Genomic DNA, 115,343 nt, shown 5'->3' with positions numbered 1-115,343 from the left:
TTCAGTTCTATAAAAATTTCTAAAAATTTTCTTGAAATAATTTTTAAGTCTTTTATTTTTAAATAGTTTTATAATTCCAAATTAAGATTAAAATATTACAAATTAGATGAAGCGAATTATAGTAGATTTCCGAAAGTTGACCCCAGAAATACTTTCTTTATTAGTTGAAAAATATCCTGATGGGTATGACGACGACCACGTTATTACCTTTAAAAACGCCAAAAACGAGACTGTAGAGGCGGTTGAGGTAAAAACGGAAGATACTGTTTACTTAGTAAAAGTAAGCTCACGTCTTGAGGTGTCCATGGCAAATTTTGATGAAGAAGACTATGAAGAAGCTGAATTTAGTGAGCCTATCAGCGAACTTCCGGAAAAAGAAGATATAGATGAAGAGGAATAACCGCTTCTAAACAGATAAACCACATATAGAAAAAGAGGCTTTTTTAAGCCTCTTTTTTATTTTAAGGAATGTAAAAGCAACTATGCATGCTGAAGCTTGTGTTTTCCTTCGTGAATTTCCTCAATTAATTTTGAATTAAAGGCTGGTAAATCGTTTGGCGATCTACTGGTAACGAATCCCTTATCTACAACTACTTCTTCATCAACCCAATTAGCTCCTGCATTTATCAAATCGTCTTTAATTGAAGCAAAGGAGGTCATTTTTCTTCCATTTACTACCCCTGCAGAAATCAATACTTGCGGTCCATGGCAAATAGCTGCAACGGGTTTTTTAGCTTCAAAAAAAGCTCTAACAAATTTAAGTGCTTCTTCATTTCTTCGCAGCTTATCCGGGTTTATCACCCCTCCAGGAAGCATTAAGGCATTGTAGTCTGTAGCATTTGTATTTTCAATGGTAGCATCTACTTGATACGCATTACTCCAATTTCCGTCGCTCCAAGATTTTATTTCCCCCTCATTCTCACCTATTACGTCAACCGAAAACCCTTCTTTTTCCATAGCGTCTTTAGGCGATTTAAGTTCTGATTCTTCAAATCCGTCTGTTGCTAAAATTGCAATTCTCTTTTTCATAATCTTCTTTTTAAGTTTGACATCAATTTTAATGGAAAGCTAAGCAGCTATTCTCCCATTGTCAAATACTGAATATTAATGTTTTACAAATATTCGTTAAGATTTTTATGAGGATCAGTTACTTTTTAAGGTGTCTGCTTTTTTTTTATCAGCTTCAACTTTTTCTTTGAACTCGCGTAATTTTTCCATTTCCAACTCATAGGAAAGCGTAGCATTGCTAGAAGGCTCAATTTTTATGTTTCTTTCTAGTGCCCAATGTACCGTGAACTCAGCGCCAAAGAATAATATTAAACAAGTATAATAGACCCATAATAATAACAAAACAACACTTCCTGCAGCACCATAAACGGAGGCTGGATCTGATTTGGCAAAATAGAATCCAATAAAGTATTTACCAATTAAAAATAATAAAGCCGTCATGGAAGCGCCTATAAAGTTGGTTTTCCACTTAACCTTAACATCCGGAAGTAAAGTAAAGATTGCTGCAAATAAAGCGGTAATGATTAATTGGGAAATAATGAAATTGATAAACTGGATAAACCCTGGCGAAAATTCGGTATAGTAAGAACCTATAAACTCACTTAATGCATTGATAGCAGTACTTAAAACAAGTGAGATAAGCATTAAAAGCCCAATAACCAAAACCATCCCAAAAGATACCGCCCTTCGTTTTATGGTATCCCAAATATTATTTTTTTTAGAGCGAACACTCCAGATGTTATTTAGAGCTTTTTGAAGTTGATAAAAAACTCCGGTAGCACCAAAAATCAAAACCCCTACCCCAAAAATTATAAATAAGAGCGAACTCTCGCTTAGGGCAGAGTTTACTATCATGGTTTGAATCAAGTCTGCACTGCCCTCACCTATCATTCCAGATATTTCATTACTAATCCTGCCTTCTACAGCTTCTCTGCCAAAAAATATACCGGCAAAATGTACCGTTATTATTAGTAGTGATGGTAATGAGAATAAGGCATAATATGCAATAATCGCACTTTTTGCCCAGGGGTCGTTTTTATCCCAGCTTAAATATGTTTCCTTTAAAAGCTTTAAAAATTTCATTGTAAATGGTTTTTTTATTCAGGAGCAAAAATGCATCTTGTAATTTTTCACGCAGAAATCATAATTTTTCAATTAAACCCCTTCTTCCTTCAGCATTTCTAATTATCATTTTTTTTGAAAAAATGGCGCTGTAAGGTCCCTGTGAAAAGTATTTACCGTTTTAAAAATGAGCAAACTAATCTAAAAGGTATTTTTAAAGATAAAAAAAACCTTTGCGGAATGGCAAAGGCTTTTTCATAATGTTATAACAATTATTAGATATGCTTAAAGATAGAGTGCAGCAATCTTTTTTTATCGTTGATGCTTTCCTCCATAGAAATCATGGTTTCCGTTCGGCTAACACCTTCGATATCGTCTATCTGATAAATAATTTCTTTTGCGTGAGCCGTGTCGCGTGCTCTAATTTTACAAAAGATGTTAAATTTACCCGTTGTAACGTGGGCAACAGTAACAAAAGGGATATGGGTAATTCGTTCCATCACAAACTGCGTCTGCGAGGTTTTAAAGATAAAGACACCTACATAAGCTATAAAGGAATAACCTAGTTTTTTATAATCTACTTGTAATGAGGAACCAGTGATAATTCCAGCATCTTCCATCTTTTTAACGCGTACATGAACCGTTCCAGCGGAAATCTCAAGCTTTTTGGCAATATCCGTGAAGGGCGTTCGCGTATTTTCAATTAACAGATCTAAAATTTTATGATCCGTATCGTCTAATTTAAATTTAGGCATGTTCTTATTATTTTTTCGCAAAACTACTTACTTTTTAGCTAAAGTAGAAGTTTATGTGAAGAAAAAACCACCAAATCGTTAGTTTTATCATATATTTCTGAAATATTACCCCCAACTGTTAATTTATCATCAGTATTTGTTAAAATTTTTGCTTTATTGACATTTTTTTCTAGATGCCCAAATCGATTTTTAAATTGCCCAATTTTATCCACCACAGCATCAAGTTCAATATTATCACCCCGAAGCCTTTCTACATACTGAATAGCAATGTTTACAGGCGCTACAGCTCCCTCCAAGACTGCATTTTTCAACACAAAGTCATTGTAGTTTTTTCTATTTTCAGGAATATCAAAGTACATTTTATAGTCTACAGCTGGCGTTTTAGTAAAAACATCAAACAATGAGATGAGAGCATAAAAAACAAACGCCCTCGTCTGCTCTCTTTTATAATCTTGTAAATAATGCCCCGCCTCGAATAAAATAGTAGGAACACCCATTTTTTGAAATGTATCGCCCACGCAATTCATATTGAAGCTATCGTCATACCTACCAACCTGTCCTGGGATTATAGCTTGAAGCATCTTGTTCATTTTAACAATCTGTTCCATAGCAGTAATTCTGGCCTTCGTCAAGCTTCTCTCCTTATCAGCTGCAGGAGATAAAAAGGATACCGTTGCCGGACTACCGTTGTCAAAACCGAATATGGAGCGCTGATCGTGCAAGTTTAAGCACAGCTGTGGCTTTACCTCCTGAAAAACGTTACGCAAACACACGCTCTCACTTTGCGATAAATTTACGGCATCACGATTCAAGTCAATACCATTTGCATTTTCCCGGGTATAGCGCTTTGCACCATCTGGATTTAAAATAGGTATTAGGTAAAAGGTATAGGTATTTAAAAATGTCTCTATTTCACTTTGAAAACAATCGTCCTGCCCCAAGAATTTTAAAAAATCAAAAACAGCTTTAGTCGTGGTTGATTCATTTCCGTGCATTTGAGACCAGCCCAAAACCACTTTCGGTCCGTTTCCAATTTTAAGTAGCGGAATGGGTAATCCTTCTTCAGAATGTCCAGCTACAGAAATTTGATAAGTTGTTTTGTAGTCGTCTAATATTTTAGAAATATGAGCTAAGGTTATATATCTACCTGCTAACCTATTTTCAAAATTTTCGTGATACCAAGATTGTATTTTCATATAGTAAATTCCAAGTTTACAAAGTTAAACAATGAATGGTTTACAAATGTAAACGAAGTACAGCAGGCTTTTTGATTACATGGGTAAACATAACTTTAGTCGTCAGTCGTAAAATTCGGATCACAGACAATCAATTTATCAAAATAGCCTTAAAAATCATTTATTCAGTTTTATAGGAGCCACTAACTAAAGTATAGGTTTATATAAAATCAAGTTATTTAACCTATTTTATTGACCGTATTGATTAATGTATTACATTTGTAACTAGTCTTGCATTCTAAATTTTGTTACAATGATAAACAGCGCTAATTTTGTAAAAAGGCTCGAGAAAATTCTTGAATTTTACCAATTATCTGCCACTGCTTTTGCAACGGAAGTCGATTTTAATCGCTCTACTATTTCGCATTTACTATCGGGTAGAAACAAGCCGAGTTTAGAGTTTGTTATAAAATTGCTTGAAAAATTTCCTGAGGTGGAAATGGATTGGCTCTTATTTGGAAAAGGTAGTTTCCCCAAAACGAAAGAAAGAAAACACGAAAAACCTACCCTCCCCCAAAAGCCAAAATCGAATGTAGAAAAACCTTCAGATTTATTTTCGGCAGAAAACCTTTCCGAAGAAAGTAGTGTTAATGAAAATATCCAAGCTGGGAGACCGGTACAGAAAATCGTCATTTTTTATAAAGACGGGGGTTTTAATATATACGAAAATTAAACCATCTCAGGAATTTTGCCGAAATTCGCATAAAAAAATAAAAATGCGTTTTATCATTCCCTTACTTTGTCTGCTTTTAATGAGTAGTTGTTATGAAAAGGAGCGTAATTGCTCAGACTTTAAGACTGGAACTTTTGAATTTGAAGCCCTCTCAGGCACTGAGGTCTTTAAAACAACCATTACCCGTAACGACTCTATTGAAGTTGATTTCTACCAAGGTAAAACCGATTCTTCCACTATTAGATGGGTCAATGACTGTGAATATATTTTGACAAAGATAAACCCGAAGAATCAGGCTGAAAAGAAAGCTATATTAATTAAGATCCTTACCACAAGTAAAGATCAATACACCTTTGAATTTAGTGAAGTGGGAAAAGTGAAGTCAAGCAAAGCAACGGCAAAAAGGGTAAAACCTTAGTCCTTACGCTTTTTCAACATAGCATTTTGTTCCTGCATCAGGTTTTCAATGTTTGATAACAGTTGAATATTCTTGGGGGTTTCTACGGTTTTATCCTTAGGATCGTCAGATTTTCGCTTAAAGCGATTTATGACTCTAACCACGATAAATATTGTAAAGGCTATTATAAAGAAATCTATCAAAACCTCTAATAGTTCTCCATAGCCTATTGCAACCTCCTCTACGGAATCAGTTGCATGGCGTAGTATGTATTTTCTGTTAGACAGCCTAACTCCATCAGTAAGCAATGTAAGTGGCGGCATAACCACCTTTTTCACAATAGTACTAATCACATTGTTAAACGCGGTACCAATGATTATCCCGACCGCCATATCGATCATATTACCCTTAATGGCGAAGTTTTTAAACTCTTTATAAAAGCTCACTGTTTTAATTTTTTAGTATGTTTTGAAGCTTGCTGAGTTCAACCCATAAGTGCAAAACATTTGTTCTTTAGGACTTCAATAGGGTTCGATAGAATCAAACTCCTATATTTTTTACACGCGGCCTGCAATACGGTCTTTTGCTAATTGCAATACATAGTGAAATTGATCTTCCAAATTCATTTCAGAATTATCAACTTCTATAGCTTCGGCATCTTTCCGCAAAGGAGAGTCTTCACGATTGGTATCCATATAATCGCGATCCTGAATATTTTTAAGTACATCGGCATATGCTACCTGATCGCCACGTTCGCGCAGTTCCTTAAACCTTCTTTTAGCCCGAATTTCTGCCGAAGTGCTCATAAACAATTTAAGCTCAGCTTCGGGAAACACCACAGTACCAATATCTCTGCCATCCATTACCACTCCTTTTTCCAACCCCATTTCCTGCTGCTGGGCAACTAACTTAACACGTACTTCATGGACTGCAGCTATCTTGCTTACAAATTCAGAAACTTCAAGGCCACGGATTTCACTTTCAACATCTTTTCCATTCAAAAAAATATGAGCTTTATTCCAAGCCGTCTCTTTTTTAAACTTTAAATGGATTGCGTTAAGCGCTTCAATTAATTTTTCTTTATTGAAGTGTGTTTTAGAGATTATATCATGCTGCATTGCGTATAAGGTTACAGCGCGGTACATTGCGCCACTGTCAACATACACATAGCCTAAATAATCTGCAATTTGCTTGGCCACGGTACTTTTACCCGTAGAAGAATAGCCATCTATTGCAATTGTAATTTTACTCATAGTTATTGCCCAATAATGGGAGGTTTTTACTGTAGATCTACATTTAGTCCAAAAAAACTTGAAGTCGCTGCACTGCTGTATTTTGAATACGAATAGCTCAATCTAAACTTGTTCAGTTTTATAGCGAAACCAGCACTTATTCCTGCAAAGGTACGTTTATCAACAATCCGTAACTCTTCTCCTCTTCTAAAATTATACCCCAAACGAATATTGAACCCACTTTCAGGGAATAGCTCAATGCCAGCAATCATATGCCGAAAAGCATTATCAACAAAAGTTACTTTTTCTTTGGTAACATTCCCTTCTAGGTCTATTTCTTCACGGGCAGGGTTTGAAAATCCAATATTCCATTTTTGCATATTCTCTAGGGTGAAATGCCAGCGTATCGGAATATTTTCAAGGGTTTGAGATATTCCTAAGATAACCTCAAACGGTAATGGCTCATAAGTTTCGTGATAGGGCGTTAACTGCGTACCAATATTTCTTGCAACTCCTGTAATCTGGAGGTCCCAGTCTTCATAAACATACATAATGCCTATATCAACAGCCGCACCAAAGGAAGAATAACGCTCTAATTTTGAAGATATAAATTTTAAATTAACCCCAACATGAAAATTTGTAAAAGCAATATTACGAGCATGCCCTATTGATAAGGCTACCTCGCCACCGCTAAAACTATTGGTTGGATTTCCTGTTTCGTCATAACCGTCAAATTTTCCGTAGTTGGCATAGGTAACTCCAGCGTGAAGCACCTGTGTTCTTCTATCCCAAAGGTAGGCATAGCTTGCGGTTCCGTAGTTTACATCGCCAATATAGTTGGTGTAGTTAAGCGAAAGCTGATTGTCCATTTCCGGGTTTATACTAGCCGGATTAAAAAGCCCTTGGGTTGGGTCATAGTCATAATTAGTAACTACTTTTCCACCCAATGCCGCCATTCTTGGACTGTTAACCATATTCAAAAATTGATAGGTTGCCCTACCTCCTACCTGAGCTACCAAAAGCTGAGAAAGTAATAATGAAAAAACTAAGAAAATTTTTTGGGCCATAGACGCAAGTAACCGTAACTAAAATCTAAACGAATACAAGTATAATTTATTTTTGCAAAGGAAAGAAACATCTCGGATTAATTATTATGTCTACCCTTAAAAACTCAAATATAATTGTAAAAAGAATAGTAATGCCAAAATCAGCCCAAGCATTTAGCTCGACTAATTTTGGCATTACTACATTTTGGGTAAGCGTTCCCTTAGATTAGGCTATAAACGAAGGATTACAGTTTTTTTGCGTTTTTTACCTTCTCTTTGGTGAGCGCCAGATCAAGAACATCGCCCATATCTTTTACATAATGGAACGTCAAGCCTTTTAAATACTCTGGCTTAATTTCTTCAATATCCCGTTTATTTTGCTCGCAGAGTAAAATTTCTTTTATCTGCGCTCGTTTTGCTGCTAGAATTTTTTCCTTAATTCCACCTACGGGAAGCACTTTTCCGCGAAGTGTAATTTCGCCTGTCATCGCTATAGATTTCTTAACTTTTCGTTGCGTAAATAGTGAAACTAACGAAGTGAGCATGGTTATACCCGCACTTGGACCATCCTTAGGTGTTGCGCCTTCGGGTACGTGAATATGTACATTATATTGATCAAAAATATCTGGATTAATTCCCAGCTGCTTTGCATTAGATTTTATATACTCCATGGCAATAGTGGCAGACTCCTTCATCACTTTTCCTAAGTTCCCGGTCATGTTTAATGCACCTTTTCCTTTAGAAAGCGCCGATTCAATAAAAAGAATGTCGCCGCCAACTTTCGTCCAAGCCAACCCAGTAACTACGCCAGCAATATCGTTGTTTTCATATTTATTGCGTTCCATTTTAGGAGCACCCAAAACCTCAACAATAACATCATTAGAAATTTTAACATCATACTCTTCTTCCATAGCAAGCTTCATGGCTGCATAACGCACCATTTTTGCAATCTGTTTTTCCAAACCGCGAACTCCACTCTCTCGCGTATAACCAACAATGATTTTTTCCAGTTGCGGTTTGGCTATTTTAAGCGACTTCTTGTCCATACCGTGCTCCTTTAACTGTTTAGGAAGCAAGTGGCGTTTTGCAATTTCTACCTTTTCCTCAATGGTGTAACCGGTAACATTAATAATCTCCATCCTGTCTCGTAAGGCAGGCTGTATAGTGCTCAAGCTGTTTGAAGTAGCTATAAACATAACCTTTGAAAGATCGTAACCAAGTTCTAAAAAGTTGTCGTAAAACGAACTGTTCTGTTCGGGATCCAATACCTCCAACATTGCCGAAGAAGGATCTCCTTGATTACTCGCCGAAATTTTATCAATCTCATCTAATACAAAAACAGGATTACTGGTTTCTGCTTTTTTGATACTCTGAATAATTCTTCCTGGCATCGCCCCGATGTATGTTTTTCTATGGCCGCGAATTTCGGCTTCATCGCGTAGTCCGCCAAGGCTCATACGCACGTATTTTCTGCCCAATGCCTCTGCTACAGATTTCCCCAGTGAGGTTTTACCTACCCCTGGAGGTCCATAAAGACAAAGTATTGGCGATTTCATATCGTTACGAAGCTTTAAAACTGCCAAATACTCAATGATACGTTGTTTAACGTCGTCAAGTCCATAATGGTCGCGATCTAAAATTTTTCTGGCGCGATTTAAATCAAATTTATCCTTGCTGTATTTATTCCAAGGAAGGTCTAAAAGCAAATCGAGATAATTTCGTTGAATGCTAAATTCAGCCACCTGCGGATTCATACGTTGCAGTTTGGCAATTTCCTTTGAAAAATGCTTCGCAACATCTTCGTCCCATTTTTTTGCTTTGGCACGTTCGCGCAACTCTTCTATTTCGGCTTCAGTAGAGGAACCACCCAACTCCTCCTGAATGGTTTTCATTTGCTGCTGAAGAAAATACTCGCGTTGTTGTTGATTGATATCGCTTTGAACTTTAGACTGAATATCATTGCGAAGGGAAAGCTTCTGAATCTCCATATTCATAAAACGAAGCGTTTCCAATGCACGTTCTTTCAGATTGTTAATTTCCAAAAGAGTTTGCTTTTCTTCAACCGGAATATTAAGGTTTGAAGAAACAAAGTTTATCAAAAAACTAGGGCTTTCAATATTCTTAATCGCAAAGGAGGCCTCCGAAGGAATATTCGTGCTTTGTTTAATTATTTGGAGCGACATCTCCTTAATAGATTCAATAATTGCATCGAATTCCTCACTTTTCTTTTCTGGGCGGGCTTCCGCTACTTCACGGACCGTAGCAGTCATATACGGATCATCGGTAATTACCTCTGTAAGTTCAAAGCGCTTTTTACCTTGAATAATAACCGTGGTATTGCCGTCTGGCATTTTTAGGACTCTTAAAATTTGTGCCACGGTACCCACAGTATTAATGTCTTTAATACCTGGATCTTCTTCTTCTTCATCCCTTTGCGAAACAACGCCAATAATCTTGTTTCCTTTATTGGTTTCGTTGATCAGTTTTATGGATTTGTCTCGCCCGGCAGTAATAGGAATTACCACTCCTGGAAATAAAACGGTATTGCGCAATGGTAAAATAGGAAGAATTTCTGGTAACTCTTCTTTATGCATTGCATCTTCGTCTTCGGCAGACATCAATGGAATAAATTCTGCGTCGTCGTTAATATCTTGAAATGACAACTTGTCTAATGATGTTAATTTTGATTTCGCCATATATTGGTTTAGGACATTGTGTCACACCTATTGCAAACCCAATGTCTTATTATTAAAGTGTTTTTATTCGTTTTCTAAAAGAACGCTGTATTTCAAATGCTTTACAGTTGCTCTTTGTGTATAATTCAAGAGTTGTGCCAGTCTTCTTAGGTGAAGCCACATCGGCTTTAGAAATTGGTGTTTTAAAGTTTAGTAATTTGAAATTGAGGTTGAAGCTATTTCTTTTTAAAGGAAGAAGCCGCCCAAAGTATAGTTTGGAACGGCTTCTTACGTTATCTGTTTATTGCTTTAAGGCAGCACTATCAAGAATGTGCCTCCAGTAACTTGATAAATAGTAGGGTCTTGTCCAGCTACATCTTTTCCGGTAAAGTTGAAACTTCCTTCTATAATTCCATTTTCCATGTCATAATTGGTAATTACTAAACTTCCGGTTTCGGAAACATAAGGAATTGAAGTCCCAACCACTGGTGTATAAATGCCTACTACTTCATCGCCATCAATAACTTCGGCTTCCATATCATAAGCACCTTCTGTAACGGTCAACGGGAAGCTGAGTTCCATTTTTTGGTCTTCCTTTGTTGTAGTAATGGTAAGTCTTGGATATTGATTTACAGGTGCAACTTCAATATTAATTTCTTCTGGAATATATGGTACATCATCAACATTAGCGCTGAATTGATTATTTGCTCCGGGAACACCTTCAAAATAAGCAGTAAGGTTTCCTTCTGTTACTTCTACAACATCGGGTCTTTGATTTAACGGGTCGGTTGCTGTAAAATTAAAAGTAGCTTTAAGCACTCCAGCCTCTAGGTCAAATTCAGTTATGGTAATTGTTCCTGGATCGGAAGTAAGATTTTCATTGCCATCGCCTGCGTTATAGACTGCAATAAGTTCTGTGCCGTCAGAAATTCGAACCATTTCAAAAGTACCTACACCTAAACTGCGAGGAACATCAATGCGAATCAATTCGCCGGCCGCAGAATTAGCAATTACTTTTATCATGTGTATATCGCCCACAATGGGTTCGGAAACCAAAATACTTTCGGCAATAAAATCGACTCCATCCACTTTGGCAAAAAACTCATCGTTAGTACCTCCAGTGCCTCCGCCCGTATCGTCAAAAACGTATGAAACTGAATTAAAAGCTCCACTGGTTATGCCTACTTCTTCCATTACTGGGTTACCACTGCCATCAAGAACTGGGTTGCCATCGTCATCAAGCTTTACACGAACTCCGATAAAACTAAAGGTTCCTGTTACGGTTTGCTCTTCAGTATTTAATTCGGTAATTTTTAATTGGCCAGAACCACCGAAAGTTTCAGCAGTTACATAAGGAACCACATTTGTAGAACCGTCAAAATAGGCTCCTGCATTTTCATTGGTTTCGTTTGTTGCCAGATTAAAAGTGCCAACAGCGGCATTAGTAATACCCAAGGTTATGTTTTCGCCCCCAGCTTTTTCGCCAACAATAACAAGTTCGTTATCTGAGTTAATCGTGGCAGATGCTAAATTCGCAATAAATTCTTCCCCATCAATTGTTGCTATAAACTCTCCATCCTCGGCTTCATTTTGATCGTCTTCGGGAAATTCTCCAGTGAGCGGCTCATTTTCACAGCTAAAAAATTGGAAAGCTAGGAACGCCAAAAGCAGTCCTTTTATAAGATACATTTTCTTCATAAATTAGTTTATTTGATAGGTACTTAACGCAAACTTAAACAAAAATTGCTTAAGTATTTTTATTTCTGGGAACTCTTAACAGCAAAAATACACCAATGAGAAAAAATATAACCAAGAACAAAATAGCATTGCGCATACTGCCCGTTATTTGGTCTATAAAACCGTAAATTAACATTCCTATTACAATTCCTATTTTCTCGGCAACGTCATAAAAGCTAAAATAGGAAGTGGTATCCTTAGTATCGGGCAAAAACTTTGAATACGTAGAACGCGACAAGGATTGTATCCCGCCCATTACCAAGCCCACAACTCCGGCAGTGGTGTAAAAATGAATTGGTTCTTCAATAAAAAACGCCACTATACAAATGGAGACCCATACTAGGTTAATAATGATCAGGACAGGAATATTCCCAAACTTTTCTGAAGCGCGTGACGTAAGCATGGCGCCACCAACTGCTACCAACTGGATAATCAAAATACTCACGATTAAACCCATGGTTTTTGAATCGTCATCGCTCCAGTTTATCTCCTGTTCTCCAAAATATGTAGCAACAAGCATAACTGTTTGAACCGCCATACTATACACAAAAAATGCGGCCAAATATCTTTTTAATTGAATGTTTTCTGAAAGTGAATTATAAACACCTTTCAACTCTCTAAAACCATTGAGGAGTATTCTGGCACTTACTTTTTTCCCGGTTTTATAACCCTTCGGAAGAAAATAGAAGGAATATTGACTAAATAAAATCCACCAAACACCAACACTAACAAAAGACCATCGCATGGCTTGCATACTGGATTGAAAACCAAAAGACTCCGGAAGCATTACCATTGCTAGGTTAAAAAGCAATAAAATTACACTGCCTAGATATCCCATTGCATATCCGCGGGCACTAATTCTGTCTTGCTGTTCGGGAAAAGCAACATCGGGCAAATAGGAATTATAGAAAACCAGACTGCCCCAAAAGCCTATGAGACCAAAAAAATACAACAATAGGCTTATGTAAATCTTTTCTAGACTAAAAAAGTAGAGCCCCATACAAGATAAAGCCCCGAGATAACAGAAAAATTTCATAAAGCTTTTCTTATTCCCTACATAATCTGCAATCCCAGAAAGCAATGGCGAAATAAAGGCTACAAGCAGAAAAGCTGCGGCGGTGGTATAACTAATTAGAGGTGTACTTCTTATTGCGCCACCAAATACAGAAACTGTTGTTACATCGGCAGCGTCAAAGAGCGCTTGATAATAAATAGGAAAAACTGCCGAAGCAATAACCAGACTATAGACCGAGTTTGCCCAATCGTAAAAAGCCCAGGCATTTAGCAGTTTCTTATTCCCTTTTAATAGTTTCTGCATACTGAAAATTCATTTATAACGGTCGCTAAGCTAATAAAAAAATCCCGCGTTAAGCGGGATTGAAAAAATTCATTTTTTAAAATAATGAGGTAGATTGACTACTTCTTAAAACTAGTAACGCCAAACTTTTTGGCCTCGGCTCTTGCCTCTGGCGCCCAGTTTCTAAGGTTTTGAATTCTGGTAGTACTTGCAGGGTGCGTACTTAAAAACTCTGGTGGCGCACCTTGTTGCTGTGCTTTCATACGTTCCCATAGTTGGGCAGCGGCCTCTGGTTCATAACCAGCTATCGCCATTAAAATTATGCCAATATGGTCAGCTTCGGTTTCATGGCTTCTACTAAAAGGTAGCATGACCCCAAGGTTACTTCCCAAGCCATAAGCAGTATTAAAAATTTGTTGATTTTCAGCATTTCCCGCCAAGGCAACATTACCGGCAACGGCTCCTAACTGCTGCAGTTGGCCGGCGCTCATACGTTGCTGGCCATGATTTGCCAAGGCATGCGCCACCTCATGACCCATAACAGCTGCCAAGCCTGCTTCGTCTTTAGTAACTGGCAAAATTCCCGTGTAGATAACAATTTTACCTCCAGGCATACACCAAGCATTTACATCTGCACTTTCCACTAGATTGTACTCCCAACGATAATCTTTTAAATAGCCTGCATAGCCATTAGCATTTAGGTATCTTTCGGCAGCGGAAGCTATTTTTTGACCAACGCTTTTTACCATTCTCGCATCAGAGGAATTAGATACAACTTTGTTTTCAGATAAAAATTCATTGTATTGCTGGAATGCCATAGGCAAAATCTGTGAGTTTGGTACTAAGGCCAAAGTCTGCTTGCCTGTAAATGGATTTGTACTACAGGCAACAACGATTGCGCCTAAAGCCAATATCAATAAAGATTTTTTAAGTTTCATATATCGGTAGTTTTGTTAAACGTTAAAAATAAAAATATAAATTTAGGTTTATACTAAATTTCCTTTAAACTTTTAAATTTCAAAAAATATACCAAAAAAATAAACTTTAGTGTTTCCTTAATATAGTGGTCCACAAAAACACTTTAAGTTTATACCAATAAATCATGGAACGACTTTTGTAAATTAAGTAATTGAAAAACCTTTAAAAATATATATTATGAAAAATCTACTACTGTTTTTAGCCCTATCCACAACCATCCTATTTACTTCCTGTGAAGGCGATCCTGGACCTCCAGGACAAGATGGCGGTTTGTTATATGCTCAGGTTTTTGAGGAAACCGTAGATTTTCAATACAACGCAACCAACGGAAATTTTGATACACCATATATAGCTTTCCCCTTTACCGTTTATGAAAGTGACGTAGTATTGGTTTATAGATATGAAGGACAGGCGGGAATTGGCGGTGGCGAAACTGCTGATGTTTGGAGCCCTTTGCCACAAAATATTTTTTATAACAATGGCGATATCATCCAATATCTCTTCACGAATACTTTCGTAGATGTTCAAATGTTAATTGAAGGAAATTTTGACCTTTCAACTCTTAACGATGGTTCTGTGTTAGATAATCAGACATTCCGTATTGCCGTTGTGCCTTCAGAATTTGCCAAAACAAACCCATCCATGGATGATATTTTGGAAGTAATGCGTGAAAACAATATGCAGATTGAAAAAATTGAAGATTAATACATGAAAATTTTAAGCTCCATTATCGTTTTTAGCGCCTTATTTTTCAGCTGCAATTCTCCTGCACAAAAGAAGAGTACGGAAAAAGAACAGAAAAACTTTGAAATCACTAAATCTGATGCGCAATGGAAAGCCCAGTTATCGTCCTTGGCGTATAATGTACTTCGCCATGAAGCTACAGAACCTGCGTTTTCGAGCCAATTAAATGACAATCACAATAAAGGCACCTATGTTTGCGCAGGATGTGGCACGCCTGTTTTTAAAAGCAAACATAAATTTGACAGTGGAACCGGATGGCCTAGTTTTGATAGGGAAATAGAAGGTAATGTAGCTTTTTCGGTAGACCGAAAGTTGGGCTTTAGCCGTACCGAGGAACACTGTGCGACCTGTGGCGGGCATCTAGGTCATGTTTTTAATGATGGCCCACGGGAAACTACTGGCAAAAGACATTGTATTAATGGTGCCGCACTAAAATTTATACCGAAAGATGAAAAAGAAAGATAAGTACCCTATAAGCAAATCGGAAGCCGAATGGCGTGAGGAATTAGGCGACAAACGCTATCACATTCTCCGTGAAAAAGGCACAGAATACCCACAAACTGGGGAATACAACCTCACTTTTGAAAATGGCACCTATGTTTGTGGCGCCTGCCGTTCTCCTCTATTTAAAAGCGACCAAAAATTTGAAAGCAATTGCGGCTGGCCTTCTTTTGACGATGCAATTGACGGGGCTATAGAATATGTAAATGACACGACTCACGGAATGATTCGCACGGAAACCTTATGCGCGAAATGCGGTAGCCATTTAGGTCATATTTTTGAGGATGGCCCAACTGAAACCGGCCAACGCTACTGTATTAATTCGCTATCGTTGGGTTTTGAGAAGAGCGAAAAGTAGAAACTCTATTTTAGTTTTGCGTTGATAATCTGAGGCTATAGGTAAGTATATAGTGTAAGTTCTGATATTTGTTTAAAGCAAATTCAATTTCACCCGTTTAGAGTTGAGTAAATTGAATAAAAAAAGCAGGCCTATAAGCCGGGTTCTGTTACCAGCCTCAAACAATATGAAACTAGCACCTTATCATTTATCTAGACGTTCTGTTACCAAAACGCTCAATCTGTCTACCCTCCTGCATCGGGCGGGAACCCTTTCCTAACTCCGATAGATATCAGAATCAAGGCACAGGTTTACGTGACATTTCACCGCATAGAGTTTACCTGGTTTCACTACAGCATTACCTGTACATTCTTTCTGCTGCACTGGTCCTATCCGCCATGGCGGACGACGGCCGTTAGCCGCTATGCTTCCCTATGGTGCCCGGACTTTCCTCCCAAATCCTCGCAAATGCGAGGATCTCGACGATAAGGCGGCCTGCTGTACAAATGTACTTCAATGTTAATAAATAAGGGAAAATACAAAGGCCTATTTTTTATAAATTCGTTGTACATCTCTATATTTGCTTGATTGTCTAAATTTAGCTGTACTTTCATTAATTATTGAAAAGTTTTAAGGCGAAAAAACCTTGTCGTTTTTAACCCAAGCTATTTTAAAACAAAACAAATTACAATCTAATTGAACTTTACCCTTTTCGGCATTTTGAAAACGCTGAATACGGAATACTGACTTTAATAAAATGGAACACTTCATTGTATCTGCCCGAAAATACCGACCTGCAACTTTTAAAGATGTGGTTGGGCAACAGGCCATTACCAATACCTTGGATAACGCCATCGCCAATAATCACCTTGCTCAGGCTCTACTTTTTACAGGCCCAAGAGGTGTAGGTAAAACAACTTGTGCCCGTATTCTAGCCAAGAAAATAAATCAAGATGGTACCGAAAAAGAAGACGAGGACTTCGCATTCAATATTTTTGAACTCGATGCCGCTTCCAACAACTCGGTAGATGATATCAGAAACTTGATAGACCAGGTTCGGATTCCACCACAAGTAGGAAAATACAAAGTCTATATTATTGACGAGGTTCACATGCTATCCTCAGCGGCTTTCAACGCTTTTTTAAAGACGTTAGAAGAACCGCCAAAACATGCCATTTTTATTTTGGCAACTACCGAAAAGCATAAAATAATCCCTACCATCCTCTCAAGGTGTCAAATTTTTGACTTTAGACGAATTGGGGTTCGCGATATTAAGGGGCATTTGGCCGAAGTTGCTAAAGCAGAAGGTGTAGAAGCCGAAGACGACGCCCTGCACATTATTGCTCAAAAAGCAGATGGCGCCTTGCGCGATGCACTTTCAATTTTTGATAGAGTTGTAAGTTTCGCAGGAAAAAAACTTACCCGTGAAGCGGTTACCGAAAACCTGAACGTGCTGGATTATACCTGGTATTTTCAAATTACCGATTTATTACTGGAAAATAACATTCCGCAGGTATTGCTATCTTTTAATGATATACTTTCCAAAGGCTTTGACGGACATCACTTTATTATGGGGCTTGCCTCACATTTCCGCGATTTGATGGTCTGTAAGAACCAAGAAACAATCAACCTTTTAGAGGTTGGCGAACAGGTTAAAACCATGTATTTTGAACAGTCGCAAAAAACAAGTGCACAATTTCTTATTGAAGGAATTGAAATTGCAAACACCTGCGACCTAAAATATAAAAACAGTCAAAACCAACGGCTGCTCGTGGAACTTTGCCTAATGCAACTTGCATCTCTGACTTTTCAGGGCGAAAAAAAAAACTCCAATAACGGCGAACGCTTCGTAATACCGCCCTCCTATTTTAAAAGTGAGGCATATGTTTCGGAATCTGCAACTGGTGGCAAGCAAGAAATTACTTCTGCCGGAAATACCGTCCCAGAACCTATAAAAACGGAAACCGATAGCCAACAAGACGAAGCCGAAGAACAGCAAGTAGCCGAACCTTCCGAAGCAATTGCTACAGCTAATAATTCAGAAAAACCTTCTGATGTAGCAGAAAGCAATAAGGAAGCATCCAAAAAAGTTGAAGATCAGTCCAAGGCTCTGGCCGAACGAAATGCCAAAAAAGTTTCCGCGCTCTCGCTAAAGAGTATTCAAAAAAAGAAGCAACTAAAGGAGGAAATGATTGCAAACCAACCGGATGCAAAGAATCTACCAGTCAATGATTTTTCTGAAGCCGAAATGCTTTCAGCTTGGAAAGAATACACCCAAGACGTAGAAAAAAAGGGAAGGTATAACCTCTTGTCGCATTTAACTATGGGCGTTCCCAAGCTTGAAGGGCACATAATTCATTTAGAATTTCCAAACCAAACCATAAAGACCGAAGTGGAACGCGCTAAATTCAAGCTGCTTACTTTTCTTCGTGAAAAACTTCAGAATTACAACATTGATCTCGACATAACTGTAAATGAAGTGGTTGAAAAACGATATGCCTATACAACCCGGGAAAAATTTGAAAAATTAAAGGAGTTAAACCCATCAATTGAAAAATTGCGCAAGGAGTTTGATCTCGATATCTAGGTTTGCCATTTTCAAATGCCAATACTAAATACAAAAAAAACAATTAAAATATAATATCATAATGTTAGGTTTAATGCTTCCCACAGACCCACGATGGGTGAATATTGTTGAAAAGAATATAGAAGACATTCTTACAGATCACGCTTGGTGCGAACAAAAGGCTGCCTCTACTGCGGTTTCGTTAATTGTAAGTTTCCCAGAATACACCGATTTAATTCAGGAAATGACCGCTTTAATTAAGGAGGAGATTAGTCATTTTAAAATGGTACACGACAAAATTCTGGAACATGGCTGGGTATTAGGCCGTGACCGAAAAGACGAGTACGTTTTACAGATTGTAAAGTTTTTCCCAAAAGGTGGCAGTAGGACCACTCAATTGGTACACCGCTTATTATACGCCGCGTTAATTGAGGCGCGAAGCTGTGAACGGTTTCGGCTTTTAAGTGAACAACTGGAAGACAAGGAATTGGCAGAATTTTACAGAAAATTAATGGTGAGCGAGGCAAATCATTACACCATGTTTCTTAGTTTTGCGCGTCAATACGGAAACCGGGAAGAAGTAGATCAAAAATGGAGCGACCTACTTTCTTTTGAAGCAGAGGTAATGAAAGACCTTGGTAAGCACCAATCCATTCACGGGTAATACGTAAAACATTTTCAGAATGAAGCTCAAAAGTAGAAGAAAACTAGTTAAGTACTTAGATGTTCTGGACCGTCCCATTCGGTTTAATCCGTTTCTGTTTAGTAGAATGTTTATTCTTTGGGCAGTATTGGGTTTAATTGGTGGAATAATCTCAGGTCTATATTGGGTTGTACTTATGTTTTTAACCGAAGTTTTGGGCGGTTATACGGGCTGGCTCGTTATTCCGGTAATGGCTATTTCTGGCCTTGCCGCAGGCTTAATAATCTATTTTATTGGCGATCCCGGCGAAATGCAGCTTATTGTAAACAACATTCGCTTTAACAAAGGAAAGTTAGATCCAAAAAACAATCCATCCATGATTCTGTCGTCGCTTATTTGTGTGGCGGCAGGAGGAAGCCTTGGTCCTGAATCGCCATTAGTACAGGTTACAGGTTCAACAGGAAGTTGGATGGGCAAAATATTTAGGTTAAAAGGCGAAGAATTGCGCTCCCTAAGTATTGCCGGGATGGCTTCAGGGTTTACCGCTCTCTTCGGTGCCCCTTTGGGCGGTAGTCTTTTCTCCTTGGAAATCCTACATCATAAACACGCTGTTGAATACTACCAAGCTATTATCCCCGCCCTTGTTGCCAGCGGCTTTAGCTATATTGTTTTTGCTATAATAGTTCAGTTGGGCTGGGGACCAATGTGGGATCTTCCCGCTTATGAAATGGCTAACTTCTTTGATTTTGGATGGGCGGTTCTATTCGCTATTTTTGCAACTATTGTAGGCTGGGGCTTTATTTTCTGTACCAAATTCTTTAAAAAGCTTTTTGAGAAGTTAAAAACACCAATCTATATAAAAACAATGATTGGGGGCGTTTTACTGGGTACTATTGCTTTTTATATTCCGCTAACAAGATACTTTAGCCATTTTGAAATCAACGATTTACTTCAGGAAAACGGTACGGTCCAGTTCCTGATTGGCGTTTTGGTTTTTAAAATTATTGCAATTGCCATTACAGTTACTTCAGGGTGGCGTGGCGGATTTATTATTCCGTTGTTTTTCTGCGGAACTGCTCTTGGGCTGTTGCTTCATACCGTTTTTCCTTCAATCAGTCTTCCGTTAACTATTGTAAGTTGTATGGCCGCCATAAACGCCTGCGTAACACGAACGCCCATGAGTACAACTATACTTTTGGCTACGCTTACCGGTTTCACCTACTTTATTCCAATACTTTTTGCCAGTTTAACCGGTTATTTTCTAGCGCCCCGCATTCCTTTTATAGGAGCACAGCTGAAGGAAATAGAGGATAGAGACGAAAATTAAGGATAGAGTAAATAAAAGAAAGATTAGTGTAATTGAGTTTATCTGGTTTAAAACCATTTCCTAATCCTTTTTAGAGAAAACCGAACTTATTTATATTATCAACCCAATTTAAGTTGAACACAATGAAAGAGAATACTATGTTAGACCATATAAAAAACGTGTTAGAAGTTATGCCAACAGATTGGTTAAAACTTACAACACATCGATTAGATATTTATAATGAAGAATTAGCCAAGACGCAATTTCTAGACCAATTTGAAGCCTTAGTTAATAAGGATAATGGCAATACAAGCGCCATTAAAACTACTGATTTAAGCCAATTACCTACGGCCTACGACTATATTCGCCTTGGGCATCCATTGTCGTCCATATTAGAATGGAGCGTGGCCAGTTTAAACAACCTACCTGCAGCACATGTAATTAGTTTTCAGTCTAGAACCACACCCATTTTGGCTATTTTAAGAAAGAATTTATTAGCCAATGTACCTACCAAAATTGTTTATACAGGTAAGCTACCAAACTTTATAGATGCCGAAGCTTTGCGTCGCGTTTATGGATATAATTTTGAATTGGTACAACTGGAAACCTTAGCAGCTGCTCCTAAATTTGAAGGAAAAACCGTTTTTATTTCAGAACAGCGCAATATTAGCAAGATTGAACACCACCCAAATATTGATTTTTATATTAATTTTCATGACCATTTGGGAAGTATTCTTTTAGTAAATGGCGCTGAAAATCAAGATTATGTTTCAGAAATACAACATGTAAGAAGAAGGGAAACAATTGCCATGACCCCAGCAAATTCTTATTCGGCATTAAAGTCATTGGTAGATGGGGCTTCATTTAAAACTGAAAATGATAGTTTAAAGCAAGACAAACCACGTGTTCTAGAATCAATTAACAAGGTTACCGGTTCCACTACAAAACCATTGGTTGCTTCTAGCGGCTTATCTATGCAATATGCAATTATGATGGGGCTTATTGATGATGCCTTGGAAAATCATAAAGGAAAACCGATTAAGTTTATTGTTCCTCCAAATTGTTACGGGGGAACAAATGACCAAGCAAGACGTGTAGCCGCATGCTTAGATAACGTGGAAGTAGTAGATTTACCGGTAGATGGCGATAACGATATGGTCACAAGTATTGATAGCGTTTTAGATAAAATTGCCCATGAAGATGCCATTCCTTATATAATTGCCGAAATACCGACCAACCCCAGAGTTGAAGTCCCTGACCTTGACCAGTTAAAAGCGGTACTGACCAAGAATCGCACAACGGCTAAAGGGGTAAAAGCTATCGATCCGGTTTTTATTTTAGATCAGACTTTTTGCCCAAACGTACATTTTTTAGGCGAAGGTGAAATACTTTCATCCATGCGGGCAATTGCATACGTTAGCGGATCAAAATTTCCTAGTGGTGGTCGTTGCACAGCCGGTTACTGCATAGGGAATCAAAATACAAAATCGCTGATAACGAAAGTTGAAAAGCATTTGACTATCTGCGACAATGAGGCAACTTCTCTTCAATATGAAATTTTAGCAGAGCAATTGCCTTCCATGAACCAGAGAATAAAAGACGCGTACGCCAATACGCGTGAATTTGTAAGTTATATTGAAAAAGTCTTACCAGCGGCAAAAATCAATTTTGTCTCGGAAGAACTTGCTAGCAATGGGTTTACACCATCTGTTTTCTCACTAGACCTTCCCACAAAAGGAAACACAGATGAAGAACGGGAGGCATACAAAAGAGCCTTAAACCTAAAGTTGATTAATTTAATGATCACAAAAATCCCTAATGAAAGTAAGTTCTGCGTAAGTTATGGGCAACTAAAAGGATGCTATTGGACCATTCCCGCTACATCTACCCAGGGAACTACAAAAGAAGGCGATAAAGATTATATTGTACGCGTTTCACTTTCGCCCAATTTAGATCTTGACCTTCATAAAAAGGTGTTTTTAGAGTTTGTGAATAACATGTAGTAATACATGTTGAACTCCTTCGGAGTTCTGTATGTAGGCAGGTATATTTAACCTCTAATACAATCTTCACTTCATTTCGGTTGTATTAGAGGTTATCAACATTAAACCCCTCTGGGGTTATTTTTCGCAGCTCTAATTGTACTACTGAATCTATACTGAAACCCTTTCAATACTCCGAAGGAGTTTAACCTTAATAACCCTACACAAACACCGTGCAGTGTAGGGGTACAATCCCGCCACCTAGCAAGAACCCCGAAGTGGGTTCAATTTAAAATATCTTCAATTGAGTGACGCAATGCGAAATACTGATGAAGTTTAGGCTATAAACCACATTACTACAAGTGAACTTCAGTTCGTTAGATTTTAGTCTTGATTCTTTATCAGGACAATAGTGATTATAAGTGAATTAAAATATCTAGCTAGCTTATGGTATCCAAGATTAGCCTTCGGTTATTTTTTCATTATAAAGACTTTTAATAATTCCGTCACTGAGCCCTATTTTAGGAACAAAAACATTTTTTGCCTTGGCCCATTTCATGGCAGAAAGATAGATGCGGGTTGCAGGAATAACAACATCGGCACGATCTGGGTTCATATCTAGTTGAGTGATTCGTTCTTCGTAGGTTAAGGATTTTAGCTTTTTAAAATAAGAAGACAAATAGGCATAGCTAAGTGGTTTGCCTAACTTTTTTCCACTCTTTTTGAAGATTGTATTGATGTTTCCACCGCTACCAATCATTGATATATTGCGATAATCGAAAGTTTCCCGTTTTATCCAGGCTTCCATTTGGTTCCATGTTTCCTCGTGTACCAAACCTTCCAAAAGCCTAATAGTTCCAATTTTAAAGCTTTTGGAACTTATGGTTTTTCCGTTTGCGAATACTGTTAGCTCGGTACTTCCACCACCTACATCAACATATAGAAAAACCTTATCGTCTTGAATCAAGGTTTTTAAGTCTGTGGATGCAATAATCACCGCTTCATCATTACCGTCTATAATGTCAATATTAATTCCGCATTTATTTTTAATCTCTTGAGCAACTTCCTGTCCATTCGAAGCTTCTCTCATAGCAGAAGTAGCACAAGCTCGGTATCGTTCAATGCCATGGGTGTTCATCAAAAGCTTAAAAGCGGTCATAGCATCGAGCATTCGCGCAGCTTTACCTTCTGAAATTTTTCCGTTAACAAATACCTCTGCTCCCAAACGAATGGGAACCCGAACTAGGGATGTTTTTTTGAAAATAGTGTCTTTATCCTGCTGTTCAATAACAGAATTAATCAATAAACGTATGGCATTACTGCCTATATCTATGGCAGCGTATTTTTCAATGTTTAACAAATCAGTTTACTTCAAGTTTATTTAAATAGTAATTATACATTTTGAACTGGGACCGCACCAGAGGCTTATTGTTTTTTCTATAGGCATTATCTTTTTTATCGGTAAAAACACGTGCCTTTACATTGTCGCGCCATCCTATTTCAAAATTCTCTAAAATTTCATTCTTAATAGCTGCATCATAAATTGGGCATGTAATTTCAACTCGGTTATCGAGATTTCTTCCCATTAAATCTGCTGATGAAATATATACCTTGGTATCACCAGCATTTTCAAAGATGAACAAACGTGGATGCTCCAAAAACTTACCAACGATGCTTATGGCTTCAATATTTTCACTCATTCCCTTTACCCCAGGAATAAGGCAACAAATACCACGAATAATCATTTTTATCTTAACCCCTGCCCTACTTGCTTCATAGAGCTTGTCAATCATTTTAAAATCTGATAGACTATTTAATTTCAGTTTAATACCACTGGGAAGGCCTGCCTTGTTATTCTTTATTTCTTTATCAATCAAGTTGTAAATAGCCTTTCTGGTATAATGTGGCGAAACGATTAAATGTCGGTACTTTTTTACTTGGTAATTGACTTCAAAAAAGTCAAAGACCTTGTTTATTTCTTTACAAATTTTTTGATCTGCTGTAAAAAGAGTGTAATCAGTATAAATTCTGGCGGTAGATTCATTAAAGTTCCCCGTACTTAAAACACCGTATCGCACCAGCTTATCATTTTCAACTCTTTCTATCAAGCAGGCTTTACAATGTACTTTTAGCCCTTTAACGCCAAATATTAAACGTATATCCTCGCTCTGTAACAATTCGGCATATTCTATATTTGCTTCTTCATCAAAGCGCGCCTGGAGCTCTATTTGTACGGTTACATCTTTTCCGTTCTTTTTTGCATTGATAAGAGAGCTGGCAATATGCGATATCTCGGCCAGCCGATAGATAGTGATTTTAATAGCCTTAACCTTAGGGTCTAATGCCGCTTCCCTTAAAAGCTTTACCACATACATAAAAGTTTGGTAGGGAGCATGGAGCAGATAATCTTTTTTGCGAATTTTTTCAAAAAGACTCCCCTGAAGACTTAAACCTGGTATAGGCAAAGGTTCTTTAGGTTCGTATTGTAAATCTGGCCGTTGCAAAGACGGAAACTTCATATAGTCGCGACGGTTGTGATACCGACCACCCGGAATAAGACTATCCGTTTTATCAATTTCCATTTTATGCAGTAAAAAATCTAATGTTTTCTTGTCAATCGTTTTATCATACACAAAACGAACAGGATCTCCTACACTTCTGTTTTTTACACTTTTAGATATTTTTTCAATAAAACTTCTGCTCAGGTCGCTATCAATATCCAATTCAGCATCTCGCGTAATTTTTATCATGTGTGCCGAAATGCTTTCATATTTAAAAATACTGAAAATATTGTGCAAACAGTGGCGTATTAAATCGTCCAGAATAATTACATATTGCTTTTCTCCTTCTTGAGGCAATACCACAAACCGATTTATAGTACGCGGAATTTCAATTAAGGCATAATTATGTTTGGTCTCAAACGTATCATCGTCCTTGCTCATAAGCATTGTAATAGCAAGATATGCGGCATTATCGCGCAAGCTGGGGAATTTTTCAACCTCCCCAATCATAATGGTCATCATAGCCGGACTTACATTTCTAACAAAGTATTCCTTAATAAATTTACTCTGTTTGGGCGTAATTTCCGTTTCGTCTATAATAAATATGTTTTCCTTCCGAAGCTCTTTTTTAATAGTACTGAGTATTTCTAAACTTTGCGCCTGCTGATCTATAACCGTGTGGGTTATAACCTCCAAAAGGTCTTTTGCCGAAATACCCCCAAGAAAACTACGCCCGGTCTTTCCTGCTTCAACAATACGTTTAATAGTGGCATAACGCACCTTAAAAAACTCATCTAGGTTGTTGGAAAAAATACCTAAAAACCGTAATCGTTCAATTAACGGAATTTTTTTATCGTTTGCTTCCTGCAACACCCGAGCATTAAACTGAAGCCAACTTAACTCCCTGTTGGTGTACTGATTGCGAACCGGTTTATCTGTAGCTACTCTTTCGGCCATTATTTAAGATCTCTTGGAAAAATTGTTTTAACTGTCTTGCCCGTAGTTATATCGCTCCATTTTTCTTCATCAAATTGCAACATAACGAACCCACAAGTAGGCACGTTTTCAATATAGCGGTTGCCAAGCATGTTTACTATAGAAGTGAACGCGTGGTTATGCCCAAAGATCATTACGGAATCTAAATTGTTATCTAATGATTTTATGATGCGCATAACACTTTGCCCACTAAAATCGTAAAGATTGTGGTTTGTTTCAAAGTCGGCATCACTAATATCAAGCGCTTTTAAAAAATAGGCGGCTGTGGACATAGCACGTGTAGCGTCACTGCTAATGAGCTTTTGTGGTGGTTTAATTTCGGCTTGCACCTTATTTGATACCAGTTTTCCGTCGCGTTCCCCCCGTTTTTTTAATGGCCGCTGATGGTCATCTACATCGTGTTTCCAAGATGATTTTGCATGTCTAACTAAGTAAAGTGTTTTCATAAAAAGGCTTCAGGTTTCTAGTGTAAAGTTATATTTATTTGGGGTTTAAGCCGCGATACTACCATTTAGTATGCTTGTATAGCTTCAGTTTTGGGTAATTTATCAATCATTGAATCATTAGGGTTCCAGCCTTTCAATAATCCAATCGTTTTCATTTAGCGTATATCTTAATCTATCGTGCAGCCGGTTGGGTCTTCCTTGCCAAAACTCAAGAGAAATAGGCTTTATTAAATATCCGCCCCATTCTTCGGGTTTTGGTACTTCGTTGTCGTTTTTATATTTCTCCTCCAGATTGGCTAAGTTTTTCACTAAAACTTCTCGTGACTCCACCACGCTACTTTGGCGGGAGACGGCACTTCCCAATTGACTTCCCTTGGGGCGCGAATGAAAATAATTGGTTGCATCTGCTTCCGAAGTTTTTTCAGCTGTTCCTTTTATGATGACCTGTCGCTCCATATTTGGCCAAAAAAAGGATAGAGAAACTTTGTTATTTCTAGCGATAGACTTTCCTTTTTCACTGTTGAAATTGGTATAGAAATAAAACCCGTACTCATCATACTTCTTTAATAAAACAACTCGACCTTTGGGGAAGCCATTGGCACCAATAGTAGAAATAGTCATTGCGTTTACCTCGTCCACTCCTCCATTGTCCTTTACCTCGTGAAACCATTTGCGGAATTGTTGCATTGGATTTTCATCAATGTTCGATTCTAAAAGTTCGCCTTTTTGGTAAGATTTACGGTAGTTGTGAAGCTTTTCGCCCATTATTGAAGTTTTAATGCAAGTTAATGGTTTTAAAACTTATTTTAAACACGCCAATATTAAATATGTATTAAATTTTCGCGCTGTCAGTACTTTCAGCTAAGGAAACATCGAGGCTTCAGTACGTTTTTAATATATAAAATTATCTCTTCTGCTTTAAAAAGCAAACCGCTTTCCGTCTTTGGCCAACTCCACATTGTCAAAAACCTCCTGCGCTTCATCCCTAAACCGCTCCAATTTACGGTAACGACCAGAGTAATGACCCAGAATTAAAGTACCAACATTTGCTGCTTTAGCAGTGGCTGCGGCTTGTTTTGCTGTACTGTGTTTGGTTTTTTCGCAAAGATGACGGTGTTCTTCCAGAAAAGTAGCTTCGTGATATAAAACACTTGTATCTGCAATTTGTGTGACCATTTCTGGATTATAAAAAGTATCGCTGCAAAAGGCATAAGACTGCGGCGGAGGCGGGTCAAAAGTGATTTCTTTATTCGGAATTAAAATACCATCCTTGTTTTCAACATCAAAACCTTGTTTTATTTTGTTGAAGTAGCTCAAATCAATATTGCGTTCCCTTGCGGTTTCTACGTCCAACTTGCGTTCACCTGGTTTTTCCCTAAAGAGAAAGCCATTGGTATAAACCCGGTGTTTTAAAGGGATTGTTTCTACTGTAAGTTTGTCATCCTCAAATATTATCTCTGGCGAAGTAGTTTGCAGCTCATGAAAATACAACGGATAATTTGTATATGCTTTACCTAGTTTTAAGAGAAGTAAGATTGCTTCCTTAATCCCTTTTGGACCATAAATATGCAGTTCTGCAGATCTTCCCAGCAAGAGAAAAGAAGAAACAAGCCCCGGTAAGCCAAAAAAGTGATCGCCATGCAAATGGGAAATAAAAATATGCTTGATTCTTGAAAACTTAACGCTGTATTTCCGCAGTTGCATTTGCGTAGCCTCGCCACAATCTATTAAAAACAAATGCCCTTTCATCTCCAAAACCTGTGCTGTAGGGTGTGCAGAAGCTGTTGGCGTTGCAGAATGGCATCCAAGGATTGTTATGTTCAAAGTTTAAAGGTTTAGGTTTAAATATTTACAGCGTGCTTTTAAGGTTCCTTTCGCGGCGCAGAACATGTCTTTAATTTATACTGCGTTGTGATTAAAACCCCAAATCACGCTCAATCTCCTCCATTTCAATAATATCTTCAGCCTCTTGAAGTGTAGGTACTACGAGCATTTCCATAGGAATATCATCAACACTTATAGCACTATTTACTATTACGAAAGATTGCTTTGTTTTGCGGTGAAGGCTCGATGTTTTAATAAATTCTAAAAGCTCGGGCAGCTGCAAATTCTCATATTTCAGAAGATTTAAAACTACGTTTTGCCCTTTATATTTTGAAGGAATCTGCTTTTCAATAAAGGAAGCAAAGTTAGCTATGTCGTCCTTTTCGTCCTCAAGGACCACAAAATTAGGGTGATTCTCAATTTTCATTATGATTTAATTTTTGAAGCCAATAAATAAATAACCGCCATTCTAACGGCAACACCATTTTGAACTTGATCTAAAATTATGGATTGCTTGCTGTCGGCAACGTCACTTGTAATTTCTACACCACGATTTATTGGTCCTGGGTGCATGACTACAATTTCTTTATTTAGTGAATCTAATATTTTTTTATTTAACCCAAATTGTTGGGTGTATTCTCTAGTTGTTGGAAAATAACTAATGTCCATTCGCTCGTTTTGCACGCGTAGCATATTGGCTACATCACACCATTCTAAGGCTTTGCGAAGGTCAGTTTCTACCGTAACATCTAATTTTTCTATATATTTAGGGATAAGTGTTTTAGGCCCGCACACCTTAACTGAAGCTCCAAGCTTCTGAAGTGCAAATATATTTGACAGAGCCACTCTTGAATGTAGGATATCGCCAACAATAACCACGTTTTTTCCTGCAACATCGCCCAGTTTTTCACGAATTGAATAGCTGTCTAAAAGTGCTTGAGTAGGATGTTCATGCGCACCGTCTCCCGCATTTACAATACTTGCATCAACATGTTTAGAAAGAAATACACCTGCTCCAGGATTTGGATGTCGCATGACCACCAAATCAACTTTCATTGAAAGAATATTATTAACAGTATCTACTAAGGTTTCTCCCTTAGCAACGGAGGAGCTTGATGATGCAAAATTTATAACATCTGCTGAAAGTCGCTTTTCCGCCAGTTCAAAGGAAAGCTTTGTACGTGTACTGTTTTCAAAAAATAAATTGGCAATGGTAATATCGCGAAGCGAAGGAACTTTCTTAATAGGCCGATTGATAATCTCTTTAAAATGGTCTGCCGTCTCGAAGATAAGTTGAATATCGGCCTCGGTGATGTATTTAATTCCCAATAAGTGATTTACACTCAATTCCATTCTATTGGTTTCAGGTTTTGCCGAAGGCATCCCTTCGGGGTAGGTTCAAAGTTGTAGGTTTATATAAACACCACAGTTTTTTATTCGTCCCGATAGCTATCGGATCAATTTTTTACTAAATACACAGCATCTTCTCCTTCATTTTCCACCCAGCAGACTTTAACTTTTTCGCCATTAATTGCATCTACTTGCCTTCCTCTATAATCGGGTTGGATGGGTAAATGACGGCTAAAACGACGGTCTATTAGCGTAAGTAATTCTATTTCCAGCGGTCTTCCAAATGATTGTACCGCCGTTAAGGCAGACCGAATACTTCTTCCGGTAAAAAGCACATCGTCTATAAAGACTACATTTTTATCTTCAACAATAAAGTTTATTTGGGTTTTGTTGGCTTCCAAAGGCTTTACACCTCTTCTAAAATCGTCGCGAAAAAAGGTTATATCTAAATAACCTAGCTTGATATTTTTTATTTTGTACTCGGTTTCCAGCAATGTTTTAATCCGTTCGGCCAGAAAAACCCCTCTAGGCTGAATTCCTATAAGTACGGTTTTGGAAAAATCATCGTGTTTTTCAATCAATTGGCAAGCCAAGCGGTTAAGCGCAATATTAATATCGGTTGCGTTTAGTAATACTTTTTGGCTCATAAGGAAGTCTCAATTAATCTTGATAGCTATCTTGGACAGGAAGCAAAAGTACAATTTTTTTCAGATATACTCTTAAAGATTTATGCAAGCTTTACCGTCATTGTCTTTCAACACGCACCATATATAAAACAACGGAAATAAGGCATTAATTTTAATTTATTCCATAAAAAAAACCTTCCTCCCGATAAAAATCAAGAGAAAGGCTTTTCATTATTTATAAATGGGTGGCTTATTATTTACCGTCCATTTTGTCTTTAAGCGCTTGTAGCGCAGAGTTAGCGTCTCCTAAAGTAGTTTTAGACTCTTCGGCAGCAGCTGCTTGTTTTTTAACAGCTTGCTTCACAATCTTCGCTTCTTCTTCTTTATGGATTGCCATGTGCGATGCTACCACTTTCTTGAATTCTTTGTTGAATTCAATAATTTGGAATTCTGCTTCTTCACCTTTCCCTAGCATAGAACCATCTTCTTTTTCAAGGTGACGGTTTGGTACGAAAGCTACAATATCATCGTTAAATTTGATTGTTGCTCCTTTGTCAACTACCTCATCAATTGAAGCAGTGTGCTTAGATCCAACAGCAAATTCGCCTTCATATTTATCCCAAGGGTTTTCTTCGGTTTGTTTATGACCTAAACTAAGTTTACGGCCATCAACGTCTAATTCTAACACAACCACTTCTAGCTCATCACCAATGTTAGTGAATTCACTTGGGTGCTTGATTTTCTTAGTCCAAGAAAGGTCGCTAATATAGATAAGACCATCAATACCTTCTTCCAGTTCAACAAAAACACCAAAGTTGGTGAAGTTGCGAACAATACCTTTGTGGCGTGAACCTACTGGGTATTTGGTAGTAATATCTGTCCATGGGTCTGGCGTCATTTGCTTGATACCAAGGCTCATCTTACGCTCTTCCTTGTCCATTGTAAGGATTACCGCTTCAACTTCATCACCAACATTTACGAAATCTTGAGCGCTACGTAAGTGCGTACTCCAAGACATTTCGCTAACGTGGATAAGACCTTCTACACCTTCGGCAACTTCAATAAAAGCACCGTAGTCTGCAATAACAACCACTTTACCTTTTACTTTGTCTCCTACTTTCAACTCATCGCCAAGTGCTTCCCATGGGTGTGGGTTCAATTGTTTTAGACCTAATTGGATACGTGTTTTATCCTCATCAAAATCAAGGATTACAACGTTCAATTTCTGATCAAGCTCAACAATCTCATTTGGATGGTTGATACGTGACCAAGAAAGGTCTGTAATGTGAACAAGTCCGTCAACACCACCAAGATCAACAAATACTCCGTATGAAGTAATGTTTTTAACAACACCTTCAAGTACCTGTCCTTTTTCAAGCTGCCCGATGATTTCTTTTTTCTGCTCTTCGATATCCGCTTCAATAAGCGCTTTATGCGAAACAACAACGTTTTTGAACTCGTGGTTTATCTTAACTACCTTGAACTCCATTGTTTTACCAACGTAGATATCGTAATCGCGGATTGGTTTAACGTCAATTTGCGAACCTGGCAAGAAAGCTTCAATTCCGAAAACATCTACGATCATACCACCTTTGGTGCGGCACTTCACGTAACCATTTACAATTGTAGCTTCGTCATGGGCAGCATTTACGCGATCCCACGCCTTAATGGTTCTAGCTTTACGGTGACTAAGAATAAGTTGACCTGTGCTGTCCTCGCGAACATCAATCAACACCTCTACAGTATCACCTACTTTTAAATCTGGGTTGTAACGGAATTCGTTCAAAGAAACAACACCTTCACTTTTAGCATTGATGTCAATGATTGCATCGCGATCTGTGATAAAAACCACTTTACCATCAACAACTTCGTCATCTAATGTGTCAACAAAGTTCTCGGCTACTAGTTTTTCAAATTCTTCTAGCTTACCATCGTCAATAGGATCAATTCCTTCTTCGTAGTTGTGCCAGTTAAATTCTTCTAGGAATTTTTCAGGGTTGCTTTCTTTTAGAGAGAGTTCTCTTTTAGGTTTTGAAGTTTCTTCAGTTGTCATTTCTGCAACTGCAGTTTTTTCTTCTTTTTTTGCAGCTTTTTCCTCAGCTACTTCTTTTGCTTTATCAGCCATTTGCTTGTATAATTGGTTTTCCAGTTTCCGAAGATTCGGTTTGTCCTTTAAAACCAATGTTTTGTATTCTGCTTTGTTACAAGATTTTAATGCGACTATCCCACAGAAGGGTTTATTTTTGTTTTGTTTTAATTCCTCTTTATCTTGACTCGTCGCTAAGAGGGGTGCAAAAGTACTATTTCCTATTTGATTTTCAAAACTTTAAAGAACAGAAGCTTTAAAGTTTTCCCAAAATTTTTATCGGGAACCGGAAGTGTTTAATTTTATTCCGTGTTAATTTTTAAAATTACATTCAATGAAACTCTATTTGGCTCTCTTTATTGCTGCATTTACAGTCAATGCCTGCAAAGTTAAAACATCCAAAACCACACCCGCTAACCAAATGGATACTATACTATATGTAAATAGCGAAAAAGTAGATTGTACCGGCCTTGGCCCTATGAAATGCCTGCAATTTCAAGAGTCTAAAACCCTAGATCCAGAAGCATGGCAACTTTTTTACGACCAGATTGAAGGCTTTCATTTTCAACCTGGGTTTGTTTATAAGCTCTATGTTAGGAAAGAAAAGATACCGGCTTCCAAAGTTCCGGCAGATGCTTCAAGCCTAAAATACACGCTTTTAAAAGTAATAGAAAAAAACAAAACAGCAGATTTTTTACTGGATGACATATGGGCCGTAAAAACTATAAAAGGTGAAAAAGTTAAAATTCGTAAAAACACTAGTGCAAATCAAGACTACGCGTTGGTTCTTGACATCAATCTTCTGGAAATGAAAATCTTAGGCTACGATGGCTGTAACAATTTTTATGGTAGCATTAAAACCTTCAAAAAAAATAAGCTTAACATGGCGGTGTTAGGTGCCACAAAGAAGCTATGCAAAAACATGGAAACCCCTTCAAGTTTTAGGGCTGCTATTGAAGAAGCAGATTGCTATACCTTTAAAGACGGGTCTCTATATTTTTATAATACTGAGGGAAACGAAGTACTTGAACTCCGTAAAGCCGATTAAGCTTATATTTAAAACAAACGTCCTTGCCCACCATCATCAGTTTCGGAGTCATCTGAAGTTTCGTTTTCTCCCTGACTTTTGGTTTTTGACTCCACATCTTCCTCTTCCACAACATCCATATTCTTTGGTTCTGTTGCTTTTGGCGGATTGTATGGAAGCGGCTCTTTGGTGTTTATTTCTAGTACTTTTTCTTTGGTAAGCTGGTTACCCATTGCGGTTATTCCCTTAACCGCTATAAATTCCTCTAAGTTTACCTCTAAATTATCATCGCGCTCCTGCCCTCTTTTCTTTGTAAAAACAACTTCAGCCATGGGGCGGTGATCTGTAAATATTTTTTCGAGATATGAATCTGGGTGATCGGTAATTATGGTTTCTTCCTTATCGGGGTTTTCAATCAAGAATCGCTTCACATAAAACAGTTCTTTTTCCCCCTCCCAATAAATAGCACTCAAGGGTTTATTCGGATTCCATTTTTCAAGAACGATCATATCGTCATCAAACCGCAATTGTAGGTCGGGAACCACCACTTTCACTACTCCTTTTTGATTCACGATAAGCAACCTGTCTTCTTTTCTAAATTCACCTAAAAGCTCGCCTCGATCATCTACGTTTAAACGCTGAACAGAATCGTCAAACCATATTTTACGTGGTTTTAGCGTGGACAGGCCTTTTTCTTTAAGTTCAATTTTTCTAATGGAATATTTGGTAACAATATTACCTTTTGAATTTCTTCCTTTAACCAATTGATCTGCAAAGTCTAAATCAAATTTCAACTTTTTAATGCTTCCGGATTGCCGTAAGTAAATAGCTACAACCTCCGCTTCACCATTTGGGTTAGCCGTAAAATACAACACTTTGGAGCCCTTGGTTCCGTTGGTCATATCATACTCCCTATCACGCGTCATGGAAGTTACAGAAAACCGCTTAACATAACTCGCGCCCTTGGTTCCATCGCGATAGATCATGTTATAAATAGTGCGTTTGTCTTTTTTCTTGAATACGGCAACATGAATAATGTTTTTCCCAATAAAGGTCTTGGAATCCACTTTGGTAACCATCATAGTACCATTTTTTGTAAAAACAATAATATCGTCTATGTCACTGCAATCGGTTACATATTCATCACGCTTTAAACTAGTACCTATAAAACCTTCGGCGCGGTTTACATATAGTTTTGTATTGCGAATTACCACCTTGGTAGCCTCAATATCCTCGAAGGTTCTTATTTCGGTTTTGCGTTCTTTCCCTTCTCCGTAATCCGCTTTTAATTTTTTAAAATAATCTATTGCATACGCAATAAGGTGTTCTAAGTGATGCTTTACTTGAGCTATGCTATCATCCAGTGCTTCAATCTTTTGCTGCGCCTTATCAATATCGAATTTTGAAATTCTTTTAATTTTAATTTCAGTCAATCGAACAATATCTTCCTCGGTAACAGCTCGTTTTAAATGTTTAATATGCGGCTGTAAACCTTTATCAATTGCAGCAATAACACCATCCCAGGTTTCTTCTTCCTCTATGTCTCGGTAGATTCTATTTTCGATAAAAATACGTTCTAAGGAAGCAAAATGCCATTGTTCTTCCAGTTCGCGCAATTGAATTTCCAATTCACTTCTTAGCAATTCTACCGTTCGATCAGTGCTTACGCGAAGCATTTCAGAAACACCAACAAATAGCGGACTATTATTTTCAATTACGCATCCAAGTGGCGAGATAGAGGTTTCGCAAGCAGTAAAGGCATAGAGTGCATCAATGGTTTTATCTGGTGAAAGACCACTAGGCAAATGAATTTGAATTTCCACCTCCGCAGCAGTATTGTCCTCTATTCTTTTAATTTTTATTTTTCCTTTGTCATTTGCCTTTAATATAGAGTCGATAAGCGACGAAGTATTGGTACCGAAAGGGATTTCGGTAATCACGAGCTTATTTTTATCTAAATGGCTAATTCTAGCACGGCTTCTAATTTTTCCACCACGTAAACCATCGTTGTAATTGGTAACATCCATGATTCCACCCGTTGGAAAATCGGGGTACAGCTGAAACCGTTTCCCTTGTAAATGCTTTACAGAAGCGTCTATCAACTCAATAAAGTTATGCGGAAGTATTTTTGTGGAAAGCCCAACGGCAATCCCCTCACCGCCTTGGTTTAAAAGCAAGGGAAACTTAACCGGTAAGTTAATGGGTTCTTTTCTTCTACCGTCGTAAGAGGCCTGCCAAGGAGTTATTTTCGGGTTGTAAACTACGTCTAGAGCAAATTTGGAAAGCCGTGCCTCAATATACCGTGAAGCAGCCGCACTATCGCCCGTTAAAACATTTCCCCAGTTTCCTTGGGTATCAATTAATAAATCTTTTTGACCAATTTGTACCATGGCATCCGCAATACTGGCATCGCCGTGTGGGTGGTACTGCATGGTATGCCCAACAATATTTGCAACCTTGTTGTAGCGGCCGTCGTCTAAATCTTTCATAGACTGCATAATACGGCGTTGCACCGGCTTAAACCCGTCTTCAATAGCAGGTACGGCACGCTCTAGGATTACATAGCTGGCGTAATCCAAAAACCAATCGCGGTACATACCGGTAACCTTGGTTATGGTCTCCTCAGAAGCATTTTCCATTTCTTCTGGTGTTAATTCGTCTTCGTTTTTGTCGAGTTCGTCACTCATAATTTTGTTTCCAAGTTTATGGTTTCTAATTCCAAGTTTGGAATATTTAAAGGTTTTTTAAGTATCTCTACACCGTTACAATAAAATTTCGTCATTGCAGAAGCATAAAGAACACAGCGATCATTTTATGATTTTCCCGAATAGATACTATTGATTTTAGGTTGCAAAAGCCAAATTCCGACCACGTAAAACCACAATAGAAAAAACTCTCCTACATAATCCGCAAATTCAAGCCTACGATTTAATGTAATGGACTTAATGGTCTTGGCGCAAAAGTACAGCATATAAAACATACAAAATATTGAAAATAGATGAAATGGTATTATTAATGCCAAACTTACCCCAATCATATTTTCCGGTGGCGGAAACTGATTAAACACGCCAAGATACATCATTGAAAACATCATTGCTACAATATAAACAAGCGGAATAAAGAAGAGAATTTTAAACTTCTTGATATTTAGACCATGGTTCTCCGGTAGAAATTTGTGCAACCCCACCCCCATTGACCAAAACCATCCAAAAAACACAATCACATAAAGCAACATAAATATTGGGAATGTAGCGAGCGCGAACAACGGACTGTCTGTTGCTATAACATATATAACTGTAACAAGCTGAAAAAGAAAAGGCAATCCTACCATTAAAATGAAAAGCTGCCAATGCTTAGCCTTAAGATACAATTTCACCATTGTTTAACTATTAAAGTGAATTAATTTTCAAAATTATCCAAAACCTGTTTTCCTATTGATTATACTTTAAAACAAGTGCTACTTATCTACTGACGCACCCAAAAACTGTGGAATTTGGATTATTGTTTAGGCTTCTACTTTATCTAGCTCCACCTTCAAGTTCTCAATAATAAACTCCTGCCTATCGGGTGTATTTTTACCCATATAAAAAGACAACAGCTCTTCTATACTCATGGTTTTGTCCAGCATTACTGGGTCTAAGCGAATATCGTTCCCTATAAAATGCACAAACTCATCTGGCGAAATTTCCCCTAAACCTTTAAATCGTGTAATTTCTGGTTTTGGCTTAAGCTTTTCTATGGCGTTCAATCTTTCTTCTTCGGAATAACAATAAATGGTTTCTTTTTTATTTCGAACCCGAAACAGCGGCGTTTGCAGAATGTACAGGTGTCCTTCCTTTATCAATTCAGGGAAAAATTGCAGGAAAAATGTAATTAGCAGCAACCGAATATGCATTCCATCTACATCGGCATCTGTTGCAATAACTATGTTGTTGTACCGCAGATCTTCCATTGAGTCCTCAATATTTAAAGCGGCCTGTAACAGGTTAAATTCTTCGTTTTCGTAAACAATCTTTTTGGTCATCCCATACGTATTCAAGGGTTTCCCACGTAGTGAAAAAACGGCTTGGGTGTTTACATCGCGGCTCTTGGTAATACTTCCACTAGCCGAATCTCCCTCTGTAATAAACAGAGTGGACTCTAAGTTTCTTTCATTTTTAACATTACCCAAGTGCACGCGGCAATCTCGTAATTTTTTATTGTGAAGGTTAGCTTTCTTTGCACGATCTTTTGCAAGTTTTCTAATACCACGAAGCTCTTTCCGCTCCCTTTCGGCCTGTACTATTTTACGCTGGATGGCATCTGCCGTCTCTGGGTTTTTATGAAGAAAATTATCTAGTTCAGTCTTTACAAAGTCGTTGATAAAGGTACGTACCGTAGGCAAATCGCCCCCCATATCTGTTGAGCCGAGTTTTGTTTTTGTCTGGCTTTCAAAAACAGGCTCCATAACCTTTATGCTAATAGCCGAAACAATTGACTTACGCACATCGCTAGTGTCGTAGTTTTTGCCGTAAAATTCGCGAACCGTTTTTACTAATGCTTCCCTAAAAGCGGTTAAGTGGGTTCCGCCTTGCGTAGTGTTCTGCCCATTTACAAAACTGTGGTATTCCTCGCTGTACTGTGTTTTACTATGTGTTATGGCAACTTCAATATCGTCACCACGCAGGTGAATGATGGGATAAGCCATATCTTCTTCTGAAATGGTTTCCTTCAAAAGATCCTTTAGTCCATTTTCAGAATAAAACTTTTCGCCGTTAAAATCTATGGTTAGCCCCGGATTGAGGTAAACATAATTTTTAAGCATTTTAGCTACATACTCATTTCTGAATTTAAAGTTTTTAAAAATAGACTCGTCCGGAATAAAAATAACCTTGGTCCCTTTTCGCCTTGACGAATCTTCAACCTTAATATCGTTTGTAAGTTCCCCTAACGAGAATTCCGCCGCTTTTATCTGATTGTCGCGAACAGACTCTACCTTAAAAAATTCGGAAAGCGCGTTTACCGCTTTTGTACCTACCCCGTTTAGACCAACCGATTTCTTAAAAGCACGACTGTCGTATTTTCCACCGGTGTTCATTTTTGAAACCACATCTACCACTTTTCCCAGCGGAATTCCACGGCCGTAATCACGAACGCGAACCTCCTTTTCCTTGATGCGCACTTCGATGGTCTTTCCGGAACCCATGACAAACTCGTCAATAGAGTTGTCAAGCACCTCTTTTAGTAGGATATAGATACCATCGTCTGGCGAAGATCCATCGCCAAGCTTCCCTATATACATGCCAGGGCGCATACGAATATGCTCTTTCCAGTCTAAGGAGCGGATATTATCTTCGGTATATTGTGTTTCGGCCATAAATTTTGGTGTAGGATTGCTAATATAAATATACGCGAGCACTTGTGAAACCAATACCTAAGAAAGTAATTAACAATAAATAGCTCAAAATTGTTAACAGTTTAATTTTCATATCAATAGTATGGAACAGACTTACATGCAATTATTTATAAGCAGGATTTTTATATAAACTAACAAAAACTCCAAGTTGTGCAAATTTTTGTTTCAACACCCAAGATTGCGAGACAATTTTTCTTGTTTTATCAGGCATTGAGTTTTCAACATTACTTAATATAATATACTGATTTTGGTCGATATTTGGCACTTTAAAATTGGCTTTTTCTGTCTGTTCCCTGGCGTAAGACTCGTCTATTTCATTCCATCGCAAGTATGTGCCAACTTGGTCTTGAGGAATATCATTGTCCGCAATATAAGCCCTCATCTTCTCAGCTACCGGAAAATAATTAAGATACGCAAAAGAGCTATCCCACGCCTGAGAAATTGTAGCTGGATAAATCCAAAAATGCCCAGTAATCAAACCTATGGAAACAATCAGGATTAGCCATTTTTTAATGCGTTTGGTTAGCTTCAAAACATACAACAAGTTAACCAGTAAAATCATTGCTAAAATATAAGCCATCATAACATAACGCGGTCCAGAGGGATTGCTAAAAGGCACGATTCCGAAGAAAAAAACAATTGCAAAAACGACCAACATCAAAAGAGTTTTGTGGGTAGCTTCGTTAAACCTTATGGTTAGCTTTCGATATTTCCAGAGCAAAACAAGTACAGGTATAACAACGAAAATCCTTCCAAATTCTAAATAAAACTTTATATACGCCAAAGCGTTTTTTATAAGTCTTTGAAACGTTGCCACCTCTCTATGTTGTGCAAAATCACCCTGTTTGGTAATAATTGCCCAGCCAATTTCATGGTATTGATACACCGCGAAAAGCAAAAATGCAATTGCCGCAATACTATATGGCAACAACTGGTATTTGGCGCTTTTAATATATTGGTTTCTATAGAGAAGTACATGGCAGACTGCAAGGGCAATAAAGATGTAAACACCTCGTAAATTCGTCATTAGAGCACCTAATAAAGCCAAGGTAAGCAATAGTGATTTGCTCCTTAATAATGCATTGCAACCCAGCAAGGTAAAAAAGAGCAGCAGCATGTCGTTGTTTAAGCTGCTGGTCTGCGCGAGCAAGGTGGGCTCAAGACAGATAAATAAAAATAATACAGGCGGAATGTGAGCTGCAAACAGCCGTTTGGTCAATTTATATAGCTGGTAGAAAACGCCCATATTCACAAAGAGCAAGAGCAATCGGGAGACCCAAAGTGATTTTCCAAAAAATTGCCACATCAGCGCCAAGCTTGTTGTCCATAATGGCGGATGACCAGAATTAATTTCGGTAGGAACAATAAGGCTGCTAAAGTTATTTTCATAAATCCAAGTTGCACGCCAAGCTTTGCTTATGGCGTCCCAAAAAAAGGGAGTTTCCAATAGCAGAAAGTATTCAACAATCAAAAATAGAAAAACAGGAAGCAAATACTTTGCATCAGTAAAAAAAGCTATTTTCTTTATTGATTTTAATCCAAGCATTTAATAGTATTTGTTTTCAGTATGCAAGGCTATTTGGTATGACTTCCAAAACCACAACTTCATCTGCAAAGTATAAAAAATGATTGAGTTTGGGTTGAAGTAAATAAAGTACGACATCAAATATATTTAAAAAAGCGGTTTTTAAACAGAACGAAATTTAGGTGAAGACTGCTAAATTTTTGCAAAGAATTGAAGAAGACATTGATTAGTTACATTTCTTTTTATAATTTCATAGCGCAAACAAAACACCGCAATGGAATTTATAGACTATTATCAAGTTCTAGGACTCGACAAAAGTGCGACTGCCTCAGACATCAAAAAGGCATATCGCAAACTGGCACGAAAGCTTCACCCTGACTTAAACCCGAACGATAAAGCCGCACAAGAAAAATTTCAGCGCGTAAACGAAGCTAATGAGGTACTGAGCGACCCTGAAAAACGCAAGAAATACGATCAATACGGAAAAGACTGGGAGCATGCCGATGCCTTTGAAGAAGCTAAACGCCAACAAAATGCGCAAGGTTTTGGCGGCGGTTACAGCGGCGGAAGAAACTACGCCGGCGGTTCACAAGGGTTTGACGAAAGTCAGTTTTCAGACTTCTTTGAATCTATGTTTGGTGGCCGTGGCGGTTTTAGTGGTGGTGGCAGAGGAAGGCAAGCTTCACAATTTAAAGGCCAGGATTTAAACGCTAGTCTCCGGCTTAATTTAACCGATATCCTTAAAAGTCAGAAACAGACCATTAGTCTCGGCGATAAAAAAATAAGGCTTACAATTCCTGCAGGAGTTGAAGATGGACAAACCATCAAGATAAAAGGCTATGGAGGCGAAGGAATGAACGGTGGCCCAAAAGGAGATTTATATATAACCTTTGAAGTCCTTAACAACACTACTTTTAAACGAATGGAAAGCGATTTGTATGCCACTCAAAACATTTCACTCTACACAGCTCTTCTAGGCGGCGAAATAACCGTTGATACCTTGACGGGAAAAGTAAAACTTAAGGTAAAGCCCGAAACACAAAACGACACTAAGGTTAAACTAAAAGGAAAAGGGCTGCCAAAATATAAAAAAGAAGGGCAACATGGCGATTTGTACATAACCTATAAAATAGACCTTCCCAAGAATCTTTCTAAAAAGGAAAAAGAACTATTTAATGAACTTTCAAAACTGAGATAATGGCACGAGAAAAATATATTTTGGTTAGTCACTACTGCAAAAATTCGAATGTTGAAGATTCATTTGTTCAAAGCCTTAATGAATTCGGGCTTATAACTTTTGAAGTAAAGAAAAACGACTATTTTATTGATGAAAATGATATTAATGAGATAGAACGAATGTTCCGACTTCATCACGACTTAGGAATAAACTTGGAAGGACTGGACGCGATAAAACAAATGTTAAACCGCATGCAAAAGATGGAGAAAGAAATGGAAATGCTACAAAAAAGATTGCGGTTGTACGAATAGTATTATAGTTTACTTCAAGTTTTTTTAACCAGCTTTTTATTAAAAAAAGCTAAAACGCAGCGTTTCAACCTCCTGTTAAAGTCAATTTCATTTCTGAAAAATCACTACAAACAGAATCTACAAATGAATTGGTAGAACTTTAAGTTCTAGACGTAATAGTGTCCGACTAAGGTTTAAGGTCGAAACACCAAGAGACGTTAGACACATTAAACATTAAAACGGAAATGCACAACATCGCCGTCTTTTACGATGTAATCTTTTCCTTCTACACCCATTTTACCAGCTTCCTTTACTTTGGCCTCACTGCCGTAAGATACAAAATCATCATATTGTATTACTTCGGCGCGGATAAAGCCTTTTTCAAAATCTGTATGGATTACACCAGCTGCCTGTGGCGCAGTGGCACCAACGGGAATGGTCCAGGCTCTAACTTCCTTTACCCCAGCGGTAAAATATGTTTGTAAGTTAAGTAACTTGTAGGCGCTTCGTATTAATTTAGCGGAACCTGCTTCCTCCAAACCTAAATCTTCTAGAAACATCTGACGCTCTTCAAAAGTGTCCAACTCGGTGATATCAGCTTCAGTTCCAACTGCCAAAACCAATACTTCGGCATTTTCATCTGCAACGGCTTCCTTTACCTTTTCAACATATGCATTTCCCGTAGCAGCCGCACCTTCATCTACATTACAGACGTAAAGCACCGGCTTATCAGTAATAAATTGAGAATTATCAATGTAATCGGCGCGTTCCTCTTCGGTTAAATCGATAGCACGCACAGAAATTCCAGCTTCAAGGCCAGATTTTACTTTCTGAAGCGCTGCCTCTTCCTTTTGTGCCTCTTTATTTCCTGTACGGGCAGCACGCTTTACTTTTTCAAGCTTTTTATCTGCCGTTTCAAGATCTTTTAATTGCAATTCAATATCGATAGTTTCCTTGTCGCGAATTGGGTTTACATTGCCGTCAACATGAACCACATTTTCATCGTCAAAACAACGAAGCACATGTAGAATGGCGTCGGTTTCACGAATATTACTCAAAAACTGGTTCCCTAAACCTTCCCCTTTACTCGCTCCTTTTACAAGACCGGCAATATCAACAATTTCAACGGTTGCAGGAAGCACACGCTCTGGATTTACCAATTCCTCAAGTTTTAAAAGTCGTTTATCTGGCACATTTACAACGCCCACATTGGGCTCAATGGTACAAAATGGAAAGTTTGCACTTTGTGCTTTTGCATTAGACAAACAATTAAAAAGCGTGGATTTCCCCACGTTTGGCAATCCTACAATACCTGCTTTCATTGATTCTATTTTTTAATGGCAATCTGCCGTCGAAACTCAATTTGAATTTTTGCAGTTGCAAATATAGGGCTTAACAATAGAATTTCAACATTAGATTCAAAATTGCTTTCAGAAAAATTTTAGTTATTATTTTACTTAAATTTTATAGTTTTTTAACATTTTTAAGGTTATTTTTACTGATTCAATAAAAATAAACCTTACTTATGAAAAATGTAATAACTAGCATAGCCATTGCGGCTTTTGCAGTAGCCGGATTACAGGCACAGGAAAACAAAACCCTTAAAAAAGAATCTACTATAACACGTGAGATAACCAAAGAAGGTAATAAAATTAAGGTAAAAGAAGTAAAGAGCACAGACACCGAACGCGGAGAAATTATTGTTGAAGGCACAAAGAAAACAAATCAAAACTTTAAAGAAAGCACTAGTAAAGATCTTTCTGCTGATAAGGTTTTGGTAAATGAAGCGGCCATTGATAAAAAAAACGAAGCAGCCATTAAAGCACAAAAAGAAAAACAGCAAGCTGCATTAGAACAATCAAAGCGAAAACAGGCGGCGCTTGCTGAAAAAAGAAAAAAAGAAAATGAAATGAAAGCGCTTAAAAAGAAGAAAGAACTTGCCGAAAGACAAGCTGAATTAGAAGCGCGACCTAAAGGAATGAATAAGCTTAAAAAAGACTAATATTTTAAAATAGCATTTAAATACTTCCGCCAATAAACGCTTAGGAGTTTATTGGCGGATTTATTTTATAATATAGAATCATTAGTGTCCGATTAAAAGAGTGAGAGAATTTGTTGAGTCACAGATAATAGGCAATTAGAATATTTTTTATTTAATGACAGCATGCTATTATACTTAGCATCAAAATTTATCAATTAAAAAGTATGTTTAAGCAATTTTATCTAGTTTTCAATCTATTAAAAAGCAAGTCTTACGTCTTATGTCTTTCAGCGCAGCGGTCTTATATCTTAGTCGGACACGACTAATATAGAATCTAAGGCTTTGCTATAAGATTCGGTATCAACTAGGTTGTTATGTGAACCTCCGGGAATTGACATAAAGTTAATTTTAGCTTTTGTTTCTAGCGCACTAAGTTTTTGACTATTTTCATAACTGACCACATAATCATCGGTGCCGTGAAATATTAAAATCGGACTCATAACTTCGGGCAGGTATTGATAGGTGGGAAAATGGTACTTTAAAAACCAATTAACGGGAAGAAACGGAAACCGTTGGCTAGCCACTTCATCCAAACTATAAAAGGGAGCTTCAAGAATTAATTGCCTAGGGTGGTTTTCCGAAGCCACATAAGTAGCGAATGTAGTCCCGAGGGATCTACCGTAAACAACTATATCATTTTCGTTATAATCATTCATCAAAAAATCATAAAATAATTGAGCATCGGCATAGAGCGCTTTTTCACTGAGTTTTCCTGTACTTTTTCCGTAGGTTCTATAATCCATCACCAAAACATCATAATTTCTATTGACGAATTTTTGAACCACAACACCCCAACTTGCTAGTTCGCCAGCATTTCCGTGGAAGTACAATACCACTCCTTTTGGATTTTCAACTTTAAAATGAAGAGCATTAAGCTTTGCCCCATCTGAAGTATTAAGGTTTATTTCCTCAAAATTTCCTGGAAATGAGTAGGTGTAATCCTGCGGAAGTGGCTCCGGCATAAAAATCATCTTTTCCTGTAAAAAATAAAGCGCTACTCCTATAAAAAGGTATAGGACAATTATTATTGCGAAAACTTTCTTTACCCAATACCACATTACCATACATTCTGATTTAAATTATAACTAGCTGTAAAAGTTTGCACAATCATCTTTATAAAAGTTTAGGAGAATCTCTTTAAAGGCACTTTCAAAGTTATTTAAAATTTTGAAAGTATCTCGAAATATGGATGTGGAACATAATACGAGATGTGTGAGCAGGATTAAAAGTGAATTGATGCTTATGATAGCGACTTATGACGTACAGCTAGAATAGCAATAGCATAAAATTAGGTTAATTTCATTTTATATACTATTAAAATGTTTCTATTTAATTAGAGGTTCAATAGCAAGGTGTCACTTTTTAAAAACATGCTAAAAGTGCGCTATTTTTGAAGCAAATAGGTTTTACTTTTTAATCAGATACTACTAACATTTTTTAAACAATAGGGTCAACAAAAACAACTTTAATAAATGATTATTAAGGTGTTGTAAGTTTTTAACATCTTAACTAGCTATCTTTGTTTTAACAAATTTAAAAACAACCATTATGAAAAAAGTATTGATAGTAATTGCATTAGCCGCTTTTACCACTGGCTTTGCACAGAAAAATAAAAACACCAAAAAAGAGACTGTAATAACAAAAGAGGCGGTTAAAAGCACTAAAGGCGTTGATGTTTCAGAAAAAACTAAGACCGTTACAAGCAAACAAGCCATGACTCTAGAGGATTCTGACGCCAATAAAACAAACCAAAATGTAGTCATGAAACCCATAGAAGTAGATACCGAAGTGAGTTACGGGTATGACGGAAATCGTTTTCAGTTTATCAATCAAAAAGATGAAGATGGCTACAGAATGATGACTGTACGGGACAATGCTTCTAAAGAAGAATATGCCATAATCAAACCTACTACACAAAACGGATATTATATTTTATCTAAAGACGGCACTTCTTCCTTTGGGTATTTTAATGAGGACGGCAACTTTGTGGTTGAACGCTATGACGCTAAAAATGATGCCGTAGTCTCTGACGTTTATAAGCTTCAAATGAACAAAGACTTAAAAAAAGAATAATCCATTAACTATTCTATAAGTAAAAATTGCCCTTCAAATCTAAGCTTGAAGGGCAATTTTTATTTGGAGTTTATTGGCCGCAATGATAACATTCGTGGTATTTACCGATGTATAGAAAATTGGTGTTAAGGACTTCACCTAAACAAAACTTTTCCTTATTGGCCGTAATTATTAACCTAATTCTATCAATATGAAAAAACTATACACGCTTATTTTTATGCTCTTTATAGCATCAACTACGTATTCGCAGGATTGTAACATTGGTAATACTGATGGCTCAGACCCAAGCTTTGTAATTGGAAGTTTTATAGCCCATAATTTATTGGGAGTAAATTTCACGCTTTCAGAGGTGGGTGTGTTACAATCACTAAATATGTTCGGCAACAATACCATTGCACAAATTCAAATGGCAATCTATGACGATATGGGAGGCGCGCCCAATAATCTTATTGCATTTTCCAATATTACATCTCTGGAAGTAGGGCTAAATAGCCTACCTATAACTCCCATGGAGCTAGAGCCAGGTGATTACTGGATTATGGCCATTTATGACATTAACGGCAACCACAGTAATGTAAATCAAAATGCTTCAAGTAGTCTTGTATATTATATACCTCAAGCTTTTGGTAGCCCTATACCCACAAATGCCTCTGGCTTTATATCTTATACAGGTCAAGATTTTCTTTATTACGCCGAAGTAAGCTGCGGTCCATTATCGGTAAACGAATTAGAAAGGAATTCGATTTCCATATCTCCCAATCCAGCTTCTGATTATATTGTAATTGGAAACATAAAGGAAGATATGCTTTTTGAAATATACGATTTAACTGGTAAAAAATTGATTGAGAAGAATCTTAGCATGTCGGAAAATCAAATTGATATTAGTCAACTTGCTGCGGGAACTTACCTAATAAACAATGGCTTAACCTCCGTATCAAGATTCCTGAAAAATTGAGCTCAGTATCCGTAATTTTAATCAAAAAAAGCAACCTTTCTGGGTTGCTTTTTTTGATTATAAGTGGAAATCTGGTGTCATTCTTTGTGCATAAAGGCCTGCTTGGCCAATAACTCCTCATCAGATTCTACATGATCTTCATCTGGCACGCAGCAGTCCACCGGGCAAACGGCAGCACATTGCGGCTCGTCATGAAATCCTTTACACTCCGTACATTTATCTGCAACAATAAAATATATTTCGTCACTTACAGGATCTTGGGTTTTATTGGCATCTACCGTTTTTCCATCTGGTAGCACTACCTCGCCGTCTAAGTCGGTGCCATCGGCATAGCGCCAATCATCTGCGCCTTCATAAATAGCTGTATTGGGGCATTCCGGCTCACACGCCCCACAGTTTATACATTCATCTGTTATAATAATTGCCATGGTATTTAGTTTTTCTAACTTTGCACAAATTTAATGCCTATAAAGGGCAACTCCAAAAGAAGTATGCAATTAAAGGACAAAATTAACGCTTTTATCGGTTTGGGCAATTTCATGAGCCAAAACGAAATGACAATCGACGATTCGACTTTGAGGAAAGCAGAAGCCGAAAACGGATGGTTTACGCAAGAAAACATAAACTTTGCGCTAAAGAGTTGGGGTAAAGCCCTTTCCGAAGAAAATATAACACGCTGGTTGTCTGGTTACAAAATCCAAAAAACCGAAGCAAAAACCATAGCTGTTATTATGGCTGGAAACGTACCCTTAGTTGGTTTTCACGATTTTCTTTCGGTGTTGATTACGGGCCACAAAATCTTGGCCAAGCTATCGTCAAACGATAAAGTGTTGCTTCCATATATAGCCAAGCAATTAATAGCCATTGAACCCCGATTTGAAGCGTATATTGAATTTACGGAAGGAAGAATGAACAATTTCAATGCGGTTATTGCTACGGGAAGCAATAATACAGCGCGATATTTTGAATATTACTTCGGAAAATATCCAAACATCATCCGTAAAAACCGAAATTCGGTTGCAGTTTTAACCGGAAATGAAACAGCAAAAGATTTAACAAATCTTGCCGATGATATTTTTAGGTACTTTGGCCTCGGTTGCCGTAACGTTTCAAAAATATACATTCCGGAAGATTATGATTTTGAAGCTTTTTTTAAAGGAATGTTCAGTTGGAAAGAGATTATTCACAACCATAAATACATCAATAATTACGATTACAACAAGGCAGTTTACTTAATGGACAGCCTTCCGCTTCTGGATAATGAATTTATGCTACTCAAAGAAGATCCAGGGTTCTCCTCCCCTATTTCGGTAGTTTTTTATGAAAAATACACCTCAAAATACGCCGTAAAAAAGCGATTGGAAGCAGAAGCTGAAAACATTCAATGCCTGGTATCAAAAGCAGGTCTGCCCAATGAAATTACTTTCGGAAAAGCCCAGCATCCCGAATTATGGGACTATGCCGATGGTGTGGATACCATTGAATTTTTGTTGAAAATTTCTTGATAAAAATAATGTAATCCATACATTTTTAGAGTCATAATTTACATCTTTGCGCTATAATTTTTTAGAAAAGTGAAATGCCGTTGCTGTGTTTCTCGTATTGAAATCAGCATAATACCAAAAGAAAGCATTTTCTTTTTGAGCTAAAACTTCCAGATGAAAAAACACAACTTTAGTGCGGGACCTTGTATTTTACCACAATCGGTTATGCAGAAAGCAGCTGATGCTGTTTTAAATTTCAACAATTCTAACCTATCGTTGATTGAGATTTCGCATAGAAGCCCCGACTTTACCGAAGTAATGGAAACCGCGCAAAGCCTAGCATTAGAGCATTTAGGCCTTAGGGATAAAGGATATAAGGCCCTTTTTCTGCAAGGTGGTGCCAGTTTACAATTTGTAATGGCTGCCTATAACCTTCTAGAAACCAAAGCCGCCTATCTCAATACAGGAACTTGGAGCTCCAAAGCTATAAAGGAAGCTAAAATCTTTGGCGAAGTTGTAGAGGTTGCTTCCTCAAAGAATGAAAACTTCAACTATATCCCGAAGCATTATAACATACCAAAAGATGCAGATTATTTTCATTTCACTAGTAACAACACGATCTTCGGAACCCAAATAAAAGACTTCCCGGAAACCTCGGTGCCTATGGTCTGCGATATGAGCAGCGATATATTTTCACGGCAACTCGATTTTTCAAAATTCAGTATCATTTACGCTGGAGCACAAAAAAACATGGGACCTGCCGGTACTACCCTAGTGGTAGTAAAAGAGGATATTTTAGGAAAGGTTTCACGAGAAATCCCATCTTTATTAAATTACCAAACACAAATTGAACGCAATAGCATGTTCAATACACCATCTGTTTTTTCGGTTTATGTTTCCATGTTAACCCTAGAATGGTTAAAGGATTTAGGCGGAATTCCGGCAATTGAAAAAGTAAACAATGAAAAAGCCAGAGTTTTATATGCCGAAATTGACAGAAATCCACTGTTTAAAGGATTTGTAGCGAATAAGGAAGATAGATCTATTATGAATGCAACCTTTAACCTCAGTGATCAAAAATTAAAATCACGCTTTGACAAACATTTAAAACAAGCTAGCATTAGTGGTATAAATGGGCATAGAAGTGTTGGTGGATATCGTGCTTCTATCTATAATGCTATGCCGTTGGCAAGTGTAAAAGTCTTGATTGAGGTAATGCAAGAAGTAGAACAGAAAGCATAAAAACAAATAAGCCGCTGCTTTAAAGTGAGCTAAACGTGCTCGTCTTTACCTGTAGCGAAACAAAACCAAAGAAAGTTATGACAGTATTAGCCAACGACGGAATTTCACAAAGCGGAATCGACATACTAACCGATGCCGGCTTTAAGGTATTAACGGTGCATGTGGCGCAGGAACAACTAAAAAACTATATCAATGAGCATAAAGTTGAAGTGCTTTTGGTACGCAGCGCCACCAAGGTTCGGAAAGATATTATTGATGGCTGCCCATCATTAGAGCTTATTGGCCGTGGCGGTGTAGGCATGGACAATATAGACGTGGACTACGCAGGAAAAAATGGAATTGAAGTGATAAACACCCCGGCCGCATCTTCAGAATCAGTAGCAGAGCTCGTTTTCGCACACTTGTTTGGTGGCGTTCGATTTCTATACGACTCCAATAGAAACATGCCACTAGAAGGTGACACAAAGTTTAAAAACTTAAAAAAGGCCTATAGTTCTGGACGTGAGCTTAACGGAAAAACTTTGGGTATTATTGGCTTCGGAAAAATTGGGCGCCAAGTAGCCAGAATAGCTTTGGGTTGCGGCATGAAGGTTATTGCAAGCGACCATCAAGTAGGAGAAGCAGACATTAAACTAGACTTTTATGACGGTCAAGAAATCACGCTAAAGATTAAAACTGCTCCAGTTGATAAACTTATAAAAAATAGCGATTTTATTAGCCTACACGTACCTTCTCAAGCCGGTCATTTAATTGGTAGAGAAGAAATTTCAAAAATGAAGGATGGCGTTGGAATCATCAACACCTCGCGAGGTGGAATCCTTGATGAAGTTGCATTACTGGAAGCAATTGAGGATGATAAAGTTTCATTCGCGGCTCTTGATGTTTTTGAAAATGAACCCTCGCCTTCGATTAAAGTCTTGATGAATGAAAAAATATCGCTTAGCCCGCATATTGGAGCTGCTACCAACGAAGCGCAAGACCGAATTGGCATCGAGCTGGCCGAACAAATAATCAATAAAATGGCCAAGGCTTAGCAATTTTAACTATTTTAGTGCTTTAATTAGAAAATTTGACACAATGGCTTCAATTTTAGATTTATTAAGTAGTGATATGGGCAAACAGCTCATCAAAGGTGCAAGTGCACAAACAGGACAATCTTCAGATAAAACTGCAACCGTTTTAAGTATGGCACTTCCAACAATACTGGGTGCAATGCAGCGCAATGCTGAATCGCCAGAAGGTGCAAAAAGTTTGAATAACGCGTTGGAAGATAATCGTCACGATGGTTCAATTTTAAACCAATTGGGTGGCCTTTTAGGAGATGGCGGTGCAGACTCAAGCCTCATGAATGACGGGGCAGGTATATTAAACCATGTATTGGGCGGAAAGCAATCAAAAGTAGAAAACAATATTAGTCGTGCAAGCGGGGTTGACTCTCAATCGGTGGGTAAAATTATTCAAATGGCGGCTCCAGTTATAATGGGGCTTCTAGGCAATCAAAAACGAAAAAATAATGTAGATCAAGGCGGCATAGGAAGCCTATTGGGTTCTATGTTAGGAAAAAGTAACGATCACGATCAATCTTTAATCACAACGCTTTTAGACTCTGATGGCGATGGGAGCGTTATAGACGACGTTGCTGGAATGTTCCTGGGCGGCAATAAAAACAAAGGTGGAATTGGCGACATGCTAGGTGGTTTGTTTGGAAAGTAAAAACCTCCAATTACACTTTAAATTACAGTACCGTCTTAAATTAGTTTAGGGCGGTATTTTTTTTTGAATGTTAAACTCTGAACCGATTCAAGTTACATTCCTTAACTTTGCAAAAAATGAACGTTTATAGGGTCTAGTTTAGAATCTAAACCGAAGCGAGTAATTAATTTGGTAAACTATCGTAAATAAAATACCTGATAACATCCCCAAATTCAAAACCTTTTATCCCGATGAAAAAACTCATACTTTTATTTTCAATTTGTATTGCTATTTACAGCTGTGGAAGCAGTACAACTATGAACGGCTCTTCCGGTTCGGACGTTATTAAGAATGATACCATTCGCATTGGGAATGAAAGTCTTGATTATGAAATTATAATCATAGAACCTGGTTTTGACTCTTGGTTGGTCTCTCAACCCCCTCGTGGACACTACGGGCAGTCACTTTTAGAGGCAAAAAACCAAATCTTTGTAGCTGAATTTAACAATCGGGTTTTAAACCCGGGCACATATTCTAAGAAGTTATATGGCGAACAGATTAACTACGACCCAACAGTAGATTATGGCTACGAAGTAAACTATTTACTCTACAATTACTTTGTTTACTTTCAAGAAAAATACGATCAAACCTTTAATAGTGGAAGAAAGTGAAAAAGCTTAAGGAACGTTGGAATGTTGAAACCAACGGACAACTTTTTATAATATTTTTGGTGTTTGCCATTACCGGTAGTTCTGCGGCCAAATTAGCAGGGCCCGTAACCGAATTTCTTGAAGTTAAGCGGGAAATGGGCTGGTATATCTATTGGCCATTTCGTCTTCTGGTAATTTTTCCGGCCTACCAAGTACTCTTGGTCTTTTTTGGATGGTTATTTGGCCAGTTTCAATTTTTCTGGGATTTTGAAAAGAAAATGCTTCGTAAAATGGGGCTTGGTTTTTTGTTTAAGCAATGACTTCAAAAAAGGAAATATTTAAATTTATTTTTGCTGCGATCTTTTCGCTGGCTTTGCTGTTTCCTAGTTTCGTACAACTTGCCCATACATTTGAAGACCATAAACACGAAGTCTGTATAGACTTTAGCGTTCATATTCATAAAAAACAACTAGATTGTTCTATTTATGACTTTCACTTTTCATTATTTAATTTTGAAGTAGATCCTCCTTTCAAATTTGCGGCGACAAATAGTTTTCAGACAACGGAAACACATTATCTTCTGCCCGAATTTACCATAAATGCAGTACACTACTTCCTAAGAGGCCCACCACTAATTTCTTGATTTTACAGGCTTAATCTTTATTATTAAAAAAAAATCAGGAAACATGAAGAACCTTTTATGTTTGCTTGCATTGCTATTTACTTATATAGCAGCAAGCGCACAAAACTCATTAACAGGAACAATAATCTCAAAACAACAAAACCAGCCTATATCAGCAACGGTCTATATTCCACAATTGGAAAAAGGAACCGTCGCCGATTTTGACGGCAAGTATCAATTAAAAAATATCCCAGACGGCAATTATAATGTCGTGTTTTCATCACTTGGTTATGCAAGTATTTCAAAAAAAATAACGTTTTTAAACAACAGCGAAATACTCGAAAACATTGAAATGGAAGCAAGTGCTGTAGAAATGGAAGAAGTAATTGTATCTACTCCATTCCATAAATTACAGAGCGATAACGTAATGAAAGTAGAACGTATTTCTACTGCCGAGTTAAACGCAGCTGGTGCCGTAACCCTAGCAGACGGTATTAAAAACATTGCGGGCGTAGCTATTATAAGCACGGGAACTGGAATAGGAAAGCCCGTAATTCGCGGGTTGAGCTCCAATAGGGTATTAACATACACCCAAGGTGTTCGTTTGGAAAATCAACAATTTGGTGATGAGCACGGCTTGGGCATTAACAATTCTGGCGTTGAAAGCGTAGAAGTGATTAAAGGACCTGCCTCCCTGCTCTACGGAAGCGATGCCTTGGGCGGCGTACTTTACCTAAACCCTGAAAGATTTGCAATTTCTGGTGAAACGCATGGCGATTTAAGCAGCACCTATTTTTCAAATACCTTGGGAACTTCAACTAATATCGGGGTTAAAACTTCTGGCGATAAACTTAAATTCCTCGCTCGTGGTTCTTATTCCGCATTTAGCGATTATGATACGGGTTCAGATTATCGCGTAACCAACTCTAGGTTTAATGAAAAAGATTTAAAGACTGGCATTCAGTATTTGGGTGCGAAGTTTAAATCTACGTTGCGGTATAACTACAACCGCTCAAACATTGGTATTCCAGAAGAAATTGGCAGTCAAAGTCAATCAAAAAACTTGGAGCTTCCGTTTCAGGAAATTGACAACCATATCTTGAGTTTTGACAATACTATTTTCTTAAACAATTCCAGTTTAGACATTAAAATGGGGTATTTGTTTAATGATAGACGTGAGTTTGAAGATGAAACTGACCATGCAGAACTACGCATGAAATTGAGCACTTTCAATTACGATGTTAAATATAACCTTCCAGAATTTGGGAATTTTGAAACCATAATTGGATTACAAGGGATGTTTCAAGACAATAAAAATGAAGGCGCCGAAATATTAGTTCCAGACGCCAAAACCACTGATATTGGCATTTTAGCCACCTCTCACTATCATTTAGAGAAAATCGATTTACAAGCTGGAATCCGTTTTGATAGTCGGAAAATTAAAACCGATGCCGCTCGAAACCCAGTTGATGAAAACTATATTCCGGCACTCAATAAAACCTTTACAAGCTTTACGGCTGCTTTAGGTGCGAAATTTGATTTAGTTGAAAATCTTTCGGCGCGGGTAAACGTAGCAAGTGGATTTAGAGCTCCAAACTTGGCGGAGCTTACCTCCAATGGCATACACGAAGGTACAAACCGATATGAACGAGGAAACGAAAACTTAACTAACGAACAGAATTTTCAAGCTGATGTTTCTCTAGAATACAGAAATAAGCACATTGAGTTTTTTGCGAACGGGTTTTATAATTCGGTAAACGATTACATTTTTATTTCACCTACAAACGAAGTTATAAATGAAACCCAGGTTTATGATTACCTTCAAAACAATGCGAATCTTTACGGCGGAGAGATTGGGTTTCACCTACATCCGCATCCTCTGGACTGGCTACATTTGGAGAGCAGCTTTGAAACTGTAACCGGTAAATTGAGCAATTCTGACTATTTACCACTAATTCCAGCAAACACATTGCGAAACACCTTTAGAGTAGAACTAAACGATGGCGAAATTAGAAAATACACTTCCGCATTTATAAGTCTTGAAAATACATTCGACCAAAAGAATATCAGTGATTTTGAAACCAACACGGGTGGATATTCACTTTTAAGCGTGGGGATTGAAAGTAGCTTTAAGGTTAATAGAGCCTTGTTTACATTGGGTTTAAACGGAACAAACCTAACTGATAAAAAATATATGGCGCACCTGTCTCGATTTAAACCAGATGGAATTTTAAATATTGGCCGGAGTATAAATGTAAATTTAAAAGTTGAAATTTAACAAGAAAGCCCCAAAATGGGGCTTTTTTTATTCGTTTACTTCAACTTCAATGGTGTGAGGAGTAGGTTGTTTTTTCCAAACGTATGTATAAAACCACATTAAAGTAAAGGTCGGAATTACATCGGTAAAAGGTAGAATTTCTTCTAAAAACACAACTACCGAAGCAATTTTTCCTTCCGTTCCTTTATACATTTCGTTCATTTTCTTTGCGGCAAAAGGCGCCCAAATAATATCTAAAAATGGGCCCACCATCGGGATGACCATAGAAACCATACCAATAAGGTCAAAGATTATTCCCTGCCGTAATACTTTATATTTTTCGTCTTTCATTTATGCTTTGTTTGATTCTAAATATAATAAATTAAAAAACATTCCAAAAACACACTCGTATAAAAACGTGAGAAAATCAATTAGTCATGTCCGACTAAGACATAAGACGTAAGACTTGCTTTTTAATAGATTGAAAACTAGATAAAATTGATTAAACATACTTTTTAATCGATAAATTTTGATGCTAAGTATAATAGCATGCTGTCATTAAATAAAAATATTCTAATGACCTATTATCTTTGACCCAACAAATTTTCTCACTCTTTTAATCGGACACTAATGAAATACAATTAAACTATCTAAGACAAATCGCTGCTAATCAGCTTTAGAAATTCATTTCTTGTTTGAATGGCCTCAAACTGTCCGCGAAACCCAGATGTAGTAGTAACGCTGTTTTGTTTTTGAATGCCACGCATCATCATGCACATATGTGAAGCTTCTATGACTACAGCAACTCCCTTCGGCTTTAATGTGTTATTTATACATTCCAAAATATCATGGGTTAATCGCTCTTGAACCTGAAGCCTACGGGCAAAAACATCAACAATTCTAGGTATTTTACTTAGACCGACTATCTGCCCATCGGGAATATACGCTACGTGTGCTTTTCCAAAGAACGGAAGAATATGGTGTTCGCATAGGGAGTATAACTCTATATCTTTAATTACCACCATATCCCGATACGATTCAGCAAACATGGCACTTTTTAATATTGCTTCTGGATCTTGACAATGACCAGAGGTTAAAAACTGCATGGCCTTTGCGGCTCTTTCGGGTGTTTTTACAATTCCTTCTCTGGTAACATCCTCTCCTATTCCCTTTAAAACTTCGTTGTAGTTTTTAATTAAATTATCCGTTACCGGTTTGTCGTATTCTTCAAAATATTTATAGGAAGCCATTTGCAGTTTTTGTTTAAAAAATTGACTTCAAAAGTAAACCGATAATATGAAATAACAACAATATCTTTAATAGGATTGTGTTATAGCACGATAAATAGTACTTTCACATTTTAATTTTGAAGTATGATTGAAGCCCAAAATATACATAAAAGCTATGACGATTTACATGTGTTAAAAGGAGTAGATCTTCATATAAAAAAAGGTGAAATAGTATCAATAGTCGGGGCTTCAGGAGCTGGAAAAACTACCTTATTGCAGATAATTGGAACCTTAGATTCGTTTGAAGACTCCAAAACCAATTTACGTATAAACGGAGTGGACATCGGCTCGCTTTCCAGAAAAAAATTGGCGAAATTCAGAAATGAAAACCTGGGGTTTATATTCCAGTTTCATCAACTATTACCAGAATTTACGGCAATTGAAAACGTATGTATTCCCGCATTTATAAAAAATACACCAAAGCCCGCTGCCATTAAAAGAGCTAAAGAGTTGCTCTCTTTTCTCGGGCTTTCACATCGCGAAAACCACAAGCCAAACGAGCTTTCGGGCGGAGAGCAGCAAAGGGTTGCCGTGGCACGCGCACTTATTAATAATCCTGCCATAATTCTTGCTGACGAACCCAGCGGAAATCTAGACACCGAAAGCGCAGAAAACCTACACAACCTCTTTTTTGAGCTACGCGATGAGTTTGGGCAAACCTTTGTTATTGTTACCCATAATGAAGAATTGGCAGATATGGCCGATCGAAAGCTCGAAATGCAAGATGGATTAATTATAGATTAATGCGAAAATTACAAAAACTGAACATTAAAAAAATTCACTCCAATGAATAAAAGTGAATTAAAGTCATTCCTAGACGAAAAAGTCAGAATTTACAACAATCCAAACTTTATTGAAACTGACCCCATTCAAATTCCGCATCTGTTCTCGAAAAAAGAAGACATAGAAATAGCTGGTTTTTTGGTGGCAACAATTGCTTGGGGTAACCGGAAGAGTATTATTAAAAATGGAAACCGATTGGTTGAATTGATGGGGAATTCGCCCTATGATTATGTATTGAATTTTTCCAACAGCTCCACAGATGCACTTTCGGGTTTTGTTCATCGCACTTTTAACAGCGACGATTTGACTTACTTTTTTAAATCGCTTCAAAACATTTATAAAAACCATGGCGGTTTAGAAAAACTTTTTGCCAAACATGCTGAAGCAAATTCTTTGCAAATTTCTATTCATCACTTTAAAAAAGTGTTTTTTGAACTCGACCACCTTTCTAGAACAGAAAAACACGTGAGTGACCCCTTAAAGAATTCTGCCGCTAAAAGAGTTAATATGTTTCTGCGCTGGATGGTTCGCAATGACAATACAGGAGTAGATTTCGGATTATGGAAAAGCATCGATCCTTCTGCCCTTTCTTGCCCGCTGGACGTTCACAGCGGAAACGTGGCCCGTAAACTCAATTTATTAGGCCGGAAACAAAATGACGCCAAAGCCGTAACCCAATTAGATTCAGCTTTGCGGAATCTAGACCCAGACGATCCAGTAAAGTATGATTTTGCACTATTTGGGCTCGGTGTTTTTGAACGGTTTTAATTAAAATTTTAACCCAATTCGCACAATCCAATACATTTAAACAAATATTTGTAAATTGTCGTACATTTACCACTCAAATCTAAACATTATTGTTATTAGGTTTAAAGATAAAATCGAAAGTAGGCTTTGATAAAACCAGATTTTCCCATTGATGAACAGCAGCGGTTGGAGGCCGTACGGTCATATCAGTTGTTAGACACACTTCCTGAAAAGGACTTTGACAACATTACAGCGCTTACCGCTAGTATATGCGATGTGCCTATTTCATTGGTGACGCTTTTAGATGCAGATCGCAATTTTTTAAAGTCCTACTACGGTTTAAACTTTAACGAGTCTCCACGCGACACCTCTTTTTGCGGGCATGCCATTTTGGAAGAAGACAATCTTTTTATTGTAGAGGATGCTCGGAAAGATCCGCGTTTTAAAGACAACCCGCTTGTTAGCGACATGCAAGCTATTTTTTATGCAGGCGTTCGTTTGGTAAATTCTGAAGGATATCCGTTGGGCACGCTTTGTGTTTTTGATACAAAACCTCGAACCCTTTCAAAATCACAGAAAAATGCACTAACTTCATTAGCCTATCAAGTTGTTAATCTTTTTGAGGCCAGAAAGCGCAACAGAACATTAATGCAAGTGCAACGGGAGCTAAAAGAAAAGAATGAAGAGCTAAAGAACTTTGCAGGCATTGTTTCGCACGATATGAAGATGCCATTAGCAAATATGATTATCACCTCAGACATACTCCGTTCTAAATACGGATCACTTTTAGATGAACAAGGAAAAGACTATTTGGACTATATAAAACAATCTTCCTTTACCTTAAGTGAATATATTACAGGTCTATTAGAACATTACGAGAGTGATAAAACGGCATCTTTAAGTGAAGAAGCCTTTGATAGCCATGATCTTTTAGAAGAAATAATTGAGTTGCTAAACATTAATATTGATTGCGAAATCAATCTTCCTGAAGAAAACATTGAAATGCATGCCAATAAATCTGCTTTAGAGCAAATAATCCTGAATTTGGTTGGCAATAGCTTAAAATACAACGATAAGGACAAGGTGAAAATAGATATTAGTTGCAGAGAAGAGAGCGACTATTATTATTTTACCATTGCCGATAATGGCATGGGAATCGCCAAAGAAAAACTACCCAACATCTATGAACTTTTTGGAACAGCAGGTACTTTAGACCGCAATGGAAAAAAAGGAAATGGCATAGGCTTATCCACAGTTAAAAAGTTAGTAAACAGACTAAATGGAGAAATTGAAGTCTCTTCCAAACTAGGTGAAGGTACCACCTTTTCGTTTAGCATCAAGAAAAATTAAGCTTTATAAAAATCAATACTTCATTGACACTTTACGGTTGTGATATTTGAACTTTAGATGCTATTTTAATCACTTTAAAACCCAAAAGAAAAACTATCTTTAGCTTTACCATTAAGAAATAGGATTTATTACGTTCCATTTTCTATCTTTGAGCAATATTTATAGGAATGCAGTTTAAACACCCAGAAATTCTTTACGCCCTTTTCCTGCTGCTCATCCCAATTTTTATTCATCTATTTCAGCTTAGGCGTTTTCAAAAAGTAGATTTTACGAATGTCGCTTTTCTAAAAAAGGTGACTATCCAAACCAGGAAAAGCTCGCAACTTAAAAAATGGCTCACATTACTCATGCGTTTGGCCGCGTTGGCATGTATTATTGTTGCTTTTGCCCAGCCATTTACAGCTTCAAAAACCGCATTAAGTCAAGAAAAAGAGACGGTTATTTATATAGACAACTCCTTTAGTATGCAGCTTAAGGGAGAAAAAGGACCACTCCTAGAACGGGCATTACAAGATTTATTCAACAAAACCGATACTTCAGGTAAACTGAGCTGGTTTACAAATAATTCAGAAAAAAGGAATAGTGCTCCACAAGATTTTAAAAATGAGGTTCTCAGCATAGGTTATTCGCAAAACCAGATGAGTCCGAGCCAAGTTGTACTCAAGGCCAACCAACTTTTCTCCAATGAAAGTGGCGTATTAAAACGTTTGATTTATATTTCAGATTTTCAACAGAAAGATAAACTCCCCGCCCTTCCAGAAAACCTAATGGTTGATGCTGTACAGCTGAAACCCGTAAAAGCAATAAATATTGCCTTAGACAGCGTTTATATTGCCTCAAAAAATGCGAGTACCACACAATTAAAGGTCAAAGTTTCAAAACAAGACAAAACCCTTTCAACATCTACAATTTCGTTGTTTAATAAAGCGAATCTAGTAGCTAAAACCGCTCTAGACCTTTCGCAAAGCAACGACGGAATCACAACCTTCGATATTGAGAACGAAAATGAATTTATTGGAAAGTTACAGATAAACGACCCCAACCTTCCTTTTGACAACACCCTGTTTTTTAGCATTAATAAGCCTGATAAAATTAAGGTTTTGACCATTAATGAAGCTGATGGAAGTTTTTTACAACGCCTGTTTGAAAAAGAAGAGTTTGAGTTTACGCAACAAACCTTTAAAAGCCTTAACTATAATGTCATTCCCAATCAAAATTTTGTTGTTTTAAACCAATTAGAAGAAATTCCCACATCATTAAGCACCGCCTTAAAATCTTTTAGTGACAATGGCGGTAGTGTACTTGTTATCCCTGCTGAAAAAGTAAATTTAGAACTTTATAACAGTTTTTTACAAACCATGGCTATGGGTGTAATTTCAAAACAGGAAAATCAAGATAGGAAAATCACAAAAATTATATTTGACCACCCATTGTTTCAGGGTGTTTTTGAAAAAAGAGTCACCAATTTTCAATATCCAACCGTAAACTCTTTTTATTTCCTTACCTCCAATGCCACTCCGGCTCTGGCTTTTGAAGACAATAATCCGTTCTTACTTCAAAAAAACAAAACTTTTTTCTTTACGGCAGCAATCAACAAGGCTAATTCAAATTTCCAAAACTCGCCTTTAGTAGTTCCCACCATTTATAATATGGCACAACAAAGTTTGCCTTTACCGCGACTTTATTACACTATTGGAAAACAAAATACAATCGCGATACCTGCAAAATTAGGCTCTGATGAGGTTTTAACCATAAGCGACTCTATTGTGAAGTTTATTCCACTTCAGCAATCAAAAGCGAATCACGTTTTAATAACGACCACTGATAATCCAGATAAAGCGGGGAATTATCAAGTAGTTAAGGAAAATGAAGTTTTAGAAAACATAAGTTACAATTACTCCCGAAATGAAGGAGTCCTAAGATATTCAGACCCTAAAGATTGGAAAGGCGTACAGGTATATAAGAGTATTGACAAGCTTTTTGAATCTATTGAAGAAGCCAATTCAATAAACAGTTTTTGGAAATGGTTTGCTATTTTTGCACTAGTGTTTTTAATTTGTGAAATGCTTATTCTAAAATTTCTAAAGAACAAGTAGAAAAGATAACATGGTGCAAAAAAACAAATTCATAATATTGACCGCCTTTATTATTGAAATGTGAATTGGAACAGCCAATGCATTATAAAAAGTGAGCTTATAGGGCATAACCAAAATGCGAACCTTTAATTTTAAAATATGAACATTTTACTAAAATCCGCTACCATTGTTGATGCCTCAAGCAGCCATCATCTTAAAAAGCGCGATATTTTAATTGAGAAAGGCAAGATTTCAAAAATCGCCTCAAGTATTTCTTCCTCAGAAAAAGTAAAAACGGTTTCACTTGAAAATCTACACGTTTCCCAAGGATGGTTTGATAGTAGTGTGTCTTTTGGGGAGCCTGGTTTTGAAGAGCGGGAAACTATAGAAAACGGGTTAAAAACAGCGGGCTTAAGTGGGTTTACCCAAGTGGCTGTAAATGCCAACACCTACCCCGTAACCGACAGTAAAGGCCATATAAAGTATATAAAATCAAAAGCCGAAGGAAGTGCCGTAAGCCTCTACCCTATTGGCGCCTTGACTATTGGCAGCAAAGGGATTGACTTAGCCGAGCTATACGATATGCAGCAGGAAGGAGCCGTTTCCTTTTACGACTATAAGCATCCAATTGCCAACCCTAACCTGTTAAAAATTGCCCTTCAATACACTCAAAACTTTGATGGTTTAGTTCAATCGTTTCCCATGGAGAAAGCCGTATCTAAAAATGGCTTGGTTAACGAAGAAGTAAACAGTACACGGCTTGGCCTAAAGGGAATTCCCGCGCTTTCCGAAGAATTACAGATAATAAGAGACCTTTACATTCTGGAATACACCGGCGGAAAACTTCATATTCCCACTATTTCTACAAATAAATCGGTGCAGCTTATCAAAAATGCCAAGAAAAAGGGACTAAATGTTACCTGTAGTGTTCCTGTTTTCAATCTTGTTTTAACCGATTCTGTACTGGAAGAGTTTGACACTAATTATAAACTACTACCGCCACTAAGAACAAAAGAAGACAACCAAGCCCTTGTAAAAGGATTAAAAGAAGGCACGATTGACGGAGTGACTACCGACCATAACCCGATTGACGTAGAACACAAAAAAACCGAATTTGAGCAGGCACTTTTTGGAAGTATTGGTCTAGAAGCCTGTTTTGGCGTGTTAAACAATCGCATTGGGTTTGAGAACGCCGTAAAGGCCCTAACGGGATTAAAGAACACTTTTAAAGTTTCTTCTGGAAGTATTGAAGAAAATCAAGTAGCAAACATTTCACTTTTTAACCCAGATGGCTTGGCTATGTTTACGGAGGATAAAATTCTTTCAACTTCAAAAAACGCGGCATTATTAAATAGAAAAACCAAGGGCGATGTATATGGAATATTTGCCAACAACCAGCTAATAACTAAAATGTAATGCGCACGGCTACACCCTTAGGAAAATCTACAGCACTTATTGCCTATGCCCCATTTGTAGGGTTTATCATTGCTTTTTTTATCAATAAAGATGAAAATTATGCGTTTGCCACCTGGCATATCAAGAATATGTTTGGTCTTTTTGTTTTGTTTATAATTTCACTTGTAATCCAAGGCCAGGTGAATGTGATGGCTGGCGACGCCCTTTGGCTGGTTTGCTGCATTCTTTGGCTGTATTCCTGGGCAATGGCTGTTTACAATCAACGGAAAGGGATTCCTTTTTTGAGTGAAAAATTTCAAGATTGGTTTACGTTTTTAAGTTAAAAGTATTGGTTACCTTTAAATTTTTAGGAATTTAATCTAAACACAAAAATTATGGATACAAGCACTGATAATGGTAAAACGGTAGGCATAATTGCCTATATAACCCTGATAGGATGGATTATTGCGTTAGTGATGAACAATAACAATAAAACGGCATTTGGCTCATATCACGTTCGACAAGCTTTAGGAATTATGTGTGTAGGTGTTGTTCTAGCAATACTCTCTGGCTTTATTGGTATATGGATAATTTCAACGATCATAAATCTTGCAATATTGGTATTATGGATTCTTGGATTGGTTAGTGCCGTTCAAGGAGAAATGAAACCAGTTCCTGTAGTAGGTGAGAAATTTCAAGAATGGTTTCAGGGAATTTAATTATAAATAGTTTAACAGGACCTTTTATGCTGCTACTTCATCAGTTTGAAAGGTCTTGCGTATTTTTGCAGTTATGGAAAAACAGTCTTTACTTCTAGAACACAATTATAAACCAGCTAAAAACGCGTCTGAGAAAGCTCCGGCTATAATAATGCTCCACGGATTTGGAAGCGATGAAAACGATTTGTTTTCGTTTGCCAGCGAGTTGCCCGAAAAATATGCGGTTATCTCCTTAAAGGCACCAATTAAAATGGAACCCTACGGCAATGCTTGGTATAATATTTATTTTAACGACTCACAAGGGAAGTTTAGCGATGATAAACAAGCCATTGCTTCTAGAGAATTAGTTGCCAAATGTATTGATGAAATTGTTGAAAAATACAATATAGACAATGAAAACGTAACGCTTCTGGGGTTTAGCCAAGGAACAATTTTAAGTTTTGCCGTGGCATTGAGCTATCCTGAAAAAGTAAAAAACGTGATCGGGCTTAGCGGCTATATAAATGAAGAAATTCTTAAAGCAGGCTACAAGGACAACAGTTTTAATCACTTGAGTGTTTATACCTCACACGGAAGTGTAGATCAAGTAATTCCGGTTCAATGGGCTCAAAAAACCGAACCCTTTCTAAAGAACTTAGATATTGATTGTGTGTATTCAGAATACCCTGTTGGCCATGGTGTAGCACCACAGAATTTCCAGGATTTTAAAAACTGGTTGAGTAAGCGGTAGGTTTGGGAAATTAGATATTTGCCCATAAAAAATTTAATTCACAAACAAGACTGATCATGGTGGTTGAGTGAATTTTAAGCAACGGCATCAAATTCAAGTTTGAATCGAGATCATGATGAATATTATAGGTGTTTTTCACTTCATAACAACTAAGCTAAGAAGCAATAAAAGTATAAGCCCTTAATATTTAAAATTTTTGAAAAATGAGACAATTTTTCTCCGGTAATAGCTTTAGTTTTATTCAAAATAGGGCCTTTAGGTAGATTTAAATAGTACCCCATACTTTTTGAAACTATAAAAAGAAAGATAAACGCTGAAAGCAAGGTTAATACGAGTGCCTATTTTGTCGGTATTTTTTAACCATACGACATAAAAAAAACCCCGAAAAGCTAATTCCGGAGTTTTTCCAAAGTTTAGTTTAGAAGCGCTTCAAACTTCAATTTATTGCATTTTATAACACTTAAAGCCATCGAATAATCCAGAAGAAACTTTACTGTTTCCTCCTTTGGAACAAGTTTTTTATTCACGCCGTCCACACGTGATGTTTCAGAGTAGAATTTTTGCATAAAATATTGTTATTTTGAGGGTTATTTCAAAAATAACGTAGCAAAAATTAATTTATTGTTTCAATTGGTTAATATTATATTATGTTTCTCAATCACTTTTCGCAAATTAATGAGTGCGTACCGCATTCGGCCTAAAGCTGTATTAATACTTACTCCAGTCTGCTCGCTTATTTCTTTAAAGCTCATGTCTTTATACATGCGCATTACAAGCACATCTTTTTGGTCTTCGGGTAGCTCTTCAATCAATCTACGCACATCATTTTCAACCTGACCTTTAATCATTTGTTTTTCAGCATTGGGTGAATTATCACTTAGAACCGAAAAAATATCAAAATCGGTATTGTTCTCAAATTTAGGTATGCGATTACTTTTTCTAAAATGGTCTATAACGAGATTATGTGCAATACGCATAACCCAAGGTAAAAACTTACCTTGTTCGTTATAACCGCCTTTTTTTAGCGTTTTTATAACTTTAATAAAAGTATCCTGAAAAACATCTTCAGCGATGTCTCTATCAAATACCTTAGAATAAATAAAACTGTATATTCTTTGTTTGTGACGAGTTATCAACTCGGAAAGTGCAGATTCATTACCGTCAATATACGCGCTAACAAGAAACGCATCGGAGCTATTACTTTGCTTCATATCAATACTTTTTTTAATAAATAAACAACTGTGATTTTGGTTGCTTGATTAAAATGTTTATTTGTTAAAAGTAATGATCAGCGTATAGGCAATATTTTTATATGATGTTAAGAACCGTAAATATAACAACAAAGAGTTCACAAATACAAAAAAAAGGTTAAATTTTTCTTTAAACATTAAAATTAACCACAAAAGTGCATTCGTAAAAACGATATGGTATCTTTGCAATTCTGAATTTTTCAGGAATAAAAAAGAGATTTTAATTTGAAGACAGATACGGTAGATACAAAAAAGAATATCCTTATTCAGGGTGCCAAACTTCACAACCTTAAAAACATTTCAGTAGCTATCCCTCGCAACAAAATGGTTGTAATCACGGGGCTTTCTGGCAGTGGAAAATCCAGTCTAGCTTTTGATACGCTTTATGCAGAAGGCCAACGCCGCTATGTAGAGAGTCTTTCCAGTTATGCCAGGCAGTTCTTAGGGCGGTTGGACAAACCAAAGGTAGATGCCATAAAAGGAATTGCGCCCGCAATCGCGATTGAGCAAAAAGTAAATTCTACCAACCCGCGATCTACTGTTGGCACTTCAACCGAAATTTACGATTATCTAAAACTGCTTTATACCCGAATTGGTAAAACTATTTCGCCCATTTCTGGGAAAGAAGTGAAAAAGGATACTACCACAGATGTTATAAATTTTATCAAAAACTTTCCCGAAGGTGAAAAAATGCTGCTCCTTGCCCCTATCCATCTGGAAGAAGGCCGAACTATGGAAAATAAAATCCAAGCCTTGGCACAGCAAGGGTATTCCAGGATCAAAGTTAAAGATGAAGTTTTACGAATTGACGATTTAAAAGGAAAAACATTTCCGAAGAAAATCGATTTGGTAGTAGATCGAATTATTACCAAAAATGAAGAAGACTTTTATAACCGATTGGCAGATGCGGTAGAAATAGCCTTTTTTGAAGGTAAGGGAGAGCTGTATATTGAAGTCTTGTCTTCAAAGAAAACAATGGAATTCAATAATCGTTTTGAAGCCGACGGCACCACCTTTATGGAGCCCAACGTGCATCTCTTCAGCTTTAACAATCCGTATGGTGCCTGCCCTGTTTGCGAAGGCTATGGCGATGTAATAGGGATAGATGAAGAGCTGGTAATTCCAAACACGGCACTTTCTATTTTTGAAAACGCCATATTTGCCTGGCGTGGCGAAAGTATGAGCTGGTATCGAGACCAACTGGTAAACAATGCCTACAAGTTCGATTTCCCCATCCACAAACCTTGGTTTGAACTAACCGAAGCGCAAAAGCAATTGGTTTGGGAAGGCAATAAATATTTTGAAGGCTTAAACTCGTTTTTCTCGTTTTTGGAATCGAAGAGCTATAAAATCCAAAATAGGGTAATGCTTTCGCGATACCGGGGAAAGACCAAATGCGCCACTTGTAACGGAAAACGACTTAGGCCAGAAGCGGGTTACGTAAAAATAAACGATACCGCTATTCAAGAATTGGTGGAATTGCCACTAGACAAAGCCGCAGATTTTTTTAAAAATCTCAAACTTTCAGATTACGATGCCAAAGTAGGAAAACGTCTGCTGCTTGAAATTAATAATCGACTCGGTTTTTTAAGAGACGTTGGTTTGGGCTATTTAACCTTAAACCGAAAGTCCAACACGCTCTCCGGTGGCGAATCGCAGCGCATTAACCTTGCAACCTCTTTAGGAAGTAGTCTTGTGGGTTCAATGTATATTTTAGACGAACCCAGCATCGGACTTCATCCAAAAGACACCGAACGGCTTATCGTGGTTTTAAAAGCACTTCGCGACTTAGGGAATACTGTTATTGTTGTAGAACACGACGAAGATATTATGAAAGCGGCGGACGAAATAATCGATATTGGTCCCCAAGCTGGAACTTTTGGCGGCGAGGTGGTTGCCCAGGGGAATTTTGCTGAAATATTAAAATCCGATTCGCTTACCGCAAAATACCTAAATGGCGAAATGGAGATTGAAGTGCCCAAAAAACGGCGTACTTCCAATAACAAAGTCTCTATTACCGGTGCCAGACAAAATAATTTAAAGAATATTGATGTTACCTTCCCATTAAATGTTTTTACGGCGGTAACAGGTGTTTCAGGAAGTGGAAAAAGTACCTTGGTAAAGAAAATTCTATACCCTGCCCTACTGCGCCAAATTGGGGGTTATGGCGAAAAGCCCGGACAGTTTTCAGAAATTAATGGCGATTTCAAAACTATAAAAAGCATCGAATTTATTGATCAAAATCCAATAGGTCGCTCCAGCCGAAGTAATCCTGTAACTTATATTAAAGCTTATGACGATATTAGAAGTTTATATGCATCACAAAAACTATCTGATATAAGAGGGTTTAAGCCGAAGCATTTTTCATTTAATGTAGATGGCGGGCGTTGTGAAACCTGTAAAGGCGAAGGTGAAGTTACCGTAGAAATGCAGTTTATGGCCGATGTACACCTACTATGTGACACCTGTAACGGAAAACGTTTTAAAAAGGAAGTTTTGGAAGTTACGTTTCAGGAAAAAAATATAGACGATATACTCACCATGACGGTAGATGATGCCGTGGCGTTCTTTGGCGAAAACAAACAAGCTAAGATTGCTGCAAAATTACAACCTTTACAAGATGTTGGGTTGGGCTATGTGCAACTGGGCCAAAGCTCCTCAACCCTCTCTGGCGGTGAGGCACAGCGGATTAAACTTGCTTCGTTCCTGGTTAAAGCAACAACTAAGGAAAAAACGGTATTTATTTTTGACGAACCCACTACAGGCCTACACTTTCACGATATTAAAAAACTGTTGAACTCCTTTTACGCTTTGCTGGAAAAAGGACATACCGTTATTGTAGTAGAGCATAATTTGGAACTCATAAAGTGTGCAGACCATATTATAGACCTTGGTCCCGAAGGTGGCGAAAAAGGTGGAAACATCATTGCAGAAGGTACTCCAGAGGAAGTCGTAAAGAATAAAAAATCATGTACTGCTGGATATTTAAAAGAGAAAGTTTAAAACAATACTTTCTGGAACACTTATTAAAATTAAACCAATAAGACTTTTAGTTAGTTTTTGGTTGGTTAGTTTTTAAAATCCGTCGCAAATGGTAAAACATTCCGGCGGATTTTTTAATTGTGCACCGCAGTTTTTAGAAAAAGCGCTGTTGGTTGCCCTGATTTTTGGCTATCTGGACTTAAGTAAGTTGAACTCCTTTGGAGTTCTAAACGATAGTGGAATCATTTTCCTCGGATAAAACCTTCATTTCATTTCGCTTCTATCCGAGGTTATCAACAGTAAACCCCTCTGGGGTAGTCAGCGGCATATATTTTTGATCTGCCGTAGCATACTCCGAAGGAGTTTAACCTTAATAACCCTGTACAAACGCAGTGCAGTGTAGGGTTACAATGCTCCAATCCGCAAGAACCCCGAAGCGGGTTCAACATAAAAAATCATGTACTGCCGGATATTTAAAAGAGAAAGTTTAAAACAATACTTTCTGGCACACTAATTGAAATTAAACCAATAAAGACTTTTAGTTAGTTTTTGGTTGGTTAGTTTTTAAAATCCGTCGTAAATGGTAAAACATTCCGGCGGATTTTTTAATTGTGCATCACAGTTTCCTATTCAATTTCAAAAACACTTTTACTTCCCCTTTAAACTTATTGCATTTTCATTTTTAAGCCATATTGCTGATAATTGGAGCCGGTAAATCCCTTACTTGGCGCGCGGTTGAAGCACATAACACCCCGCTCATTTAAATCGTGGCACGGTCGTTGAATACTTATAAGCATACCCGAGCCACTTTAAGCGTTTCGAGTATCACGAACCCTTAAAATCCTACATTATGAAAAACATTGCACTTATATTTAGTATTCTTTTAATGGGACTTTCTGCAAATGCAGCTTCCCCTGAAAGTGAAAACACCTATAAAAGAGGCTACGATGGCAGCGCATACATCTTTGTTGAAGGTGATGTTGAATTCTCCGTATTTCCTGATGGGCAATTCGACTTTGTTTATGTAGGGCCACAAAAAGCTTCGCAAGTAAGCATACGATCACGAAACGTTAATATTAGCTTTAATTCTGGTTATGATTATGAGGCCTTTGTTCAGTATGACGACTATGGCGGGGTTATACAAATTGAAACCGTCCCCATATATTATGATGAATACGGACGGATTGCCCAAGCTGGAAACGTTGATATTCGGTATAACGACCGAAGAATCGTTCGGGTTGGTGGTTTGCACATTGTGTATAACAATCGTGGGTATTTTTCGCATGTAAATGGCATAATAAACTCGTACAATCCGTATTATATTTATCGCCCATGGCATGTGTATTACGCTAGACCTTTATACAGTCATTGCATAGTCTATGACAGACCTTATAGAAAATACTATAACCCTGTGCGCTATAGCTACCACCGTCATATTTCTTACTACAAAAACAGACACCGTGTGGCCTATAAAAATGCACGTAGAGATTTTTACAACCCAGGAAGTCGTGTTTATGATAAGCGAGGAAGGTCGTCTAAAAACACGAATTACGACCCAAGTAGAAAAAATACGATGATTGCCACTAGCAATACCCGTAACAATGCTTCGGTACGGAACAATACTTCGCGAAAAAACAAGACCGTTCGTTCTAATACCACTCGTAATACAAGAGTTAAAAATAGTAGGAGCAATACTAAAAATGTAGTTGGTAATGACCGAAATAATACACGTGTAAAACGCACCAATACAAGAAATAGTGTTAAACGCAAAGACAACCCACGAACTGTTAGAAAATCGAACAGTCAAAATACTACGGTAGGTTCAAAAAATACGAGGACTGTTGGCAGGAATAAAACCGCACAAAAACGAACTCGAAATGTTGCCACCAACAATAGAAGCAATTCAGTTTCAAAAAGTAAAAGACGGACTCCGCAACGAAAAACCATAAGTAGAAGTACCGTTAAAAGATCTAGTACACCCTCAAGAAGTAGAACTATGACAACTTCAAGAAGAAGTTCTTCTAGAGGAACAAGCGCTACGCGAGGAAGAGGTTAAAAATAGTTTTTGGTTGGTTGATTAAGCCTCCGTGATTTACTTTTAGTGAAGATCGGAGGTTTTTTTATTGAGCCAAATGGGAACAAAGATCCAAGACTAAAAGGAAACAGGACACAAGATTTTTCTACCGATTCGACTACCGACTATAAACCAGCAATAACAGCAGCCATTTGTCGGGTCAGCTCCCTCCTACTAAATTTTTCAATCCCTTTTGAAGCAACCTCTAGATTTCCGTTTTTAAAGTGTTTATAACACTGTAGCAACTCAGAATTCAATGCATCGGCTTCGGAATAACTAAAGAACGTTCCGGCGTTTGTTTCCGTGATAATTCCTTCAATATCGCTTTCATTGGGGCCCAAAGCAATAATGGGGCGTTTTGCCGCCAAGTATTCAAAAATTTTTCCTGGAATAATGGCTCGGGTTTCCGGTGAGTCTATTTCTACCAAAAGAAGGATCTGACTATCCTTTTGAAGTTTTATGGCTTCGGAATGAGAGACGTAACCCAAGAACTTACAGTTATCTGCCAGTCCGAAGTTGGTAATGCTCTTTTTTACTTCTTCACTCACAGCCCCGGCAAACTTCAAGGTCAAATCATTTTTAAAGGAAGGATTTTCTTTGCAAATTTCAGCAATTACTTCCCAAAGTACTTTCGGATTTCTTTCGCTTAACAACGAACCAATATGCGAAATTGAAAACTTGGTATCTCTCTTTGAAGAAGCAGCTAAACTAACATCATAGCCATTGGTAATTACGTGAATGGGCTTAGTGGTGATGGCTTCAAACTCCTTTTTGGTGGTTGGGCTGGTAACGGTAATCGCATCGGCAGTGTTTAATACCGATGCCTCCAAGGCTTTATGCTTGCGTTCCGAAGCTGTATTTAAACGCAGCGATTTATGATAATGAATTGTTGTCCACGGATCGCGAAAATCTGCAATCCACCTCACATCTAACGTTTTTTGAAGTTTTTGCCCTATAAGATGAAGACTATGTGGCGGCCCGGTGGTTATAATAACGTCAACAGGGTTTTTGGTGATATACTCTGACAGAAATTTAACCGAAGGTTTTACCCAACCCACGCGGGCATCTGGGATAAAAAAGTTACCTCTGATATAGAGCATCAGCTTCTCCATTGCCGAGACATCTTTTTTTGAAATAATACCGCTACTAAACTGCTTGGTTTTCTTTTTGGAGAAAAGTTTTGCAAACCGATATGGCTCGCTAATTGGTTGCTTAATTATTTCAAAATCAGAAGAAATTTCAGATGAAAAGTTAGCATCAACCAAGGGGTAGTTTGGGTTTTCTGGTGCATAAACAATGGGCTCTACATCAAATTCCCTTAGGTATTTTACAAACTTTAGCCAGCGTTGTACGCCTGGGCCACCTGCTGGAGGCCAATAGTATGTAATAATAAGTGCGCGTTTCAAAATGGCTTTGAGAAATTTATAATTAATTCAAATTACAATTAAGCTTTATTGCGAATTTCTTTCATTTTGGCTGTATCAAACAACCAGTCAATTCCCTTTAAACCTAAGCCTTTTATTAGTTTTTTGTCTCCAGTCCATAGTTGAGCTTCTAGTTCAATACATAATGCTATAAATGGAGTGTCAAACTCATCTACATTACTTGTAAGTTCTAATGCCTTTTGCCAAGATTTATTTTGAAATGCTTCTACATTTATCAACGTTACTTTCTTTAGAAGAATTCTTTTTAAAAAATCCAAATCATCTTCAGATAAACCAGAAATCTGTAAAATTTTATTTTGATGTGTTTTCAATTCATCTAAAACAAAGGTAGGCGCATAAAAGTCAAAGGTCTCGAAAGAATTAAGCAACAAATCACTTATAGTTCCTTCAGGGCTTAAAATTGCACTAAATATTATATTGGTATCTACAACAATTTTCACTTAACAAAACGGCTTTTGTTTTTTTTCCACCAATCACTTTTTGAATCACTGGCAAGTTGGTCTATCTGTTGTTGGGAAACTTTACTTTTAGAAGTAATTTCACGAAATTTTACATAATCTAAAATTCGTTGTAATCCAACAAGATCTGTTCCCGAAGCTACTCGAATTAAAATTTCATTATTTTTTCGTTCTATTTGCATAGCTAAATATAGTTAAAAATTGGCACCATGTTGATTATAGTGGGTAAATTTAATATTAATGAAAATTGTGATAATTATTATAATTGATTAATGTAAATATAATTGTTCATTTTTTTCATTGCCAATTCCGATAGCTATCGGAACGAACCAAAAATCCCGTACAGCTGTCGGGACTAGGCAGAGCAAAACTTTACTAAAAATTTCCCTCGTTACGGCGCAAACTAAAGGCTCACATCAGTTTAGACACTATATTTAATAATTTAAAAACCATAAAAATCAATATATTTTTAGCGGCTGGCGCAAGTTTGCTTAATCCTCCACTCTCCCGATAACTATCGCGGATCATTTTTCACGTAAAGTTTTACTAAGCCAAAACATTACATTCAAAATTTTGAAATTTTTAAAAAAACACCCACTCAAAATAACATAGAGCCTAAAAATTTAATCTTCTACCCAATAGCAGTTATTTAACCTCATTCTTCCGAAAAACAAAAAATAAACCACCCAATACTATAAGCAATAGTATTATACTACTTATCAAAGAAATTGTACTTCCCGTTTGAATAACTTCAGGTTCAAACTTAAATTCAATTTTGTTATTTCCTGCGGGGATTACCATTGCCCTTAACACATAATCTGCCCTAAAATGTGCTACGGGGTTTCCGTTTATATAGGCATTCCATCCTTTTGGGTAATACACTTCAGAAAAAACAGCCAGCTGCGATGTTTTAGTTGATGCTTCATAAACCAAATGATTGGGCTTATAGCTATAGAGTTCAATACTTGCAGTACTGTCACGCTCAATTTTATCGTTGGGTATTTGCGAAAGAAATTCCTGATTTACAATTGCGGTTTTCTTGGTGTCTAAACTATCCAAGAGGCGAATTTCATCATTGGCATTCTCAGCCGGCAGTACGTTTTCTACAAACCAAGCACCTCCGTTGGCATACGGATTTCGCTGTGCAACGGGACCACCTTTTTTATTTTGAGTAATGATATAACGAACATTCATCATATTCAAGATTCCTATATTGCCTTGACTGATATAAAACTCGAACAAATCTTGCATTCTCCCGGGTTTGGCAGCGTGATAACCGCCCAATGCATTGTGGTAATAACTAGCCCGCGCACTGTTAAAAGCATTGTTAGTTGCGTCATAAACCCTATAATGACCTTCATCTTCCAATATTTGAATATCGGCTCCGTTTTTCTGAAAAGGCTCTTCAACATATTTGGCTTGTACAAAATCATCTTCGTTCACATACCGTCTGTCAACCCCCACCAAATCGACCAAAACCAACACTGAAAGCGCGGCTATGGCAAACCCTTTTTTTAGTTTTTCCGTCATAAAGAACCAAAGAACCGCTGCCGTTAGAATCACAAATATCAAGGAGCGAATAGCGTCTGAAGTGAACAAGGACATCCTATCTTCACGAATTGCTTCCAAAAACGGCAAGCCCATTTCTTCTCTGAAATAACTGTCATACGGACTCGCAAAATCAAAAAGTGTCGATTTAAAGAGAATAAATACAATTGTAAGACCGCCAACGATTCCAGTGGAATACAGTAGTGCCTTTTTCCTTTCGGCTGCTCTTTCAAACTTATTAAAAAATTGGTGTAGCCCAACTATGGCGAGAATTGGAAGTATTAATTCAATTATAACCTGGATAGAGGAAACGGCTCTGAATTTATTGTACAACGGAATATAATCAATAAAAAACTCGGTAAGTCCGCTAAAGTTTTTTCCCCAAGATAACAACAAGCTTAATAGGAAGCCCGATACCACCCACCATTTTAACCTACCTCCAATTAAAAACAGGGCCAGTATTGCTAAAAATATCACAATCGCCCCAATATATGCTGGCGCTCCCACATAGGATTGATCGCCCCAATACATCGGGATTTGGCTTAAAACCTGATTCGCTTCTTGGGCAGATGCCCCCATCCGCATCAAGGTTTCTAAGGTTTTGGAATCTTCTGGAAGTGCTTCAGAAGAGCTTCCACCCATAAAACGCGGGATAAACAAGTTAAAACTTTCAAGCTTTCCGTAGCTGTATTCGGTTATATAGTTGAAGTCAAGACCTGTATTATTATCTTTTGGCGAGCCATCAGCATTGATTGTCAATTCTGTTTTTCCACGAGTAGAAGTGTCTGCATATTCCTTGGTTGCCAAGATATTGGTAGCATTTAAACCAATGGCAATCACTACGCCTACCATCATGATACCAACTGCTTTAAAGAAATGTGGCAACTGATTCTTTTTAAACGCATCTATTAAATACACAATACCGATTACGAGCACCAAAAGCATCAAATAATAGGTCATTTGAAAGTGGTTCGCCACTAACTCTAAGCCCATGGATATCGTTAATAACAGGAAGCCCCAGAGATATTTGCCCCGAAATGTGAGAAAAATTCCACTTAAAACCAGAGGCATATATGCTATTGCATGCGCCTTGGCATTATGACCCACTCCCAAGATAATTATTAAGTATGTAGAAAATCCGAACGCCAAAGCCCCGAGAAATGCCAGTCTATAATCAACTTTTAGCACCAGCAAGAGAATATACATTCCTATAAAATACAGAAAGAGATAATCGGCCGGTCGGGGTAAAAAGCGAATGGCCAGATCGAGTTCCTTTATGTAGTTATTCGGGTATTTAGCGCCAAGCTGATAGGTGGGCATTCCGCCAAAAGCAGCATCGGTCCAATAGGTTTCCTCGCCGGTAGTTTCTCGGAAATCGTTTTGCTGTTTAGCCATTCCCCGGTACTGAACAATATCACTTTGCAATATTTTCTTTCCTTGTAAAACAGGATTAAAATAGGCCAGCGCGGCTATTATAAATAAAACAAAAACAACTAAATGTGGAAGAATTTTTTTATAGTCGAACTGCATAATTTAATTTGAGAATATGATTCGGGGAAATTAGGAAATATATTTGAAAACAGGACTAACGAGACAAAGGAATCCGTAATGAAGCAAAACAGGAACAATAATTCTGGAACCAGAAATAAGAAACAGTTGATTATTTCAGTTTTAGGAATGCTTACTTTACATAAATCAAAAACTAATTGTTCAAAGGATTAAGATTTAATCCACTTCTTCATACTCTACGTATTCACCAACATTTTTATTACTTCGCTGGTTTGGAGGAGGCGTTTTATCAATAGTTATGCTTCCTTCTTTTTCGCGTTGGGTATTCATATTGGGGTTATTACCGAAGAACTCTTCAAACTGCTGTCCCGCTTTTTTTGATATATAGCGTAAGATATAAGGCTTTGCAAGTTTCATCAAAAACTTAAGCCCAAAATATACCAAGAGAACGATTAAAATCGTTTTTAGGAATGTCATCATAACTGTAAAATTGGTTCCAAAAATAAGGATTGATGCAGAAAAAGACGAATGTACAGTATTAAATTATTGGTAAATTCTTATATCTTTGAACGAAAACGAATATCCGCATGCACAATAAACTTCCCACCTTACTTGGTATTTGCCTCATTTGCTTTTCAAGCGTTTCTGCACAATACACCGAAATGATTAACACCAATCGTCCTGGTGGGTCTCAAGGAGCCTTTTCAGTAGGAACAAATGTGCTTCAATTTGAATCTGGCGTTAGCTATGGAAAGGAAGAACACGAACTTTTAGAGACGGAAACCAACGGGTTAGCTATTGACTATGCCATTAGATATGGATTTTGGAAAGAGCGCTTAGAAGTTAGTCTAACGGGGGAGTTTCAGTCAAATTCCATTACTGACAATCGTTCAACAAACCCTTATGAATACACAAACGCCAATTTTAAGAGCAATACCGTTGGTGCAAAATACTTGGTGTACGACCCTTATAGAAAAAGAGAATTAGAAGGCCCTAATCTATACAGTTGGAAGGCGAACAATACTATGCAATGGAGAGATTTAATTCCGGCAATTGCAGTTTATGCAGGTGCAAATTTTGATTTTAAAGACAATCCCTTTACCCCAGAAGCCGAAAGCAGCATTAGTCCTAAATTTGTACTTTCTACTCAAAACAACTTTAGAGGTGGATGGGTGTTTGTAACCAATATTATTGTAGATCGAATTACTACAGACTTCCCCACCTACGGGTATATTCTTACCTTAACCCACGCCACCAATCGTTATTTTTCAATTTTTGTTGAAAATCAAGGTTTAAAAAGCGACTTCTATTCCGATCAATTATTGCGTGGAGGCGTTGCTGCATTAATTAGCCCGAATTTACAAGTAGATCTGTCCTTGACTTATAGTTTTAAAGACACACCTTCAAAATTATACGGTCGTGCTGGAGTTGCATACCGATTTGACATGCACAATAGAGATGAGTTTTTAGAAGACAAAGCCATTAGAAAACAGGAGCGACAGAAGAAGAAAGATAAAAAACAGAAACGCCAAGATCAATTAAACCATGATGGTGGCGAACAATAGCATAGCAAATATGATTACAGTAAAACAACTAACCTCAAAAAGTGATCTTAAAAAGTTTGTCACTTTTCCGTTTAAACTTTATAAAGACAGTAAATATTGGGTACCGTCGCTAACAAAGGACGAAATGGAGACTTTGAATCCCAAAATAAATCCTGTTTTTAAAAATGCGGATGCTTGGTATTATGCTGCCTATAAAAATAAAAAAATGGTAGGCCGTATTGCCGTAATTCTCAACCATCTTGAGGTTAATGAACAAGGCAAGAAAAAAATCCGTTTTGGCTGGTTAGATATGGTTGACGACATCGAGGTTACCAAGGCCTTGTTAGAAAAAGTCTATGAAAAAGGTAGGGAACACAATCTAGAATACGCCGAAGGCCCCGTAGGGTTCAGTAATATGGAAAAAGCAGGCATTCTTACCATGGGGTTTGACAAAATGAACACCATGATTACTTGGTACAACCACCCCTATTATGCAAAGCATTTAGAAGAACTTGGATATGAAAAACAAGCCACTTGGGTAGAGTTTACCATAAAGATTCCAGAAGAAATTTTTGAAAAGGTAGCGAAGTTCTCTAAAATTGTTCGCAAGCGCTACAATCTTTCTGTAATTCGCTTTAAGAATAAAAAAGAAATTCTTCCTTATGTGAATGATATGTTTGGTTTGCTCAACAAAACCTACAATACCCTACAGACTTTTGTACCTATTCAGCAATATCAAATAGATTATTACAAAAAGAAATATTTTGATTTTATCCACCCAGATTATATCTGCTGCATCAAAGATGAAAATGGAAAACTGATTGCTTTTTCTATAGTAATGCCATCTTTCTCAAAAGCTTTAAAAAAAGCGAATGGAAAGTTATTTCCCTTTGGATGGCGGCATTTAATAAAAGCCCAGAAAAAGAACGATACAGCAGCCTTTTATTTAATAGGTATTGACCCTGAATACCAAGGAAAAGGGGTTACTGCTATTATTTTTGAAGAAATGCAGCATCTTTTTAATTCAAAAGGAATCGAAACGGTAGAAACAAACCCTGAATTAAAGGAAAATACTGCGGTGCAATTGCTTTGGAAAGACTACAACCCCGTACAGCACAAGGAACGCAGTACGTTTAGAAAAGATATTTAATAAAAAAATCCACCTAAAAAAGGTGGATTTTTAATTTTGTAAGATTCTCGTCTGCGCGAGAATTTGATTAAATCTTCTCTCCCATTGCTTCTGCAACAGCTGCAGAAAGGCGTTTATAAGTTCCATTTTCCAGTCGCTCACGGATTGCAGAGAAAGCTTCTAAAGTCTCGTTAATGTCTTCCATGGTATGTGAAGCTGTTGGAATCATTCTTAAAAGTATTAATCCTTTTGGAATAACAGGATATACTACGATTGAGCAGAAAATTCCATGGTTTTCACGAAGGTCTTTTACCAAGGCCATTGCTTCGGGAATACTTCCCTTTAAATAAACGGGAGTTACACAACTTTGGGTGGTTCCCAAATCAAAACCTCTTTCGCGAAGTCCGCCTTGTAGGGCGTTTACGTTTTCCCAAAGTTTTTCTTTCAGTTCGGGCATGGTACGCAACATATCCAAACGTTTTAGAGCACCTTCTACCAACTGCATCTGCAATGATTTTGCAAACATTTGAGACCGTAGATTGTATTTTAGGTAATTCATAATCTCTTCATCACCCGCAATAAAAGCTCCTGTACTTGCCATTGATTTTGCAAAGGTTGCAAAATAAACATCTATTCCATCTTGTACACCTTGCTCCTCTCCTGCTCCGGCACCTGTTTTACCAAGCGTACCAAAACCGTGTGCATCATCTACAAAAAATCGGAAATTATATTTTTTCTTGAGTTCGATAATCTCTTTTAACCTGCCTTGTTCCCCACGCATTCCGAAAACACCTTCTGAAATAAGTAGGATTCCCCCACCTGTTTTCTCTGCCACTTTAGTTGCACGCTGCAGGTTTTTTTCGATACTTTCCATATCGTTGTGCTTATAGGTAAAGCGCTGGCCTAAGTGAAGGCGAACCCCATCAATAATACACGCATGGGCATCAACATCATAAACTATTACATCGTCTTTTGAAACCAAAGCATCTATGGTAGAAACCATTCCTTGGTATCCGAAGTTCAACAGGTAAGCTGCTTCTTTACTTACAAAAGCTGCAAGTTCGCGCTGCAATTGTTCGTGAAGCTCGGTATGACCACTCATCATTCTCGCTCCCATAGGATACGCCGATCCGTACTTGGCTCCTGCCTCTGCATCTACCTTACGCACCTCAGGATGGTTGGCAAGCCCTAAGTAATCATTGATACTCCAGGTAACAACACTCCTACCATTAAATTCCATTCTATTTGAAATTGGACCTTCCAGCTTTGGAAAAACAAAATAGCCTTCCGCCTGTTCTGCCCATTTTCCTAAGGGTCCTTTATCTTTGTAGATTTTATCGAATAAATCTCTCATTAAAGTCTTTTGTTAAAATATTTGACAAAATTAATTAAATAATCATTAGATACTAAGGATTGCCCATGAGATTTTGGGTTTGGAACGATCCCAGAAATATTAAATCCCAAAAACGCATTGTTCTTGGGATTTAAAAGCCATATTTAACTAATACTCTATTTTACGTACTCAATTTTCTCAGCTTCAATTGTTTCTGAATCAAAGAAACCTTGTTGGTCCATCCAGTCGTCGTTATAAATCTTGCTCATATATCTTGAACCGTGATCTGGAAAAATAACTACAATATTACTATCTTCATTAAACTCGCCCGCTTCTTCAAGTTGTTTTAAACCTTGCATGGCGGCACCACTGGTGTAACCTACAAAGAGTCCTTCGGTTTTGGCAAGCTCCCGCGCGGTGTGCGCACTGCTCTCATCAGTAACCTTTTCAAACGTGTCAATAATATCGAAATCTGTAGCCGTAGGTATCAAATTCTTGCCAAGGCCTTCAATTCTGTACGGATATATTTCGTTTTTGTCAAATTCCCTAGTTTCGTGATACTTCTGCAGAACCGAACCGTATGCGTCTATTCCTATTACCTTTATAGCTGAACCCTGCTTTTCGCTTTGTTCTTTTAAAAAACGTGCTGTACCAGAAATCGTTCCACCCGTACCGCTACACGCTACCAAATGGGTGATTTTTCCCGCTGTCTGTTCCCAAATTTCGGGGCCAGTAGTATGGTAATGGGCATCTATGTTTAACTCATTAAAATACTGGTTAATATAAACCGAGCCTTCAATTTCGCTGTGTAGTTTTTTTGCAACTTCATAATAGGAACGCGGATCATCGGCACTAACATGTGCAGGACAAACGTAAACTTTAGCCCCCATTGTTTTGAGCATGTCTATTTTATCTGGAGAAGATTTTGAGCTAACGGCTAAAATACAGTCGTAGCCTTTAATAATACTTACCATAGCAATGCTAAACCCAGTATTACCACTAGTTGTTTCAATAATTGTATCGCCAGGTTTTAGAATTCCCTTTCGTTCGGCTTCTTCTATAATGTAAAGTGCAATGCGGTCTTTGGAAGAGTGTCCTGGATTAAAGGCTTCAACTTTTGCAAAATAATTACCCTTCATCTTAGCGGTAATTTTTTTAAGCTTCACCAAGGGGGTGTTGCCTATTAGCTGCAACACGTTATCATAAGCTTTAATTTCTTCTTTCATAAAGAGGGAGTTTGTTATACTAATATTCAATTTTAAGGCTGAATATTTCAACCGCCCAAAGGTACGGAAATATTTTTTGTTAGTCTTTAATGCCTTCCAAATCCAATAGAAATGCGTAATCAATCGCTACTTCCTTTAGGGCTTCAAAGCGTCCTGATGCACCGCCATGGCCAGCATCCATATTGGTATACATTAATAAAAGGTTTGAATCTGTTTTTAAATCTCTCAGTTTTGCAACCCATTTTGCGGGTTCCCAATATTGCACTTGACTGTCGTGCAATCCGGTTGTAACCAACATATTTGGATAATCTTTGGCCACTACATTGTCATAAGGCGAATAGCTTTTTATATAGTTGTAATACGCTATATCGTTCGGGTTTCCCCATTCGTCATATTCCCCGGTAGTCAACGGAATGGAATCGTCTAGCATGGTTGTTAAAACATCTACAAAAGGCACTGATGAAATTACCCCGTTGTAAATTTCTGGCGCCATATTTACAATAGCTCCCATTAAAAGTCCGCCCGCAGAACCACCGGAAGCATAAAGGTGTTCTTTGGAAGTGTATCCTTCTGCAATTAAATGTTTTGAAGCCGCAATAAAATCGGTAAATGTATTTTTCTTGTGAAGCAATTTTCCAGACTCATACCACTGCCTTCCCATATATTCGCCGCCACGAACATGAGCAATAGCAAAGATGAATCCACGATCTAAAAGACTTAATCGCACAGTTGAAAAATAAGGGTCTATTGTGGCACCATACGAACCGTAACCGTAGATAAGCAAAGGGTTTTTTCCATCTTTTTTGATACCTTTCCTGTAAATAACCGACATCGGTATTTTTGTTCCATCCTCAGCAGTAGCCCATAGACGCTCAGTTTGATAATTATCCTTATCAAACTTACCGCCTAGAACCTCGGTTTGTTTTAAGAGCGTTTTCTTCTTGGTTTCCATATCAAAATCAAGAATCGATGCTGGAGTATTTAAAGCGTTGTACCCATAACGCAGAATTTTTGTTTCAAACTCAGGATTTTGGGCCGTAAAAGCAGTATAGGTTTCACTTTGGAATGGAAGGTAATAATCTTCACTCCCCTCCCACTTTTTAATTCTAATTTTGGTCAATCCATTATTGCGTTCACTAATCACCAAAAAATCCTTAAAAATATCAATGTCTTCCAGAAGCACATCTGTTCGGTGTGGAATCATATCAACCCAATTTTCTTTGGTAGTATTGCCTTCCGAAGTTTTCATCAATTTAAAATTGAGCGCTTTGTCCTTATTGGTCAATACGTACCAGTTGCTGCCGTAATGCGAAATATTGTATTCCAACCCTCTTTCTCTGGGCTGAAAAACCTTAAAATCTCCTCTTGGATTGTTAGCCTCCAATATGCGAAACTCAGAAGTAAGTGTGCTATAGGAACCAATAACTATATATTTTCTAGATTTTGTTTTGTAAACATAGGTGCCAAACGTTTCATCTTTTTCTGTATAAACCAGTTCATCAGTGGCAGGATCGGTTCCCAAGATATGCCTGTAGATTCTATCTGCTCTAAGGGTGTTTTCATCTTTTCGGGTGTAGAACAAGGTTTTGTTATCGCTGCCCCAAGTAGAGCTACCGGTGGTAAGAGGAACGCGCTCTGGGTAAACTTCCCCTGTTTCAAGGTTTTTTATAAAGATGTCATACTTTCTTCTACTAAGTGTATCTACACCGAAGGAAATCAATTTGTTATCCTCAGAAACACTTAAACCGGCGAGGTTATAATAAGCATAGTCTTTCGCCATTTCATTTACATCAAAAAGCACTTCTTCCTTGGCGTTTAAGGAACCTTTTTTCCGTGTATAAATAGGGTAATCCTTCCCAGTTTCATACCGCGTTATATAATAGTATCCATTTAATTTGTAGGGAACCGATTCGTCATCTTCTTTAATGCGAGCTTTCATCTCATCAAACAAAGCCTCCTTAAACTTTTTAGTGTGTGCAGTCTTGGCCTCGTAGTATTCATTCTCTTTGGTTAAGTAATCAATTACCTTTTGGTCTTCGGGATTATTAAGCCAGTAATATTCGTCTATACGAACATCGTTATGGGCTTTTAATTTCTTGGCAACTTTATCGGCTTTTGGGGGTGTGATTGTCATAGTATTTTTTGAAATTTCCTGCGCATTTATTGAAGCGGCAAAAATAAGACAAGCAATTGAAAGGAATGTCAATTTTTTCATAAAGTGGGGCTTTAATAGTAGAACAAAGTAGTAAATTTGTTTCAAACTAAAAATACAAAAACATGGATTTAATGGGAATGATGGGTAAATTAAAAGAGACCCAAGAAAAAGTAGAAGCCACAAAAAAACGAATGGATACCGTCCTTATTGATCAAGCCAGCAATGATGGCCTCTTAAAAATAACTTTAACCGCAAATCGAGAAATTAAGAAGATTGAAATGGACGATAGTTTGCTTGAAGACAAGGAGCAGCTGGAAGATTATTTAATCTTAACCCTAAACAAGGCGGTTGAAAAGGCTACAAACGTCCACGAAACTGAAGTGGGAGCTGTTGCAAAAGACGGAATGCCAAACATTCCTGGCATGGATATGTTTAAATAAGTAAGACTAAAGCTTTTAGAAAATCACGATTTTTGCGATATTGCAGAAATCATAGTAATAACTCAAAAAATCATAAGAAATGTTCGAATTAAAGAAAAGCGGTGACAAATTTCACTTTGTATTAAAAGCAGGAAACGGACAAGTAATTCTTTCCAGTCAAATGTACGCTTCAAAAGCCTCTGCGTTAAACGGAATTGAGTCTGTCCAAAAAAACTGTGGCGACGATGCTAATTTTGAAATGAAAACCGCAAAAAACGGTAAGTTCCATTTTAACATCAAATCTACAAATGGTCAGATTATTGGTAGCAGCCAAATGTATTCGGCTGAAAGCGGTGCAAAAAACGGTATTGAATCTATTCAGAAAAATGCACCCGGAGCTTCTGTAGAAGAAGTGGAATAAAACCTATTCATAACGAAAAATAAATCCTCGAACTTCCGAGGATTTTTTTTGGCTTCAACTAAAAAACAAACTATAAATCCTTAGATACTTGTTACTTTAAAACAAGGATTTAGGCCTTAATAACTTCGCTATGGAATTCTTAAATAATTGGCGCATTATTCTCATACTATGTTTAACCCTTGGCTTAGCTCCTTTTTTCCCCGAGCCACATATTTGGGGAAAATTAAAATGGATTGCCGGGGGTGCCGAAGGAATGAAACTTATGGACTGGTTTGATGTTTTACTACACGGCTTCCCTTTTCTTTTATTACTTAGATTGTTGATGGTTAAGCGCATTAAGCATAAAAAAGAGTAGTTTATCCATAAACTCAATTTAAAGCGTGGCATAGACTGCATTTTACATTGCGAAAGACACTCAAATTTGCTACTTTTGCAAATATCAAAAATCTATGAAAATGCAGACAGACCCAAAGACAAATAACGAGCTATCTTTTGACGATTTTAAGGAAACCGTTCTAAGCGATTATAAAATAGCGGTAACCAGCCGCGAATGTAGTTTATTAGGCCGTCGGGAGGTGCTTACCGGAAAGGCGAAGTTTGGAATTTTCGGTGATGGAAAGGAAGTGCCACAACTAGCATGGGCAAAAGCATTTAAAAATGGCGACTGGCGAAGCGGGTACTACCGCGACCAAACCTTTATGATGGCCATTGGAAAACTTAGCATTGAACAGTTTTTCGCAGGTCTTTATGGACATACCGATATTAACGCAGACCCAATGAGTGCCGGAAGACAGATGGGCGGCCACTTTGCAACCCATAGTTTAAACGAAAATGGCAGTTGGAAGAACTTGACCGAACAAAAAAACAGTAGCCCAGATATTTCACCTACCGCCGGGCAAATGCCAAGACTTTTAGGATTGGCGCAGGCTTCAAAAATATTTAGAAAAGTAAAAGGCTTAGAAGATAAAGCCAATTTTTCTAATAAAGGAAACGAAGTAGCTTGGGGCACCATAGGAAATGCCAGTACCAGCGAGGGTTTGTTTTGGGAAACCATTAATGCCGCAGGGGTACTGCAAGTGCCAATGGTAATGAGTGTTTGGGATGATGAGTACGGAATTTCCGTTCACGCTAAATACCAAACTACAAAAGAAAATATTTCGGAAGTATTAAAAGGCTTCCAGCGTAATGAAGATGAAAAGGGTTATGAAATTATTCGCGTAAAAGGATGGGACTATCCAGAGCTTATTGATGTTTACAACCGTGCATCAAAAATTGCACGCGAAGAGCACGTTCCGGTGCTTATTCACGTACAAGAGTTAACTCAGCCTCAAGGTCACAGTACCAGCGGATCTCATGAACGTTATAAAAGTAAAGACCGTCTTGGTTGGGAAAGGGAAAATGACTGCAACGTAAAAATGCGAGAGTGGATCATTGCAAACGATATTGCAACCGACGAAGCACTTACTGCAATTGAAAAAGAAATCAAGAAAAACGTGCGCGATGGCAAGAAAGCGGCTTGGAAAGCTTTTACGGCTCCGCAGAAAAAAGAACAGCAAGAGGCCGTTCTTTTACTCGGAAATCTAGCGGAAAGCAGCGCGAACAAAAACTTTATTGAAAAAATACAGAACGAACTTGCTTCAGATAAAGAACCGTTGCGAAAAGATATTATTGCAGCTGCTAGAAAAGCCCTGCGGTATGTAACTGGAGAGTCTTCTGCAGAAAAAAAGCAACTTCAGGACTGGATCTCCAATTATTTTGAATTGATTCAACCTAAGTTTAGTGCACACCTTTACTCCGAAGCAAAGACGAATGCCAAAACTATTCCAGAAGTGCTTCCTACCTATGCTGAAGACGCCGAAGATGTAGATGCGCGTTTAGTGTTAAGAGACAACTTTGATGCCCTATTCGATAATCACCCAGAGGTTTTGATTTTTGGAGAAGACAGTGGTGAAATTGGCGATGTAAACCAAGGTTTGGAAGGAATGCAGGAAAAATATGGCAAACTTAGGGTTGCCGATGCAGGAATTCGAGAAGCTACCATTCTAGGGCAAGGCATTGGGATGGCAATGCGTGGCCTGCGTCCAATTGCTGAAATTCAATATTTAGATTACATTCTGTATGCACTTCAAATAATGAGTGATGATCTGGTAACCGTTCGTTTTAGAACTAATGGCACCCAAAAAGCACCGTTAATTGTGCGTACGCGAGGACATAGACTTGAAGGCATTTGGCATAGCGGTTCACAAATGGGAGGCTTGATCCACTTGCTTCGCGGAATGTACATTTTGGTTCCTAGAAACATGACCAAGGCAGCCGGATTTTACAATACGCTCCTAGAAACTGACGAACCTGCACTAGTTGTTGAATGCTTAAACGGGTATCGTTTAAAAGAAAAAATGCCGAATAATCTCGGTGACTTTAGAACGCCAATCGGGGTGGTTGAAACCATTAAAGAAGGCACGGATATTACCTTGGTTTCCTACGGAAGTACACTAAGAATTGTTGAGGAAGCAGCAAAAGAACTGCAACAAGCAGGCATTGATGCCGAAGTAATTGACGTGCAAAGCTTACTTCCTTTAGATATCAATCACGACATAGTAAAGAGTGTTGCTAAAACCAACAGGCTTCTTGTTATTGATGAAGATGTTCCGGGTGGAGCTTCAGCATATATCTTAAATCACATCATAGAAGAACAAGGCGGCTATAAATACATGGACAGCAAGCCACAAACGCTTTCAGGTAAACACCACCGTCCTTCCTATGGTACCGATGGCGATTACTTTAGCAAGCCATCATTAGAAGATGTTTATGAAAAGGTTTATGAAATTATGAACGAGGCAAACCCTTCAGAATTTCCAAAATTGAGATAGTACTTTATTAATAACTTTGACAAAGTTTAAACTTTGTCAAAGTTAAAAGTTCATTTCCCCTACAAAAAATAGGCATTAAATTGATTTCTTCTTGTCACGTAGAGCCTTTTTCGCTTGAGAAGACTATAAAACTGCTTTTTATCGGAATATTTAGGGCTTTTATCAATTATATCAACATATTTCAATAAAGGCTTGCAAATCACAAAGTATTTATTTTATATTAGCAATTCAAACATTAATAAAAACAAGTTTATGTCATTCATCAGCCCAAATAATAATAATAATAACGAGCTGCCGTAACAGAAACTTGTCGCGATATAGAGCCCGTCAGGTTTTTTCCTGGCGGGCTTTTTTTTTTGACAAATAACCAACGTACGGGTGGCTCACGAGTTGCCCCTATCTAAATAACTTTACTATTATGTGTGGAATTGTATGTGCATTCGATTTAAAAAGGCCTTCTGAAGAACTGAGGCCACAATTATTAACCATGGCAAAACGCCTGAGACACCGCGGCCCAGACTGGAGTGGGATTTTCAACAACCGAAATGCGATTATGACTCATGAGCGCTTGGCTATTGTAGATCCTACTTCTGGGAAACAACCCTTGTTTTCTGAAGATAAAAACTTAGTTTTGGCTGCCAATGGTGAAATTTACAACCATAAGGAGCTTCGGAAACAATTTGAAGGAAAGTATAACTTTCAAACAAAAAGTGACTGCGAAGTTATTTTAGCACTTTATAAGGAAAAAGGCCCTTCCTTTTTAGATGAGCTAAACGGCATCTTTGGCTTTGCATTATACGACACTGAAAACAACGAATACTTAATAGCCCGCGATCACATGGGAATAATCCCACTGTATATGGGCTGGGACAAAGACGGCACTTTTTATGTTGCTAGTGAATTAAAAGCTTTAGAAGGTTTTTGCACCAAAATTGAGCTCTTTCCACCTGGGCATTACCTTCACAGTAGCGACGGAGAATTAAAACGATGGTGGACCCGAGATTGGATGGAATTTAATACGGTTGAAGAAAACGAAACAAGTATTGAAGATTTACGAAATGCATTGGATGTTGCCGTAAAGAAACAATTAATGAGCGATGTTCCCTATGGCGTTTTATTGTCAGGTGGTCTGGACTCCTCTATCACCTCTGCCCTAGCCAAAAAATATGCCGATAAACGAGTGGAAACCGGCGATACCGAAGGAGCTTGGTATCCGCGATTACACTCTTTTGCAGTTGGACTAGAAGGCTCTCCAGATTTGGCGGCAGCTAAAATTGTAGCGGACCACCTAGGTACGGTGCATCATGAAATCAACTTTACAATCCAAGAAGGTCTAGATGCTATTCGCGATGTTATTTATCACGTTGAGACCTATGACATTACAACCATCCGCGCCTCTACCCCCATGTTTTTATTAGCTCGTGCTATTAAAGCTATGGGAATAAAAATGGTACTTTCTGGAGAAGGAGCTGACGAGATTTTTGGCGGCTATTTATACTTTCATAAAGCACCTTCAGCAAAAGATTTTCACGAAGAAAACGTGCGCAAATTAGACAAGTTGCACATGTACGATTGTTTACGTGCCAACAAATCCTTGGCTTCTTGGGGTATTGAAGGCCGTGTTCCCTTTCTAGATAAAGAATTTATGGATGTTGCCATGCGTTTAAACCCAAAAGATAAGATGATAATTGCTGGCAAAAAAGGTTCAAAAGACAAACAAGCGATGGAAAAATGGGTGCTTCGTGAAGCATTTGGCGATATGTTACCAGAAATTGTAGCCTGGCGCCAAAAGGAACAGTTTAGCGATGGCGTTGGCTACAGTTGGATTGATTCCTTAAAGGAGATGGTCAATAAGGAAATTAGTGATGATCAAATAGCAAACGCCCATTATCGATTCCCTATCCAACCCCCTACCAGCAAAGAGGAGTTTTATTACCGGACAATTTTTGAAGACCACTTTCCCAGTGATGCCGCAGCCTTGACGGTACCAAGCGTACCGAGTGTTGCCTGTAGCAGCCAAGTAGCCCTAGATTGGGACGAAAGCTTTAAGAATATGAACGACCCCAGCGGAAGAGCAGTTAAAAATGTGCATGATGATTCATATTAGAATGAAGGAGCTTTAGCTCTGGCCTCGCTCGTACCCACAAACTTTCTCAAATTCAATGAAGTTAGAATCTACAAGAAACCTTCGCTGGTGCGAGCGTTTCGCTCGTACCTTTAAATTTACTCCATTTAATCACTTTAGAAGTTTTAGAAATTATATATTGCAAAATAGTCGTGTCCGACTAAGATATAAGACCGCTGCGCTGAAAGACATAAGACGTAAGACTTGCTTTTTAATAGATTGAAAACTAGATAAAATTGATTAAACATACTTTTTAATTGATAAATTTTGATGCTAAGTATAATAGCATGCTGTCATTAAATAAAAAATATTCTAATTGCCTATTATCTGTGACTCAACAAATTTTCTCACTCTTTTAATCGGACACTAATGATTGCAAAATTCAGCTACAAAGAACCTACAAACAACTAAAACTTTTTAATAAATGGATTTTACCAACCCTTTAGTTTATGGGGTGCCTTGTTTTTTAGGCTTAATTGCCCTAGAGCTTACCTATAGTAAAACGTTAGACAACAAGGATCTTTACAACTGGAAAGATTTTATTTCAAGCCTGTCGCTCGGGGTAGGATCTGCTATTCTCGGGGCGCTTATTAAAACCGTTTCCATCATTTTGGTATTTAATTTTGCCTATGACCTCTTTAACCCAATGGTAGATGGCGTTCGCACTAATATTATGGGCTATGAGTCTTTTGGGTATGCCTGGTATGTGTGGATAATTTGTATGCTTCTAGACGATTTTACCTATTACTGGTTCCATAGGCAAAACCACATGGTGCGTTTTTTATGGGCTGCCCATATTGTTCATCATTCATCAGACAATTTTAATTTAGGCACCGCCGTTCGTAACGGGTGGTTTACTATTTTTTACAAACCTTTTTTTTATGTGTGGATTGTAATAATCGGGTTTCCACCAGAAATGCTTGTTGTTTGTCTGGGTATTGAAGCTTTATGGCAATTTCAACTGCACACACAGTACATCAAAAAGTTAGGCTTCCTTGAAAAGTTCCTTAATACGCATACGATGCACCAAGTACACCATGCCCAGAACATTGAATATATGGACAAAAACCACGGTGGATTTCTAAATGTTTTTGACCGAATTTTTGGAACATGGAAAGAACTTGACGACTCCATAGCTATTGAATATGGGGTTTCAACACCCCCAAATTCATATAATCTCTATGTTATCTTAACCCATGAATACAAGAATATTTGGGAGGATATGAAGAAATCTAAAAATTGGGGCGACAAGTTTATGTATGCTTTTGGTCCCCCAGGCTGGAGCCATGACGGAAGCACTTTAACCATAAAGCAAATGCGAAGAAAGCTTAAGGCTGAAAAGCTTTAGCCTTCAAACTTGGTAGGCGTTGCTAACTATAAACTGGAAAACGTAATTTATCATCAATTAAACCATTGCATAATCAATATTGCCCCAGACCATAGCTAAGTATTTCTAGCAGTAAGTCCGCTATAAACTAAGTAAAGCTACTGAATTACTGACTACCGAATACTGAATTTACGGCAACCACTTTTTATCAAAATTTGGCTTACGTTTTTCTAAAAACGCATCCCGACCTTCCTTGGCTTCATCAGTCATATAGGCAAGACGCGTGGCTTCACCCGCAAAAACTTGTTGACCCACCATTCCGTCATCGGTTAGGTTCATTGCAAACTTTAGCATTTTTATGGAAGTTGGTGATTTTGCAAGTATTTCCTGAGCCCATTCATAAGCTGTGTCTTCCAGCTCGGCATGTGGAATAACGGCATTAACCATTCCCATTTCATAAGCTTCTTGTGCGCTGTAATTTCTTCCGAGGAAAAAGATTTCACGTGCCTTCTTCTGCCCTACCATTTTAGCGAGATACGCACTTCCGTAGCCCCCGTCAAAACTGGTTACATCGGCATCGGTCTGTTTAAAAATTGCGTGTTCCTTACTCGCCAAGGTTATATCGCAAACCACGTGTAAACTATGACCGCCTCCTACTGCCCAACCCGGAACCACGCAAATAACAGCTTTTGGCATAAAACGAATTAACCGCTGTACATCAAGAATATTTAATCTGTGATATCCGTCATCGCCCACATAGCCTTGATGGCCACGAGCTTTTTGATCGCCGCCACTACAAAAACTATAAACGCCATCTTTAGACGAAGGTCCTTCGGCAGAAAGTAGTACAACGCCAATGGAAGTATCTTCTTGGGCATCGTGAAATGCGTCTAGTAATTCTGAAGTAGTTTTAGGGCGAAACGCATTGCGTATATCAGGTCTGTTAAAGGCTATACGTGCTACTCCGTTAGCTTTTTTATAAGTTATATCGGTATATTCTTTTGCTGTTTTCCAGTTGGGTGAAGTCATATTTGTCATTTTTATTTCCAAAGATATAAATTGTTTCTGGTTTATGGATTGTTGAATTTTTTAATACCGTCAACAAGCTATCTACTTGCAATTAAACCATACACTATATTCAATACGAAACACTTTCTTCTTTCGCTGGGCATGGTGTCAGTTTTAACGTGCTAAAAGGCTTGATTTTACTGCTATAATCTTCCATTTAAAATCTATTTAATCTTGGCTCAAATTTTGATACCTTTGTACTTATGAAAAAATGGTTGTTTCTTATAGCATTATTTCCGTTGCTAGCTTCGGCCCAATTTGACTTTGAGACCAATAAATTTAAGTTAGATTTTGTTGATCTTCCCGAGATTGAAAGTCTTATGACGTCTTCCCTGCCCTCAAACTCCAATTTATCGAATACGTACTCCAATAAACTACCTTCTTTTAAATTGAGTAAGGAAAATTACCGGGAACCTGTAAGTATGTTTGAAGCCGTAACAGCGAGTGAAAACACATTAAAATCAAATATTACAATTTCTTTAGACCCTAGAGAATATGGGGTATTTACAAGCGATAAGAACTTACGTGTTGATGGAGCAACCAAGGTTCGGAATGCGGTTTATGAAGACGCTTCTCAACCTTTTTTATATCATTACCCAAGTTATAACCGGCGTAATAGATCTACTGGTTTTGGAATATACGGCGGGTATTCGCCCTATAGATATGGGCACAGATATTAAACCGGTTTATATTTTTAACCGATCTACGAAGAGTAATCTAGCTATTGAATTAAATAACTAACAGCTTCTAAACCAATTCAATTCCATCACTTTTAATTACAATCTGTTTGTCTTTATAAAGTGTGCCAATGGCTTTTTTAAAACTCTTTTTACTCATTCCCAGCTGATTTTTGATGGTTTCTGGGTCAGATTTATCGTGAAGTGGCAAAAAACCTCCAGCGGCCTCCAACTCTTCCCGAATAAAGGTAGCGTTCGGCTCAATACTTTTATAGCCAGGCTTTTGAAGCACAAGGTCTATTTTATTATCTGGACGAATGTTTGAAATATAGGCTTTCAATGTATCGCCCGTACGGATATCTTCAAAAATATCCTCCATATAAATTAATCCTTTATGGACGCCGTTAACAATAACATTGGCTCCCGTTTCAGTTAAGTGAGTAACCAAAATATCTACTTCCTGAAACGCTTCAACAGTTAAAGTATCGTTTTGAAGAAAGTGATTGGTTTTACTAGAGCCTACCAACCTATTGGTTTTTTCGTCTATATATAGGTAAACAATATACCAATTTCCTTTTTTCATTGGTCGCGCCTGCTCCTTAAAGGGAACAAAGAGCTGTTTTTCCAAGCCCCAATCCATAAAAGCGCCGTATTCGGTAACATCACTACAGTGCAAGTACCCAAATGTATTTAGCTTTAAAAAAGGCTCAAGAGTTGTTGCAATGGGTCTTTCTTCGTTATCTAGATAGATAAAAACGGAAATTTCATCGCCAATTTCATATTCTTCTGGCTTGTATCTATGTGGTAAAAGTACCACATTTTCAGCATCATCACCCAAGTATAGCCCCGGTTCGGTTTCCCGAAGAATCTCTAAAGTATTGTATTCGCCCAATTTTATCATAACTGCAAAGGTAGTGTTTCTACTTACAAAAAAGTAACTTAAATAAATATGATTAAGAGGCTATTCCTTCGACTAATCTGTGGTTAGATTGAGTAAAAAAAGGCTTGGAAAAATTATTGAAAATTTCGTTTTAATTATCTGAGAAAAATCCGAAATTTACGATGTGTATATCTTTTAATCAAAAACAAAGTTAAATGCTATACGCCTATAATTATATAAGACAAATAAAAACTTTTGAAACTATGATTTTTTAAGGCATTTTAATTCTCATAAAAAAGCAGTAATTTTCACTCTAAGTTATGAATCATACCTCCAAACATAAGCTCCCGGCTGAATTTCAACTAAGTGACGTAATTGAAACTGAAATTGGCACGGTCTATATTTATGATAATATTTTAATATTTGAAGCAAATGAAGGGATAGTACTTTCTTATAAAACTGGGTTTTCAATACTCCTTAAAAGTTTACGCATACTTAAAACCAAACCGTGGATATATATTTCTAATCGTGTAAACTCCTATTCTTTTAACACCATGGATCTTAAGTATCTGAACCATGTACCAACCCTAAAAGCCATTGCTGTCGTTAACCATTCAGAATACAGTAAAATGAATGCGGAACTTGAAGATAAGTTTATTAGCAAACCATTTAAAACATTTTATAACGTTTATGATGCAGCAGATTGGGGTAAGGCCTATTTATAAAATAAACTCAAAATACTCCAGTAACACTTTATCATTTAAGGTTGAAGGTGTGAAAATTTCTAATAAGGACGGCTTTTCATTTTGAAGGAAGAAATCTTTTAGTTTGGTTGATAATTCCTCTTTCGTATCAATTGAAACGTAATTGAAGCCGTACATTGCTGAAAGATGTTTCGCATTTAGCTCGTGTTTTGTTTCAAAGTAAGTATCAAAAACTTCAGAATCCTTTTCTCCGGGCAAAATTCTAAAAATCCCACCTCCCCCATTATTCACGAGAATAATTTTAAAGTTCTTCGGAATGTAATTATTCCAAAGCGCATTGCTATCATAAAAAAAGCTAACATCGCCTGTTAAAAACACCGTTGGCAGTTCTGAAGCCAATGCAGCGCCAACTGCTGTGCTGGTACTACCATCAATCCCGCTTGTTCCCCGGTTGCAAAAAACCTGTACAGACGGATCAATATTAAATAGTTGTGCATACCGAATGGTGGCGCTGTTACTCAACTGAAGCTGAATGTTTTTGGGAAGTTGGTTAAACACTTCACAAAAAACCATAAAATCTGAATATGGTATGGCTTCCTCATATACTTTATGGCGAAGCAATCGATGCGCCTTTACCGATAACCACTGCTTTTTGTAAGTACTATCAACTTTGGCTGTCTTCGGAAGAAACTGGGACAAAAAGTAGTTGATATTAGTTTTAAAGTGGTGTTTTAAGACAAAGAAGGTATCGTATGCTTTTTTCGAATCTACATGCCAATGTTCCTCAGGTGGAGAATTTCGTAAAAATGCTTTTATTCTTTTTGAAACTACCATTCCGCCAAAACTCAGTAAGATATCGGGCTGCAATTCTTTAAACTCATCCGCGTTTAACGGACTTATAAGCTGATCAATAGCCGAAATATAGTTTTTATGGTGAATATTAGAGGTAGTCTCAGTCAAAACCAAAACGCTATCATCTTTTGCCAAATGCTCCACAAACTGTTGTTCCAAACTATTGGGTTCAAGAACGCCCACCAATATCATTTTTCTTTTACTCGCGTTCCACTTTTTGAGGAATGGGGTTAAATCTTCTTTTAAAGTTTCGGTTTCTATTCGTGGGGCAACGTTTTGTGGCCAAACCAATTGATTTTCGGTAGTTTCATATAAAGGTTCAGAAAATGGAATATTAATGTGAACCGGACCATCTAACTCCATGGCACTATTAAGCGCCGTATTTATTTCGGTTTCATTTTTCACTTGAAAATCTTGGCCTTCAAGACAATTGGCACTGTAGAGAATATGGTTTTTAAAAACGTTTTCTTGCCGTATCGTCTGGCCATCACCAATATCAATTCGCTCGGCCGGTCTATCTGCCGAGATAACAACTAATGGGATATCACTGTAAAACGCCTCTGCAACCGCTGGATAATAATTTAGTAAAGCCGAACCTGAAGTACAAAGAACGGCAACCGGCTTTTTTAATTGCTGTGCCATCCCCATGGCAAAAAATGCCGCACAGCGCTCATCTACAATGCTGTAACTTTTAATATCAGGGTGTGCTCCAAAACCAATAGTTAATGGGGCGTTTCGGGATCCTGGAGAAATTACTATATTATTTATGCCCTTTTCCAAACATAGTTGAATAAGGGTTTGTGCAAGAGGTTTGTTGGTAAATTTCATGGGGTATAAAGGTACAAATAGCTTTAAAATATTAGGTGATTGTCTGCCTAAAAAAGGACTCGATGACTTGACGACGTACGACTAAACGACCTACGACTTCACGACTTGATGACTTACGTCAAGTATTAAAAACTCGCCTTAACTCAACATAGGTTTTAATACGTGTAACATTGTTTGCATTTTATTCTGGGTTTCCTCCCATTCTTCTTTAGGGTCTGAATTGCGTGTTATGCCACCTCCCACAAAAATTCGAGCAATATTTTCCTGAATTTTCATACATCGCAAATTCACCATAAGCGAAGCCGAAGTGCCATTTTCTAAAATTGGCCCTACAAAACCCGTGTAATACGCTCGTGGATAGCCTTCATTTTTAATTATATATTCTTGCGAAGCTATTTTAGGATTTCCGCCAACCGCCGGCGTTGGGTGAAGCGCATTAGCCACGGCAGCTAAGGTGGTTTCTTGGTTGAGCTTCCCCGTGATATCCGTTCTAAGATGCAATAAAGATCCAGCCCGGTACGTATAAGTATCTGAAACCTGTAAGGCTGTAGCAGCCATTTTTAGCTTCTCTAAAATCATATCAGTAACCTGTTGTTGTTCGTCCTTTTCCTTTGGGCGCCAACTAACCGTTTCGCTTCCCGTATAAGCTTGCGTCCCCGCTAAGGCCATTGTTTTAAAGGCATCATTTTTAACCTGAACCAATGTTTCTGGGGTGGCACCACACCAAATTCCGGTTTTAGGGTGAAACCATATATATCGAAAAGCAGTAGGATAGGCAGAAAACAGACGTTTCAGTAATAAAATAACAGAAAAATTGTGAAGCTGGAAGTCTTTTGGACGAGAAATTACAATTTTACTGGCTTCGCCCTGTTTTATTGTTTCAATGGTATTGGATAATAATTTGCAATATCTGTTTTCTTCATTCTTTCCACTCGATGTGGGAACAGGAACCACGTTAAAAACATCTTTTACAAATTCAGTTTGAAATACTCCCGATTCATTTGCGGGTATAAATAAGGAAACGCCCTTATAATCAAATGGAGCGAGAACAAAGCCCGGTTTATTTAACGCAGTTGCCACGTGCAAGCTGTCATCGTTCTGAAATATGCTATGCAGCAAATCAGTTTCGGGAAATGAATATATTGCAAAGGGTAAGTTTTTGCGATAATGTCTCGCAATTTTTTCAGTTAATACATTAAAATCCATTACTTATTCTTTGGTAAACTAAGCGTTGTGAGCTTTACAAGAGAGACCAGGTCGTCGTCCTCATTGGTGATTTTTATTTGCCAGAGTTGGGTGGTTCTTCCTTTATGAAGCATGCTCGCATGGGCGTAAACATAACCTTCTCGAACACTTTTTATATGGTTTGCTGCTATTTCAATTCCACGCACAATAAAATTATCTGAATTTAGAAAAAAGTATGCTCCTGCACTGCCTACACTTTCGGCCAAAGCTACCGAGGCTCCACCGTGCAAAACCCCATCGGGTTGATGGACTCTTGGAGTAACCGGCATTCGGGCGATTAAAAAATCGTCTCCTATTTCTGTAAATTCTATTTCTAAGGTTTCCATCAACGTGTTCTGACACATTTTTTTGGAAATTGCTAATACTTCTTCTTTGGTGTACTTCATACTATTCAATTACTTTTGTAAAAATACAAATTTGAAACTTAGAAAATGAGCCTCCAAAAAGAAGTATCCTACCAAACCTCAAATACCTATTCAACCTTAAATACCTTATCAGAAAAGACCAAGAACGTTTGGCTAGTTTTTCATGGGATGGGCTATTTGAGCAAATACTTTATCAATTATTTTTCAGAATTAAATACAGATGAAAACTATATTATTGCGCCGCAAGCACCGTCAAAATACTATCAGGATAAAAAATTTAAGCACGTAGGCGCTTCTTGGTTAACGCGAGAAAATACAACTGCCGAAACCGAAAACATCCTAAATTATATAGACGCTGTTTATAATGAGGAATTATCAGGAAATACTCCAAACCTTATTGTTTTGGGGTATTCGCAAGGAGTTTCCATTGCGGCAAGATGGGTAGCGAGGCACAAAATTCAGTGCAACAAGTTAATTTTACATTCTGGCGCAATTCCAAAAGAACTAAAGCCTAAAGATTTTGAGTTTTTAAACACCTCAACCCAGGTAATTTACCTCTACGGAAACAAGGATCAATACGTTACCGAAGCTCGTAAAACCGAAGCGGAATTAAACGGCTCAAAGCTTTTTAAAGACCGCCTAACAGTTCAGGTTTTTGAAGGAGTTCACGAAGTAAATAAAGATTTTATTTTAACCGTTTCTAAAGAAGCCTAAATTGTAGTTGCTAGATATCTAGTTTGTGTTTTTTTATTTTAGCTCATTATTTTTATCACTTACGTGGGTTACCGAAGATTTCATGTTTCCCCTTTTTGAAGCCAAATTCCATGTTTTTATACATTAGTGTCCGATTAAAAGAGTGAGAAAATCTGTTGAGTCAAAGATAATAGGCAATAAGAATGTTTTTATTTAATGACAGCATGCTATTATACTTAGCATCAAAATTTATCAATTAAAAAGTATGTTTAATCAATTTTATCTAGTTTTCAATCTATTAAAAAGCAAGTCTTACGTCTTATGTCTTTCAGCGCAGCGGTCTTATATCTTAGTCGGACACGACTAGTTTTTATAGTAAAAAAGCTAGACAAAGCACCTATTTTATCGTTAAACGCCATTGCAGGTTTATAAATATTTATTACTTTGCTCGTTGCTTTTGGTTTAAGTAAGCCCCACTTACTTTCTCCAAATAGCTTAAAGCTTAATATTTGGTTAAAAAAGCTTTTATTCAGTGAGCGGCCTTTTTTAGGTCGCTCTTTTTTTTTTGAAAAAACCAATGATGTCACGTGAATAAAAACGATATTTATAAAAAGAACTTTTCTTCGCCTTAAAAAGCTTAGTGAGTTTTAATACAACACATAAAATCAAATCTCAAAATGCATAAAGTAACCTACATTTTCTTTCTCTTTTTAGCAATAAACTTATACGGTCAAAAAAGAACGGTTTTTAAAGACACCACCATAAGTACGCAACACAGGATTACGCTACAGAATAAAAACATAGATTATACGGCAACTACCGGAATGCAACCTCTTTGGAATGATAATAATGAAGTCATTGCCAGTTTGCATTATACCTATTATCGCAAAAACACAAAAAGCAAGAAAACAGGTCAGGAACGTCCATTGGTAATTTCTTTTAATGGTGGGCCAGGCTCTGCTTCGGCCTGGATGCATATTGCTTATACGGGGCCCAAGCTATTAAAAATTAGCGACGAAGGATATCCAGTGCAGCCTTACGGTATAAAAGACAACCCGTATTCTATCTTAGACGTTGCAGATATTTTATATGTGAATCCTGTAAATACCGGGTACTCCCGAATGGTAGAAGTCAATGAGAAAAAGCCAAAAAGAGAACAGTTTTTTGGGGTAAATGCAGACATACGCTATTTGGCAAAATGGCTGAACACCTTTGTAAGCAGAAACAACAAATGGTTAGCACCTAAATACTTAATTGGTGAAAGTTACGGCGGCACAAGGGTTTCCGGCTTGGCACTCGCTCTACAAAAACAACAATGGATGTACCTGAACGGGGTGATTTTGGTTTCTCCGGCAGATTACCTCACTTTTGAATCAGATACGCCGCTGTCTGCTTCCTTATTTCTACCTTATTATACTGCTACGGCTTGGTATCACAAACAGTTGCCAGGTAAATTGCAAAACCAAGATCTGGAAGAAGTTCTAAAGGCCTCTGAAGATTATACCTATAGTACGTTAATTCCAGCCTTGGCAAAAGGAAGCAGTTTAGAGCAAGTTGAAAAGCAAAAAATAGCTGCAGAATTGGAAACGATGACGGGTATTGATAAACAGCTTTTCATTGACAATCATTTAGCATTGCCCAGTCACGTATTTTGGAAAGAATTATTAAACCAACCGAACAACGACAAAACCATTGGCAGGTTAGATTCGCGATATCTTGGAATTGATAGAAGCCGAAGTGGTACAAGCCCAGATTATAACGCTGAATTAACCTCCTGGCTACATTCCTTTACCCCTGCCATAAATTATTATATGCGAGAGGAGCTCAATTTTAAAACAGACCTTAAATATAATATGTTTGGACCCGTGCATCCTTGGGACAAAACCAACAACAATACCCGTGAGCAATTACGACAAGCAATGGCGCAAAACCCATACCTCAACGTATTATTTCAAACCGGGTATTATGACGGTGCAACCACTTACTTTCATTCCAAATACACCAAAAATCAATTGGACCCCGGAGGAAAGATGAAAGGTCGGGTTGATTTTAAAACCTACCGAAGCGGCCACATGATGTATTTACGCAAAGAAGATTTAAAAACTGCAACCGAGGATATTCGCGAGTTTATAAAAAACAGTATGCCCAACGAAGGAAAGCCAGCAAAATATTAGAGCCCAGTACATTTGAATTCTTTTTCCAACCAATTGAAATATTAAATTCATGGAAAAACCTTATACAGAAAACGGAATTAAAATTCTTTTACCGGTTCAAATAAAGCTAGAAACCGTAGAGAAAAAACTGCAAGAAGAACTTATTGGGTTTAAAATAAGAAAAGATGGCGCAGATGATGGTAGCTTATACGGTGAAGTTATTGCTATAAATTTGTTCGCTGGCTCGCAGAACTACGATTTAGATTTAGAACTGGAATTGCTGACTAAAACAAAGCTCTTTAAAGGTAAAAGCCTAAAAGTAGATATACAGTTAAAGCTTAGCTTTGATCAACAACAACAAACAATCAATTTAAACCATTATAAGGCAACAGGAGAAAACGACAGTTGGCTTGCCAATAAACTTATCGATTTTCTTTTAAATAGCTTTATACGAAGAAAGGTTTTAGATAAATCGAATTTTCTTTTACAGCCGAAGCTAAAAAATGTCAAAACCGAACTAAACGAAAAGCTAGAAAACCTATTAGAGGTTAAAAAAGGCGTTTTGCTTTATGGAAGTTTTCAAGATCTGTATTTAAAAGAAGTTTACTTCAAACAAAAACACTTGGTTGTCTTGGTGGCAGCCAATGGCAATCTAGCCGCCGAAGTATCGGAATTGGATTTTTAGATGAAATAGCTATTCTTTTTAGACGCTCTCTCGCTAAATGCATAACCCATAAAAAAACCGCAACCCCTTCAGGTTGCGGTTTTAACATTAATCTATATTGCTTGTGAATATCCCTCGACTTGGCTCGGGATAAGCAATTTGCACATTTTCGCTTTTAACGAAAACGGCGCTCTGCTTACTTCACTTCTTCAAAATCTACGTCTTCAACATCGCTGTTTTCAGATCCGCCGTCAGTGCTACCTTGCTCAGGGCCTTGTCCTTCTCCGGGTTCGCCGGTTGGGGCACCTTGCTGGTCTGCTTGGGCTTTGTACATTTCTTCAGAAGCAGTCTTCCAAGCTTCGTTTATTTTATCTAAAGCTGGTTGAATGGTTTCAACTTCTTTAGTCTCGTAAGCTTTCTTAAGTTCTTCCAAAGCTTCTTCAATTGGTTTTTTCTTATCATCAGATAATTTATCACCAAATTCTTTTAATTGCTTTTCTGTTTGGAAGATCATGCCATCAGCCTCATTCAGCTTATCAACTTTTTCTTTCGCATTTTGATCGCTTTCAGCATTTGCTTCAGCATCTGCCTTCATCTTTTCGATTTCCTCTTCAGTCAATCCAGAAGAAGCTTCAATACGAATGTCTTGCGACTTGTTGGTAGCTTTATCAGTAGCACTTACTTTAATGATACCATTAGCATCAATATCAAAGGTTACTTCAATCTGTGGCGTACCTCTTGGTGCTGGTGGAATTCCGTCTAAGTGGAAACGGCCAATTGTTTTGTTGTCGTTTGCCATTGGACGCTCTCCTTGCAGTACGTGAATCTCAACACTTGGTTGATTATCTGCTGCAGTAGAGAATACTTGGCTCTTCTTAGTAGGAATAGTTGTGTTTGCCTCAATTAATTTGGTCATAACACCGCCCATAGTTTCAATACCTAGCGAAAGTGGTGTTACATCTAAAAGAAGTACATCTTTTACATCTCCAGTTAATACACCACCTTGAATAGCAGCACCTACGGCAACTACCTCATCTGGGTTTACCCCTTTATGTGGTTTTTTTCCGAAGAACTTCTCAACCGCTTCCTGAACAGCAGGAATACGAGTAGAACCACCTACAAGAATTACTTCATCAATATCACTTTTGTTTAATCCAGCAGCTTTCATTGCTTTTTCACAAGGTGTCATTGTTCTTTTTACAAGATCTTCAATCAATTGCTCAAACTTCGCACGAGTCAAAGTTTTTACCAAGTGTTTTGGTCCGCTAGAAGTAGCAGTAACATAAGGTAGGTTGATTTCAGTCTGTGCTGCAGAAGAAAGTTCAATTTTTGCTTTTTCAGCTGCTTCCTTCAAACGTTGCAATGCCATTGGGTCTTTACGAAGATCGAAGTCTTCATCTGCTTTAAACTCATCGGCTAACCAATTGATTATTTTTTGGTCAACGTCATCACCACCTAAGTGTGTATCACCATCTGTAGCAAGTACTTCAAAAACGCCGTCACCCAATTCAAGGATACTAACATCGTGCGTACCACCACCAAAGTCAAATACCACTACTTTTTGGTCGGTTCCTTTTTTATCAAGGCCGTATGCCAATGCAGCTGCAGTTGGTTCGTTAATGATTCGCTCTACTTTAAGACCAGCAATTTCACCTGCTTCTTTTGTTGCATGGCGTTGGCTGTCGTTAAAATAAGCAGGAACTGTAATTACTGCACCAGTAACGTCCTGACCCAAGTAATCTTCTGCGGTTTTCTTCATTTTCTGAAGAATCATCGCACTCAATTCCTGTGGTGTGTACATACGTCCGTCAATATCAACGCGGGCAGTGTCATTATCACCTTTTACCACTTTGTATGCTGCGTGTTCCGCTTCTTTTTTAGATTCGGAATACTTATTCCCCATAAACCGTTTAATAGAGCTAATGGTTTTGGTAGGGTTGGTTACCGCCTGACGTTTTGCAGGATCACCTACTTTAATTTCACCGCCTTCCACAAATGCAATTACAGAAGGAGTTGTTCTTTTTCCTTCGGCATTAGGAATAACCGTTGGCTCACTACCTTCCATTACGGCAACGCAGGAGTTGGTTGTACCTAAGTCGATTCCAATTATTTTACTCATAATAGTGTTGTTTGTTATTTGTTATTGTTGTGTATTCTTATTTTCGCTTTCTATAAGTCAATGATTATGCCAGCGAAAATATTCTGACAAGGTGTCATAAAATTATTTCTACATCTTTAAATTGCAGCAATTCAGGCAGTTTAAAAAAAATGGTATTTTTACGAAGATCTAACCTTTAACAAGTTTTCTTTTTGAAAAACGCTTCGCGCCAACACGTCTTTTATATTGCCTTACTTATTTTAGCGGGGGAAGCAGTTTTTATTCTTCCTTTTGTTTTGGCTCGGGTTTTTCGCGCTACGGTATTAGAGGTTTTTCAGGTTAATAACACGGAGTTGGGGTTTTGCTTTTCGGTTTATGGTGTGGTGGCATTGTTTTCCTATTTATTTGGTGGTCCTTTGGCAGACCGATTTCCGCCTAGAAAATTAATGGGTACGGCTTTACTATTAACTGCTTTGGGTGGCTTAATTTACGCCAACGCCCCTACACTACAAACATTAATCATTCTTTACGGTTTCTGGGGGTTTACAACAATATTTCTTTTTTGGTCGGCAATGATAAAAGCCACACGGGTTTGGGGCGGCAACGAAAACCAAGGCAAAGCATTTGGTTTTTTAGATGGTGGTCGCGGTTTGGTAGGGGCACTCTTTGGTCTATTGGGCGTTTTTGTATTTTCCTTATTCGTCCCAGACTCGCAGGCAAACTTAAACTCCGTTGCGCAAACCGAAGCTTTTCAATCTGTAGTCTATGTTTCTTCCACCTTAGTAGCACTTATAGGTGTGATGGTTTTCTTTTTTCTGAAAATTGACAAAAAATCTGAATCTACTACCCTTGAAAAAATAACATACCAAAATATAAAAACGGTATTAAAACTACCCGCCATTTGGTTATTGATGATAATAATCTTGTGTGCCTACGTAGGCTATAAAATAACCGATATATTTTCGCTCTACGCCAACGATGTTATGCGTTACAGCAAAGTAGAAGCCGCCGAAACAGGCACGTTTTTATTGTTTATTCGTCCCGTTGTTGGAGTGGTAATCGGGGTTCTTGCAGACCGTTCCTGCGCATCTGTTTATTTATGCCTTGGTTTTTTGCTTTCCATCTTTGGAGCAGTGCTCTTTGCCTCCGGAATTGTGGATGAAGGTACAGACATTTTGTTCTTTCTTTCCATAATAATTACCGCTGTTGGAGTTTACGCCGCTCGGGTTCTTTATTTTGCGGTTATGAAAGAAGGCAACATTCCCTTAAAGTTAACGGGAACAGCAGTGGGAATAATATCTTTTATCGGCTACACACCTGAAGTTTTTGCCGGACCTGCCATTGGTTACTTTCTGGATGCATCTCCAGGAAAAGAAGGGCATCAAGCGGTGTTTTGGATGCTGACAGTTTTCTCGGTAGTTGGTTTCATAGCATCAATAATCTTTTACAAAATCTCTAAAAGAAGTAGCAAAAGGCAGTTGCAGTTGGCAGTGGATAATGAGTAATTTTTAATAGATAGAGTTTTAATCAATTGCCGTTGGCTTCAGCCAACGGAAAATAAAACAGCAATAAAATGAGTTTAGCCACAATAAAAAAGTTACGCAACTGTGACTTAAGCCTAAAATAATGCTATTAAAAGTCCGTCTATTGAAGCAGACGGCAATTGGTAGGTTTCTAAGACTTCTTTTTGGGCATTTGATGTTTAATAATTTACAATTTATTTTCCAGTATTGGAAATATTCCATAATTTTGGAATAAATCCAGCTTTATGTTTTTAAATTGTCATACGTATTACAGCCTTCGCTATGGAACCCTAAAAATCAGCGACTTGCTAAGTTTAGGGCAACAAAACGGAACTACTTCCATGGCACTTACCGATATAAATTCTACCTCGGCTTGTCTGGAGTTTGTCCGTATTGCGCCTGATTATAATATAAGACCAATTCTTGGAGTAGATTTCCGGAATGGAGCAAAACAGCAATTTATATTACTGGCAGAAAACAATGAAGGTTTTAAAAATATAAATGAATATCTGTCAGAATTTCTACATCGGCGGAAGGGTTCAGAAAACCTAAAAACTCCTTCCAAGGCAAAACAACTTCCTAATACATTCGCAATTTATCCATTTGCTTCTTTTAAAGGGGAAACACTCGCTGAAAATGAATTTATCGGCGTAAAAATAGAAGATCTTAACCGCTTAAAGTTTTCACCTTGGAAAAACAGGCAAGAGAAGTTGGTGGTTCTACAAAGCGTCACTTTTCAGCATAAAAAAGGCTTTAATACTCACCGATTGCTTCGCGCAATTGACAATAACACCTTGCTTAGCAAATTGCCAGCTTCGGAACAAAGCAGCGAAAACGACGTGTTTATTTCCGAAGAAAGTTTAAAAAAGACATTTCAGGAATTTCCGCAGCTAATTAAAAATACAGAAACACTTTTAAAGCATTGTCACATTTCCTTCGATTTTTCAAAGGAAACCACACGTAACCAAAAATCATATACTGCCAATGAAGACCTAGATTTTCGTTTACTGAAAAAACTAGCTTATGCCGGAATTCATTATCGCTATAAACGTCCGGGCGAACGCGTGATGGTTCGCATTGAAAAGGAATTGAGTATTATCAAGGGAAAAGGGTTTGTTTCCTACTTTCTCATCAATTGGAAAATCCTGAAATACGCCCGTAGCAAGGGTTATTTCTACGTAGGTCGTGGTAGTGGTGCCAATAGCATTATTGCATATTTGCTTCGTATTACAGATGTTGACCCCGTAGAGCTGGATCTTTATTTTGAACGCTTTATAAATCTATATCGAAAAAATCCGCCCGATTTCGACATTGATTTTTCGTGGCAGGATCGCGATGACATTACCGATTTCATCTTTAAAACATTTAAAAACACCGCTCTTATCGCCGTTTACAACACTTTTAAGTTTAAGGCTTCCGTACGTGAGCTGGGGAAGGCTTTTGGACTGCCAAAGGAGGAAATCGATAGACTTTCAAAACAGAATTACGATTTTAAAAAACTGGATAAGCTTTCGCAATTGGTGATTATTTACAGCCAGTATATTCAAGGTTTCCCTAATTACCTCGGCATTCACGCTGGCGGGATTTTGATTTCAGAAAAACCAATCCATCATTATATCGCTACGTTTATGCCGCCAAAAGGCTATGCTACCACTCAGTTTGATATGGTAATTGCAGAAGACATTGGGCTTTATAAGTTCGATATTTTGAGTCAGCGCGGATTGGGAAAAATAAAGGATGCCGTAGAAATTGTAACGCATAACCATCCAAAAACACCCGCTTTAGACATTCACGACATAAAACGTTTTAAAAAAGATGAAAAAATTAAAGCCTTGTTGCGAAACGCACAGGCTATTGGTTGTTTTTATGTAGAGTCGCCTGCCATGCGGATGTTGCTTCGCAAGTTACAGGTGGACGATTATTTGGGGTTGGTGGCTGCCAGTTCGGTAATACGGCCGGGTGTTGCTAAAAGTGGAATGATGCGCGAATACATTTTGCGATATCGCTATCCCGAAAAAAGAAAAGAAGCGCATCCCGTTTTGCTGAATATTATGCCCGAAACCTACGGTGTAATGGTATATCAGGAAGATGTAATAAAAGTGGCGCATCATTTTGGTGGATTAGATTTGGGGGAAGCCGATATGTTGCGAAGAGGCATGAGCGGGAAGTTCCGTTCGCGGGAAGAGTTTCAAAAAGTAAAAGATCAGTTTTTTAAAAACTGTAAAAACTCCGGAAAAAACGAAGCTTTTACTGCCGAAGTTTGGCGGCAAATTGAAAGTTTTGCTGGCTATGCTTTTGCCAAGGGACATTCCGCTTCTTATGCCGTAGAAAGCTATCAAAGCCTTTTTTTAAAAGCCTATTTTCCGTTGGAATATATGGTAGCCACCCTAAACAATGGCGGTGGTTTTTACAGTGTAGAACTCTATGTGCACGAAGCGCGAATGAACGGCGGAAATATACTGCAACCTTGTATCAATCGCAGTTACGGCAAAACAATTATTGATGGGAAGGATATTTACATCGGTTTCGGGTTTTTGCAATCTTTAGAATCAAAACTCATTGATAAAATAATTACTGAACGCCATAAAAACGATGCCTTTGAAAGTCTGGACGATTTCCTAGAACGCGTTTCCATTGGGATGGAACAAATGACAATTCTTATAAAAATAAACGCTTTTCGTTTTACAGGAAGAAACAAACGCGAATTGCTTTGGGAAGCCTATATGAAAATAAACAAGGTGAGTTTTGAAGAAAATGTGTACACCCTTTTTAAACAAAAAAAGATTGATTACAAAACCCCTTCCCTACCACACACCGCGCTGGAAGACGCTTTTGACGAAATGGAGCTCTTGGGGTTTCCATTGTGCAGCCCTTTTGATTTGCTTATAAATCCTTCTGAAAACAAGTTGCGAGCAACACATCTTCCACAATTTATAGGGAAGGTTATAAGCATTGAAGGATATTTAATAACTACCAAGAGAACGCGGACTTCGAAAGGTGATTATATGTACTTCGGAAACTTTATTGATCGCAATGGTCATTTTGTGGATACCGTACATTTTCCGCCGGTAGCCAACAAGTATCGCTTCCGCGGAAAAGGAATTTACAACATCACCGGAAAAGTAACGGAAGAATTTGATTGTATAAACATAGAAGTGATAAAAATGGAACGATTGGCGATAATTCAGGATCCGAGGTATAGCTCCGTCCCCCTAGCCCCCGAAGGGAGAACTGTTACGGACAATAGACGTAAAACAATAAAACCTAGGACGTGAGATTAAAAAAAGTTAAAAATTCCTCCCCTTTTTTCAAGGGAGAGCCTGTACCGAATTTATTTCGGTATGCCGAAGGCGGAGGGAATCCTTCAGTTTTAAGTCTCAAATCTCATGTCTAAAATCTCAAATCTAACATGAACAACAAAAGAAACATAGTACACATGGATTTGGACACTTTTTTTGTGTCCTGCGAACGTTTGTTGGATAGCAAACTCATAGGAAAGCCTGTATTAATTGGTGGCACAAGCGATCGCGGCGTGGTAGCTTCGTGCAGTTATGAAGCGCGCTCTTTCGGAATCCACTCCGCAATGCCTATGAAATTGGCCAGACAGTTATGTCCTGAAGCGATTGTAGTTCGCGGCGATGCCGGTACTTATAGTAAATTTTCAGAAAACGTTACCGATGTTATAAAAGAAAGCGTACCACTTTATGAAAAAGCTTCTGTAGATGAGTTTTATATTGATTTAACAGGAACGGATAAGTTTTTTGGCTGCGAAAAACTGGCTTCCGAACTACGGCAACGGATTATAAAAGAAACTGGACTGCCTATTTCTTTCGGACTTTCCATAAACAAAACTGTTTCAAAAATAGCAACTGGCGAAGCAAAGCCAAACAATCAGATCCATATTTTAAAAGGAACAGAAAAACCCTTTCTTTCGCCTTTATCTGTCAATAAAATACCAATGGTGGGCGAAGTTACCTACCGTGCTTTTTGCGATTTAGGCATAAAACAGATAAAAACCATTCAGGAAATGCCTGTGGAAATGATGCGGAAAGTCTTTGGAAAAAACGGGCAGACCATTTGGCAGAAAGCAAACGGGATAGACAATACACCGGTACAACAATACACCGAGCGCAAATCTATTTCTACCGAGCGCAGTTTTGACCGCGATACCACCGATGTAAAAAAGTTAGAAGGAATAATCATTGCAATGACAGAAAATTTAATTTTTCAACTGCGACGTGGCAATAAGCTTACTGCTTGCGTAACTTTCAAAATACGGTATTCCGATTTTAAAACTTATACCATGCAGCAAAAAATATCGTATAGTTCGGCAGATCATAAAATTATTCCCGTAGTGATGGCACTTTACAAAAAACTGTACCAACGCAGGCTTTTAGTACGGATGGTGGGCGTTAAATTTAGTCATTTAGTAGAAGGTGGATTTCAAATAGACCTATTTGACGACAATGAAAAAACAATCAGCCTCTATCAGGCCATGGACAAAATGCGTGACCGTTACGGCGACCGTGCCGTGATGCGCGCCGCAGGGATGGAGGCCAAAAGTATTGGGCGTTGGAATCCGTTTACAGGTGCGCCACCACCACTTTTGCCCAACAGGAGAAGATAAGCTCAATGGCCGGCAGGTTTGCTATTTATAAGGTGCTTCAATAATCATTATTGCAAAAATGCTGTCATAGTGCCGAATTCTTCATACATAATAAAATAAGATGCTATCTTTGTTATTAAAAGATATATATATGGAGAGTATCAGTGTTTTTGACATGTTATCAATTGGCGTTGGGCCATCAAGTTCACATACATTAGGGCCTTGGCGTGCCGCTTTACGATGGATTGAGGAGTTAAAAGAAAAAAATCAATTTAAAGAGGTTGTGGGAATAAAGGTAGATCTATATGGCTCTTTGTCGCTTACTGGCAAAGGTCACGCAACTGATTTGGCTACAATGTTGGGCTTATGTGGTTTTGATCCTGTTACCTTTCCTATTGAAAATATTGAAAAAGAGATTGATTTTATCACCTCAGAAAACAAACTAAGCTTAAACGGAGAGCGCGATGTTACTTTTACACCTGAAAAAGATATCGTATTCAACCGGAAGTTTCTAGATTTTCATCCCAATGGAATGACTTTTAGAGCTACTTTAAAAGACGGTTCGCAGGAATCTTCATCCTATTATTCCATAGGGGGCGGATTTACCGTTAAAGAAGAACGGAAACAAAAGAAAGCAAAACTTGAAAAATTTGCGCAATTTCCCTTTCCTATTCAAAATGGGGCCGAACTTTCAGCATATTGTAAGGCAGAAAACAAAAGCATTTCAGAAGTAGTACTCGAAAATGAAAAATCATTGCGAAGTGAAACTGAAATAACTGAAGGCCTACGGGAAATCTGGGAAGTAATGTTAGACTCCATGTATGTAGGCTCACACACTGAAGGCACACTACCCGGCGGACTCAATGTTACCCGAAGAGCCTTTGAGATGAACAAAAATTTAATTGGCGACACAAAATACAACGATGCTGAAGGGTGGATTGGTGCCATTAGAAATACAGAGGTTAAATTTCGTCAAATCTTAAAATGGGTTTCTTGCTTTGCCTTATCGGTAAATGAGGTAAATGCTTCTTTAGGTCGCGTGGTAACGGCACCTACCAATGGAAGTGCTGGCGTAATTCCTGCTGTAATGATGTACTATATGGTTATAGAAAACCACGATGCAAATTTTGATGATGTAAAAAGATATTTATTGACCGCAGGCGAAATAGGAAGCCTTTTCAAAAAAGGAGCTACAATCTCGGCTGCTTTAGGTGGATGTCAAGCAGAAATTGGTGTTTCCTCATCAATGGCCGCCGGTGCACTTTGCGAATTAATGGGCGGTACACCAGATCAATGTCTAATGGCTAGCGAAATTGCAATGGAACATCACCTAGGGCTAACTTGTGACCCAATTGCAGGCTTAGTACAAATTCCTTGTATTGAACGTAACGCAATGGGCGCTATAAAAGCAATAAACGCTTGCGAAATGGCACTTAATAGTGATCCCGCAAAAGCAAAAGTGCCTTTAGATAAAGTAATTGCAACCATGTGGGAGACCGCAAAGGATATGACCTCAAAGTATAAAGAAACAAGTGAAGGTGGTCTTGCCGTACAAGTAAATGTAAGTGATTGTTAAAAATTATTCGGAATTACAGCTTCCTATGCGTCGAGAATCGATGATGTTAATAATTTTCCAACTATCATCGGTATAAACCAAAGTGAAGGAAGTAGCGCCACAATGACTAAATGAGTCATTGGCATAAAAATAATAAGGCGACCATACGTGGGCAACATTACCATCGCTATTTACCATATAGTCCTTAAGGTTTATACGCCACTTTTGTTTTTTGGCCGTAATGGCAGCGTATTTTAATAATTCGGCAGGACTAAGGTTAAGCACAACATTTTCTTGGTCTTTACTGAGGTATGCTGTTTGAATGGATATATTGGGATGCATCACCGATTTCATTTTCAGGGTGTCGCCAGATTGATATCCATCCATATAAACATCAATAATTATTTTTCCGTTTTCCTTGGAAAGCGGGTTTTGGGCAATAGAAACGACGCCAAAAAGCAGGGGGAATACTATAATTATAAATTTCATAATGAAGAATTTAATTGGTTCCTACTCAAAAATAGTATTTTTACACATCAAAGCATTTATTATTTAAGATTATGTCAATAGCAAAAAAAGATTACAAACGTATCACTACCAAGACTTTGGTAGATATGAAAAAGAACGGAGAAAAAATTTCCATGCTCACTTCCTATGATTATACCATGGCAAAAATTGTGGATAGTGCTGGGATTGATGTCATATTGGTAGGCGATTCAGCCTCTAATGTTATGGCTGGGCATGAAACTACGCTACCCATTACTTTGGACCAAATGATCTACCATGCCGCTTCTGTAGTCCGGGGTATTGAGAGAAGTTTAGTGGTGGTAGATTTACCTTTCGGAAGTTATCAAAGTGATCCAAAAGAAGCACTGCGATCTGCTATTCGAATTATGAAGGAAAGTGGCGGCCATGCTGTTAAACTTGAAGGCGGTAAAGAAATAAAGGAATCCTTAAAACGCATTTTGAACGCCGGTATCCCTGTTATGGGCCACTTGGGGCTTACACCGCAATCTATTTATAAATTTGGAACCTACACCGTTCGCGCAAAGGAAGAAGCTGAAGCCAAAAAACTGATTGATGATGCCGTACTTCTCGAAAAAGTAGGTTGTTTTGCCATAGTTTTGGAAAAAGTACCTGCAAAGCTAGCCAAAGAAGTAGCCGAAAAAATAAGTATTCCCGTAATCGGTATTGGCGCTGGAAATGGTGTTGACGGACAAGTATTAGTTGTACACGACATGATTGGAATGACTCATGAATTCAATCCGCGCTTCCTACGAAGGTATCTTGATCTTTATACCGAAATGAAAAACGCATTTAGCACATATATCGATGATGTAAAAAGTGGTGATTTTCCAAATGACAGCGAGCAGTATTAAAACACAAACTCTAAACTTCGAACTCTTATATTATACGTATCTCAATTTCTAAAATCCATAGTACCAAAGACAACCTTCAAGTGCTGTTTGAAGACAATCATTTAATTATTGTCAACAAGCGCCCAGGAGATATTGTGCAGGGCGACAAAACTGGTGATACGCCACTTTCAGAAGTGGTAAAACAATATATTGCCGAAAAATACAATAAACCAGGAGCCGTTTTCCTTGGTGTTGTACATAGGTTGGATCGTCCCACAAGTGGCGTTGTGGTTTTTGCAAGAACCTCAAAAGCCTTGTCGCGTTTAAACAAAATGTTTTCAGAACGGGAAACGGAAAAAATATATTGGGCCATCGTAAAAAATTCGCCTCCCAAAACAGAAGATAGTCTCATTCACTATTTAAAGCGAAATAAAAAGCAAAACAAATCTTATGCCCATATCAATGAAGTTTCTAACAGTAAAAAAGCTGTTCTTCATTATAAATTAGTAAAAAATTTAGAGAATTACTCTGTGCTAGAGATTGTACTAGAAACAGGAAGGCATCATCAAATTCGTTCCCAACTAGCAAAAATAGGGTGCTCCATTAAGGGCGATTTAAAATACGGAGCAGATAGAAGTAATAAAGATGGCAGTATCCATCTTCACGCACAGCAGCTAAGCTTTATTCATCCCGTTCAAAAAGAAGAGGTTATTATTACAGCTTTACCTCCAGATGATGCGTTGTGGAAAGCGGCTTATTGATTACAGCTTCATTAAGTTATTTTTTAAGGCAAACATCACCAAGCCTACCCTGTTTTTAATGTTTAGGCGTTTAAAAAGATCTTGTCTATAACCATCAATAGTTTTGGGACTTAGATTCATTATATCAGCAATTTCTTTATAAGTCATTTCGGAACACGCCAATTTCATAAAGGTAAGCTCATTGTCCTTAAAATTGAGGTTGTTAACAGGGTTATCAGGGTTTAGAGCGTGTAGAAGTGTTTCTGAAACTTTTTCGGAGTGATAATATCCTCTATCCATCAGTTCAAGCAGTGCCTTGTTTAAAATTTCTGGATGGATATCCTTCAACAAATAACCTTTTGTTCCCTTCCGCAGCATTTTTAATATAGTTTGTTCATCATCTTCCATGGAGAGCGCCAAGGTTTTTATTTCAGGATGGTTTTCAGTAAGCCATTCAGCTGTTTCAAAGCCATCCATAACGGGCATATTAATATCTAATAAAATAATATCTGGCGTCTTATCAGATTTAGCAATCATTTTCTGAAGTTCTTCCCCATTTTTAGAGTGGTAAAGCACCTTAAAATTAGCAAAGGTGTTTATTAGCCGTTCTAATGAACTTGCAAAAAGTGAGTGATCATCAACTATAACAACGGTATATTCGTTTTCTTTCTTCATGGCAGGCTTCTATAAGGGTATTTTAGCAAGAGTTCCGTTCCTTTTCCTATTTCTGAAATTATGGAATATTCGGCATTTAAAAGCTGAGCTCTTCCCCGCATAGTTTCCATCCCTGAACTGTGGGTTTTTTGTGAAGTATCAAAGCCAACGCCATCATCTTTGGCAGTTATATCCAAGGTTTTTTCATTATAGTCTAAATATACGAATAAATTTGAAGCCCTCGCATGTTTAATAATGTTTGAAAGAAATTCCTGCAGAATACGAAAAATAATAATTTCACTCGCACTATTAATAGGTACGGGATCACCTTGTACTCGTAAGGAAACATTTAAGTAACCCAACCGTTTAAACCTTTCCAATTCTACTTGCACAGACTCCATAAGGCCATTTTTAAGAACTACCTCATTGTTGAGTACCTTGGAGAGCGAACGTATTTCCTGAACACTATTTTGCACTACCCCCTTTACTTCCTTTACCTGATCTTGCAAAGGATCTGGAGCCGTGTTTATTAAAATATTTAGCTGAATATTTGCTACGGAAAGTAATTGCCCCACATTATCATGAAGCTCCCAAGCAATATTTTTAAGGGTTTGTTCTTGTATTTCTATTTTTGAGTTAGACAATTCTCGTTCATAGCGTTGCTCGGCCTCGTAACGCTCCTTAAGAAACTTATTTTTCCTACGTTGAAATGCTATTACAAAAACAATTGAGAATATTACAAAGAACAATAATATCGCAATAACGTAAACTATTAAAAGTTTTTCTTGGTCAAGTAAGGGGTCTTTGATTGCGAACATATTAAAAAGCCAACGATGTAGATGGAATAAAACAGAATGTTGATACCAAATATAATGTGTCTATACAAACTTACAAAGCCGGGATCAACTGAATTGCTGTAATAAACACTATAAATAAACAGGGGCGTTGCGCATAAATGGTAAAGCAAGGCTCCTACTGAAACATAAAACGGCAAACTACGCTGAACCACTAAAATTTGATTACTCTTAAGTAATTCTAAGTAATAAAACGAAATGCTGATAAGAACCAAAATGGTTCCCAAGACATTTGAGATTGGCAATAACCTCAGGAAAAAGCCTCCTGAAAACACTATTTCTGCTAGACTAACTACTAAGAAAGTAATAGCAAAAGCATTAACAATCTTTATTTTTACTTTATCTAATAAATGCCATTTAAAGTAGTTGATATAAAACAAATAGCTTATTAAGCCATATATGTTTCCAGACCAATAATTACTCTCGAAAACGGTTCCTTTTAAAAAACTAAAGTAACCAAAATATACAAAATATGCATACCAGTTAAAGAGTTCGATAAAAATAGTGATACCTAAAAACCAAACCAGATAATATGTTGGTTTAGATTTATTTTTCGAATAGTAAAAAAGTCCAAAAATAAAGGCTAAAAGCTCAAATAGGTTTATTAGAAGTGCTTCTGCCACTTGTTATTAATAAATTACAGGTGGAAAACCAGTTAATCCTTGATTTAATGGTCTTAAGCTATAGTTGTTTTCAGCTCCAAGTGAGGTGCCATTAGTTGGCACTAAAAATACGGTAGCTTTATTGGAAGCATCATTGTCGTAAGCCCCAAAGTAAATGCGAACTCCGGGCGGAGAGGTGCTATCACTTTGTTTTTTTATGTATTCTAAAAACTCTTCTAGCTCAGCTACGCTGAACAAAAATTCGCGCGAATCTTTATATCCTTGCGCTTGCTCAATAGTTTTGGCGCGTGTGGCCACCCAGTTATCTTGTAACTCTCTTGCTTCGGCAACAGTAATGCAGTTTATTGGTGTTGACATAATTAAAAATTTATTTAGTTGTAAACGAAGGTAGTAAAAACATTTAAATAAGGTTTTATTTCTTTGAATAAACAGGGAATTCCCTTTTTTCAATTAGGTATTTACCTATTTTATCACGAGAGCCTAAGAAAAGAAAAACGAACCCATTTCGCTATTTTTGGTGCAATGTATTGAGTGCATAAATAGCAAAGCTCCCCAGCCAATGTCCGCCTTCATAACTATCGCCCACAAGATTTGGGTATGAATAAGCAACGTGTTCATTTGCTAAGTTTTGAAGATGCTTGTACTTTGGAAACTGATTTGACAAACCATAAAACACCCATGCACGACTAAAGTTCAATCCATCTAAATGCACCAATTTGCCATCACTTCTATCGCTCACCTCCCCCACTTTTAAATGATAATTGGCATTGGCCAGTTGTGGCAAAAAGGAATCCATCCATCCTAAAAACTCTTCTGAAGTAAGTACACGTCGCATAATATCTACCTCCTCCAAACAAGGCGAGAGAAAATCATAACCGCTGGGCTCCCACGTTATGGGGCACGCTTTATCATTAAAATAAAAATGGCGAGCTCTTTTTTTAATTAATTTCTCTAATTCAGAATCTTGAGAAACCACAGCATAATCCAAGGCCATGGTTAACGCGAAGGCTGTATTAGAATGTTCACCAACACGAATGGGGTAATTCAACTTCGGAAGAAACTCTTTAAACCGAAGCACCATAATCTGTGTTAAAGGTTTTAGGTTATTCTCCAATTCACGCGCCAACGGATCGTTCCACGTGTGAAGTTCTTCGGAAAGTTTTAGCAACCATGCCCATCCATACGTTCTTTCAAAGGCTTTATTGATAGGCTTTTTGAAGTATTCGGCTTCAACGGCTACGTTTTCCAGAGTTATTTTTTCCTTGAGTAAATTCCGAACATCTTCGGCTTTATCCATTTCAGGAAATTGTTTTAACAAACTCACCATAGACCAATATCCATGAACGGCACTGTGCCAATCAAAACACCCATAAAATATGGGATGCACGGAGATGGGTTCAACCAAATCGGCTTTACTTTCTAATGTTTCACCAGGTTTATAAGGATATTCGGTACCTACGCAATGCAACGGCATTTCAATCAGTTTGTTTACTTCCGCCAAAGTAAATGTAGGCGCAGCGAATTTTTCGACAATTACTTCATCTGTTTTGGAGGTTTTTAGGGTTTCATCTTGCTTATTTTTGCAGCCAAACAGCAAGCTTAATGAAGCGAAGAATAGAATGAGTTTATTCATAAAACGGGAAATTTTCAATAAAGATAAAGTATAATACCAATTTAACCTCATATTGACGCATTCCGGCTCATTCATTTTCTGGATAAAATAGTATAAAACCAATCCTGTCCTAAATATTTAACCTGTTCATTTTTTCCATTGATGAAAAAACGAACCAAAAAAATCTAGGCTTACGAAATTTTCTCTAAATTTTTTGTTCGTCCCCTAAATTTTAGGAACTCGCCTTTAAATCCA

105 protein-coding genes and 1 other RNA gene (1 of these 106 running past the window's edge) are annotated in these 115,343 nt (G+C 37.7%); 54 read left to right on the top strand and 52 right to left on the bottom strand.

The features are described from left to right. Both aroB and QPK98_RS04520 read left to right on the top strand, forming a co-directional pair. Positions 1 to 23: the final stretch of a 3-dehydroquinate synthase gene (aroB, locus tag QPK98_RS04525; RefSeq protein WP_310991859.1), read on the top strand. Its footprint begins 1,042 nt before the window's first position; 23 of the gene's 1,065 nt are visible here — the last part of the coding sequence; its start codon lies beyond the left edge, outside the window; the stop codon is at positions 21 to 23. A gap of 83 nt (positions 24 to 106) precedes the next feature. After that, positions 107 to 400, top strand: coding sequence for a hypothetical protein (locus QPK98_RS04520; protein ID WP_310991857.1), 294 nt, complete (start codon positions 107 to 109; stop codon positions 398 to 400). An 80-nt stretch (positions 401 to 480) separates the two neighbouring features. Here the strand turns inward: QPK98_RS04520 and QPK98_RS04515 are convergent, their stop codons facing one another. The 4 genes from QPK98_RS04515 to QPK98_RS04500 all read right to left on the bottom strand — a co-directional run bounded on the left by QPK98_RS04515 (position 481) and on the right by QPK98_RS04500 (position 4,021). Continuing rightward, on the bottom strand, positions 481 to 1,029 hold the full coding sequence (locus QPK98_RS04515; protein ID WP_310991856.1) for a type 1 glutamine amidotransferase domain-containing protein: 549 nt from the start codon (positions 1,027 to 1,029) through the stop codon (positions 481 to 483). 114 nt (positions 1,030 to 1,143) lie between these two features. Continuing rightward, positions 1,144 to 2,091 carry a YihY/virulence factor BrkB family protein gene (locus QPK98_RS04510; RefSeq protein ID WP_310991855.1) on the bottom strand — a complete coding sequence of 316 codons (948 nt, stop codon included), beginning with the start codon at positions 2,089 to 2,091 and terminating at the stop codon, positions 1,144 to 1,146. Between the two features lie 254 nt (positions 2,092 to 2,345). Next, positions 2,346 to 2,825, bottom strand: a complete 480-nt coding sequence (locus QPK98_RS04505; RefSeq protein ID WP_310991854.1) for an Lrp/AsnC family transcriptional regulator — start codon at positions 2,823 to 2,825, stop codon at positions 2,346 to 2,348. Positions 2,826 to 2,863: 38 nt separating this feature from the next. Continuing rightward, positions 2,864 to 4,021, bottom strand: coding sequence for a M14 family zinc carboxypeptidase (locus tag QPK98_RS04500; protein ID WP_310991853.1), 1,158 nt, complete (start codon positions 4,019 to 4,021; stop codon positions 2,864 to 2,866). A 292-nt stretch (positions 4,022 to 4,313) separates the two neighbouring features. On the opposite strand from QPK98_RS04500, the gene QPK98_RS04495 reads away from it, so the two are divergent. After that, positions 4,314 to 4,733, top strand: coding sequence for a helix-turn-helix domain-containing protein (locus tag QPK98_RS04495; RefSeq protein ID WP_310991852.1), 420 nt, complete (start codon positions 4,314 to 4,316; stop codon positions 4,731 to 4,733). 43 nt (positions 4,734 to 4,776) lie between these two features. Next, positions 4,777 to 5,151, top strand: coding sequence for a DNA topoisomerase IV (locus QPK98_RS04490; protein WP_310991851.1), 375 nt, complete (start codon positions 4,777 to 4,779; stop codon positions 5,149 to 5,151). Here the strand turns inward: QPK98_RS04490 and mscL are convergent. From mscL to QPK98_RS04455, 7 genes are all read right to left on the bottom strand, one after another. Then, on the bottom strand, positions 5,148 to 5,576 hold the full coding sequence (mscL, locus tag QPK98_RS04485; protein WP_310991850.1) for a large-conductance mechanosensitive channel protein MscL: 429 nt from the start codon (positions 5,574 to 5,576) through the stop codon (positions 5,148 to 5,150). The genes QPK98_RS04490 and mscL overlap by 4 nt on opposite strands. A gap of 111 nt (positions 5,577 to 5,687) precedes the next feature. Then, a complete protein-coding gene (gene cmk, locus QPK98_RS04480) occupies positions 5,688 to 6,383 on the bottom strand; it encodes a (d)CMP kinase (RefSeq protein ID WP_310991849.1) in 696 nt (231 codons plus the stop codon). A 26-nt stretch (positions 6,384 to 6,409) separates the two neighbouring features. Continuing rightward, positions 6,410 to 7,429: a type IX secretion system protein PorQ gene (gene porQ / locus QPK98_RS04475; protein ID WP_310991848.1), complete on the bottom strand. Its 1,020-nt coding sequence runs from the start codon at positions 7,427 to 7,429 to the stop codon at positions 6,410 to 6,412. A gap of 224 nt (positions 7,430 to 7,653) precedes the next feature. Then, positions 7,654 to 10,104 (bottom strand): endopeptidase La, encoded by a 2,451-nt coding sequence (gene lon / locus QPK98_RS04470; RefSeq protein ID WP_310991847.1) that lies wholly within the window; start codon positions 10,102 to 10,104, stop codon positions 7,654 to 7,656. A 288-nt stretch (positions 10,105 to 10,392) separates the two neighbouring features. Then, on the bottom strand, positions 10,393 to 11,781 hold the full coding sequence (locus tag QPK98_RS04465) for a DUF6252 domain-containing protein (protein WP_310991846.1): 1,389 nt from the start codon (positions 11,779 to 11,781) through the stop codon (positions 10,393 to 10,395). A gap of 49 nt (positions 11,782 to 11,830) precedes the next feature. Then, complete coding sequence (locus QPK98_RS04460; protein ID WP_310991845.1) at positions 11,831 to 13,138, bottom strand: MFS transporter; 1,308 nt, start codon at positions 13,136 to 13,138, stop codon at positions 11,831 to 11,833. A 98-nt stretch (positions 13,139 to 13,236) separates the two neighbouring features. Next, positions 13,237 to 14,055 carry a M48 family metallopeptidase gene (locus QPK98_RS04455; RefSeq protein ID WP_310991843.1) on the bottom strand — a complete coding sequence of 273 codons (819 nt, stop codon included), beginning with the start codon at positions 14,053 to 14,055 and terminating at the stop codon, positions 13,237 to 13,239. Positions 14,056 to 14,272: 217 nt separating this feature from the next. Between QPK98_RS04455 and QPK98_RS04450 the strand changes: the two genes are divergently transcribed. From QPK98_RS04450 to msrB (QPK98_RS04440), 3 genes are read left to right on the top strand one after another with little or no spacing between them, the layout of a single operon-like run. Then, positions 14,273 to 14,800: a collagen-like protein gene (locus tag QPK98_RS04450; protein ID WP_310991842.1), complete on the top strand. Its 528-nt coding sequence runs from the start codon at positions 14,273 to 14,275 to the stop codon at positions 14,798 to 14,800. 3 nt (positions 14,801 to 14,803) lie between these two features. Further along, on the top strand, positions 14,804 to 15,304 hold the full coding sequence (msrB, locus tag QPK98_RS04445) for a peptide-methionine (R)-S-oxide reductase MsrB (RefSeq protein ID WP_310991841.1): 501 nt from the start codon (positions 14,804 to 14,806) through the stop codon (positions 15,302 to 15,304). Next, positions 15,288 to 15,698, top strand: coding sequence for a peptide-methionine (R)-S-oxide reductase MsrB (gene msrB, locus QPK98_RS04440; RefSeq protein WP_310991839.1), 411 nt, complete (start codon positions 15,288 to 15,290; stop codon positions 15,696 to 15,698). Before msrB (QPK98_RS04445) ends, msrB (QPK98_RS04440) begins: the two co-directional genes overlap by 17 nt. A gap of 118 nt (positions 15,699 to 15,816) precedes the next feature. Here the strand turns inward: msrB (QPK98_RS04440) and rnpB are convergent. Further along, positions 15,817 to 16,179, bottom strand: an RNA gene (gene rnpB, locus QPK98_RS04435) — RNase P RNA component class A. 255 nt (positions 16,180 to 16,434) lie between these two features. On the opposite strand from rnpB, the gene QPK98_RS04430 reads away from it, so the two are divergent. The 4 genes from QPK98_RS04430 to QPK98_RS04415 all read left to right on the top strand — a co-directional run bounded on the left by QPK98_RS04430 (position 16,435) and on the right by QPK98_RS04415 (position 22,195). Beyond that, the gene (locus QPK98_RS04430; protein ID WP_310991838.1) at positions 16,435 to 18,264 is read left to right on the top strand and encodes a DNA polymerase III subunit gamma/tau; all 1,830 of its coding nucleotides are present in this window, start codon (positions 16,435 to 16,437) and stop codon (positions 18,262 to 18,264) included. Positions 18,265 to 18,325: 61 nt separating this feature from the next. Continuing rightward, the gene (locus tag QPK98_RS04425) at positions 18,326 to 18,907 is read left to right on the top strand and encodes a MiaE family protein (protein ID WP_310991837.1); all 582 of its coding nucleotides are present in this window, start codon (positions 18,326 to 18,328) and stop codon (positions 18,905 to 18,907) included. Between the two features lie 19 nt (positions 18,908 to 18,926). Continuing rightward, complete coding sequence (locus tag QPK98_RS04420; protein ID WP_310991836.1) at positions 18,927 to 20,213, top strand: chloride channel protein; 1,287 nt, start codon at positions 18,927 to 18,929, stop codon at positions 20,211 to 20,213. Between the two features lie 122 nt (positions 20,214 to 20,335). Then, positions 20,336 to 22,195: a PLP-dependent aminotransferase family protein gene (locus tag QPK98_RS04415; RefSeq protein WP_310991835.1), complete on the top strand. Its 1,860-nt coding sequence runs from the start codon at positions 20,336 to 20,338 to the stop codon at positions 22,193 to 22,195. A 439-nt stretch (positions 22,196 to 22,634) separates the two neighbouring features. Here the strand turns inward: QPK98_RS04415 and QPK98_RS04410 are convergent, their stop codons facing one another. The 9 genes from QPK98_RS04410 to rpsA form a co-directional block, all read right to left on the bottom strand. Next, complete coding sequence (locus QPK98_RS04410) at positions 22,635 to 23,534, bottom strand: Ppx/GppA phosphatase family protein (protein ID WP_310991834.1); 900 nt, start codon at positions 23,532 to 23,534, stop codon at positions 22,635 to 22,637. A 1-nt stretch (position 23,535) separates the two neighbouring features. Continuing rightward, complete coding sequence (ppk1, locus tag QPK98_RS04405) at positions 23,536 to 25,632, bottom strand: polyphosphate kinase 1 (protein ID WP_310991833.1); 2,097 nt, start codon at positions 25,630 to 25,632, stop codon at positions 23,536 to 23,538. Next, on the bottom strand, positions 25,632 to 26,117 hold the full coding sequence (locus QPK98_RS04400) for a SixA phosphatase family protein (RefSeq protein WP_310991832.1): 486 nt from the start codon (positions 26,115 to 26,117) through the stop codon (positions 25,632 to 25,634). The genes ppk1 and QPK98_RS04400 overlap by 1 nt, the downstream gene beginning before the upstream one ends. Positions 26,118 to 26,234: 117 nt before the next feature. Continuing rightward, the gene (gene pdxH, locus QPK98_RS04395) at positions 26,235 to 26,882 is read right to left on the bottom strand and encodes a pyridoxamine 5'-phosphate oxidase (protein ID WP_310991831.1); all 648 of its coding nucleotides are present in this window, start codon (positions 26,880 to 26,882) and stop codon (positions 26,235 to 26,237) included. Positions 26,883 to 27,035: 153 nt separating this feature from the next. Then, a complete protein-coding gene (locus QPK98_RS04390) occupies positions 27,036 to 27,941 on the bottom strand; it encodes a ribonuclease Z (RefSeq protein WP_310991830.1) in 906 nt (301 codons plus the stop codon). Between the two features lie 91 nt (positions 27,942 to 28,032). After that, positions 28,033 to 28,368 carry a ribonuclease Z gene (locus QPK98_RS04385; RefSeq protein ID WP_310991829.1) on the bottom strand — a complete coding sequence of 112 codons (336 nt, stop codon included), beginning with the start codon at positions 28,366 to 28,368 and terminating at the stop codon, positions 28,033 to 28,035. Continuing rightward, the gene (locus tag QPK98_RS04380; RefSeq protein ID WP_310992113.1) at positions 28,368 to 29,294 is read right to left on the bottom strand and encodes an aspartate carbamoyltransferase catalytic subunit; all 927 of its coding nucleotides are present in this window, start codon (positions 29,292 to 29,294) and stop codon (positions 28,368 to 28,370) included. The genes QPK98_RS04385 and QPK98_RS04380 overlap by 1 nt, the downstream gene beginning before the upstream one ends. 104 nt (positions 29,295 to 29,398) lie before the next feature. Next, positions 29,399 to 29,938 carry a bifunctional pyr operon transcriptional regulator/uracil phosphoribosyltransferase PyrR gene (gene pyrR / locus QPK98_RS04375; RefSeq protein WP_310991828.1) on the bottom strand — a complete coding sequence of 180 codons (540 nt, stop codon included), beginning with the start codon at positions 29,936 to 29,938 and terminating at the stop codon, positions 29,399 to 29,401. A gap of 232 nt (positions 29,939 to 30,170) precedes the next feature. Then, positions 30,171 to 32,042: a 30S ribosomal protein S1 gene (gene rpsA / locus QPK98_RS04370; RefSeq protein ID WP_310991827.1), complete on the bottom strand. Its 1,872-nt coding sequence runs from the start codon at positions 32,040 to 32,042 to the stop codon at positions 30,171 to 30,173. A gap of 295 nt (positions 32,043 to 32,337) precedes the next feature. Between rpsA and QPK98_RS04365 the strand changes: the two genes are divergently transcribed. Further along, positions 32,338 to 33,051 (top strand): DUF4377 domain-containing protein, encoded by a 714-nt coding sequence (locus tag QPK98_RS04365; RefSeq protein ID WP_310991826.1) that lies wholly within the window; start codon positions 32,338 to 32,340, stop codon positions 33,049 to 33,051. 8 nt (positions 33,052 to 33,059) lie between these two features. Here QPK98_RS04365 and QPK98_RS04360 read toward each other — a convergent pair whose 3' ends face one another. The 4 genes from QPK98_RS04360 to QPK98_RS04345 form a co-directional block, all read right to left on the bottom strand. Next, on the bottom strand, positions 33,060 to 35,717 hold the full coding sequence (locus tag QPK98_RS04360) for a DNA gyrase/topoisomerase IV subunit A (protein WP_310991825.1): 2,658 nt from the start codon (positions 35,715 to 35,717) through the stop codon (positions 33,060 to 33,062). A 125-nt stretch (positions 35,718 to 35,842) separates the two neighbouring features. Next, complete coding sequence (locus QPK98_RS04355; RefSeq protein WP_310991824.1) at positions 35,843 to 36,409, bottom strand: hypothetical protein; 567 nt, start codon at positions 36,407 to 36,409, stop codon at positions 35,843 to 35,845. Between the two features lie 126 nt (positions 36,410 to 36,535). After that, positions 36,536 to 38,386: a DNA topoisomerase IV subunit B gene (locus QPK98_RS04350; protein ID WP_310991823.1), complete on the bottom strand. Its 1,851-nt coding sequence runs from the start codon at positions 38,384 to 38,386 to the stop codon at positions 36,536 to 36,538. Between the two features lie 142 nt (positions 38,387 to 38,528). Then, on the bottom strand, positions 38,529 to 39,971 hold the full coding sequence (locus QPK98_RS04345; RefSeq protein ID WP_310991822.1) for an ArnT family glycosyltransferase: 1,443 nt from the start codon (positions 39,969 to 39,971) through the stop codon (positions 38,529 to 38,531). A 253-nt stretch (positions 39,972 to 40,224) separates the two neighbouring features. Between QPK98_RS04345 and QPK98_RS04340 the strand changes: the two genes are divergently transcribed. Both QPK98_RS04340 and QPK98_RS04335 read left to right on the top strand, forming a co-directional pair. Next, positions 40,225 to 41,148 carry a DnaJ C-terminal domain-containing protein gene (locus QPK98_RS04340; RefSeq protein ID WP_310991821.1) on the top strand — a complete coding sequence of 308 codons (924 nt, stop codon included), beginning with the start codon at positions 40,225 to 40,227 and terminating at the stop codon, positions 41,146 to 41,148. Continuing rightward, positions 41,148 to 41,438, top strand: a complete 291-nt coding sequence (locus tag QPK98_RS04335; RefSeq protein WP_310991819.1) for a chaperone modulator CbpM — start codon at positions 41,148 to 41,150, stop codon at positions 41,436 to 41,438. Before QPK98_RS04340 ends, QPK98_RS04335 begins: the two co-directional genes overlap by 1 nt. A gap of 206 nt (positions 41,439 to 41,644) precedes the next feature. On the opposite strand, the gene ychF is transcribed toward QPK98_RS04335, so the two are convergent. Further along, on the bottom strand, positions 41,645 to 42,739 hold the full coding sequence (gene ychF, locus QPK98_RS04330) for a redox-regulated ATPase YchF (RefSeq protein ID WP_310991818.1): 1,095 nt from the start codon (positions 42,737 to 42,739) through the stop codon (positions 41,645 to 41,647). 203 nt (positions 42,740 to 42,942) lie between these two features. Between ychF and QPK98_RS04325 the strand changes: the two genes are divergently transcribed. Continuing rightward, positions 42,943 to 43,419, top strand: a complete 477-nt coding sequence (locus QPK98_RS04325) for a hypothetical protein (protein ID WP_310991817.1) — start codon at positions 42,943 to 42,945, stop codon at positions 43,417 to 43,419. A gap of 287 nt (positions 43,420 to 43,706) precedes the next feature. Here the strand turns inward: QPK98_RS04325 and QPK98_RS04320 are convergent, their stop codons facing one another. Further along, entirely contained in the window at positions 43,707 to 44,516 is an 810-nt protein-coding gene (locus QPK98_RS04320; RefSeq protein ID WP_310991815.1) for an alpha/beta hydrolase, read from the bottom strand. A gap of 490 nt (positions 44,517 to 45,006) precedes the next feature. On the opposite strand from QPK98_RS04320, the gene QPK98_RS04315 reads away from it, so the two are divergent. Then, positions 45,007 to 45,531 carry a hypothetical protein gene (locus QPK98_RS04315; RefSeq protein WP_310991814.1) on the top strand — a complete coding sequence of 175 codons (525 nt, stop codon included), beginning with the start codon at positions 45,007 to 45,009 and terminating at the stop codon, positions 45,529 to 45,531. Positions 45,532 to 45,721: 190 nt separating this feature from the next. Beyond that, positions 45,722 to 46,486, top strand: coding sequence for a T9SS type A sorting domain-containing protein (locus tag QPK98_RS04310; protein WP_310991813.1), 765 nt, complete (start codon positions 45,722 to 45,724; stop codon positions 46,484 to 46,486). Between the two features lie 77 nt (positions 46,487 to 46,563). On the opposite strand, the gene QPK98_RS04305 is transcribed toward QPK98_RS04310, so the two are convergent. Next, positions 46,564 to 46,914, bottom strand: coding sequence for a 4Fe-4S binding protein (locus tag QPK98_RS04305; RefSeq protein WP_310991812.1), 351 nt, complete (start codon positions 46,912 to 46,914; stop codon positions 46,564 to 46,566). A gap of 63 nt (positions 46,915 to 46,977) precedes the next feature. Between QPK98_RS04305 and QPK98_RS04300 the strand changes: the two genes are divergently transcribed. From QPK98_RS04300 to QPK98_RS04270, 7 genes are all read left to right on the top strand, one after another. Next, positions 46,978 to 47,991 carry an acyl-CoA reductase gene (locus QPK98_RS04300; RefSeq protein WP_310991810.1) on the top strand — a complete coding sequence of 338 codons (1,014 nt, stop codon included), beginning with the start codon at positions 46,978 to 46,980 and terminating at the stop codon, positions 47,989 to 47,991. 153 nt (positions 47,992 to 48,144) lie between these two features. Beyond that, complete coding sequence (gene serC / locus QPK98_RS04295; RefSeq protein ID WP_310991809.1) at positions 48,145 to 49,212, top strand: 3-phosphoserine/phosphohydroxythreonine transaminase; 1,068 nt, start codon at positions 48,145 to 48,147, stop codon at positions 49,210 to 49,212. 77 nt (positions 49,213 to 49,289) lie between these two features. After that, positions 49,290 to 50,246: a D-2-hydroxyacid dehydrogenase gene (locus QPK98_RS04290; RefSeq protein WP_310991808.1), complete on the top strand. Its 957-nt coding sequence runs from the start codon at positions 49,290 to 49,292 to the stop codon at positions 50,244 to 50,246. A gap of 43 nt (positions 50,247 to 50,289) precedes the next feature. Continuing rightward, the gene (locus QPK98_RS04285; protein WP_310991807.1) at positions 50,290 to 50,925 is read left to right on the top strand and encodes a DUF937 domain-containing protein; all 636 of its coding nucleotides are present in this window, start codon (positions 50,290 to 50,292) and stop codon (positions 50,923 to 50,925) included. A 230-nt stretch (positions 50,926 to 51,155) separates the two neighbouring features. Next, positions 51,156 to 51,575: a DUF6146 family protein gene (locus tag QPK98_RS04280; RefSeq protein WP_310991806.1), complete on the top strand. Its 420-nt coding sequence runs from the start codon at positions 51,156 to 51,158 to the stop codon at positions 51,573 to 51,575. Next, entirely contained in the window at positions 51,572 to 51,874 is a 303-nt protein-coding gene (locus tag QPK98_RS04275) for a DUF6787 family protein (protein ID WP_310991805.1), read from the top strand. The genes QPK98_RS04280 and QPK98_RS04275 overlap by 4 nt, the downstream gene beginning before the upstream one ends. A gap of 366 nt (positions 51,875 to 52,240) precedes the next feature. Continuing rightward, positions 52,241 to 54,454 (top strand): TonB-dependent receptor, encoded by a 2,214-nt coding sequence (locus tag QPK98_RS04270; protein WP_310991804.1) that lies wholly within the window; start codon positions 52,241 to 52,243, stop codon positions 54,452 to 54,454. A 27-nt stretch (positions 54,455 to 54,481) separates the two neighbouring features. On the opposite strand, the gene QPK98_RS04265 is transcribed toward QPK98_RS04270, so the two are convergent. Together QPK98_RS04265 and folE are read right to left on the bottom strand one after the other, a co-directional pair. Next, positions 54,482 to 54,784, bottom strand: a complete 303-nt coding sequence (locus QPK98_RS04265) for a hypothetical protein (protein WP_310991803.1) — start codon at positions 54,782 to 54,784, stop codon at positions 54,482 to 54,484. A gap of 299 nt (positions 54,785 to 55,083) precedes the next feature. After that, on the bottom strand, positions 55,084 to 55,683 hold the full coding sequence (gene folE, locus QPK98_RS04260; RefSeq protein WP_310991802.1) for a GTP cyclohydrolase I FolE: 600 nt from the start codon (positions 55,681 to 55,683) through the stop codon (positions 55,084 to 55,086). Between the two features lie 123 nt (positions 55,684 to 55,806). On the opposite strand from folE, the gene QPK98_RS04255 reads away from it, so the two are divergent. From QPK98_RS04255 to QPK98_RS04220, 8 genes are all read left to right on the top strand, one after another. After that, a complete protein-coding gene (locus QPK98_RS04255) occupies positions 55,807 to 56,466 on the top strand; it encodes an ABC transporter ATP-binding protein (RefSeq protein ID WP_310991801.1) in 660 nt (219 codons plus the stop codon). A 42-nt stretch (positions 56,467 to 56,508) separates the two neighbouring features. Next, positions 56,509 to 57,273 carry a TIGR02757 family protein gene (locus tag QPK98_RS04250; protein ID WP_310991800.1) on the top strand — a complete coding sequence of 255 codons (765 nt, stop codon included), beginning with the start codon at positions 56,509 to 56,511 and terminating at the stop codon, positions 57,271 to 57,273. 126 nt (positions 57,274 to 57,399) lie between these two features. After that, positions 57,400 to 58,602, top strand: a complete 1,203-nt coding sequence (locus QPK98_RS04245) for a sensor histidine kinase (RefSeq protein ID WP_310991799.1) — start codon at positions 57,400 to 57,402, stop codon at positions 58,600 to 58,602. 167 nt (positions 58,603 to 58,769) lie between these two features. Next, positions 58,770 to 60,698, top strand: coding sequence for a BatA domain-containing protein (locus tag QPK98_RS04240; RefSeq protein ID WP_310991798.1), 1,929 nt, complete (start codon positions 58,770 to 58,772; stop codon positions 60,696 to 60,698). Between the two features lie 138 nt (positions 60,699 to 60,836). Then, positions 60,837 to 62,093: a dihydroorotase gene (locus QPK98_RS04235; protein ID WP_310991797.1), complete on the top strand. Its 1,257-nt coding sequence runs from the start codon at positions 60,837 to 60,839 to the stop codon at positions 62,091 to 62,093. Continuing rightward, positions 62,093 to 62,416 carry a hypothetical protein gene (locus QPK98_RS04230; RefSeq protein ID WP_310991796.1) on the top strand — a complete coding sequence of 108 codons (324 nt, stop codon included), beginning with the start codon at positions 62,093 to 62,095 and terminating at the stop codon, positions 62,414 to 62,416. The genes QPK98_RS04235 and QPK98_RS04230 overlap by 1 nt, the downstream gene beginning before the upstream one ends. A gap of 51 nt (positions 62,417 to 62,467) precedes the next feature. Continuing rightward, positions 62,468 to 62,791, top strand: a complete 324-nt coding sequence (locus tag QPK98_RS04225) for a DUF4870 domain-containing protein (protein WP_310991795.1) — start codon at positions 62,468 to 62,470, stop codon at positions 62,789 to 62,791. Between the two features lie 73 nt (positions 62,792 to 62,864). Beyond that, complete coding sequence (locus QPK98_RS04220) at positions 62,865 to 63,521, top strand: alpha/beta hydrolase (RefSeq protein WP_310991794.1); 657 nt, start codon at positions 62,865 to 62,867, stop codon at positions 63,519 to 63,521. 413 nt (positions 63,522 to 63,934) lie between these two features. Here the strand turns inward: QPK98_RS04220 and QPK98_RS04215 are convergent, their stop codons facing one another. Both QPK98_RS04215 and QPK98_RS04210 read right to left on the bottom strand, forming a co-directional pair. Next, complete coding sequence (locus tag QPK98_RS04215) at positions 63,935 to 64,087, bottom strand: hypothetical protein (RefSeq protein WP_310991793.1); 153 nt, start codon at positions 64,085 to 64,087, stop codon at positions 63,935 to 63,937. 60 nt (positions 64,088 to 64,147) lie between these two features. Beyond that, complete coding sequence (locus QPK98_RS04210; protein WP_310991792.1) at positions 64,148 to 64,732, bottom strand: RNA polymerase sigma factor; 585 nt, start codon at positions 64,730 to 64,732, stop codon at positions 64,148 to 64,150. A 264-nt stretch (positions 64,733 to 64,996) separates the two neighbouring features. Here QPK98_RS04210 and uvrA point away from each other — a divergent pair, with 264 nt between their 5' ends. The 3 genes from uvrA to QPK98_RS04195 all read left to right on the top strand — a co-directional run bounded on the left by uvrA (position 64,997) and on the right by QPK98_RS04195 (position 69,809). After that, positions 64,997 to 67,774, top strand: a complete 2,778-nt coding sequence (uvrA, locus tag QPK98_RS04205; RefSeq protein ID WP_310991791.1) for an excinuclease ABC subunit UvrA — start codon at positions 64,997 to 64,999, stop codon at positions 67,772 to 67,774. A gap of 88 nt (positions 67,775 to 67,862) precedes the next feature. Then, on the top strand, positions 67,863 to 68,012 hold the full coding sequence (locus tag QPK98_RS04200) for a hypothetical protein (RefSeq protein ID WP_310991790.1): 150 nt from the start codon (positions 67,863 to 67,865) through the stop codon (positions 68,010 to 68,012). 591 nt (positions 68,013 to 68,603) lie between these two features. Beyond that, the gene (locus tag QPK98_RS04195) at positions 68,604 to 69,809 is read left to right on the top strand and encodes a hypothetical protein (protein ID WP_310991789.1); all 1,206 of its coding nucleotides are present in this window, start codon (positions 68,604 to 68,606) and stop codon (positions 69,807 to 69,809) included. Between the two features lie 143 nt (positions 69,810 to 69,952). On the opposite strand, the gene QPK98_RS04190 is transcribed toward QPK98_RS04195, so the two are convergent. The 5 genes from QPK98_RS04190 to QPK98_RS04170 form a co-directional block, all read right to left on the bottom strand. Further along, on the bottom strand, positions 69,953 to 71,233 hold the full coding sequence (locus QPK98_RS04190; RefSeq protein WP_310991788.1) for a glycosyltransferase family 4 protein: 1,281 nt from the start codon (positions 71,231 to 71,233) through the stop codon (positions 69,953 to 69,955). Between the two features lie 38 nt (positions 71,234 to 71,271). Continuing rightward, entirely contained in the window at positions 71,272 to 71,712 is a 441-nt protein-coding gene (locus QPK98_RS04185; protein ID WP_310991787.1) for a PIN domain-containing protein, read from the bottom strand. Beyond that, positions 71,709 to 71,912, bottom strand: a complete 204-nt coding sequence (locus QPK98_RS04180) for a hypothetical protein (RefSeq protein WP_310991786.1) — start codon at positions 71,910 to 71,912, stop codon at positions 71,709 to 71,711. The genes QPK98_RS04185 and QPK98_RS04180 overlap by 4 nt, the downstream gene beginning before the upstream one ends. A 463-nt stretch (positions 71,913 to 72,375) precedes the next feature. Then, positions 72,376 to 74,808: a YfhO family protein gene (locus QPK98_RS04175; protein WP_310991785.1), complete on the bottom strand. Its 2,433-nt coding sequence runs from the start codon at positions 74,806 to 74,808 to the stop codon at positions 72,376 to 72,378. A gap of 195 nt (positions 74,809 to 75,003) precedes the next feature. Beyond that, a complete protein-coding gene (locus tag QPK98_RS04170; RefSeq protein ID WP_310991784.1) occupies positions 75,004 to 75,267 on the bottom strand; it encodes a DUF4834 family protein in 264 nt (87 codons plus the stop codon). Positions 75,268 to 75,374: 107 nt separating this feature from the next. On the opposite strand from QPK98_RS04170, the gene QPK98_RS04165 reads away from it, so the two are divergent. Continuing rightward, positions 75,375 to 76,352 (top strand): transporter, encoded by a 978-nt coding sequence (locus tag QPK98_RS04165; protein WP_310991782.1) that lies wholly within the window; start codon positions 75,375 to 75,377, stop codon positions 76,350 to 76,352. A gap of 10 nt (positions 76,353 to 76,362) precedes the next feature. Beyond that, the gene (locus QPK98_RS04160) at positions 76,363 to 77,481 is read left to right on the top strand and encodes a GNAT family N-acetyltransferase (protein ID WP_310991781.1); all 1,119 of its coding nucleotides are present in this window, start codon (positions 76,363 to 76,365) and stop codon (positions 77,479 to 77,481) included. A 67-nt stretch (positions 77,482 to 77,548) separates the two neighbouring features. On the opposite strand, the gene capB is transcribed toward QPK98_RS04160, so the two are convergent. The 3 genes from capB to QPK98_RS04145 form a co-directional block, all read right to left on the bottom strand. Continuing rightward, positions 77,549 to 78,814 carry a cysteate-C-fatty acyltransferase gene (gene capB / locus QPK98_RS04155; RefSeq protein ID WP_310991780.1) on the bottom strand — a complete coding sequence of 422 codons (1,266 nt, stop codon included), beginning with the start codon at positions 78,812 to 78,814 and terminating at the stop codon, positions 77,549 to 77,551. A gap of 155 nt (positions 78,815 to 78,969) precedes the next feature. Further along, positions 78,970 to 80,019 carry a cysteate synthase gene (gene capA / locus QPK98_RS04150; protein WP_310991779.1) on the bottom strand — a complete coding sequence of 350 codons (1,050 nt, stop codon included), beginning with the start codon at positions 80,017 to 80,019 and terminating at the stop codon, positions 78,970 to 78,972. A 79-nt stretch (positions 80,020 to 80,098) separates the two neighbouring features. Beyond that, positions 80,099 to 82,234, bottom strand: a complete 2,136-nt coding sequence (locus QPK98_RS04145; RefSeq protein ID WP_310991778.1) for a S9 family peptidase — start codon at positions 82,232 to 82,234, stop codon at positions 80,099 to 80,101. Positions 82,235 to 82,296: 62 nt separating this feature from the next. Here QPK98_RS04145 and QPK98_RS04140 point away from each other — a divergent pair, with 62 nt between their 5' ends. From QPK98_RS04140 to QPK98_RS04115, 6 genes are all read left to right on the top strand, one after another. Continuing rightward, positions 82,297 to 82,614, top strand: a complete 318-nt coding sequence (locus QPK98_RS04140; RefSeq protein WP_310991777.1) for a YbaB/EbfC family nucleoid-associated protein — start codon at positions 82,297 to 82,299, stop codon at positions 82,612 to 82,614. Between the two features lie 79 nt (positions 82,615 to 82,693). Next, positions 82,694 to 83,014, top strand: coding sequence for a YegP family protein (locus tag QPK98_RS04135; RefSeq protein ID WP_310991776.1), 321 nt, complete (start codon positions 82,694 to 82,696; stop codon positions 83,012 to 83,014). Between the two features lie 130 nt (positions 83,015 to 83,144). Then, on the top strand, positions 83,145 to 83,369 hold the full coding sequence (locus tag QPK98_RS04130) for a hypothetical protein (protein WP_310991774.1): 225 nt from the start codon (positions 83,145 to 83,147) through the stop codon (positions 83,367 to 83,369). A 100-nt stretch (positions 83,370 to 83,469) separates the two neighbouring features. Then, positions 83,470 to 85,884 carry an alpha-ketoacid dehydrogenase subunit alpha/beta gene (locus QPK98_RS04125; RefSeq protein ID WP_310991773.1) on the top strand — a complete coding sequence of 805 codons (2,415 nt, stop codon included), beginning with the start codon at positions 83,470 to 83,472 and terminating at the stop codon, positions 85,882 to 85,884. Positions 85,885 to 86,302: 418 nt separating this feature from the next. After that, positions 86,303 to 87,991 (top strand): asparagine synthase B, encoded by a 1,689-nt coding sequence (gene asnB / locus QPK98_RS04120; RefSeq protein WP_310991772.1) that lies wholly within the window; start codon positions 86,303 to 86,305, stop codon positions 87,989 to 87,991. A gap of 442 nt (positions 87,992 to 88,433) precedes the next feature. Next, positions 88,434 to 89,357, top strand: coding sequence for a sterol desaturase family protein (locus QPK98_RS04115; protein WP_310991771.1), 924 nt, complete (start codon positions 88,434 to 88,436; stop codon positions 89,355 to 89,357). Positions 89,358 to 89,525: 168 nt separating this feature from the next. On the opposite strand, the gene QPK98_RS04110 is transcribed toward QPK98_RS04115, so the two are convergent. Continuing rightward, positions 89,526 to 90,365 carry a 1,4-dihydroxy-2-naphthoyl-CoA synthase gene (locus QPK98_RS04110; protein WP_310991770.1) on the bottom strand — a complete coding sequence of 280 codons (840 nt, stop codon included), beginning with the start codon at positions 90,363 to 90,365 and terminating at the stop codon, positions 89,526 to 89,528. A 242-nt stretch (positions 90,366 to 90,607) separates the two neighbouring features. Between QPK98_RS04110 and QPK98_RS04105 the strand changes: the two genes are divergently transcribed. Beyond that, positions 90,608 to 91,084, top strand: coding sequence for a hypothetical protein (locus tag QPK98_RS04105; protein ID WP_310991769.1), 477 nt, complete (start codon positions 90,608 to 90,610; stop codon positions 91,082 to 91,084). A 67-nt stretch (positions 91,085 to 91,151) separates the two neighbouring features. On the opposite strand, the gene QPK98_RS04100 is transcribed toward QPK98_RS04105, so the two are convergent. Next, complete coding sequence (locus QPK98_RS04100) at positions 91,152 to 91,982, bottom strand: CvfB family protein (RefSeq protein WP_310991768.1); 831 nt, start codon at positions 91,980 to 91,982, stop codon at positions 91,152 to 91,154. Between the two features lie 299 nt (positions 91,983 to 92,281). Between QPK98_RS04100 and QPK98_RS04095 the strand changes: the two genes are divergently transcribed. Further along, a complete protein-coding gene (locus tag QPK98_RS04095) occupies positions 92,282 to 92,686 on the top strand; it encodes a hypothetical protein (protein WP_310991767.1) in 405 nt (134 codons plus the stop codon). Here the strand turns inward: QPK98_RS04095 and menD are convergent. From menD to QPK98_RS04080, 3 genes are all read right to left on the bottom strand, one after another. Then, on the bottom strand, positions 92,681 to 94,345 hold the full coding sequence (gene menD, locus QPK98_RS04090) for a 2-succinyl-5-enolpyruvyl-6-hydroxy-3-cyclohexene-1-carboxylic-acid synthase (protein WP_310991766.1): 1,665 nt from the start codon (positions 94,343 to 94,345) through the stop codon (positions 92,681 to 92,683). The genes QPK98_RS04095 and menD overlap by 6 nt on opposite strands. A gap of 138 nt (positions 94,346 to 94,483) precedes the next feature. Further along, the gene (locus QPK98_RS04085) at positions 94,484 to 95,551 is read right to left on the bottom strand and encodes an isochorismate synthase (RefSeq protein WP_310991765.1); all 1,068 of its coding nucleotides are present in this window, start codon (positions 95,549 to 95,551) and stop codon (positions 94,484 to 94,486) included. Next, positions 95,551 to 95,976: a PaaI family thioesterase gene (locus QPK98_RS04080; RefSeq protein ID WP_310991764.1), complete on the bottom strand. Its 426-nt coding sequence runs from the start codon at positions 95,974 to 95,976 to the stop codon at positions 95,551 to 95,553. Before QPK98_RS04080 ends, QPK98_RS04085 begins: the two co-directional genes overlap by 1 nt. A gap of 45 nt (positions 95,977 to 96,021) precedes the next feature. Here QPK98_RS04080 and QPK98_RS04075 point away from each other — a divergent pair, with 45 nt between their 5' ends. The 3 genes from QPK98_RS04075 (at position 96,022) to QPK98_RS04065 (ending at position 99,486) form a co-directional block, all read left to right on the top strand. Next, a complete protein-coding gene (locus QPK98_RS04075) occupies positions 96,022 to 96,669 on the top strand; it encodes an alpha/beta hydrolase (protein WP_310991763.1) in 648 nt (215 codons plus the stop codon). Positions 96,670 to 97,325: 656 nt separating this feature from the next. Next, positions 97,326 to 98,822, top strand: a complete 1,497-nt coding sequence (locus QPK98_RS04070; RefSeq protein WP_310991762.1) for a S10 family peptidase — start codon at positions 97,326 to 97,328, stop codon at positions 98,820 to 98,822. A gap of 49 nt (positions 98,823 to 98,871) precedes the next feature. Continuing rightward, on the top strand, positions 98,872 to 99,486 hold the full coding sequence (locus tag QPK98_RS04065; protein WP_310991761.1) for a DUF4403 family protein: 615 nt from the start codon (positions 98,872 to 98,874) through the stop codon (positions 99,484 to 99,486). A gap of 175 nt (positions 99,487 to 99,661) precedes the next feature. Here the strand turns inward: QPK98_RS04065 and dnaK are convergent, their stop codons facing one another. Continuing rightward, positions 99,662 to 101,584: a molecular chaperone DnaK gene (gene dnaK / locus QPK98_RS04060; RefSeq protein ID WP_310991760.1), complete on the bottom strand. Its 1,923-nt coding sequence runs from the start codon at positions 101,582 to 101,584 to the stop codon at positions 99,662 to 99,664. A gap of 191 nt (positions 101,585 to 101,775) precedes the next feature. On the opposite strand from dnaK, the gene QPK98_RS04055 reads away from it, so the two are divergent. From QPK98_RS04055 to QPK98_RS04040, 4 genes are all read left to right on the top strand, one after another. After that, a complete protein-coding gene (locus tag QPK98_RS04055) occupies positions 101,776 to 103,068 on the top strand; it encodes an MFS transporter (RefSeq protein WP_310991759.1) in 1,293 nt (430 codons plus the stop codon). Positions 103,069 to 103,331: 263 nt separating this feature from the next. Next, the gene (locus tag QPK98_RS04050; RefSeq protein ID WP_310991758.1) at positions 103,332 to 106,361 is read left to right on the top strand and encodes a DNA polymerase III subunit alpha; all 3,030 of its coding nucleotides are present in this window, start codon (positions 103,332 to 103,334) and stop codon (positions 106,359 to 106,361) included. A gap of 134 nt (positions 106,362 to 106,495) precedes the next feature. Continuing rightward, complete coding sequence (dinB, locus tag QPK98_RS04045) at positions 106,496 to 107,713, top strand: DNA polymerase IV (protein ID WP_310991757.1); 1,218 nt, start codon at positions 106,496 to 106,498, stop codon at positions 107,711 to 107,713. 130 nt (positions 107,714 to 107,843) lie between these two features. After that, entirely contained in the window at positions 107,844 to 109,268 is a 1,425-nt protein-coding gene (locus QPK98_RS04040; RefSeq protein WP_310991756.1) for an L-serine ammonia-lyase, read from the top strand. Positions 109,269 to 109,271: 3 nt separating this feature from the next. Here the strand turns inward: QPK98_RS04040 and QPK98_RS04035 are convergent, their stop codons facing one another. Continuing rightward, entirely contained in the window at positions 109,272 to 109,736 is a 465-nt protein-coding gene (locus QPK98_RS04035) for a nuclear transport factor 2 family protein (protein ID WP_310991755.1), read from the bottom strand. Between the two features lie 71 nt (positions 109,737 to 109,807). Here QPK98_RS04035 and panB point away from each other — a divergent pair, with 71 nt between their 5' ends. Both panB and QPK98_RS04025 read left to right on the top strand, forming a co-directional pair. Then, a complete protein-coding gene (gene panB / locus QPK98_RS04030; protein WP_310991754.1) occupies positions 109,808 to 110,626 on the top strand; it encodes a 3-methyl-2-oxobutanoate hydroxymethyltransferase in 819 nt (272 codons plus the stop codon). Positions 110,627 to 110,706: 80 nt separating this feature from the next. After that, the gene (locus QPK98_RS04025; protein ID WP_310991753.1) at positions 110,707 to 111,366 is read left to right on the top strand and encodes an RluA family pseudouridine synthase; all 660 of its coding nucleotides are present in this window, start codon (positions 110,707 to 110,709) and stop codon (positions 111,364 to 111,366) included. Here the strand turns inward: QPK98_RS04025 and QPK98_RS04020 are convergent, their stop codons facing one another. The 5 genes from QPK98_RS04020 to QPK98_RS04000 all read right to left on the bottom strand — a co-directional run bounded on the left by QPK98_RS04020 (position 111,367) and on the right by QPK98_RS04000 (position 115,109). After that, positions 111,367 to 112,020 (bottom strand): response regulator, encoded by a 654-nt coding sequence (locus QPK98_RS04020; protein ID WP_310991752.1) that lies wholly within the window; start codon positions 112,018 to 112,020, stop codon positions 111,367 to 111,369. It abuts the gene before it with no gap. Further along, positions 112,017 to 112,817: a sensor histidine kinase gene (locus tag QPK98_RS04015; RefSeq protein ID WP_310991751.1), complete on the bottom strand. Its 801-nt coding sequence runs from the start codon at positions 112,815 to 112,817 to the stop codon at positions 112,017 to 112,019. The genes QPK98_RS04020 and QPK98_RS04015 overlap by 4 nt, the downstream gene beginning before the upstream one ends. Then, the gene (locus QPK98_RS04010) at positions 112,772 to 113,476 is read right to left on the bottom strand and encodes a hypothetical protein (RefSeq protein WP_310991749.1); all 705 of its coding nucleotides are present in this window, start codon (positions 113,474 to 113,476) and stop codon (positions 112,772 to 112,774) included. Before QPK98_RS04010 ends, QPK98_RS04015 begins: the two co-directional genes overlap by 46 nt. Positions 113,477 to 113,482: 6 nt before the next feature. Further along, the gene (locus QPK98_RS04005) at positions 113,483 to 113,833 is read right to left on the bottom strand and encodes a hypothetical protein (RefSeq protein ID WP_310991748.1); all 351 of its coding nucleotides are present in this window, start codon (positions 113,831 to 113,833) and stop codon (positions 113,483 to 113,485) included. A 151-nt stretch (positions 113,834 to 113,984) separates the two neighbouring features. Then, a complete protein-coding gene (locus QPK98_RS04000) occupies positions 113,985 to 115,109 on the bottom strand; it encodes a DUF2891 domain-containing protein (RefSeq protein WP_310991747.1) in 1,125 nt (374 codons plus the stop codon). Positions 115,110 to 115,343 lie beyond the last annotated feature (234 nt).

The sequence above is a fragment of the Aequorivita marina genome, from assembly GCF_031631895.2.
GTDB lineage: Bacteria > Bacteroidota > Bacteroidia > Flavobacteriales > Flavobacteriaceae > Aequorivita > Aequorivita marina.
This window is presented reverse-complemented; position numbering and strand designations above follow the sequence as displayed.

Excerpts from the sequence above, each read along its gene's own strand:
- QPK98_RS04365 (WP_310991826.1), top strand. The coding sequence starts at position 32,338 with ATGAAACTCTATTTGGCTCTCTTTATTGCTGCATTTACAGTCAATGCC.
- capB (WP_310991780.1), bottom strand. The coding sequence starts at position 78,814 with ATGAGAGATTTATTCGATAAAATCTACAAAGATAAAGGACCCTTAGGA.
- QPK98_RS04285 (WP_310991807.1), top strand. The coding sequence starts at position 50,290 with ATGGCTTCAATTTTAGATTTATTAAGTAGTGATATGGGCAAACAGCTC.
- QPK98_RS04265 (WP_310991803.1), bottom strand. The coding sequence starts at position 54,784 with ATGAAAGACGAAAAATATAAAGTATTACGGCAGGGAATAATCTTTGAC.
- dinB (WP_310991757.1), top strand. The coding sequence starts at position 106,496 with ATGAACAACAAAAGAAACATAGTACACATGGATTTGGACACTTTTTTT.
- QPK98_RS04175 (WP_310991785.1), bottom strand. The coding sequence starts at position 74,808 with ATGCAGTTCGACTATAAAAAAATTCTTCCACATTTAGTTGTTTTTGTT.
- QPK98_RS04320 (WP_310991815.1), bottom strand. The coding sequence starts at position 44,516 with ATGTGGTATTGGGTAAAGAAAGTTTTCGCAATAATAATTGTCCTATAC.
- QPK98_RS04015 (WP_310991751.1), bottom strand. The coding sequence starts at position 112,817 with ATGTTCGCAATCAAAGACCCCTTACTTGACCAAGAAAAACTTTTAATA.
- QPK98_RS04505 (WP_310991854.1), bottom strand. The coding sequence starts at position 2,825 with ATGCCTAAATTTAAATTAGACGATACGGATCATAAAATTTTAGATCTG.
- QPK98_RS04310 (WP_310991813.1), top strand. The coding sequence starts at position 45,722 with ATGAAAAAACTATACACGCTTATTTTTATGCTCTTTATAGCATCAACT.
- QPK98_RS04000 (WP_310991747.1), bottom strand. The coding sequence starts at position 115,109 with ATGAATAAACTCATTCTATTCTTCGCTTCATTAAGCTTGCTGTTTGGC.
- QPK98_RS04040 (WP_310991756.1), top strand. The coding sequence starts at position 107,844 with ATGGAGAGTATCAGTGTTTTTGACATGTTATCAATTGGCGTTGGGCCA.
- QPK98_RS04490 (WP_310991851.1), top strand. The coding sequence starts at position 4,777 with ATGCGTTTTATCATTCCCTTACTTTGTCTGCTTTTAATGAGTAGTTGT.
- QPK98_RS04165 (WP_310991782.1), top strand. The coding sequence starts at position 75,375 with ATGCACAATAAACTTCCCACCTTACTTGGTATTTGCCTCATTTGCTTT.
- QPK98_RS04305 (WP_310991812.1), bottom strand. The coding sequence starts at position 46,914 with ATGGCAATTATTATAACAGATGAATGTATAAACTGTGGGGCGTGTGAG.
- QPK98_RS04170 (WP_310991784.1), bottom strand. The coding sequence starts at position 75,267 with ATGATGACATTCCTAAAAACGATTTTAATCGTTCTCTTGGTATATTTT.
- QPK98_RS04515 (WP_310991856.1), bottom strand. The coding sequence starts at position 1,029 with ATGAAAAAGAGAATTGCAATTTTAGCAACAGACGGATTTGAAGAATCA.
- msrB (WP_310991839.1), top strand. The coding sequence starts at position 15,288 with ATGAAAAAGAAAGATAAGTACCCTATAAGCAAATCGGAAGCCGAATGG.
- QPK98_RS04460 (WP_310991845.1), bottom strand. The coding sequence starts at position 13,138 with ATGCAGAAACTATTAAAAGGGAATAAGAAACTGCTAAATGCCTGGGCT.
- QPK98_RS04195 (WP_310991789.1), top strand. The coding sequence starts at position 68,604 with ATGAAAAACATTGCACTTATATTTAGTATTCTTTTAATGGGACTTTCT.
- QPK98_RS04020 (WP_310991752.1), bottom strand. The coding sequence starts at position 112,020 with ATGAAGAAAGAAAACGAATATACCGTTGTTATAGTTGATGATCACTCA.
- QPK98_RS04180 (WP_310991786.1), bottom strand. The coding sequence starts at position 71,912 with ATGCAAATAGAACGAAAAAATAATGAAATTTTAATTCGAGTAGCTTCG.
- QPK98_RS04510 (WP_310991855.1), bottom strand. The coding sequence starts at position 2,091 with ATGAAATTTTTAAAGCTTTTAAAGGAAACATATTTAAGCTGGGATAAA.
- QPK98_RS04050 (WP_310991758.1), top strand. The coding sequence starts at position 103,332 with ATGTTTTTAAATTGTCATACGTATTACAGCCTTCGCTATGGAACCCTA.
- serC (WP_310991809.1), top strand. The coding sequence starts at position 48,145 with ATGAAAAAACACAACTTTAGTGCGGGACCTTGTATTTTACCACAATCG.
- QPK98_RS04005 (WP_310991748.1), bottom strand. The coding sequence starts at position 113,833 with ATGTCAACACCAATAAACTGCATTACTGTTGCCGAAGCAAGAGAGTTA.
- panB (WP_310991754.1), top strand. The coding sequence starts at position 109,808 with ATGTCAATAGCAAAAAAAGATTACAAACGTATCACTACCAAGACTTTG.
- QPK98_RS04035 (WP_310991755.1), bottom strand. The coding sequence starts at position 109,736 with ATGAAATTTATAATTATAGTATTCCCCCTGCTTTTTGGCGTCGTTTCT.
- rpsA (WP_310991827.1), bottom strand. The coding sequence starts at position 32,042 with ATGGCTGATAAAGCAAAAGAAGTAGCTGAGGAAAAAGCTGCAAAAAAA.
- pyrR (WP_310991828.1), bottom strand. The coding sequence starts at position 29,938 with ATGAGCCAAAAAGTATTACTAAACGCAACCGATATTAATATTGCGCTT.
- QPK98_RS04065 (WP_310991761.1), top strand. The coding sequence starts at position 98,872 with ATGGAAAAACCTTATACAGAAAACGGAATTAAAATTCTTTTACCGGTT.
- QPK98_RS04200 (WP_310991790.1), top strand. The coding sequence starts at position 67,863 with ATGGTAAAACATTCCGGCGGATTTTTTAATTGTGCACCGCAGTTTTTA.
- QPK98_RS04075 (WP_310991763.1), top strand. The coding sequence starts at position 96,022 with ATGAGCCTCCAAAAAGAAGTATCCTACCAAACCTCAAATACCTATTCA.
- QPK98_RS04380 (WP_310992113.1), bottom strand. The coding sequence starts at position 29,294 with ATGGAATTGAGTGTAAATCACTTATTGGGAATTAAATACATCACCGAG.
- QPK98_RS04070 (WP_310991762.1), top strand. The coding sequence starts at position 97,326 with ATGCATAAAGTAACCTACATTTTCTTTCTCTTTTTAGCAATAAACTTA.
- QPK98_RS04105 (WP_310991769.1), top strand. The coding sequence starts at position 90,608 with ATGAAAAAATGGTTGTTTCTTATAGCATTATTTCCGTTGCTAGCTTCG.
- QPK98_RS04450 (WP_310991842.1), top strand. The coding sequence starts at position 14,273 with ATGAAAAATCTACTACTGTTTTTAGCCCTATCCACAACCATCCTATTT.
- QPK98_RS04385 (WP_310991829.1), bottom strand. The coding sequence starts at position 28,368 with ATGAAAATTGAGAATCACCCTAATTTTGTGGTCCTTGAGGACGAAAAG.
- QPK98_RS04355 (WP_310991824.1), bottom strand. The coding sequence starts at position 36,409 with ATGGTGAAATTGTATCTTAAGGCTAAGCATTGGCAGCTTTTCATTTTA.
- msrB (WP_310991841.1), top strand. The coding sequence starts at position 14,804 with ATGAAAATTTTAAGCTCCATTATCGTTTTTAGCGCCTTATTTTTCAGC.
- QPK98_RS04415 (WP_310991835.1), top strand. The coding sequence starts at position 20,336 with ATGAAAGAGAATACTATGTTAGACCATATAAAAAACGTGTTAGAAGTT.
- QPK98_RS04130 (WP_310991774.1), top strand. The coding sequence starts at position 83,145 with ATGGAATTCTTAAATAATTGGCGCATTATTCTCATACTATGTTTAACC.
- lon (WP_310991847.1), bottom strand. The coding sequence starts at position 10,104 with ATGGCGAAATCAAAATTAACATCATTAGACAAGTTGTCATTTCAAGAT.
- folE (WP_310991802.1), bottom strand. The coding sequence starts at position 55,683 with ATGGCTTCCTATAAATATTTTGAAGAATACGACAAACCGGTAACGGAT.
- QPK98_RS04315 (WP_310991814.1), top strand. The coding sequence starts at position 45,007 with ATGAAAAAAGTATTGATAGTAATTGCATTAGCCGCTTTTACCACTGGC.
- QPK98_RS04270 (WP_310991804.1), top strand. The coding sequence starts at position 52,241 with ATGAAGAACCTTTTATGTTTGCTTGCATTGCTATTTACTTATATAGCA.
- QPK98_RS04350 (WP_310991823.1), bottom strand. The coding sequence starts at position 38,386 with ATGGCCGAAACACAATATACCGAAGATAATATCCGCTCCTTAGACTGG.
- QPK98_RS04495 (WP_310991852.1), top strand. The coding sequence starts at position 4,314 with ATGATAAACAGCGCTAATTTTGTAAAAAGGCTCGAGAAAATTCTTGAA.
- QPK98_RS04290 (WP_310991808.1), top strand. The coding sequence starts at position 49,290 with ATGACAGTATTAGCCAACGACGGAATTTCACAAAGCGGAATCGACATA.
- QPK98_RS04145 (WP_310991778.1), bottom strand. The coding sequence starts at position 82,234 with ATGAAAAAATTGACATTCCTTTCAATTGCTTGTCTTATTTTTGCCGCT.
- QPK98_RS04135 (WP_310991776.1), top strand. The coding sequence starts at position 82,694 with ATGTTCGAATTAAAGAAAAGCGGTGACAAATTTCACTTTGTATTAAAA.
- dnaK (WP_310991760.1), bottom strand. The coding sequence starts at position 101,584 with ATGAGTAAAATAATTGGAATCGACTTAGGTACAACCAACTCCTGCGTT.
- QPK98_RS04240 (WP_310991798.1), top strand. The coding sequence starts at position 58,770 with ATGCAGTTTAAACACCCAGAAATTCTTTACGCCCTTTTCCTGCTGCTC.
- porQ (WP_310991848.1), bottom strand. The coding sequence starts at position 7,429 with ATGGCCCAAAAAATTTTCTTAGTTTTTTCATTATTACTTTCTCAGCTT.
- QPK98_RS04500 (WP_310991853.1), bottom strand. The coding sequence starts at position 4,021 with ATGAAAATACAATCTTGGTATCACGAAAATTTTGAAAATAGGTTAGCA.
- QPK98_RS04230 (WP_310991796.1), top strand. The coding sequence starts at position 62,093 with ATGCGCACGGCTACACCCTTAGGAAAATCTACAGCACTTATTGCCTAT.
- QPK98_RS04080 (WP_310991764.1), bottom strand. The coding sequence starts at position 95,976 with ATGAAGTACACCAAAGAAGAAGTATTAGCAATTTCCAAAAAAATGTGT.
- QPK98_RS04300 (WP_310991810.1), top strand. The coding sequence starts at position 46,978 with ATGCAATTAAAGGACAAAATTAACGCTTTTATCGGTTTGGGCAATTTC.
- QPK98_RS04325 (WP_310991817.1), top strand. The coding sequence starts at position 42,943 with ATGAAAAATGTAATAACTAGCATAGCCATTGCGGCTTTTGCAGTAGCC.
- asnB (WP_310991772.1), top strand. The coding sequence starts at position 86,303 with ATGTGTGGAATTGTATGTGCATTCGATTTAAAAAGGCCTTCTGAAGAA.
- QPK98_RS04340 (WP_310991821.1), top strand. The coding sequence starts at position 40,225 with ATGGAATTTATAGACTATTATCAAGTTCTAGGACTCGACAAAAGTGCG.
- QPK98_RS04255 (WP_310991801.1), top strand. The coding sequence starts at position 55,807 with ATGATTGAAGCCCAAAATATACATAAAAGCTATGACGATTTACATGTG.
- QPK98_RS04250 (WP_310991800.1), top strand. The coding sequence starts at position 56,509 with ATGAATAAAAGTGAATTAAAGTCATTCCTAGACGAAAAAGTCAGAATT.
- QPK98_RS04110 (WP_310991770.1), bottom strand. The coding sequence starts at position 90,365 with ATGACTTCACCCAACTGGAAAACAGCAAAAGAATATACCGATATAACT.
- QPK98_RS04430 (WP_310991838.1), top strand. The coding sequence starts at position 16,435 with ATGGAACACTTCATTGTATCTGCCCGAAAATACCGACCTGCAACTTTT.
- QPK98_RS04235 (WP_310991797.1), top strand. The coding sequence starts at position 60,837 with ATGAACATTTTACTAAAATCCGCTACCATTGTTGATGCCTCAAGCAGC.
- QPK98_RS04425 (WP_310991837.1), top strand. The coding sequence starts at position 18,326 with ATGTTAGGTTTAATGCTTCCCACAGACCCACGATGGGTGAATATTGTT.
- QPK98_RS04115 (WP_310991771.1), top strand. The coding sequence starts at position 88,434 with ATGGATTTTACCAACCCTTTAGTTTATGGGGTGCCTTGTTTTTTAGGC.
- ppk1 (WP_310991833.1), bottom strand. The coding sequence starts at position 25,632 with ATGGCCGAAAGAGTAGCTACAGATAAACCGGTTCGCAATCAGTACACC.
- cmk (WP_310991849.1), bottom strand. The coding sequence starts at position 6,383 with ATGAGTAAAATTACAATTGCAATAGATGGCTATTCTTCTACGGGTAAA.
- QPK98_RS04225 (WP_310991795.1), top strand. The coding sequence starts at position 62,468 with ATGGATACAAGCACTGATAATGGTAAAACGGTAGGCATAATTGCCTAT.
- QPK98_RS04160 (WP_310991781.1), top strand. The coding sequence starts at position 76,363 with ATGATTACAGTAAAACAACTAACCTCAAAAAGTGATCTTAAAAAGTTT.
- pdxH (WP_310991831.1), bottom strand. The coding sequence starts at position 26,882 with ATGGGCGAAAAGCTTCACAACTACCGTAAATCTTACCAAAAAGGCGAA.
- QPK98_RS04215 (WP_310991793.1), bottom strand. The coding sequence starts at position 64,087 with ATGCAAAAATTCTACTCTGAAACATCACGTGTGGACGGCGTGAATAAA.
- menD (WP_310991766.1), bottom strand. The coding sequence starts at position 94,345 with ATGAAATTTACCAACAAACCTCTTGCACAAACCCTTATTCAACTATGT.
- QPK98_RS04100 (WP_310991768.1), bottom strand. The coding sequence starts at position 91,982 with ATGATAAAATTGGGCGAATACAATACTTTAGAGATTCTTCGGGAAACC.
- QPK98_RS04420 (WP_310991836.1), top strand. The coding sequence starts at position 18,927 with ATGAAGCTCAAAAGTAGAAGAAAACTAGTTAAGTACTTAGATGTTCTG.
- QPK98_RS04085 (WP_310991765.1), bottom strand. The coding sequence starts at position 95,551 with ATGGATTTTAATGTATTAACTGAAAAAATTGCGAGACATTATCGCAAA.
- QPK98_RS04345 (WP_310991822.1), bottom strand. The coding sequence starts at position 39,971 with ATGCTTGGATTAAAATCAATAAAGAAAATAGCTTTTTTTACTGATGCA.
- QPK98_RS04095 (WP_310991767.1), top strand. The coding sequence starts at position 92,282 with ATGAATCATACCTCCAAACATAAGCTCCCGGCTGAATTTCAACTAAGT.
- QPK98_RS04335 (WP_310991819.1), top strand. The coding sequence starts at position 41,148 with ATGGCACGAGAAAAATATATTTTGGTTAGTCACTACTGCAAAAATTCG.
- QPK98_RS04465 (WP_310991846.1), bottom strand. The coding sequence starts at position 11,781 with ATGAAGAAAATGTATCTTATAAAAGGACTGCTTTTGGCGTTCCTAGCT.
- QPK98_RS04400 (WP_310991832.1), bottom strand. The coding sequence starts at position 26,117 with ATGAAAACACTTTACTTAGTTAGACATGCAAAATCATCTTGGAAACAC.
- QPK98_RS04220 (WP_310991794.1), top strand. The coding sequence starts at position 62,865 with ATGGAAAAACAGTCTTTACTTCTAGAACACAATTATAAACCAGCTAAA.
- QPK98_RS04520 (WP_310991857.1), top strand. The coding sequence starts at position 107 with ATGAAGCGAATTATAGTAGATTTCCGAAAGTTGACCCCAGAAATACTT.
- capA (WP_310991779.1), bottom strand. The coding sequence starts at position 80,019 with ATGAAAGAAGAAATTAAAGCTTATGATAACGTGTTGCAGCTAATAGGC.
- QPK98_RS04360 (WP_310991825.1), bottom strand. The coding sequence starts at position 35,717 with ATGAGTGACGAACTCGACAAAAACGAAGACGAATTAACACCAGAAGAA.
- QPK98_RS04125 (WP_310991773.1), top strand. The coding sequence starts at position 83,470 with ATGCAGACAGACCCAAAGACAAATAACGAGCTATCTTTTGACGATTTT.
- QPK98_RS04140 (WP_310991777.1), top strand. The coding sequence starts at position 82,297 with ATGGATTTAATGGGAATGATGGGTAAATTAAAAGAGACCCAAGAAAAA.
- QPK98_RS04210 (WP_310991792.1), bottom strand. The coding sequence starts at position 64,732 with ATGAAGCAAAGTAATAGCTCCGATGCGTTTCTTGTTAGCGCGTATATT.
- ychF (WP_310991818.1), bottom strand. The coding sequence starts at position 42,739 with ATGAAAGCAGGTATTGTAGGATTGCCAAACGTGGGGAAATCCACGCTT.
- QPK98_RS04280 (WP_310991806.1), top strand. The coding sequence starts at position 51,156 with ATGAAAAAACTCATACTTTTATTTTCAATTTGTATTGCTATTTACAGC.
- QPK98_RS04455 (WP_310991843.1), bottom strand. The coding sequence starts at position 14,055 with ATGAAACTTAAAAAATCTTTATTGATATTGGCTTTAGGCGCAATCGTT.